Origin of the sequence: Granulicella mallensis MP5ACTX8 (assembly GCF_000178955.2) — a bacterium.
Taxonomy (GTDB): Bacteria; Acidobacteriota; Terriglobia; order Terriglobales; family Acidobacteriaceae; genus Granulicella; species Granulicella mallensis.
In genome coordinates, this window is sequence record NC_016631.1 from 3,043,269 (window position 1) to 3,158,611 (window position 115,343).

At 55.1% G+C, this 115,343-nt stretch carries 74 protein-coding genes (2 of these 74 cut by a window edge); 27 read left to right on the plus strand and 47 right to left on the minus strand.

All coding sequences use genetic code 11. The features are described 5' to 3' along the window. A protein-coding gene (bglX, locus tag ACIX8_RS12445) for a beta-glucosidase BglX (RefSeq protein WP_014265695.1) crosses the window boundary here: on the plus strand, nt 1-213 show its end. It extends 2,085 nt beyond the left edge of the window; only the last 213 of its 2,298 coding nucleotides appear in the window; its start codon lies off the left edge, out of view; the stop codon is at nt 211-213. 67 nt (nt 214-280) lie between these two features. After that, nucleotides 281-1,249, plus strand: coding sequence for an amidohydrolase family protein (locus ACIX8_RS12450; RefSeq protein ID WP_044176665.1), 969 nt, complete (start codon nt 281-283; stop codon nt 1,247-1,249). Between the two features lie 58 nt (nt 1,250-1,307). On the opposite strand, the gene ACIX8_RS12455 is transcribed toward ACIX8_RS12450, so the two are convergent. From ACIX8_RS12455 to ACIX8_RS12480, 6 genes are all read right to left on the minus strand, one after another. After that, on the minus strand, nt 1,308-3,047 hold the full coding sequence (locus ACIX8_RS12455; RefSeq protein WP_223295530.1) for a chloride channel protein: 1,740 nt from the start codon (nt 3,045-3,047) through the stop codon (nt 1,308-1,310). A gap of 415 nt (nt 3,048-3,462) precedes the next feature. Then, nucleotides 3,463-5,985, minus strand: a complete 2,523-nt coding sequence (locus tag ACIX8_RS12460) for an amylo-alpha-1,6-glucosidase (RefSeq protein WP_014265698.1) — start codon at nt 5,983-5,985, stop codon at nt 3,463-3,465. Nucleotides 5,986-6,127: 142 nt separating this feature from the next. Continuing rightward, a complete protein-coding gene (locus ACIX8_RS12465) occupies nt 6,128-6,766 on the minus strand; it encodes a flavin reductase family protein (protein WP_014265699.1) in 639 nt (212 codons plus the stop codon). Nucleotides 6,767-6,886: 120 nt separating this feature from the next. Continuing rightward, nucleotides 6,887-9,412, minus strand: coding sequence for a phosphocholine-specific phospholipase C (locus ACIX8_RS12470; RefSeq protein WP_014265700.1), 2,526 nt, complete (start codon nt 9,410-9,412; stop codon nt 6,887-6,889). Between the two features lie 127 nt (nt 9,413-9,539). After that, the gene (gene mgrA, locus ACIX8_RS12475; protein WP_014265701.1) at nt 9,540-10,580 is read right to left on the minus strand and encodes an L-glyceraldehyde 3-phosphate reductase; all 1,041 of its coding nucleotides are present in this window, start codon (nt 10,578-10,580) and stop codon (nt 9,540-9,542) included. Nucleotides 10,581-10,671: 91 nt separating this feature from the next. Next, nucleotides 10,672-12,588 carry a CocE/NonD family hydrolase gene (locus ACIX8_RS12480; protein WP_014265702.1) on the minus strand — a complete coding sequence of 639 codons (1,917 nt, stop codon included), beginning with the start codon at nt 12,586-12,588 and terminating at the stop codon, nt 10,672-10,674. Nucleotides 12,589-12,737: 149 nt separating this feature from the next. Between ACIX8_RS12480 and ACIX8_RS12485 the strand changes: the two genes are divergently transcribed. Further along, nucleotides 12,738-13,415 carry a MarC family protein gene (locus ACIX8_RS12485; RefSeq protein WP_014265703.1) on the plus strand — a complete coding sequence of 226 codons (678 nt, stop codon included), beginning with the start codon at nt 12,738-12,740 and terminating at the stop codon, nt 13,413-13,415. Between the two features lie 74 nt (nt 13,416-13,489). On the opposite strand, the gene ACIX8_RS12490 is transcribed toward ACIX8_RS12485, so the two are convergent. The 10 genes from ACIX8_RS12490 to ACIX8_RS12535 all read right to left on the minus strand — a co-directional run bounded on the left by ACIX8_RS12490 (nt 13,490) and on the right by ACIX8_RS12535 (nt 28,738). Beyond that, entirely contained in the window at nt 13,490-15,616 is a 2,127-nt protein-coding gene (locus tag ACIX8_RS12490) for a VWA domain-containing protein (RefSeq protein WP_014265704.1), read from the minus strand. A 1-nt stretch (nt 15,617) separates the two neighbouring features. Next, nucleotides 15,618-18,662, minus strand: coding sequence for a carboxypeptidase regulatory-like domain-containing protein (locus ACIX8_RS12495; protein ID WP_014265705.1), 3,045 nt, complete (start codon nt 18,660-18,662; stop codon nt 15,618-15,620). A gap of 39 nt (nt 18,663-18,701) precedes the next feature. Beyond that, on the minus strand, nt 18,702-19,697 hold the full coding sequence (locus ACIX8_RS12500) for a TIGR03435 family protein (RefSeq protein WP_014265706.1): 996 nt from the start codon (nt 19,695-19,697) through the stop codon (nt 18,702-18,704). Between the two features lie 145 nt (nt 19,698-19,842). Then, nucleotides 19,843-21,951, minus strand: a complete 2,109-nt coding sequence (locus tag ACIX8_RS25260; protein WP_014265707.1) for a M56 family metallopeptidase — start codon at nt 21,949-21,951, stop codon at nt 19,843-19,845. Continuing rightward, nucleotides 21,948-22,334: a BlaI/MecI/CopY family transcriptional regulator gene (locus tag ACIX8_RS12510; protein ID WP_014265708.1), complete on the minus strand. Its 387-nt coding sequence runs from the start codon at nt 22,332-22,334 to the stop codon at nt 21,948-21,950. Before ACIX8_RS12510 ends, ACIX8_RS25260 begins: the two co-directional genes overlap by 4 nt. Before the next feature lie 144 nt (nt 22,335-22,478). Then, nucleotides 22,479-23,360 (minus strand): TIGR03435 family protein, encoded by an 882-nt coding sequence (locus ACIX8_RS12515; protein WP_150110591.1) that lies wholly within the window; start codon nt 23,358-23,360, stop codon nt 22,479-22,481. Nucleotides 23,361-23,371: 11 nt separating this feature from the next. Continuing rightward, on the minus strand, nt 23,372-24,199 hold the full coding sequence (locus ACIX8_RS12520; RefSeq protein WP_014265710.1) for a TIGR03435 family protein: 828 nt from the start codon (nt 24,197-24,199) through the stop codon (nt 23,372-23,374). A 51-nt stretch (nt 24,200-24,250) separates the two neighbouring features. Beyond that, a complete protein-coding gene (locus ACIX8_RS12525; protein ID WP_014265711.1) occupies nt 24,251-25,384 on the minus strand; it encodes a TIGR03435 family protein in 1,134 nt (377 codons plus the stop codon). A gap of 188 nt (nt 25,385-25,572) precedes the next feature. Further along, entirely contained in the window at nt 25,573-26,319 is a 747-nt protein-coding gene (locus tag ACIX8_RS12530; RefSeq protein ID WP_044176670.1) for a copper homeostasis protein CutC, read from the minus strand. A gap of 88 nt (nt 26,320-26,407) precedes the next feature. Further along, nucleotides 26,408-28,738: a GH92 family glycosyl hydrolase gene (locus ACIX8_RS12535; protein WP_014265713.1), complete on the minus strand. Its 2,331-nt coding sequence runs from the start codon at nt 28,736-28,738 to the stop codon at nt 26,408-26,410. A gap of 230 nt (nt 28,739-28,968) precedes the next feature. On the opposite strand from ACIX8_RS12535, the gene ACIX8_RS12540 reads away from it, so the two are divergent. Continuing rightward, on the plus strand, nt 28,969-30,339 hold the full coding sequence (locus ACIX8_RS12540) for a glycoside hydrolase family 125 protein (RefSeq protein ID WP_150110592.1): 1,371 nt from the start codon (nt 28,969-28,971) through the stop codon (nt 30,337-30,339). A 282-nt stretch (nt 30,340-30,621) separates the two neighbouring features. Here ACIX8_RS12540 and ACIX8_RS12545 read toward each other — a convergent pair whose 3' ends face one another. Together ACIX8_RS12545 and ACIX8_RS12550 are read right to left on the minus strand one after the other, a co-directional pair. Further along, nucleotides 30,622-33,210 carry a beta-mannosidase gene (locus ACIX8_RS12545; RefSeq protein ID WP_044176672.1) on the minus strand — a complete coding sequence of 863 codons (2,589 nt, stop codon included), beginning with the start codon at nt 33,208-33,210 and terminating at the stop codon, nt 30,622-30,624. 245 nt (nt 33,211-33,455) lie between these two features. Beyond that, nucleotides 33,456-36,890 carry a TonB-dependent receptor gene (locus tag ACIX8_RS12550; protein ID WP_014265716.1) on the minus strand — a complete coding sequence of 1,145 codons (3,435 nt, stop codon included), beginning with the start codon at nt 36,888-36,890 and terminating at the stop codon, nt 33,456-33,458. A 257-nt stretch (nt 36,891-37,147) separates the two neighbouring features. Between ACIX8_RS12550 and ACIX8_RS12555 the strand changes: the two genes are divergently transcribed. The 3 genes from ACIX8_RS12555 (at nt 37,148) to ACIX8_RS12565 (ending at nt 45,401) form a co-directional block, all read left to right on the plus strand. Beyond that, nucleotides 37,148-37,933, plus strand: a complete 786-nt coding sequence (locus ACIX8_RS12555; RefSeq protein ID WP_014265717.1) for a DeoR/GlpR family DNA-binding transcription regulator — start codon at nt 37,148-37,150, stop codon at nt 37,931-37,933. 115 nt (nt 37,934-38,048) lie between these two features. Further along, nucleotides 38,049-40,112, plus strand: a complete 2,064-nt coding sequence (locus ACIX8_RS12560) for a beta-N-acetylhexosaminidase (RefSeq protein WP_014265718.1) — start codon at nt 38,049-38,051, stop codon at nt 40,110-40,112. 186 nt (nt 40,113-40,298) lie between these two features. Continuing rightward, nucleotides 40,299-45,401, plus strand: coding sequence for a DUF3320 domain-containing protein (locus tag ACIX8_RS12565; RefSeq protein ID WP_014265719.1), 5,103 nt, complete (start codon nt 40,299-40,301; stop codon nt 45,399-45,401). Between the two features lie 35 nt (nt 45,402-45,436). On the opposite strand, the gene ACIX8_RS12570 is transcribed toward ACIX8_RS12565, so the two are convergent. The 3 genes from ACIX8_RS12570 to ACIX8_RS26400 all read right to left on the minus strand — a co-directional run bounded on the left by ACIX8_RS12570 (nt 45,437) and on the right by ACIX8_RS26400 (nt 47,425). Further along, nucleotides 45,437-46,012 (minus strand): elongation factor P, encoded by a 576-nt coding sequence (locus ACIX8_RS12570; RefSeq protein ID WP_014265720.1) that lies wholly within the window; start codon nt 46,010-46,012, stop codon nt 45,437-45,439. 233 nt (nt 46,013-46,245) lie between these two features. After that, entirely contained in the window at nt 46,246-47,097 is an 852-nt protein-coding gene (locus ACIX8_RS12575) for a glycoside hydrolase family 27 protein (RefSeq protein ID WP_317624000.1), read from the minus strand. Continuing rightward, a complete protein-coding gene (locus ACIX8_RS26400; RefSeq protein WP_317624001.1) occupies nt 47,051-47,425 on the minus strand; it encodes an alpha-amylase family protein in 375 nt (124 codons plus the stop codon). Before ACIX8_RS26400 ends, ACIX8_RS12575 begins: the two co-directional genes overlap by 47 nt. A 305-nt stretch (nt 47,426-47,730) precedes the next feature. On the opposite strand from ACIX8_RS26400, the gene glpK reads away from it, so the two are divergent. Genes glpK through ACIX8_RS12590 form a run of 3 tightly spaced genes read left to right on the plus strand, consistent with a single transcriptional unit; the run spans nt 47,731 to nt 51,533 of the window. Continuing rightward, the gene (gene glpK / locus ACIX8_RS12580) at nt 47,731-49,227 is read left to right on the plus strand and encodes a glycerol kinase GlpK (protein ID WP_044176675.1); all 1,497 of its coding nucleotides are present in this window, start codon (nt 47,731-47,733) and stop codon (nt 49,225-49,227) included. Continuing rightward, nucleotides 49,224-50,801 carry a glycerol-3-phosphate dehydrogenase/oxidase gene (locus tag ACIX8_RS12585; protein ID WP_014265722.1) on the plus strand — a complete coding sequence of 526 codons (1,578 nt, stop codon included), beginning with the start codon at nt 49,224-49,226 and terminating at the stop codon, nt 50,799-50,801. Before glpK ends, ACIX8_RS12585 begins: the two co-directional genes overlap by 4 nt. Nucleotides 50,802-50,804: 3 nt before the next feature. Continuing rightward, a complete protein-coding gene (locus ACIX8_RS12590) occupies nt 50,805-51,533 on the plus strand; it encodes an MIP/aquaporin family protein (protein ID WP_014265723.1) in 729 nt (242 codons plus the stop codon). 17 nt (nt 51,534-51,550) lie between these two features. Here the strand turns inward: ACIX8_RS12590 and otsB are convergent, their stop codons facing one another. Continuing rightward, nucleotides 51,551-53,992, minus strand: coding sequence for a trehalose-phosphatase (gene otsB / locus ACIX8_RS25265; RefSeq protein WP_083836673.1), 2,442 nt, complete (start codon nt 53,990-53,992; stop codon nt 51,551-51,553). Here otsB and ACIX8_RS12600 point away from each other — a divergent pair. Next, a complete protein-coding gene (locus ACIX8_RS12600) occupies nt 53,991-54,758 on the plus strand; it encodes an acyltransferase (protein WP_014265725.1) in 768 nt (255 codons plus the stop codon). The genes otsB and ACIX8_RS12600 overlap by 2 nt on opposite strands. Nucleotides 54,759-54,762: 4 nt before the next feature. Here ACIX8_RS12600 and ACIX8_RS12605 read toward each other — a convergent pair whose 3' ends face one another. From ACIX8_RS12605 to ACIX8_RS12620, 4 genes are all read right to left on the minus strand, one after another. Further along, nucleotides 54,763-55,551: a TIGR03435 family protein gene (locus ACIX8_RS12605; RefSeq protein WP_014265726.1), complete on the minus strand. Its 789-nt coding sequence runs from the start codon at nt 55,549-55,551 to the stop codon at nt 54,763-54,765. 26 nt (nt 55,552-55,577) lie between these two features. Then, nucleotides 55,578-56,300 carry an N-acetylmannosamine-6-phosphate 2-epimerase gene (locus tag ACIX8_RS12610; RefSeq protein ID WP_014265727.1) on the minus strand — a complete coding sequence of 241 codons (723 nt, stop codon included), beginning with the start codon at nt 56,298-56,300 and terminating at the stop codon, nt 55,578-55,580. A gap of 330 nt (nt 56,301-56,630) precedes the next feature. Further along, nucleotides 56,631-59,348 carry a TonB-dependent receptor gene (locus ACIX8_RS12615; RefSeq protein ID WP_014265728.1) on the minus strand — a complete coding sequence of 906 codons (2,718 nt, stop codon included), beginning with the start codon at nt 59,346-59,348 and terminating at the stop codon, nt 56,631-56,633. A 288-nt stretch (nt 59,349-59,636) separates the two neighbouring features. Further along, the gene (locus tag ACIX8_RS12620) at nt 59,637-61,697 is read right to left on the minus strand and encodes a glycosyltransferase family 39 protein (protein ID WP_014265729.1); all 2,061 of its coding nucleotides are present in this window, start codon (nt 61,695-61,697) and stop codon (nt 59,637-59,639) included. An 85-nt stretch (nt 61,698-61,782) separates the two neighbouring features. On the opposite strand from ACIX8_RS12620, the gene ACIX8_RS12625 reads away from it, so the two are divergent. Further along, nucleotides 61,783-62,685: an AraC family transcriptional regulator gene (locus ACIX8_RS12625; protein ID WP_223295532.1), complete on the plus strand. Its 903-nt coding sequence runs from the start codon at nt 61,783-61,785 to the stop codon at nt 62,683-62,685. Between the two features lie 70 nt (nt 62,686-62,755). Here the strand turns inward: ACIX8_RS12625 and ACIX8_RS12630 are convergent, their stop codons facing one another. After that, nucleotides 62,756-63,196 (minus strand): DUF1641 domain-containing protein, encoded by a 441-nt coding sequence (locus ACIX8_RS12630; RefSeq protein WP_014265731.1) that lies wholly within the window; start codon nt 63,194-63,196, stop codon nt 62,756-62,758. A gap of 27 nt (nt 63,197-63,223) precedes the next feature. Next, entirely contained in the window at nt 63,224-66,241 is a 3,018-nt protein-coding gene (fdhF, locus tag ACIX8_RS12635; protein WP_014265732.1) for a formate dehydrogenase subunit alpha, read from the minus strand. A gap of 250 nt (nt 66,242-66,491) precedes the next feature. On the opposite strand from fdhF, the gene fdhD reads away from it, so the two are divergent. From fdhD to ACIX8_RS25960, 6 genes are all read left to right on the plus strand, one after another. Continuing rightward, nucleotides 66,492-67,487 carry a formate dehydrogenase accessory sulfurtransferase FdhD gene (gene fdhD / locus ACIX8_RS12640; protein ID WP_014265733.1) on the plus strand — a complete coding sequence of 332 codons (996 nt, stop codon included), beginning with the start codon at nt 66,492-66,494 and terminating at the stop codon, nt 67,485-67,487. Then, nucleotides 67,484-67,867, plus strand: a complete 384-nt coding sequence (locus tag ACIX8_RS12645) for a DUF7009 family protein (protein ID WP_014265734.1) — start codon at nt 67,484-67,486, stop codon at nt 67,865-67,867. Before fdhD ends, ACIX8_RS12645 begins: the two co-directional genes overlap by 4 nt. Nucleotides 67,868-67,888: 21 nt before the next feature. Next, nucleotides 67,889-69,295, plus strand: a complete 1,407-nt coding sequence (locus tag ACIX8_RS12650) for an alginate export family protein (protein ID WP_014265735.1) — start codon at nt 67,889-67,891, stop codon at nt 69,293-69,295. A gap of 18 nt (nt 69,296-69,313) precedes the next feature. Further along, a complete protein-coding gene (locus ACIX8_RS12655) occupies nt 69,314-70,567 on the plus strand; it encodes a cupin domain-containing protein (protein ID WP_014265736.1) in 1,254 nt (417 codons plus the stop codon). A gap of 185 nt (nt 70,568-70,752) precedes the next feature. Then, nucleotides 70,753-72,090, plus strand: coding sequence for an L-lactate MFS transporter (locus ACIX8_RS12660; RefSeq protein WP_044176679.1), 1,338 nt, complete (start codon nt 70,753-70,755; stop codon nt 72,088-72,090). A gap of 21 nt (nt 72,091-72,111) precedes the next feature. Continuing rightward, nucleotides 72,112-72,282 (plus strand): MFS transporter small subunit, encoded by a 171-nt coding sequence (locus ACIX8_RS25960; RefSeq protein WP_190273776.1) that lies wholly within the window; start codon nt 72,112-72,114, stop codon nt 72,280-72,282. 408 nt (nt 72,283-72,690) lie between these two features. On the opposite strand, the gene ACIX8_RS12665 is transcribed toward ACIX8_RS25960, so the two are convergent. Together ACIX8_RS12665 and ACIX8_RS24575 are read right to left on the minus strand one after the other, a co-directional pair. Beyond that, nucleotides 72,691-74,481, minus strand: a complete 1,791-nt coding sequence (locus tag ACIX8_RS12665) for a hypothetical protein (RefSeq protein ID WP_014265737.1) — start codon at nt 74,479-74,481, stop codon at nt 72,691-72,693. A gap of 410 nt (nt 74,482-74,891) precedes the next feature. Beyond that, nucleotides 74,892-76,934 (minus strand): alginate lyase family protein, encoded by a 2,043-nt coding sequence (locus ACIX8_RS24575; protein ID WP_014265739.1) that lies wholly within the window; start codon nt 76,932-76,934, stop codon nt 74,892-74,894. Between the two features lie 556 nt (nt 76,935-77,490). On the opposite strand from ACIX8_RS24575, the gene ACIX8_RS12675 reads away from it, so the two are divergent. After that, a complete protein-coding gene (locus ACIX8_RS12675) occupies nt 77,491-81,006 on the plus strand; it encodes a TonB-dependent receptor (RefSeq protein ID WP_014265740.1) in 3,516 nt (1,171 codons plus the stop codon). A 349-nt stretch (nt 81,007-81,355) separates the two neighbouring features. Continuing rightward, the gene (locus tag ACIX8_RS12680; RefSeq protein ID WP_014265741.1) at nt 81,356-82,138 is read left to right on the plus strand and encodes an SGNH/GDSL hydrolase family protein; all 783 of its coding nucleotides are present in this window, start codon (nt 81,356-81,358) and stop codon (nt 82,136-82,138) included. A 20-nt stretch (nt 82,139-82,158) separates the two neighbouring features. Here the strand turns inward: ACIX8_RS12680 and ACIX8_RS12685 are convergent, their stop codons facing one another. The 3 genes from ACIX8_RS12685 to ACIX8_RS12695 form a co-directional block, all read right to left on the minus strand. Continuing rightward, nucleotides 82,159-83,814: a tetratricopeptide repeat protein gene (locus ACIX8_RS12685; RefSeq protein ID WP_150110593.1), complete on the minus strand. Its 1,656-nt coding sequence runs from the start codon at nt 83,812-83,814 to the stop codon at nt 82,159-82,161. A 230-nt stretch (nt 83,815-84,044) separates the two neighbouring features. After that, nucleotides 84,045-84,935, minus strand: a complete 891-nt coding sequence (locus ACIX8_RS12690; protein WP_014265743.1) for an NAD(P)-dependent oxidoreductase — start codon at nt 84,933-84,935, stop codon at nt 84,045-84,047. 167 nt (nt 84,936-85,102) lie between these two features. After that, nucleotides 85,103-86,371, minus strand: a complete 1,269-nt coding sequence (locus ACIX8_RS12695) for a condensation domain-containing protein (protein WP_014265744.1) — start codon at nt 86,369-86,371, stop codon at nt 85,103-85,105. A gap of 996 nt (nt 86,372-87,367) precedes the next feature. On the opposite strand from ACIX8_RS12695, the gene ACIX8_RS12700 reads away from it, so the two are divergent. Beyond that, nucleotides 87,368-87,937, plus strand: a complete 570-nt coding sequence (locus ACIX8_RS12700) for a sigma-70 family RNA polymerase sigma factor (protein WP_014265746.1) — start codon at nt 87,368-87,370, stop codon at nt 87,935-87,937. Next, nucleotides 87,934-88,878, plus strand: a complete 945-nt coding sequence (locus ACIX8_RS12705) for a zf-HC2 domain-containing protein (RefSeq protein ID WP_014265747.1) — start codon at nt 87,934-87,936, stop codon at nt 88,876-88,878. Before ACIX8_RS12700 ends, ACIX8_RS12705 begins: the two co-directional genes overlap by 4 nt. A gap of 198 nt (nt 88,879-89,076) precedes the next feature. Here the strand turns inward: ACIX8_RS12705 and ACIX8_RS12710 are convergent, their stop codons facing one another. From ACIX8_RS12710 to ACIX8_RS12720, 3 genes are all read right to left on the minus strand, one after another. Beyond that, nucleotides 89,077-89,625 (minus strand): outer membrane beta-barrel protein, encoded by a 549-nt coding sequence (locus ACIX8_RS12710; RefSeq protein ID WP_014265748.1) that lies wholly within the window; start codon nt 89,623-89,625, stop codon nt 89,077-89,079. A 553-nt stretch (nt 89,626-90,178) separates the two neighbouring features. Next, the gene (locus ACIX8_RS12715) at nt 90,179-91,456 is read right to left on the minus strand and encodes a glycosyltransferase (RefSeq protein WP_052310607.1); all 1,278 of its coding nucleotides are present in this window, start codon (nt 91,454-91,456) and stop codon (nt 90,179-90,181) included. 413 nt (nt 91,457-91,869) lie between these two features. Beyond that, nucleotides 91,870-92,997 carry an acyltransferase family protein gene (locus ACIX8_RS12720; protein ID WP_014265750.1) on the minus strand — a complete coding sequence of 376 codons (1,128 nt, stop codon included), beginning with the start codon at nt 92,995-92,997 and terminating at the stop codon, nt 91,870-91,872. 421 nt (nt 92,998-93,418) lie between these two features. On the opposite strand from ACIX8_RS12720, the gene ACIX8_RS12725 reads away from it, so the two are divergent. From ACIX8_RS12725 to ACIX8_RS24580, 4 genes are all read left to right on the plus strand, one after another. Beyond that, on the plus strand, nt 93,419-94,570 hold the full coding sequence (locus ACIX8_RS12725) for an acyltransferase family protein (RefSeq protein ID WP_190273661.1): 1,152 nt from the start codon (nt 93,419-93,421) through the stop codon (nt 94,568-94,570). A gap of 161 nt (nt 94,571-94,731) precedes the next feature. Next, nucleotides 94,732-95,925, plus strand: a complete 1,194-nt coding sequence (locus ACIX8_RS12730) for an acyltransferase family protein (protein ID WP_044176683.1) — start codon at nt 94,732-94,734, stop codon at nt 95,923-95,925. Nucleotides 95,926-96,087: 162 nt separating this feature from the next. After that, nucleotides 96,088-97,593, plus strand: a complete 1,506-nt coding sequence (locus tag ACIX8_RS12735; RefSeq protein WP_014265753.1) for a hypothetical protein — start codon at nt 96,088-96,090, stop codon at nt 97,591-97,593. A gap of 78 nt (nt 97,594-97,671) precedes the next feature. After that, nucleotides 97,672-98,910: an acyltransferase family protein gene (locus ACIX8_RS24580; protein ID WP_014265754.1), complete on the plus strand. Its 1,239-nt coding sequence runs from the start codon at nt 97,672-97,674 to the stop codon at nt 98,908-98,910. A gap of 124 nt (nt 98,911-99,034) precedes the next feature. On the opposite strand, the gene ACIX8_RS24585 is transcribed toward ACIX8_RS24580, so the two are convergent. The 11 genes from ACIX8_RS24585 to ACIX8_RS12800 all read right to left on the minus strand — a co-directional run bounded on the left by ACIX8_RS24585 (nt 99,035) and on the right by ACIX8_RS12800 (nt 113,700). Then, nucleotides 99,035-100,180 carry an acyltransferase family protein gene (locus ACIX8_RS24585; RefSeq protein ID WP_014265755.1) on the minus strand — a complete coding sequence of 382 codons (1,146 nt, stop codon included), beginning with the start codon at nt 100,178-100,180 and terminating at the stop codon, nt 99,035-99,037. A gap of 211 nt (nt 100,181-100,391) precedes the next feature. Next, nucleotides 100,392-101,405, minus strand: a complete 1,014-nt coding sequence (locus ACIX8_RS12750) for a polysaccharide biosynthesis/export family protein (protein ID WP_014265756.1) — start codon at nt 101,403-101,405, stop codon at nt 100,392-100,394. Next, on the minus strand, nt 101,389-103,530 hold the full coding sequence (locus ACIX8_RS12755; RefSeq protein ID WP_190273662.1) for a GumC family protein: 2,142 nt from the start codon (nt 103,528-103,530) through the stop codon (nt 101,389-101,391). Before ACIX8_RS12755 ends, ACIX8_RS12750 begins: the two co-directional genes overlap by 17 nt. Nucleotides 103,531-104,329: 799 nt before the next feature. Further along, nucleotides 104,330-105,487 carry a glycosyltransferase family 4 protein gene (locus ACIX8_RS12760; RefSeq protein WP_014265758.1) on the minus strand — a complete coding sequence of 386 codons (1,158 nt, stop codon included), beginning with the start codon at nt 105,485-105,487 and terminating at the stop codon, nt 104,330-104,332. Beyond that, the gene (locus tag ACIX8_RS12765) at nt 105,484-106,635 is read right to left on the minus strand and encodes a glycosyltransferase family 4 protein (RefSeq protein ID WP_014265759.1); all 1,152 of its coding nucleotides are present in this window, start codon (nt 106,633-106,635) and stop codon (nt 105,484-105,486) included. Before ACIX8_RS12765 ends, ACIX8_RS12760 begins: the two co-directional genes overlap by 4 nt. Further along, entirely contained in the window at nt 106,632-107,822 is a 1,191-nt protein-coding gene (locus tag ACIX8_RS12770; protein WP_014265760.1) for a glycosyltransferase family 4 protein, read from the minus strand. The genes ACIX8_RS12765 and ACIX8_RS12770 overlap by 4 nt, the downstream gene beginning before the upstream one ends. Beyond that, a complete protein-coding gene (locus ACIX8_RS12775; RefSeq protein WP_014265761.1) occupies nt 107,822-108,982 on the minus strand; it encodes a glycosyltransferase family 4 protein in 1,161 nt (386 codons plus the stop codon). The genes ACIX8_RS12770 and ACIX8_RS12775 overlap by 1 nt, the downstream gene beginning before the upstream one ends. A gap of 156 nt (nt 108,983-109,138) precedes the next feature. Then, the gene (locus ACIX8_RS12780) at nt 109,139-110,146 is read right to left on the minus strand and encodes a glycosyltransferase family 4 protein (protein ID WP_014265762.1); all 1,008 of its coding nucleotides are present in this window, start codon (nt 110,144-110,146) and stop codon (nt 109,139-109,141) included. Between the two features lie 208 nt (nt 110,147-110,354). Beyond that, on the minus strand, nt 110,355-111,446 hold the full coding sequence (locus ACIX8_RS12785) for a hypothetical protein (protein WP_014265763.1): 1,092 nt from the start codon (nt 111,444-111,446) through the stop codon (nt 110,355-110,357). A 118-nt stretch (nt 111,447-111,564) separates the two neighbouring features. After that, entirely contained in the window at nt 111,565-112,533 is a 969-nt protein-coding gene (locus tag ACIX8_RS12795; RefSeq protein ID WP_223295320.1) for a glycosyltransferase family 2 protein, read from the minus strand. Between the two features lie 219 nt (nt 112,534-112,752). Continuing rightward, nucleotides 112,753-113,700 (minus strand): hypothetical protein, encoded by a 948-nt coding sequence (locus tag ACIX8_RS12800; RefSeq protein ID WP_014265765.1) that lies wholly within the window; start codon nt 113,698-113,700, stop codon nt 112,753-112,755. 557 nt (nt 113,701-114,257) lie between these two features. On the opposite strand from ACIX8_RS12800, the gene ACIX8_RS12805 reads away from it, so the two are divergent. Next, nucleotides 114,258-115,343, plus strand: the 5' portion of a protein-coding gene (locus ACIX8_RS12805; RefSeq protein WP_014265766.1) for an acyltransferase family protein. The gene runs 45 nt beyond the window's last position; 1,086 of the gene's 1,131 nt are visible here — the first part of the coding sequence; it begins with the start codon at nt 114,258-114,260; its stop codon lies beyond the right edge, outside the window.

Below are 115,343 nucleotides of genomic sequence, written 5' to 3' on the forward strand. Positions count from 1 at the left end.
GCTTCGCGTCCGGTTCGTGAGCTGAAGGGCTTTCGTCGCGTTACCTTGAAGGCAGGTGAGAAGCGAACGGTTACGCTTGCACTCGACACGCACGATCTGGGGTTCTGGAGCCCTCAAACTCATCACTTGAGTATGGAGCCCGGCGCGTTCGATCTATGGGTTGGACACGATTCCTCTGCCAGCGATCATGCTTCCTTCACGCTGCTTCCGTAAGTAGATTTGCGGTTGCAGTGTGAACACGCTCGGAACCTTTTGCGTGCGGAGTTCGTCCAACTCCCATATGAGAACGATCGCCCTCGAAGAGCACTTTGTTACCGAGTCTTTCCTCCGTGCCACAGGAGCCTACGGCAAAGATCTTCCCGCATACATGGAGGCGCTGCAGCCAAAGCTTCTCGATCTCGGAGCGGGACGTATCGCAGCCATGGACGAGGCTGCCGTCGATTTTCAGGTTCTCTCGCTGGCTGCCATGGGCTTTGACAGCCTGGACGCGGCCACAGCCAACGCACTCGCCCAGGACGTCAACGATGAATTGGCTGAAGCCGTGCGTGCTCACCCCAGCCGTCTCGGTGGCTTCGCCACACTCGCGTTGAAAGATCCTGATACCGCAGCAGTAGAACTTGAGCGTTGTGTCACACAACTTGGTTTTCGTGGCGCTCTCGTCGATGGCACTACCGACGGCTTATTTCTGGACGATCCTCGCTTCCTTCCGGTCTTTGAGGCTGCAGCCCATCTCGGTGTTCCTGTCTATCTTCATCCTGCGCTGCCACCAGAGCCCGTTAAGAATGCGTACTTCTCAGGCCTCCCCGGTGAGCTTGGCCATCTGCTCTCAATTGCGGGCTGGGGTTGGCATGCGGAGACGGGGCTTCATACATTGCGGCTGATCCTCTCTGGCCTCTTTGACCGATTCCCCTCACTGCAACTCATCATCGGCCATATGGGAGAGGGCTTGCCGTATGCGCTAGCCCGCTCCAGTGGGGTGCTCTCACAGGCAGCCCCCCATCTGCGCCAACCTGTGGCTGGATACTTCAAGTCCAACATCCACCTGACGACCAGCGGTTACTTCAGCCAGCCGCCTCTGCGTTGCGCAATGGATGTTGTCGGCATCGATCGCCTCATGTTCTCCATCGACTATCCCTTCAGTCCCAATGGCCGCGGCCGTGCCTACCTGGATAGTCTGCAGGAGCTGCTTTCATCAGAAGATCTAGCCAAGCTCGTCCATCGAAATGCTGAGGCACTTCTTGGCTTGTAGCGTTCAAGAAGTGTCTCAGCATCCATCTTCATTCATCAATGCCTGAGGCTCTTCTGGATCAACTTGCCGAGATAGGATCGAAGGGCTCTATTTTAAGATTGGCCCCTGGTGCAGGATCTCTTCTGATCGTTAGTGCCTGAAGTATGTCTGACTTTGTCACCATCCCTTCCAGCCGGCCCTCTTCTGAGAGCACCAGCAACATGGGTTGCTGGTGCTCCTGTGCAAGCAGCCGAAGGGCTTCCATCACATCGCACTCAGGAGAAATCGTTTGGGGTTCCATTTCGGTGATCTCCCTGACCGTTGTCGTACTCCATTTATCGACGGGGACCTGGGCTATCGACCAAAGGGCAACCGTTCCCAGAAGCTCCTGATCTTCAAAGACAGGAAATACCTCGTGGCGATGGTGCGGGGACAGGGTGCTGGCAAACTCACGGAGCGTCAAGGATGCCTGTACTGAAATCATCTGCGGCTGCATTACCTCGCGAACAAAGATGTCTCCCAGTTCCTGGATCTTTACCCCTTCATGCAGGCGTTGATCGCCCGAGGCAGAGGCATCTCCGGAGACCGCATAAGCCACGGCGGCTCCAATGAGAGCCGGGATGATGAAGGCATGACCACCCGTTGCTTCCGCCACAAAGACAACTGCAGCCAGAGGGGTCTTATACCCCGCCGAGATGAACGAGGCCATGCCTACGGCAGCGTACAGCCCAAGCGCAGGACTATGGACCACGGATTGGGCAAAGGCCGTTCCAATAGCTCCGCCCGTCAGAAAGAGGGGGACGAACATGGCGCTGACGCCGCCAACGGCAAGGGTGAATAGCGTGGCGGCAAGTTTCAGCGCACTGAAGATAAGAAGCTCGCCGGAGCTATGGTGTTTGCCCAGAATCTCTCCTACAGCCTCGTAGTTTGGGCCGATAGGCATCAACGTACCGTGGTAGAGATGCAGGAAGAGGATGCCGCACAGCCCGGTCAAAAAACCTCCGATGGCGAGTTTCAACCAATGTGGCAGCCCGTTCTTGACGAAGAAGGTCCGGGCGCGGCGAAAGGTCACCACAAAGGCCATGGCAATCAAGCCGATGATCACGCCGAGCAATGCACACCAGACGATATCTTTCCCTGTGTACGACGATCCGCCGGCGAAGTTGAAGAGCGGTGTTCCACCGAGGAAGGAACTCATCGTTACAAAAGAGACGACGGAGGCGATCAGAGAAGGGACCAGGGCCTCGTGCGCGAGATCATCCCGATAAGGCATCTCAAGGGCAAAGACAATACCTGTAAGTGGCGCGCGGAAGACAGCGGACATGCCGGCCGCCGCGCCGCAGATCAACATGATGCGGCGGTCTCTTGAATCCAGTCTCAACCGCCCCAGTTTCGTCCAGAGCCACGACCCGATGGCGGCACCGCCATAGATACTTGGACCCTCCAGGGCAGCACTGCCACCGAATCCGACGGTCGTGACCGCCGCGAGCAGTTTCGGGAAGAAGGGGCGCATGTCGATATCGCCCTGATGCTCATGGTAGGAGCGGATAATCTCTTCGGTAGAGTGCTCGTCCGGATCGGGCGTAAGGTACTGCATGATCAGTCCGGTGATAGCAAAGCCCACAACCAGACTGGGAACGATGGCCCAGTGATGGCCCAGATAGTAAGCCATCACCGCAGGCCACATCTTGCCGAGAATGATGACGGCAATCGCTGTGATGGCCAGGCCCGCGGTTACACCGATGATGGGGGCGATGATCAGCCACTTGATCAGGTCTCGCGAATAGATTACGCCCAGGTCTTCATGGACCAAAGGCAAATACTTTCGTAGCAGCGGGTGCTGCAACACCCTGTCCATTTTTCTATGCGGCTTTGTTTGTGTCGTCTTCATTGAATTGTGTGACATTTCCTTGCCGGTTATACGGCCGTGTTTATCCGCAGAAGGAGTCTGGCTGCCTTCTCACTGAAGCGAAGGAACTTCCGCAGGCTGTAATGAGACATTGCGAGTTCTCGAATAACGGCTGATGGTATCTCTTCGGTTGACGCTGGATTGAGATGTGCCCGCTGCATCTCTAGATTATATCGCATTACGACCAATTGAGACCCTGCAATGTTGGTAGTCAGGCCTGAAACGGGGGTAGCCATAAAGAAGAGGTCAGGCCCGCAGGCCTGACCTCTTCTTTTATGCACGAAGCATTCCGTTTAGGGATGACGGCCAGCAAGGGCCGACGGCATTACCATCGAATCGTTACCTCTATGGTCTGGTACCCCTCGCCCAAGGGCGCATGCACCTGAAGCAGATCGCCATGTAACTCAGCTCCGCTAACCATTAGAGCGGGCGCCTTATCCGCGTGGTCTATATTGCGACGGACCTTGAGGATCTGATCGCTTCCACCAGGTGCTTCGAGCGTAAGCGTCAGAGACTTTGCTTCGCGCTGCTCATTGAGTACGTGCATGTGTTGCGACTGCATCCCCTGCCGCGTCTCTGCTTCCTCACCCAGGCTTACCTCTACCGGGGTGAGCGGTAACCGCAGGGAGTGATGCAATGCGGGCGGCTCGTTGCAGGTGACACGGCTCACAGCAGCGGTAAGACACAAAACAGTTGCTTCCGTTGAGTCTGCATCGATCACAAGCTCGGGACCTTTACGATCCATCGTTACGTTGTAGCGTGTGTTGCCCACGGTCACATTGCGCAGTGCTACATGATCCCAATCTGCCGGAAGCTGTGGAGAGATAGTCAGCCGATGGTTCAGAGCATCGGAGTTGATGCCGAAGAGGCCGCGAATCGCCGGGCTAAGCAGCATCGCCGAGGACCACAGTTGATGGGAGCTGCTCCGTGCGAGCGGTTGGTAGAACTCTCCCGAAAGCACCTCCGTAATGGCTCCGGGATCTTGTAAGTCGGTTAGTTTCACGCTCGATTGCAGGTGCTCGAACGCAGCAAGGCTACGGCCTGTACGGTACTCTGCCATCGCTGTCCATCCGGTATAGAGCGGCCACACCGAACCGCGGTGATAGCTGATCGGATCGTAGATTGTCTGCGTGTTCGCCACGGACCGGACACCCCAGTCGACGGTGAAGTGACTTCCCTCCCAGTCCTCAAAAATTTTGTCTGCCTCCGCCGGATGCAGGTCACCTGTCCACCAGGCGACGCTGGGGAAGATCGATCGCACATTCTCGAAGGAGCCGTCGTGATTGCGACTAAAGCGAAAGATTCCGGTGGGAGAGCGATAGCCTGCGAGCCGTGTCTCTACCGTTCGTGCGGTTTCGAGCGAGCCTGCTTCCAGCTTTGAGTCGCCCATCAGCTTTGCCAACCGTGAGACGGCAAGGTTGGCCTGGGCATCCAGTGCAACCATATAGATCTCCTGGTCCGGCTTATGCGGCAGCCACTCCTCGACCCATCCGGTGCCCTGCGAGTTGTCCATCGCACCCTCTGTCGTATGCGTGCGGGTGAAACGATAGGCCAGCAGGATCTCCTGCCAGTGAGCGCGAAGAAACTCGACATCACCGCTCATGCGAACGTAATCGTCCATTGCCATCAGCAGAAGCGGTGTGGCATCGGCTGCTGCATATTGGTAGGGCATCGATCTCCAGTCAACCTGGCCAGCAGTCTGCGAGAACTCGTGCATGATCTTGCCGTCTTCCCGCTGCTGCGACAGAAGAAATTCAAGGGCTCCCCGGCTGAATGGAAAGTCTCCATAGCTGTTGATCGCGTAGAGCGACCAGAGAGCGTCGCGCCCAAAGAACCAGCCATAACCTGGTCTAGCGGTGGTCCCGGCAGGAAGCCATCCTGCGGTCATACCTGTACCTTTCGCCAGCGGCGTGCGCGATTGATCGACCGAGATCTCCGCCCAGCGCAGGGCTTTATTGAACTGGGGGTCTGGAGTCGTTACGTCCAGGCGTTCGTTGAAGAAGTGCTTGTAGTACTCCGCTGTCGAGCGATAGAGCTCGGGAATATGATCTTCAAGAGCGAGAATGCGGTCGAGCAGCTCTCCCGTCGGGTCAGCTCCCTGCTTTGCCTGTGAGGTCAGGCTGCCTGAGTCGGAGACGCCACAGAGCAACGGGTAAAAGGTGTGGTCGTCGCGCTTTGGATCATAGGAGAAGGTCAGAACGGCTGGTGGCTCCGCCGCGCGCTCCTGATAAGGGCGAATCTCTCCATGCGTTGCGCCTGGCATGGCAACCACACCGTATAGCCCGGGACTGTTAGTCTGCAAAACATAGCCGCTTCCGCCCGGTCGCTCTCTCCATCCGGCGTTGGCGGGGCCGAAGTTGGGCGCAGGCCACTCCATCGTCATGGAGGGATCGAAGGTCAGCGAGATCTGCGCAGGCCTGACCGCGTGAACCTCAAAGAGAACCACCGCGGATGCAATCCCCGAGGCTCCTGTTCTAGGCAGGAACATATGCTGCCGTACCGTAATGGCTGCATGGGAGTAGGTGATCGTTGTATGGTCAGGTTCAACGTCAACATCGGTCGCAAGCTTGTTCAGCTCGATGGGGAAATCATAGCCCTGGAGCCGTGCCGTCAGGTGGGCATTACGCAAGACCTGAATGGGCATAAGCCATAGCTCAAAGGTCCCGTCCTGCTCTCCCAGAATGGCGGCGTGCTCTCCCACCAGCGTAAAGGGCTGTTGCGGCTGAGCTACATGGTGGATCGCCAGCGAATCGTTCTCCAGCGGAAACTGCGCGAGAGAGGGTGAAGTTTGAGCTTGCAGTCCCAGAGAGAGAAAGACGAATTGAATCAGGATAACGATCTTGAGCATTGAGTCTTGAGCCCCACACAGTAACAGCCTTTCAAAAGAAACACCGCGCTGTCACTATATTTCACCGTACTCTGCTGCATTTGACGGGTGAAACGGCACAGAATCTCTTGCTCTGTCACGATTCCGGGGATTCTGGGCACTGCTATCGCTTACCGTTCTTCCACTCTGCGTAAGAGATTCGAGGAATGCTTATAAAGGCATCCCTCGTCTTCACGTAGGCTCCAAGGCCGTTCATCCGGCCAATCGCGTGCAGCTCTTCCGCCTTTACGTAAGGGCCAGAGGGATCGACGTATTTGTCTTCGATATAAATCGCAACGACCCTGCCGAGGATGATGCGTGAGCGGCCAATTTCCATCGTCGTAAACTCTCTGCACTCCAGCGCCGCATGTGCCTGTTCGATACGGGGTACCTTCACCAACTGGGAAGGAGCCGTGGTCAAGCCAGCCATCTCCAATTCATTGATCCCGGCAGGAAAGTCGGTGGCACAGATGTTCATCTGCTGAGCCAGGTCCTCGGTCACGACGTTTACGACGAATTCGCCCGTGCGTCGAATGTTTCTGGCAGTGTCCTTGGGAACAAAATGCTCCTGCGGACGATTTGTGACGCCCATTCCGATAATCGGTGGGTCGGTACACAGATAGTTGTAGGCGCTGAAGGGAGCAGCATTTAGGCTGCCATCCTCATTCATGCTGGTAACCAGTGCAATGGGTCGCGGTGCAACCAGTCCAGTTAAAAGCTTGTAGGCATCACCCGTGACACCCTGTTCCAGATTGAATTGCATCCGACGTATCTCCCCGTGGTTACTTTTTGATTAGAGCATTCTCACAGAAGATACGATGCAATGTACAAAGGACCAGAGACTGAGCCTCTGGTCCTTTTGTACATTGTGCTAGCGCAAGCTCTAGACGACGCCCCCCATCAGTGGGTCGCTAAAGCTGGACCGGCCGGTCTCTACGCGTCCTGCATAACGGGCTGCAGACGTTGCACCGTCCGCCATCACCGTGAAGTCGTACCAGCCATGACTCTGCTTGAGATTCAGAACAACAGACATCTCATGCCCAGCAGGGATCGTCTTGTTCACAGTGCCAGTCTTGTACGAGTTATCCAGCACCGCGACCTTGAGGGGTTCGGTTCCGGGATTATGCAGGAGGACTTGCACATTGCCTGTCAGGTGCGAGCTCTGCCGCTCGTAGGAGGTACGCGCCTGCAGGCCAGGAGCCTGAGCCTCGCCCGTAAAGGAGCGATAGAAGCCGTTCGGTCCGTGGACATCGATCGAGTAGCGGCCATCCGCAAAGAGCGACAGAGGGAAATCCTCAGAGAGTGTGTCACCCGATTTCACCGCGTAGGTTGCAACCATCATTCCGGGAGCCGCGTCTACCTTCGTATTCCGCAGGTAGACATTGAAGGGAGCGCCGGCTGCGCGCTTTCCATAAACCTCGTTGCCGGCCTTCAGGTGCAGTTCGAACTTGGTGCGATCTGCGTTTAGCTTGCCCTCTGCATAGAGCTCATAGGGCAGCGAGCACGCTGGGCGAATGCCCTTCTCCTGATGAGACATCAAGTCGGAGCTCGTCTGGTTGCGGTTGATCTCCGCTATTTGTTCAGACGTCAGCTTCTTGTAGTTCGAAGGGACTTCTTTATAGCGAGCCTGTTGAATGCTTACAACAAACTTGTTCCGGTCGAGAAATTCGAGCTTGGTCTCCTTAGCATCATGAGGACGGAAGCAGGAGGTAAGATCGCCAGAGATAGAACGCCGCCATGCGCTGATGTTCTCTTCCCTGACCGTCTTGCCATGCTTTTTCTGTACGAACTCCTCCAGGAACATGAGCGTCGAGGAGTGATCGAAGAGCTGGGAGTTGACCCAGCCGCCGCGGCTCCACGGAGATGCAATGATCATGGGCACACGGAAGCCCATGCCGATAGGCCCGGAGCGCGCTTCTTTTTCGGGTACACCCTGGATCAGTTCGTCCTTCGCGTAGCTGTATTCCAGCCCCGTATCGATGCCTTCGGAGGCGCGCCCCGTCTGCGGACGCTTGGGATCTGCGGCTACGAAGGAAGGCGCGTGATCGAAGTAACCATCGTTCTCGTCATAGGTAAGGATGAAGATCGTCTTCTTCCAGACCTCGGGATTCTTGGTCAGGATATCCATAACCTCGGAGACGTACCATGCGCCGTACCAGGGCGACGTCGGATGATCTGAAAACTTCTCCGGCGAGCTCAACCAGGAGATCGTGGGAAGCTTGCCCTCATTCACATCCTGCCGGAACTGATGCAGGATATCTCCCTTCGGGACTTCCATCGTTAGCGGCTTCCCAGCATCTTCGAAGTCGATGGAGTCCAGTGACCTGTAGTGAGGATCATTCACATTCGTGACAAAGGCCGCGTCATGAAGGGCACGCTGCTGGGGAGTGAGCTGCTTGTAGCGAGCTTCACCGCTGTTCGCCAGTGAGGCTTTGATCTTCTCGATGCGCTTTTGATCGCCGTCGATCCGAGAGTGGATTCGTGCCGCAGCCTCCGGGTCCTGTTCGTTGGCTACCGTCTGCTGAAGCTTCGTCATCTGCTTCGTGAGCGAGGCGATCTGCTGCTGCATCGCCAGAACGCTGCCGGGATAGGCTTCGATGTTGTAAGCCGCAAAGGCTTCCAGAACGTTCGTGCCAAAGTTCGACAGCCACGCCGACTCTTCCCTGCTCATGCCGCCGGAGTTCGTCAACTCATTCTGATAGAGCTTCCAGCTGATCCCAGCTTCATGCAGGCGCTCCGGATAGGTCTTCCAGGTCATGCCGCCGCTCATGATCTCGTCATTGCGCATGAATACCTTGGAGTCGGTACGCTGCTCATCGCGCACAGTCCCGGTCCAGAAGACGCTGCGATTCGGCGTTGTGCTGGTCATCACCGAGCAGTAGTTCTGGTCGCATACCGTAAAGGCATCCGCGAGCTCGTAGTAGAACGGCAGGTCCTCGCGGGTGTAGTGTCCCATCGTGAGAGGGATATGGGCATAATCAGGCGAATACGCGCGCTTGGCGTCGATCCATCCGTCGTGGTGTCCCTCGTTCCAGGCATCGACCTGGCTATTACGGGAGTGAGGAATGGATCCCATCCAGGTAACGCGAGTGTCTCGGATATCCAACCGCCAGGGCGCATAGGATTCTCCGGCTGCATTGGTCTGTACGAATACGGAGTTGCCATTGGCTTGACGGATAGCGCGCGGATCGTTGAATCCACGAACACCCTGCAGGGTTCCCAGTGCGTGGTCGAAGGAGCGATTTTCCTGCATCAGGATAACGATGTGCTCGGCGTCCAGATAGGTAGAACCGGCTTCCGGTTCGATGGCAAAGGCCCGCTGAATGGAATCGGGAATAAAACCAGATACGCCTGCAGCACCTGACAACATTGCTGCAACTTTAAGAAAATCACGTCGTGTATGCGCCATGTTTTTCATCTTTTCACAATTGAGTGTGTACTCGCGTTAAGGCGCGGTGAAACAGTGGGGCTATCGCGGAAAAATCAATGGCCTGGCTTCTATTGAAGCCAGGCCATTGATGTACACGTACGTACCTCTACTCCGTGCCTTCGCGTGCGCCCTTCCATAGATCGATCCCACCCTCTTGTGCGTGGTGATCAATGGCATCCAGCTCCGCCTGGGTAAAGTCAAGCTTCTTCACCGCATCAAGCGAGTTATCAAGTTGCTCGACATTGCGTGCACCAATAAGAGCTGAAGTAACACGCTGGTCGCGCAGCACCCACGCAATAGCCATCTGGGCCAACGTCTGTCCGCGGCCTTGAGCCATCTCATTTAGAGCTCGCACCTGGTTGAGGTTCTTTTCGTTCAGGAATGACTGCAGGAATGATCCTCCTGCGCCTCCTGACTTAGCGCGTGAGTTCTCGGGAACCCCATGGAGATATTTGTTCGTAAGCAGCCCCTGGGCAAGCGGAGAGAACGCGATGCAACCGGCACCTACATCCTCCAGAGTGTCCAGCAACTCCGTTTCGATCCAGCGATTCAGCATCGAGTAAGAAGGTTGATGGATCAGCAGTGGCACTCCTTCGCTCCGCAGGATCTTCGCTGCCTCTCGCGTGCGCTCCGGGCTATAAGACGAGATGCCCACGTACAGAGCTTTGCCCTGTCGCACCGCGTGTGCGAGAGCCCCCATCGTCTCTTCAAGCGGCACGTCCAGGCTGGGACGGTGCGAGTAGAAGATATCGACGTACTCCAGTCCCATGCGCTGCAGGCTCTCATCGAGAGACGCCAGCAGATACTTGCGCGATCCGCCCATGCCATAGGGGCCGGGCCACATATCCCAGCCAGCCTTCGACGAGATGATGAGTTCGTTCCGATACGGGTGAAGATCTTTGCGCAGGATATGGCCGAAGTTCTCCTCCGCCGATCCATACGGGGGCCCATAGTTATTCGCAAGATCGAAGTGCGTCATGCCCCGATCGAACGCACGCCGTACGACCGCGCGGCCCGTCTCGAAGACATCGGTACCGCCGAAGTTCTGCCACAATCCCAGCGACACCGGCGGCAGCACGATTCCTGATCGACCACACTGGCGAAACTGCGCACCCTCGTATCGCTTTGTCTCAGCTACGTAACTCATCTATTCCAATCTCCTTGACCGCGGTACGCCAAACGCTCTCCGCTGACAGAATGATAACTGTCGGCGGAGAGCGTTTGGTATTTGAGTGTTTCTAGGGTGCAACCGGCAAGCTGATGAAGCTGGCTTCTCCCGGAGTGTGCCAGATACGCTGCGTCGCCTTCTGATAGTCCGCAGGCTTCGCGTCAAAGATGTTAGGCACAAACTTCTGCGGATTGCGATCATAGAGCGGGAACAAGGTGGACTGCACCTGCACCATTACCCGATGTCCCGGCAGAAAGACATGATTCACCGTGGGCAGGCCGAAGTGATAGAGCAGCGGCTTGTCCAAAACGATGGCTTCGGGATGCTCAAAGCTGGTGCGATAGCGGCCGCGGAAGATGTCCAGGGAGACGGACAGTTCATATCCGCCCATCGACGGCTTTGAGGGCACCGTGTCGGGAAAGACATCGATCAGCTTCACAACCCAGTCACTGTCGCTTCCGCTAGTGGAGGCGTATAGGTTTACCTGCGGAGCGCCACTCAAACGCAATGGAGCGGTGAGCGGTTCGCTCTCATAGGTGAGAACATCCGGGCGGCCATCGACAAAGCGCTGATCGGTAACCAGCCATGTCTTCCAGCCATCGCCGTCGCCGGAGAAGACCGGACGCGGCCTGTACGGCACGGGCTTCGCCGGGTCGGAGACGTACTCGTCGAACTTGGGGCTAGTGGCATTCGGGCTATCGAACGACAGGCCCCCATCGGCCGTCAGATACAGTGCGCGTGGCTTCGCCGGGCAATCCGTCTCGCAGCTCAGAGGCCACGACTTGAAGCGATCCCAATGGTCTTCGCCGGTGTTGTAGATCAGCACGGGAGGTGTGTCAGCTTTTGGTGCTCCGTCCAGCAGGTATTGGTTGAAGAACGGCAGAAGCACATCGCGGCGGAACTGCAACGTCGTATCGCCGTTCCAGAGCAGCGGCCCCAGGGAGAATCCCTCATAGTTCACCTGGCTGTGCCGCCAGGGTCCCATCACCAGATAGTTCTTGTCGTTAGCCGTATCCTTGGGCTCAACTGCGGCATAGCTGTGGATGGCGCCCCACATATCTTCCTGGTCCCATAGGCCCTGCAGCCACATGGTGGGCACGGTGAGGGGCTGGGCTGCCATGACCTTATCGAGAGCCTGTCCCTGCCAGAAGGCATCGTACGCGGGGTGCTCGTCTATCTTCTTCCAGAACGGTAACTGCCCCAGACCTCCAGCCCGGGCAAAGTCTCCCGCCGAGCCCTTCCGCAGGAAGTTGGTGTATTCGTCATACCCTTCGCGAGGAATAGCAGGACCGCCTCCACGAACCGTTGTCTGTTCGATGTAGTAATCGAGGTTGACCTGGCGAAAGGCTCCATAGTGGAACCAGTCGTCGCCCATCCAGCCGTCGACCATTGGACTCTCGGGAGCCGTGACCTTCAACGCAGGATGCGGGTGAATGAGTGCCATTACGACCGTGAATCCTTCATACGAAGAGCCGAGCATGCCCACCTTGCCGTTGGACTGCGAGATGTTCTTCACCAGCCAGTCGATGGTGTCGTAGGCGTCTGTCGTGTCATTCGGACCATTGGGGTTGAGCGGGCCGGTCGGGGGTGGGGTCATGAGATAGTCCCCCTCGGAGCCGTACTTGCCGCGCACGTCCTGAAAGACGCGGATATAGCCGGCTTTGACAAAGACATCGTCGCCCTGTGGCAACTCATCCAGCATGTGGGGAGACTCCGTCCGAGTCGCGCGGCCCGCTGCGTTATACGGTGTGCGTGTCAGCAGGATCGGAGCATGGGTCGCACTCTTGGGGATTACGATTACGGTATAAAGCTTGACCCCATCGCGCATGGGGACCATCTCCACACGCTTCACGTAGTCGTAGTCGTCCTTCGGAGCGGTGAACTTCGCCGGAATGTCCGGAGTTGTGGTCGGGGTTTGCGCGAAGGCAGATAGTCCCAGCGACAGGGCTGCCAGGGCAAGGGTAAGAGTACGGGGAGTAAGAGACATGAGCCGTCCTTATTTCTCAAAAGATTTACTGGATGCAATGCGATTGGAGTGATAGCCCTGCTGCGAGCTGATTCGCAGTATACCAAGACGAATCGACGGAACCGGATTCCTGCGTAACAATGCACTAAGCCCCACTCGTGGAGAACGCCTTGCTGCTCTGGACTTTTTTTCTGCTCGCCTTTAGCGCGATGCTCCCGTTAATCAACCCGTTAGGGTCGGCACTGGTCTTTGTCGGTCTCGTCGGCCCTGAACCGCCGGAGGTCTATCGATCGCTGGCGCGCCGAATCGCCATCAATACGGTCATCTTCCTCTCGATTATCGAGGTTGTAGGATCGGCCATCCTCAATTTCTTTGGGGTCTCTCTTCCGATCGTGCAGGTTTCGGGCGGCATTGTCATCGCGGCTATAGGCTGGTCGCTTCTCAACGAAAACGACGCCCATGCAAACGTAAAGAATAAGCAGGCGGAGATGGAGGCTCAGTCCGACGCTGGAGCGCGGGATCTCCAGGAAAAAGCCTTCTACCCGTTCACCTTTCCTGTGACGGCAGGTCCTGGCACGCTTGTTGTGATGCTGACACTCAGTGCACACGCCTCAAATCCAATGCTCTCGAAGAATGTGCTGGGCCATCTTGGAATATTTCTGGCAGTCATCGTTCTTAGCGCGCTGATCTACCTCTGCTATGCCTACGCTCCAAAGATCACAACTTCGATCTCGGAGTCCACGGCGCACGGAATCCTGCGAGTCGTGGCTTTCATCCTGTTGAGCATTGGCGTCCAGATCGCCTGGAACGGCCTCTCCGTACTGCTTGCCTCTGTGCTTAAGCGATAGACAAGCACAGAGGCTGCGCAAGAACCGGAAGGGCAAGGTCGAAACCGAGCCCTTCCGATTTGTACTCATCATGACTACTGAACAATTTTGATAGGAGCCTGCCAGAACGTGCTCTTCATGTCTGTTGGATCAAGTACAGTCACCTGACAATCGTATTCACCAGGTGAAAGCTGAGGCGGCAGGCTAAGGCTGAAGTTGAGAGGCACCATGCCCAGGTGGCTTCCGGCCGCAGGAGTAACAGCTATAGGCTGCGTCTCAAAGACCTTTGCCTGATCACGATAAAAGCTTACGAACGCGACGAGCGGCTTGGGAGTTGTAGCAGCCTCCTCGTAAGCCTGCAGATAGACGTACATCTCCCTGCCGCTGTTGAAGACTCGCGTCACGCTCGGAATCAGTTTCTTCCCATCCTGTACCAGCGGATTAACGGCTGCCTGCTTGATCTGGTCTTTGCTCTTCGCTGCGTCATAAAGGGCATCCTTCATGTCGACGCGCTGGCTGCTTAGAACCACGGAACTGATAGGGACACGCTTGTCTTCTTTATTCAGATTTGGAATGACAAAGTTTGTCTGATAGGTACCAATTCTTCCCGTCTCGTCATCACGAGCCAGAAACTTGATGGCGTATTTACCGGGCAACAGCGTATAGCCTCCATCGTATTCAATCGGCCGATGGCTAAGCTCGCTGGCGGTGGCATCGCTCAGCTTGATGTTGACGTTGTCACGCATGTTCTCAACGGTAATGCCGCCGTAGATATCCTTGATCTCTCCGACAAAGTCGATGAGCGTATGGTCGGCTCCTCCACGTTTGGCCAGCGCCAGTTCACGCCCGGGAATCTTCACCATGATAGGAACGAAGTACTCCGCACGATTGAGTTGGAAGTAATTGATCTCCATCGCGACAGTGAGTTCGGTGATGGGATCGCCCAGCATGAGGGCATCCTCGAGTTGGCGCTCCTTGTCGGCGACCGAAAACTTGCTGAACACTTTACCGGCGAAGTATCCCTGCCGGTAGTCGAGTTTGGCGTTGGCATCCTTGTTGAGGGTGACCTTGATCTTGCGGAAACGGCCGTCGAGAGCGGGGTTAGAGGTGTAGTACTCGATGATGTAGTAGTCGGAGATGGCCTGCTGCGCCTGTACGATTCCCTTCGTCAGGTCGTTGTAATCCAGCAGCGCCTTGCCGCCGGTATCGCCGGCGAGCGCGAAGAGAGTGTCCTGCGACTGCTGAAAGTTGCCCGTCGTAGCAAGTGCCGCAGCGCCGGTGTACATCCCCTGATTGCCTGGCGAACCCTGCGTGGCATCGCCGAGTGGAGCTCCCGCAACGAGGCCGCGCGCGTCGATGGGCCAGAACGAGACGCCTGCGCGGATAGCTGCATCGACAGTGGCATGAAGCTGCGCCTGGTTATCGACGCCATTCAGTCGTAGGCCGCTGGCAAAGTAAATCAGCGATTTCTTCTCGCTTAGCTGGCCCAGCATGTTCGCAGCGGTCTGCAATGCGGATAGCTGGCGGTCGGTGTTGAAGACATTGAACTCACCGTCATCCTGACCGAAGGCAGCGCCGGTGTCGGCGCTGCTGGCATCATCGACGGACTCGACCGAGCCCTGGCCTTCTCCAACGATCAATGTTTCCAGGATGCTGAGAAGCTTGTTTCGATCGGCGGTGAAGTCTTGCAACACATCCACCGAGCCTCCCTGGTAGCGCAGGATCGAGACAAGGTCGACTTCAGTTAACTGGGTGCGAACGAACTTCTCGGCCGCGCTCAGAGCACGCAACTGCTCGGCGGGGCGCATCGCGCTCATATCAAAGTAGAGCGCGAGAAGACGACGGTTTTTGTACCTGAGATTATCGGTGGACTCCGGCGCGACCTGCGTGTGCGCGAGCCGGTTGTAAATCTTGATGTCTTCCTTGCCGGCGGCAACCGGTACAACTGGAAGAGGGTTCGTCGGAAGCACCTGATGCTCGCAGAAGCGAATCTTCTGAGGTATGCCGTCCTCAGTAAGCGTAAAATCCTGCGCCGTGAGGCCAGGGACAGGATTGCCCTGCTTATCTTTGACGACAACCGTCTCAACAACCAGCTGAGATCGCACCGACAGCGTAAAGGTGGTTGGCGCGTCCGGATCTTTATTCTGGCCGATTGTCTGGGCACCAGCCCCTGTGCTGAAACCAACCGCTGCGAGAAGAAATGCTATGAGTATCGATCGCATACTAGAACCTCAATCTCGCGGTAGTTTGCAGGCTGCGCATGGCGTTGGTAGATGCTGGCAGTCCGAAGAGCGGGCTGCTCAAGGCCGGATTCGAAGCGACGCCTATAACTGGATTTAAAGTCGTGTTCCAACTAGTGAAGACGACGTGATTCAGCAGATTGGTGGAGTCGACGCGTATATCAAGATTGTATTTTTTACCCACACGAAAGGTCCGAGCGAGAGAAAGGTTGAAGGTGAACTCCCCTGGGCCGGCAATAGAGTCTCTTCCCGCATCTCCCCATTGTCCGGGTTGAGGGGCGGCAAAGGCAGAGGGATTGAGAAACCGCCCTCCAGTTGCTGCATGGATAGGTTCGGAGGTTCTATCCGGACGGATGCTGCCCGTTACGCCTGTGCCAGGTACGGCAGCGAGATAGATCGGCGTCTCCGGCAGACCGCTGCCTGCAACGATCGTGCCTACGACCGTCCATTCCTTGAATGCTCTTCCTCGCCATCCGGTCATCAAAGTTCCCCCACCAAGCCCCATACCGCTTGTGTACTGAAAGGTAGCGTTCAACAGATGTCGTTGGTCAAAGGTCGAAAGCCCCCGCTCCGCATCCAGGTCGAGCCAGTTCTGGGCAATAGATGCGTTCGCCGCGGCCTGACTCACTGCACCGGCAGCTACCGGCCCCTGGCCTCCAAGCACGGAGTCATCATCGATCGATTTCGAGAAGGTGTACTGCAAAGAAGCGGTAAAGCCGCTACGCAGTCTGCGCCGCAGTTGAATGCTTCCAGCCTGGCGCGTAGAGCTTCCGTTGGAGGTGCGGTACACAAAGCCCAGAGGGCAAGAGGGACATGGATTTACTGTGCCGATGGGATAGGTGTTCGGCAAGAACTCCTGCACACCATGTGCACCCTTGATCCCGAGATAAGTTGCAGTCATCTGCAGCGCAGCAGGCAGGTCACGCTGTACCGCAACCTGCCAGGTCTGCGCGTAGCCTACGCGGAAGTTCGGATCGACCGCGAATGAATCCTGCGTCGTCGGAGGACATGGAATAAACCCATTAGCGAGCGACAGCCTGCAGGTAGCGCTGTTGTATTGGACATTCAAGCTGGTTGAGAGTGGAGCTTGCTGCGCTAGTTGCAACGCAGTTCCTGTGTAGACCGACGTGTCCTGGTAGATTCCGTAGCCTGCACGAACCACCATGGAAGATCCCGGGATGGGCCGCCATGAAAGTCCGAGACGAGGTTCGACGCCACTCTTGTCCGGCCGTATCAACGAAGTAGGATAACTCTGGTCCGTCAGAGGGCCAGTAGGACTGCTGCCTAATACCGGCGCAACGGCTGAAAAGCCTGAAGCGACATCCAGATTGACGAGCCGTCCCTTCAACTCAGTGATGGGCGCGCCATACTCCCAGCGAACGCCGACGTTGAGGGTGAGATCCGGCCTGATTCTCCAGTCGTCCGTCGCGTAAATTGCATAGACAGATTGCCGGAAATATTTATCTGCGTTGCCAAAGGCGATCTGGCTCGTGTCCGGAATGCCGGCGAGGAAATCGGCGAAGTCTGAAACGCCCGTTACAGCGCCGGTAAAGGTGTAGGAGCCGCGCGGGTTTTGTTGCGACAGGTAGTTGAACTCCTGCCTGCGGAAGTCGGTGCCGAAGGTAAAGTTATGATGCCCTCGATACCACTCCAAGGAGGGTGCAATGCCATCGGTGCGGTTGCGATTGAAAGAGCTCTGGGCATCCGAGAGTGAGGCGATACCGCTCGAAAAGGTGAGGGACGGAGGACCCCAGTTGGTGGGGTCCTGGTTGTTCCCGTAGGGAGTTGCAGGAGTGTTGGCCGAGATACCCGCTAGCCCGGATACGTTGGTGCGGTTTGCAAAGTATGGCGTTACCTGCGTTCTCAAGCGGCTAAAGCTAAACCCGGTATTCAGATAGAGACTGTGATTGAAGCGGTGTTGCCAGTTAAGCGTCGTGTTAATGCCCAGCGTGTCGGTTGTATCGAGAAAGCCGAAGAGATTTGTGCCGTCCGCACGGGTGCTCTGAAAGGCAAAGCTGCCATAGACCTCGTCTCTATGCCCGATGGACTTATCAAGACGCGTTTGCAGGACATCCTGATGCGAAGCGCTGAGAATCGGAATCTGGTAGTTATAGAGCGAGGTCCCCGACACATTGGGCAAGGGATAGAGCGCCAACAGAGCCTGCGCCACGGGGTCGATAGGGGTGGCGCTGCGCTGCTCCAGGGTCGGCACCAATCCGGAATCTGTCGTGGCAATGCTGCTGCGCGTCGTCAGATATTGGATGAAGAAATTGGGACCGCGAGGCATCAGGTGGGGAATATTCAGCGGGCCGCCAAAGGTCAGGCCTGCTGTGATCGTGTTGTAGGCAGACTTCGGGGTGTCTAGTCCGCTCAACGAATAAGGCCGAGCATCGAGTGCGGAGTTATCTAGCTTGAGAACAAGCCCACCCGTATAGAGACTCTTTGATCCCTTTCGCGTATTTCCGAATGCCTGGGCGAGTGTGAACTGCGACGTCGCCGCATTGTTCACGCTGCCGTTGACGAGAAAGCCGTCGGAGGATTGCTGGTTGGAAGTGTCTGCCGGTTTTGGCATAGCTGCATTCTCCGCGGGCTTTGGAGCATCGATCTTGCCCGGTGTGGCTGCAACGCTGGGATTGGGCGGCAGTACAGGCGGCGGTTTAATAATCTTGGTCTGCGCGATGATCTGATCGAGCGGGAGCATCTTCAACTCCCACTTGATGGACGGCATATTAGAAGAGATCGTGACATCCTGCTCGACTGGAGAGAAGCACGACATCACAACTTCAATCTTCCATGCGCCATCCGGAAGATCGGGAAAAGAGTAGCTTCCCTGCTCGTTGGAGATTGCGACGAATTTCTTACCGCCTTGCGTAGCCGTAATCGTCGCACCCGGGACCGGCAGACCGTTGAAGGTCACCTGGCCATGATGCTCCGACGCTATAGCTAAACCTGATGTAAATAGAAATGCAAGAAGACAGAAGAGGCGAAGATACCTGCTCACCCGTTGCGACAATATCGAATACGTCATCCGCAGCTCATTCTCCGAAGGTCTCTCATGATCTATACGTTAGTTCAACGAGAGATGTTCAATATGGTCGACAACAATAAAATTCACGGGACCCTTTTGTGCCTCGAGCTTTAGCCCGAGTTGTTCCTTCAAAGCCTCAAGAAACGTCGGTCCTGACGTATCAGAGGGGATGTCCATGGCGGAGGCTATGGAGTGATGAGTTTCAGGAGTCCACTCAAGCGTGAAATCGAAGGTTCCACTCAGCCCGGTCCGATCCATAACAGGCCGTCCTAAAGCTCCCCAGTCAGGCAATGCGCTTGCGATCAATCCTATATTCACATTGCGTGCGCCGACGTTTAGGCGGGCGGGGGCGCTCGCCGGAATCAATACAGGGCCCCCGCAGGTCTGGGGAAATCCTCCGGCTGTTGCCGAGGGTGCAGCGTTAGAGGCGCGATCTGGTTCAGGTGTAAGTGTTGTGGAGCAGGAAGAATCGTTTGGATGGGGCCGGAGTCTTGGGCCCGTCTTTTCTGGCTTCGACAGAAGAAGTGCGAGTACGGGAACCTGCCGAGTTTCGTTGTGGACCGTCAACTTGAAACGATCCGCGAGTAGAGACCGCATCATCAAGCGCATCTCGTCCTTGGTGGGAGAGCCTTCCGACCGTGCCTGAATATCAAATCGGTCGGATGAAACCCAGTCAGGCAATCCAGACCGGAGAAATTGCAACTGATTGTTGGTCAGCTTGTACGCGAAAGCGATGTACACGATCAGAGGTGTACTGCTTGCCGAAAATAAGCCTCCATTGGGAGCATAGACATCACCAGGCCCCAGAAGAAAGTTAGACTTCGGCTTGTCGTCGGACTTGTTCTGCTTGACGGAGGCCACGTCGAATTGAATCTTTTGGCTGCCAGATGTCTCTGCTGAGGGAATTGCCAGTGGCGATTGTGCCTGGCTTTGGGTTGGAAGCACAAGTTGCATGGCTACAACGATTAACCCCAGCGTAATCATCGAATGCCTTTTTCGGCCCCATAGCTTGTGCCCGGCGTGTTCGGTCAACATCCTGATGATCCTTCTCTTGACTCAGGCTACAAGCTTAGACATTACTTTCCCGTGCACAACGAGTTCGCTCAAAGGCACAGATGGTTCCAACTTTGACTTCGATATTCGTCAGACGAAGCAAGTCTGACGATGTCATCGTCACTCGTTAGTTTGCGGAAGGTTTTTCGATACGATCGAGTACAAGAACATCGGTTGCAGTCTTCTTCGCCTCCAGTTTCAACCCAAGTCGCTGGATCGCCTCAAAGAATCCTGGTGCCTCTTCAGCGCCCTCGGAAGCCTTTGTAATCGGGATCGGCAGATGCCCCTTGAACTGCGAATCATCGGGGGCAAAGGTAAGGTTGAAATCGTACTTTCCTGAAATCCCTGTCTGATCGACCACTGGACGGTCAACCACCACCATCTGCAGGGCGTCCGCAAACTGCGCCATGGTGAAATTTACCACCGGGATGGTTACTCCCCCAGGAGCAGGCCTCAACCCGAAGCCTCCCCCCGGTCCGGGAAATTGAGTTGGAGTCAGCTTCGGTCCGTCCTTTCCAGCGGTCAACACGAACGCCGAAAGCTCTCGTTTGTCGTGATGGAACTTTACCTGAAACCGATCGACCAGCAGCTTCTGAAATACAGTCTGCAACTGCTTAGTGTCTGGATCCCCCTCCACATTTACTGTGGCCTCGATATCGTAACGATCTTTGTCCGACCAATCCGGCGCTCCTACAACCTGTTTTGCCTGAAGGTGATATGCAAAGCAGATCAGATCGACCAAAGATGCATTGTTTGAGATGACGGCATGCCCGTTAAAACCAATACTCTGCACGTTTGGAGATCCGGAGTTATTCGGCTTAATGGTCGCCACATCAAACGAAGGGTCGGCATCTGCCGCCATCGCCTTCCTAGGTACAAATGCCGGAATCTCCCACGCTGTCTCCGTAGTCGCCCGCACCAGAGTCAGCGGCCGCGGGGTGGGCCCCTGGCTCCAGGTTCCTACGATGGATTTACCATCCGCACTCAGCTTCCCTTCGTATTTACCGAAGAACCACTCAGCCTTGAAAGTAGAATCATCCAAAGCGACAGAAGAAGAGCTCATCGGTCGAGCATCCTGATCAATGCTGTACATGACAGCCTTCAACTTGCCATCGTTCTTTGAGATTTTGAAAACAGTCCGGAGATCTCGATTGCCCGTCAACGTTCCCTGCCAAGTCCCGGTAATGCCTGTTGCATTCTCAGTCGTGGTCTGGGCTTGCACATGCTTGATGTGTACCAGGCCAAAGATGACCGGCGTCGTCACGGCAACGATTGCAGCGATACCAAGCAAAAGCTTTCTGCCGAAATCGAGTTTCCGCACTGCCTGCTCGGTCATGATTCGCACGATGCGCCGCTTCAAGTCCGCCCCGGTAATTCCTGAGACACAAGCCAACGGCGACTCGACGTAGAACTTGCAGACGCTGAGGATGCTCTCGGCATAGAGGGGCGCGTCGTTACCCGACTGCAGTACGGCTTCGTCGCAGGCCCGCTCACGCTCATCCAACAGCCGAGCCTTAATCCACCACACCGCGGGATGAAACCAGAAGAGCGTTTCCACGATCATGTGGATGGCCGCAGTGAGATTGTCGCGCCGCCGAATGTGGCACATCTCATGAGCGATGATCGTGCCGAACTGCGGCGGGGTAAGACGTTCATCGATTCCCTTCGGCAGCAGCAGCACAGGACGAACGATACCGAAGACGCCAGGCTCAAGAAGGTTGGGAGAAGAGAGAACAGGCAAATCTCCCAGCAGCGTCGTCTGGGTAGAAGCACGGACAATCGCGCGAACCTTCCACCAACTGCGTGCCCAGGAAAACACGATAGCCAGCGCGCCGCACAGCCAGACTGCAAGCAGTATCAGCGGCCAAACCTCGGTGTGGGTCAAAGCTGCGGCAGAAGCGGTGCCAGCATGAACGGCAACAGAAGAAGTAGCAGTGGCAGAGGCCGCAGTCTGGGCAAAGGGCTGCGTGAACTGCTCCATCACGTCTGCGAATGCTGGCTGTTGAATAGGAGTAGCCATCCTAGCGCGCAGCGATTCACCGGCCACAATAAGAAGTGAGAATGGAACTAGAAACTTCAGGGACGAGATCATCCACACCCAATAGCGCATCCTGGCGTGATTATTCCGCAGAGCCAGTGTAAGGAGCCATGCCATCAAAACGATAACGGTCGACTGCCAGAGATGATTGACCAGCGCCGCAGTCCGCATTTCATTCCAGAATGATGAAAGCATCATAGCTTCTTCTCCTTTGCAGAAAGGCTCCTCAACGTCTTCTCCGCTTCCTTTACATCCTCCAGCGTGAGTCTGCCGGATTCGATCAGATGCACCATGACAGGCTGCGTACGTCCCCCAAATAGAGCTAACAGGTCGTCGACAAGCCTGCGCTGTGCTGCATCGCGAGAGATCGTTGCTTCGAAGACATGGAAGTTTCCGACCTTCCTCACGCGCCGCAGTATCTTCTTCTCTTCCATGCGGTACATGGTGGTTTGGATCGTCGTATAGGCAGGCCTTCCCTTCTCAGGAAAAGCTTCCTGTATCTCGCGGATTGAGGATTCGCCTCGAGTCCAAAGCGTCTCCATGATCCGCAGTTCGAGTTTCGTCAGTTTGGGTCCCGGCATCTTAGCAACTACCTCTGTGTTTTTCTCTACTACATATGTGGTAGAAGCTACCACGAGTGTTTGAGCGAAAGCAAGAAGAGATAAACGGGGGTTGATTTGCGAACCGGGGCCGCCAAAGATCCGCAGCGAACAGCTTTGGGATGCCTAATCTTCAGAAGGCATCTGAACGTGGTCGACGACGAGTGTGTCTACTGGGCCTTTGGAAGGTTGCAGTTTGAGACCTAGCTGCTCCTGCAAGGCCGTGAAGAAGGGGGCCGCGGAGGATTCGGAAGAAGCATCCGGATCATCCTCCGGCGCCCACTCCAACAGGAGATCGTATTTACCTGTAAGCCCGGTCTTATCAGCGACGGTGCGATGCAGTCGATCCCCTAACATATTCGCCAAGATCCCCAAAGAAATAGCATGAGCTGTAAGTTCTGTGTTATAGACCGTCACGCCGCCACGCCCCACGCCGTTTGGGCTTTTATCTTCAGGAGAACCCTCAGGTGCGGACTCCTTGAACTTTGGGCCATCTTTGACGAGGATCATCTCGTAAAGGGGAAGCACTTTGGTTTCGGTGTGAGCCTTGAGCTGGAAACTGTCCCTCAGAAATTGCTGGATCATGGACCGGCGTTGTTGGCGACTAAGCTTCCTCAGAACCTCGACGTCCGGTTCGACGATCTTTGCTCTGACATCGAAACGCGCCGAGTTTGCCCAGCCTGGCAGGCCAAAGACTAAATCCTCTTTTATACCGTAGGCGTCCTCAAGAAGCCTCTTCAATGAGACGTTCGTTGCGGAATAGCTGTCGTCGTTGCTGTGGATGCTGACGCTCCCACTCTCGGACTTGTTGGGCTTAATCGAGACGATATCGTATGCGGGTGCTGTAGCTTCTGTGACGACGGGCCGAGAAGGCGTTCCACTTTGGCTTGAGATCGCCTGTCCAAACAATCTGCTTATAGGAATCATGAGCAGTACGGCTAGCAGCGCAACGCAAACTGCCGTCTTCCCAATGAGTTTGCTCATACCTTGATCGATCCTCTTCTTCATACCGGTATTTACTAATTTTTTGAAGGTTTTTCGACAGCATCGATCACCAGGGTCTCGACTGGCCCCTTTGTCGGTTGGAGTTTTAAGCCGAGTTGCTCCTGCAGGGCGGTAAAGAGAGTCGGCCCTGCATCCGCGGAGACATCGGCAGCCTCTCCTTCCCCAGGATTCCATTTGAGATCGATATCGTACTTGCCGGCGATTCCGGTCTTGTCCAGCACCGTACGCTGCATGGAAGACGACAACCCGTCGGCCAGGTCCTGAAGTGTTACGGCCCCTCCCTTGAACATACCTGGCCCCAATCCCCGAAAATTCGGAGATGATGGTTGTGCCTCTTTGATCTTGAATCTGCCTTTTTCCTTTACCAGTTCATAGATAGGCAGCACCTTTGTTTCGAGGTGGGTCTTCAACTTGAAACGATCGACAAGGAGAGACTGAAGCATCGCCTGGCGCTGCTCTGGAGACAACTTATTGAAGGCATCTACATCTGCGCCAGCGACCTTGGCTTCGAGATCAAAGCGAGTTGAACTCATCCAGCCGGGAGCGCCAGAGATAAGATCCTGTCTGATCCCATAGGCATAGGCAATGAGTACCTCCAACGAAATATTCGTTGCTCGAAAGCCATCGGACATATACGTCGACAGCATCGTGTACTCGGCAGACTTACTTTCCTTGACGGAAACGACATCATAATCCGGCACCTTCACCTCGGAGTTCGCGGTCTTCGAGGTGAAGGTGGATGGACTGGGCGAGCCTTGTGCCGATGCGTTCGCGGCGGCGCACAGCAGTGCTACCGCAAATACTGGAATGTAAATTTGCCTACGTATAAACCGTTTGCTCATGGCGCGAACGAGACTCTCTTCGATATGGTTAGACGAAGTTCTCGCCCTCGACTAATTTGCCGAGGGCTTCTCCACTTTATCGATAACGATCACGTCGACGGGAGTCTTCTTAGCCTCTAACTTCAGGCCTGCCTGAGCTTGCAGGGCTTGAAAGAGATCGGGAGCAGTTTCTGTCGCATCGGTCTGCGGCGGCAACTTCGGTGGATGACCGTTGAACTGCGAGTCATCAGGTGTGAATGTGAACTTGAAGTCGTACCTGCCTGTAATGGCTGTCTGATCTACTACAGGGCGATCCAACACGAGCATCTGCATGAAACTCGTAAAATCTTCCATCGTCGAATTGATTACGTTCAGCGTTACACCGCCGGATCCTGGTCGCATACCAAATCCAGGGAGTGGACCGTTCAACTGCGTCGGCGTCAGCTTTTGTCCATCTTTTCCTACCGTAAGCACGAAGGCCGAAAGCTCTCGCTTATCGTGATGGAAGGTCAGCTTGAAGCGATCCGTCAGCAGTTTTCGCATCATGTTTCTTAGCTGCTTATCGTTAGGTACGCCCTCCTGGTCGGGCACACCATCGATGTCGTACCGGTCTTTGTCCGCCCAATCGGGGCCACCTATGATTTGTTTCATCTGGACGTTGTAAGCAAACGCGATGAGATCACCCAGCGAGCCGTTGCGAATGGTAAAGTTGCGCCCTCTCACGAAAAGCCCTTGCATGCTCGGGCCTCCGGAGTTGTTTGGCTTAATGGTCGCTACGTCAAACGCTGGGTTCGCATCTGCCGCCATCAACTTTGGGGGTGCCGGAGGTGCTGGAATCTCCCACGCTGTTTCCTTGGTCGCTCGAGCCAGGTTCAGCGGTAGCGGACTGCCCTGTATCCAACTTCCTGCGATCGACTTTCCGTCCGTGCTGAGCTTGCCTTCATAATTGCCCATGATCAGTTCGATCTTCAGGGTTGAATCTACGAAGGTGACAGACGAAGCCTTGAAGGGCTGTCCTCCCTGATCGATGCTGTTCATAACAGCTCTCAACTTGCCGTCGTCCTTCGAGATGGTCAGAACGAGTCGCAGTTCTTTTCCGTTCGGCGGCGCCAGCGTCCCCTGCCATGCGCCGGTAATGTCCTGAGCGAACAACGCGCTCCCCGATAACGTTAAGAACGCGATGATCCACAGAATCATCTTCTTCATAGACAATCTCCTGAAACCTGTTTACAGACTTCGACCAGGGCCCGGCAAGAAAACGGCGTTGTGTCTTTATAGCAGTTAGACGATGTGCTGTAGGAAAATGGGATCGAAAATCGGCAGCTCTCAATACATTGGGCAGAAGAAGACGCCATGCAAAGGCATGGCGTCTTCTGTGTCTGTATCGAAACAGCTTATGCGTTGCGGAGATTGCCGATCATAGCCTGAACGTCCGCGACGTCCACCACGAAGCGGGATGAGCCATCAAACTGGTCTGTTTCCTCCAGCACCCAGTTGCGCTCATGCTGCATTCCGCTGGCTTCGCTGCTGCGGAGTGAACCATGGAAATGGTTCGCACCAGTAGATCGAGCGAGGGCGATTGCATCCTTGATGCGGAGACCTCCCCCGACAGCGATCTCAATTCGTCCAGCAGCTTGCTGTACCAATTGCGCCAGCTTGCCGGCTCCCGCCAGAACATCGGGTTCACCACCCGAAGTGAGAATACGTCTGCATCCTGTGCCAAGGATATCTTCGAGGGCTTGCTCAAGAGCGACGGTGTAGTCAAAGGCCCGATGGAACGTGACTTCCAGCGGTGCAGCCAGCTCTACGAGTTCACGGGTACGCTCGACATCCACCGTGCCATCGGCACGGAGAATACCGAGGACAAAACCTGTAGCTCCAAGGGTGCGTGCATGAGAGAGGTCTTCCTGCATGAGCTTAAACTCATCCTCCGTATAGAGGAAGTCGCCGCCGCGAGGCCGCAGCAGGACATGCACGGGGAGCTCGCTGCGCAGAACCGCTGCACGGATAAGACCGTGGCTGGGTGTGAGGCCGCCCTCACTGAGCGCGGAGCAAAGTTCGATGCGGTCCGCCCCTCCTTCGCGTGCTGCGAGGCAGGCCTGGATACTCTCCGCACAAAGTTCGAAGACAATCTTGCGCATTAAATCACACGGACCAAATGAAACATTTCAATTCTTTGAAAACGGTGAAGCTCGCAGCCCCGATGCACAGCACCGGGGCTGCAAAACTTTACAGAGTAAGAGAAGGAGGGAGGCTGGAAGCATCCGCCCCAAGAGTAGCGCTAGGTTCTGGACCCATTTCGAGGACAAGCTTTCCGCCCTGTGCTATATCTTCGTGGCGGAACCAGGTTCTCTGTTGCGGCTTTCCATTCAGCGAGAAGGCCTGTACGTACTGGTGTGCAGGGTCTTTGCGTCGCACTTCGATCTCCAGCTTTTTGCCGCCGCCGAGTTCAACCGTTGCACGCTCGAAGAGCGGTGAGCCGATGATGTAAACACCGCTGACAGGGTCCACGGGATAGAAGCCCAGCGAGCTGAGAACGTACCATGCCGACATCTGGCCTACGTCTTCATTGCCCTGCAAACCGTCCGGCTCTGCGGCATACATCGTCTCGAGCAGACTGCGGATACGACCCTGGGTCTTGTGCGGAACTCCTGCATATACATAGAGGTAAGCGATGTGGTGCGAGGGCTCGTTACCGTGTGCATACTGCCCGACAAGGCCTGCGATATCCGGCGGTGCGTTGGCCGGCAGTGTCGATGGCGCGCTGAAGAGCCCATCGAGCTTGGTGACGAAGGGATCTTTGCCGCCAAAGAGCTGGATAAGACCGGCAACGTCATGCTGTACGCCGAAGGTGGTCTGCCAGGCGTTGGATTCGGTGTAGTCGCGCCACTTGGTGGAGTGTCCCAGGTCAATGGGATTGAAGGGCGTGGTCCAGCTACCGTCCTCCAGCTTGGGCCGCATGAAGGCGACGGAAGAGTCAAAGTAGTTCCGATAGTTGGTGGAGCGCTGGGTGAGCATGGCCGCATCGCTGGTCTTGCCGAGCTTGCGTGCGACATGCGCGATCGACCAATCGTCGTAGCAGTATTCGAAGGTCTTCGAAACCGACTCTTCTTCCTTGTCCGCGGGAATGAAATGAAGCTTGCGGTAGTAACCCAGGCCGCGATAGTCGTCGACCATGGCGCGCTTCATCATGAGCCCATAGGCCTTCTCCCAGTCAACGCCGGTAAAGCCCTTGTTGCAGGCCTCGGAGATCACCGCCGCGGAGTGGTAGCCGGTCATGGTGCCGGTCTCTCTTCCCATCAACGGCCAGACGGGCATTCCATCGGGGCTCTGCTCGGCCATGCGGATCAGCGTGTTGACGAACTGCGGCACGCGCTCCGGCTCGATGAGCGTGTAGGTCGGGTGCGCCGCGCGGAAGGTATCCCACAACGAGAAGGTGGTGAAGTTCCGCTGTCCAGCAGGAAGCGTGTGGACCTCGTTGTCCATGCCGCGATACTGGCCGTCGACATCGTCAAACAACGCCGGTCCGAGCGACATATGATACAGAGACGTATAGAAGATGCGCTTATGCGTCTCGTTCGCTGTCTGGACCTGGATCTTGGAGAGCTGGCGGCGCCAGGCATTGCGGGCCGCCGTGCGTACCTGATCGAAGTTCCATGCCGGAATCTCCGCTGTAAGGTTCTTGGCTGCACCCTCCGGGCTTACGCCGGAGAAGCCAGTCTTTACCAGAATGGCCTCGTTCGCCTTCGTCTTGAAGTACAGAACGGCCTTCAGGTTCTTGCCCGTCAGATCGGTTCCGCTTGCCGGTGCTGCTACTTCCTGATTGTCGGAGTAGAAGACGATGCGTTCCGGCTTCTTCGAAAACTGCATGGTGAAGTTGGAGTGGCGGTCATTTCCCCAGGCAGCGGTGCGACGGCCGCCGGCGAGCGTGTCCGGCGCGGGCTGGCGAAGCTCTGCAGCATTCACGAGGCCAGGACCAGTGCCATCCCCTGCACCGTAGCCATGCTGCAGGTCGACGATCAGGTAGGCCTGCTCGCTGGCAGGAAAGGTATAGCGATGAATGCCTGCGCGCTCCGTTGCGGTCAGTTCGACGTGGACCTTATAGTCCTTCAGGATCACGGAGTAGTAGCCCGGCTCGGAGTGCTCATCGGCATGATCGAAGCGCGAGCGATATCCGGCATCGGGATTCTTGCGGTCTCCAGCGATAAGATGAGCGGGTCCGGTACCTGCCATGACCAAGAAGTCCAGAAGATCGCCGCAGCCGGTACCGCTAAGATGGGTATGGCTGAATCCCATGATGGAGTCATCCGAGATGTGATAGCCGGAACACCAGTCCCAGCCATCATTAAACGTGTCAGGGCTGAGCTGAACTGCGCCGAAGGGCATGGCCGCCCCCGGAAAGCAATGCCCATGTCCGCCTGTACCGATGCGCAGATCGACCCAGCGAAGCGGATCTTCTGCGGTTTGACCATGGGCGGCATGAGCCAGCTTGCTGGCTGGGAGAGTGCTGATAGCGCAAGCAGCAGAGGCGCGCTGCAGGAAGGTCCTACGGGTGATCATAACTACTCCATGGGAGAGAGGAGTTCTCCCGGTCGTACAAGACTTTGATCGGATGACTGCCGATGTTGCATCATTGTGACTGATTGAACGCTAAATGCGCAACTATGACAGAATGGCTCGAAAGTGAATCCATGCAAATTACAAATTCAGGGTACAGCAGACGTGATTTTATAAGAGCAACGAGCCTCGCTACGCTTGGTTGCGGAATTTCCGGTCTCCCACTTTCAGGCATGGCGAAAGCCCAGGTACCTGCGACGGATCACTGGGACATAAAGCAAGGCAGGCCGAAGCCCGCCGATCGCCGCTTCAGGAGCGCCGCCGTCGAGGAGTTCCTGACGGATCGCAGTGCCCGAATCGGTGATCCTGCGCTGGCAGCTCTATTTATCAATTGCTTTCCGAACACGCTCGATACGACTGTCGCGCCGGGACAGTTCGAAGGCAAACCCGATACAGCGGTGCTCACCGGCGATATTCCCGCGATGTGGTTACGGGATTCCTCCGCGCAAGTGTGGCCTTATCTGCAGTTGGCGGTAAAAGATCGTGCGTTGCGTCAGCTTCTGGAAGGTGTCATTCGGAGGCAGACGCGCTGCATCCTGATCGATCCCTACGCGAACGCCTTTATGGCCGATCTAGATGCTCCTCCGCTGTCCTGGAGCACTAAAGATCTGACCGACATGAAGCGTGGAGTCGGGGAACGCAAATGGGAGGTCGATTCGTTATGCTATCCGATACGGCTGGCCCACGGATATTGGAAGCAGACAGGTGACACCGGCCCGTTTGATCAGCAGTGGCGTCAGGCGATGCGGTTGGTCGTCGACACGCTGCGCGTTCAGCAGCGCAAGCAGGGTCTGGGGCCGTACCACTTTCAGCGTGAGTCGACGGTCTCGACGGAGATGCTGCCCGCACATGGCTTCGGCAATCCGGTTCGCCCTGTGGGGCTGATCGCGTCTGGCTTCCGTCCCTCGGACGATGCCTGCATCTTCCCTTTCCTGGTTCCGTCCAATCTGTTCGCTGTAACGTCGTTGCGGCAACTGGCGAAAATGGCGCACGCAATTCTGCACGATGAGGCCCTGGCCAATGACGCCAGTTCCCTCGCTAGCGAAGTAGAGCAGGCGCTGCAGCAACACGCTATTGCTACGACCCCTCAGGGCACGATCTGGGCGTACGAGGTCGATGGCTTTGGTGGGCAACTCCTGATGGACGATGCCAATGTTCCCAGCCTGCTGGGACTGCCCTATCTCGAAAGCTCGCCGGACAAGGACCTCTATGCGAGAACTCGTGCTTTTTGCTGGAGCGACCGCAATCCGTGGTTCTTCCGTGGCACCGCAGGAGAAGGCATTGGCGGACCGCATGAAGGCAGAAGGATGATCTGGCCCATGTCGCAGATGATCTATGCGTTCACGAGCAGCAATCCCAGCGAGATTCGTCAGTCACTCAAGATGCTGAAGAACTCTGCCGAAGGGTTCGGCTTCATGCATGAGAGCTACGATCAGGACAATCCGAAGAAGTTTACAAGGGAGTGGTTTGCCTGGGCGAATACCCTGTTCGGAGAGCTTGTCGGTACGTTGGCCGTGAGCCATCCTGAGTTGTTGCGCTCTTAGTTTGGCGTTTCCGAAATCGTGCGGAAGACAGACTGTCTTTGCACTTGCCTTTCTTGTTGTCATTCCGAGCGTAGCGAGTGAATCTGCTGCCTCCCGCTCTTTGCTTGTATTGCCCAGAAGTCTTGTGCAATACCGAAATGCTGTGCTGCCACTGATGCATAGCACCAGTGGCAGCACGAACGAAAAACGGGAGAAAGCAGATTCACTCGCTCCGCTCGGAATGACAACCAGAAAAACAACGGCCTCTTGTGGGGTCTACTTGCAGGCCTTCACTTCCCTGTCCTACTTATGTCCGGCCTGCACCGTAGAGTCAAAAAGCGATCGCACAGCAAGCGCCTTCTGGATCTCCGCCAGAGAGACTTTACTCGCAACGTGAATTCTGCGTGGCTCATGGGGAAGAACGTCGAAGTAGTTGTCGTCCAGCTTCGCATCGAGATCGCCAAAGCTGAGAGCCACCGCACGCGCCAGCACCGGAGTGCTCAATTCCACGACAAAGCCTGAACCTTCGGTGTGCACCTGGGCGTTGATTTGCGGCTGTTGAAGAGCGAGATCGGCACTACGAGTGAAGTAGACGTTGCGAGTCGCCAGGGATCGACCCTCTTGCTCAAGCGAGAGAACAGCAACTGTAGCCGTAGGATCGAAGCCTGCAACGTTGGTGAGCGAGATAGGAGCCACGGGCGTGCTGGCCAAAGCCGCGACCGAGACAGGCTGATGCTGATCGCTCAGGACCGTCCCATCGAAGCGCATAAACCGAACACGGAGAACAGCGGCGCGCGGCGTCTGCTCATCAGAGACGATGTGCAGACGCAGTTCATGCCCGGCACTGTCCAGTTCGGGCGTCAGGACGATCGGCGCATAGAAACGCTTTGCATAGTACTGAAGCGCCTTCCAGCGGCCGTAGTAGTCAATAGAGGCCCATGAAGCTACGGGCCAGCAATCGTCGAGCTGCCAATAAAGCGTTCCCATGTTCTGCGGACGCAGGCTGCGCATGTGTTCGACGCCAAACTGGATGGCCTCAGCCTGCATTAGCTGGCTCAGGTAGACGAACGACGGAAAATCGCGAGCAGGCCGGAACTCAGCCTTAAGGTATTGCTGCATGCGATCGAAGCCGTGGATGAAGCGTTCGTGGGTGAGCAACAGGGGTGAGCTTAGATCTTCCTCCTTGCCAGCGAAGCTACGCACGGTACGCAGATCGGGCATGGATTGGAAACCGAACTCGGAGAGAAAGCGTGGAGCTATTTTGGCGTAGTCCGTGTAGGGTGCTCCTGCACTCCATACGCTCCAGGAGTGCACATCGCCATTGCTGTCTGTGCCGCCGGCATCGTCAAAGTTGGAGCCGGGCGAGCTGGGCCAGTAAGGCACGCCATTGCCATGCTCGGCCACAGCGCTCTTGAGGATGTCGCGAAACATGACGACGTAATCCTGCCAGACACGTTCGCGCTGGGCCGACGTGACGTCCTTCTGGAACTTCTGCTGATCGCCCCAGTTATGCCAGGCCGTCTCGACTTCATTATTGCCGCACCAGATCGTCATGCTGGGATGGTCGCTGAGACGCTCGACCTGCTCTGCAGCTTCGGCCTGGACGTTCTCCTGGTAGGCCTTGTCTCCGGGCACCATCGCACCGCCAAACATGAAATCGTGCCAGACCATCAGTCCGAGCTCATCGCAGAGATCGTAAAAATCATCGGTCTCGTAGAAGCCACCACCCCAGATGCGCAGCATGTTCATGTGGACATCGCGCGCCGAGGTCAGGATCACGCGTTTCTGAGCAGTTGTCGTACGAGGTGGAAAGCTATCGAAAGGAACAACGTCTGCGCCCTTCGCGTAGATCGGAACCCCATTGATGATGAATGTAAAGCTGGTTCCCCACTGATCCGGCACGCGCCTCAACTCAACAGAGCGCAGGCCTGTGTGCAAGGTAGCAGTTGCAAGATGCTGGCCACCCCGTACAAGATTGACCGCAACCGTATAGCGACTCTGCGGACCATAGCCATTGGGCCACCAGAGCTGTGGATGATCGAGTCGTACCGGAACCAGTAGATGATTCGCGCCGCGATCGAGTTCTACAGAGATCTGCCGCACGGGCAGCGCGTGGCCGGCGGGATCGGTGAGGTGCACTTCCAGGGTTGCCGAGCCTGCGACATCAGAGTCCAGTGCAACGCTTACGTTCGTGATGGCACGGGCAGCAGTGACGGACTCCTGCTGAAGATGCAGGCTGCGGATGCGAGCCCCGCTCCAGGTATCCAGATGTACCGGGCGCCATATACCGGAGGTTACGAATCTAGGGCCCCAGTCCCAGCCGAACTGGTAGGGAGCTTTGCGCATGTAATGTCCGACGGGATAGATCCCCTTCGCGGGATTGAAGGGCTCGTAGCCAGTCCCAGGCAGGACATAGGGAGCCTTCGCCACCAGAGGCGTCACCGTATTCATCGGCGAATGGAAGAGGATCGTGAGCGTGTTATGCCCTGCAACCAAATAGGGCTTCGCATCGAAGGTCCATGAGCGGAACATATTGTCCGTGTGCAGGACAGGCTTGCCATTGAGTTGAATGTCGGCAAAGGTATCGAGCCCTTCAAAGACCAACTCCGCGTGCTGCTGATGCAGGGCGGCCGCGCTCACCTCGAAATCGCAGGTGTACTCCCAGTCTGTTCGTTCGATCCACTGGAGGCGTTTTTCGTTATCCCCGAAGAACGGATTAGGAATCAGACCCGCGTGTTCAAGATCGGTGTGAACTGCGCCGGGCACAGTAGTCGGATGCCATGCGGTCGTTTCGGGGTGGTCTGAAGACTGGACGGCACGAAAGCGCCAACCCGTCGTGAGCTGCCGCTGCTGCAACTGCCCTGTCGGGCCAACTGCTTCGGTATGCTGCATCTTGTCCTGAGCTGTCAGCCGTGCTGCAGAGGTAAGAGAGAGGCTAAAGACAAATAAAAACAGGACTGTTCGTTTGATTCCCCGCAAAGAAAACTCCCTCAGTAGCACGCCGTTCGATGATATCGTCTCCTGTGATTGTGGTCATCCCTATGGGAAAAATCGGCGACGAGAGGCTCTTCCGAATGAGCAAAAAAAGGGGCAGAGCCGAAGCTCTGCCCGTAGAAGTACATCTTGGTGATGCCTCTTTAGAAGCTATATTTGGCACTCACTTGCACGAGGCGCTCTGTCGAACGCACGGTGTTAATCTGACCGAAGGTCGAATCGCTGATATTGGTATCAGGATTGCCCAGGCTCGGGTGGTTGAATACGTTGAAAGCATCGAAGTGGAAGTTCAGGACATGTTCCGCGAACAGATGAAAATCCTTGGACACAGAGAGATCGGCAGTCCAGTAGCCAGGACCACGAACGCTGCCATTCGATGAGGAGCCAAACGCATTGGAAGCTGCTGCACCAAAGGCGCACACTCCGTTATCGACTCCAGCTTGCTTACATGTAAGCGCAGAAGGATCAGTTCCAAACCACGCACCAAGCTGACGATGAGCGATCTTCAAGGGCCGGTACTGGTTGGCACGTGAGACTCCATAACTGTTTGAGCCATCATCCGGTCCTGTGATCGTTTCCGGAAGGCCCGAGTAGGCAAAGCCGGTACTGGACAGCTTCCAGCCGCCAACAAAGACATCCACAACACGGTTAAGACCTGAGCCGAACTGCTGTCCGCGCCCAAAAGGCAGCGCGTACACCAGCAGCCCCGACACACTGTGCTTCACATCGGTTCCGGCAACACCGTAGTCGGCATGGCTATCGTAGTAGTTCTGGAATGCGCCGCTATATCCATTGACGTTGAGAGCATAGTTTCCAAGGCTGTTCGTCATGGCCTTGCCATAGGTGTAATTGAAGGTGAACTCCAGACCGTGTGTTGCACGCTGGCGCAAGGTAGTTTGCAAGGCGTTGTAGTTCATCAGGCCTCGCGATTCCGTAATCAACAACTTGCTTGAGCCGACGCCTAGCGCCGCGTTGTTGAAATAAGGAGCCGTCGTGGGATCGCCGTTCACCAGGTATTGGTTGACGTTGCCGTAGTCTTCGATGTGTTGCCCCTGCTCTCCGAGATACCCAACCACAAGGGATGTCGTACGAGTGAGAGCATATTCCGTGGTCAGGCTCCACTCCTGCACATAAGCCGGCTGAATATTCTGTGGATAGATGTTGTAAGACGAACCGTTGAAGTTGATATCGCTTGCATTGTCGACCGCGAAGCCCTGCTCCGCCGTGCGGGGAGCCTGTCCAGGATTTCCTGGCGTAGGTGCGACCTGATTTATGTCTACGGATTGGACAAAGGGAGTAATGGAAGTCAACCTCTGATTAGCAGCGTTGCCCTCAAAGAAACTGGTTGCACCATAACCGCCACGAACGACGAAACGGTCCGTAGCCTGGTAAGCAAAACCGAAGCGAGGCATGATCTGCTTGTAGTTTGGCTGATAGCAGGCGCGATTGCTACAAACCCCTGAGCCGGCCGGGGCATTGGCAGGAACACTTCCTGCGTAAATGACCTGACCTGTGCCGACCAGAACATTGCCGGTCTTGTTGTTTTGCTCATACCAGGGCTGATCGTACTCATACCGGACGCCGAGATTGAAGGTCAGGTTAGGGAAAGCCTTCCAGTCATCCTGGATAAAGCCGGCGGCGCGCCACTGGCGGTTGCCTACACGAATTCCCTGAGAAGTAACCGTTGCTTCCGTCACACGGTCCAGAAGAAAGTCGGCTGCGCCATCACCGAGCCCCTCGTCTGCACTAGCGTTGGCCGTATAACCGCCCTTGTAGAGCAGTGAGCCAAGAAAACCGGCGTTATTGTCGGTTGTGTAGTTATTCTCATAACGTAACGCCTGCACACCCGCACTGATGAGATGCAAGCCACGCTGCCAGGTAATGTTATCCATGTAGGTAAAGGTGTTGTCCGTAATGTTGGCATCAAACGCTGGAGTGCCGCCACCCGTGATGGAGCTGGGGTCCGATAGGTTCTGAAACGAATAGCCGGGATCGGACTGTACAGCGAAGGGGATTCCCACTTTCGCATTTCCAGTTAGGCCAAACTGTCCACTTGGATCGCTCGGATTGGATTGGCGAAAGATGACTCGGGTATATCCCGCGCGAGCGGAATTAACGATTGCAGGAGAAAAAATATGGACCCAGTTTGCACCCATAATCTTGGTGGGATAGCGATTGAGGGACGGGAATGAGATCGCCAGGACCGTGCCAGCCTGATCGTAAGCAGTGGATTGTGAGTAGAACCCGGTAATCTTATCTGCGGCACGAGGATCGTATTCGATTTTGACGTCGAACTGATTGTTGACCGTATAGCTCTTGTCCACACCGTGATAGTTATTCGAAGCAATGCCGTCATCGGGTATCGCATTGGGGAGCGGATACAGATCAGGGTGCGCGAAGAGGAACTTTGCCACAGGATTCAAAATCGAAATTTGATTGTTCACAAAAGGGGCAAAATGATTCAGTGGATCATAGAGCTGAATGGGCGCGTTCGCTACGCCGGTGGCAGCTCCTATCGGAGGATTCAGCAATGCTGAAAAATCGCCCGATCTCATGGCAGAGGTAAATACAGAAGTTTTGTCCGTTTTCGTCGTGTGATATCGATTGCCCAGATAATCGCCGAAGAAAAACAGCTTATCCTTCTTGATCGGTCCACCCAGGGTGCCGCCAAACTGTGTTTGCGTGAAAGGGTTAATCGGCGTGAACGTTGCGTTATGATCGTTCCCCCATGAGTTAGCATCCAGGGTCTGATTCTGGACGTAGGCATAGGCCGAACCATGGAACTTATTAGTTCCGCTCTTCAATACGCTGACAACTCCACCGCCATTTACATTGCCATACTCCGCAGGAGAGTTTGCCGTTAGAACCTTGATCTCCTGAAGAGCTTCAGGCGCTGGGTTATACGCAATGATGTTGTTGAAGGTCTCATTCATATCGATACCATCAAGCGTGTAGTTGTTTGCCTGAGATCGATTTCCATTGATGCTCGGAACATCGGAGTAATAGGTATCACGCTCGATAGCGTTGTTACCCGTCAGTCCGGACGTGCCGTTTGTATTGATGGCGCCGGGAATGAGCATAGTCAGGGCAGAAAAATTAAGGCCATTGAGTGGCACATTCTGAATAGCATTCGCCGTAAACGTCGTGCCTAATGTCGCATCGCTGGTATTGAGAATGGGCGCGGCCGTCGAAACCTCTACCGTCTCAGCCGTGCTGCCTACCTTGAGAGCCACATTGAACGTCGCGATCTGGAGAATTTCGAGCGTAAACGGAGGCACGGTCTCCTTGCCAAACCCGTTGGCCTCTATCGTGACCTGATACCGCCCGATCGGCAGGTACTGGATGCGATACAGGCCGGATGAGTTGGTGCTTGTCGGCGAATCCACACCGGTGTCCAGGTCATGCGCGATGACCCTGGCTCCCGAAACAATAGCGCCGCTCGAATCCGTCACCGTGCCGGTGATGGAGCCGGTGACGTTTTGTGCCTGCGCAAACGGTGTACAGAAGAGCGTTGCCGTGGCAATCGCAATCCCGGAGAGGTACTTGAGAAGCTTCTTCTTACTGGCGAATTTCATCATTGAGAGAACTCCAGGAGTGCATCGATATGGAATGGGCCCACATGCGGGTAGAGCTTAAGCTCTGCCGCATATCCGCTCGACGGGGCTGCTATGCAAATCAAATATGGAGAAGAGCATAGAAACCTACATGAACACTTGTCAACATAAAGTTTCAGAATTATGACGAAACTTGCTTCATATGCTCAAATGGTGGCACGACTTCCCTCTCCAACTTTGCTGACTGTAGATTTGTTCTTTATTTAGAAGGGACTTAAAACATGGCTCCAAAGACGCAGGACCGCGCAAATCAGATCCTTCATCTTCTTCTTCAGAAAGGCCAGAGCTGCGTTGAGGACCTGGCGGTTACGATCAATGCTTCTCCGGCGAGCGTACGGCGCGACCTCATCAAACTCGCACAGCGCGGCCTTGTGAACCGCACTCATGGCAGCGTGGAACTGGCCGGAAAGATGACCTACGAGCCGTTCCGGTTTGACGCAGCCTTTCCGCTGCGCGCAGAACGCTTCGCCGATGAGAAGCGGCGCATCGCCATTGCTGCCGCCGAGATGGTCAACGAAGGCGATACGGTTGCGCTATCGTCAGGTACAACCACCACGCAGGTCGCCCGCAGCCTGCGGCATCGTGAAGGCATCCATATTGTGACGAATGCGGTGAATATCGGGATGGAGCTTTCCAGCCTTCCGAACGCGCGTGTGACTCTCACCGGAGGCTCGATCCGGTGGCCCGGCGCGTTCTCCATGGTCGGCGCAACGGCCTTCGATTCGCTGCAGCGGCTCTTCTTTGACAAGGTGTTTATGGGTGCCTGCGGGATTCATCCCGAGCATGGCCTGACCGTGATCGAATCCGACGAAGCTCTGATCCTCGGCGAGATGGTGAAGCATTCCAAGCAGGTGATTGCGGTGGCCGATGCCAGCAAGCTCGGCATGTTTACCGCGACCAAGGTCTGTGGCACCGACGCCCTGCATGCCATCATCACGGACGACAGCGTTGACCCCGGGCTCGTCGAAGATTTTCAGCGCAAACAGATCAAAGTAATCGTTGTTTAGCTGGCGTGAATGCGCTTGGTCGACAAGTAGCGGTATCTTTACTAATAGAAGTAGTTTTTTATCGGAACATCCTTTGCCCCCCACCAGGAACCCAGGTAACACTGAAGGAGTAGCAATGAATCACCCGTCGCCCCTGCGTCATTACCGCAATCAACTTGTCCGTTTTGGGGTACTTTGCTTGATTGCCTCTCCCTTTATGTCCGCACAGACTTCGAACACCCTTCTTCCCAAGCCCGCGCAGATGACCGTTGCCGCCGGTTCGATTCCCTTCACCGGAAACTTCACGGTCTCGCTCAACGGAGCGCACAATCCCATCCTCGAAGCGGCAACGCGCCGCACCCTCGACGCCCTGGAGCTCTCTACTGGAATCCCCCTGGGCAAAGGATTGCAGGCTCCTGACGCAACCCTGACGATCCAGGTGCAGGACCCCTCGGGCACGCGTCCAACGCTGGACACCGATGAAAGCTACTCCATCCATTCCACGGGTAACAAGATCGTCTTGAAGGCCGGTAATGTCTTCGGAGCTCTCCATGGCCTCGAGACCTTGCAGCAGCTTCTTCAGGTTGAAGGCGGAAACTACGTCATTCCCGCGGTACAGATCGACGATGCTCCGCGCTTCCCCTGGCGCGGGTTCATGCTCGATGTGAGCCGCCACTTCATGCCCTTGCCGGTGATCTACCGCACGCTGGATGGCATGGCTGCCGTCAAGCTCAATGTCTTCCACTGGCATCTCACGGACGACCAGGGCTTCCGCGTCGAAAGCAAGAGATTCCCCCAGCTCACCCAGGTGGGATCTGACCACCTCTTCTATACGCAGGATCAGGTACGCGCCGTCATCGCCTATGCCAGCGCGCGCGGCATCCGTGTCGTGCCGGAGTTCGACGTCCCCGGCCACGTTACCAGCTGGCTGATCGGCATGCCTGAGCTTGGCAGCATCCAGCGTCCTTACGCACTCGCCCGCACCTTCGGAGTCTGGGATGGAGCACTCGATCCCACCAAAGATAGTACCTATCAGTTCCTTGACGCCTTCATCGGTGAGATGGCTGACCTCTTCCCCGACGAGTACATGCACATGGGCGGAGACGAGAGCAACGGCAAGGACTGGAAGGCGAATCCGCAGATCGTGGACTTCATGAAGGCGCACAATATGAAGTCCACCGAGGAACTGCAGGCCTACTTCAGCGCGCGCGTCCTCGAGCTGGTGAAGGGACACCATAAGCAGATGGTCGGCTGGGACGAGATCCTGACCCCCAACACGCCGAAGGATGCCATCATCCAGAGCTGGCGCGGTGTTGAGTCACTTGCCGTAGCCTCGAAGCAGGGGAACAGAGGTATCCTCTCCGCGCCCTATTACCTCGATGGGATGAAGACTTCCGAGCGGATGTACCTGGACGATCCGATCCCCGACGGTTCCGCGCTCACAGCCGAACAGCAAAAGCTCGTTCTCGGCGGCGAGGCCTGCATGTGGGCTGAGCAGATCACCCCGCAGACCGTCGACTCACGAGTCTGGCCGCGCACGGCCGCCCTTGCGGAACGCTTCTGGTCCCCACGCGAGACCCGGGACGTTCCCGATATGTATCGGCGCCTCGCGGTCGAATCGCTGCGGCTGGATGCCCTGGGACTCACCCATATCTCCGGCCCTCAGTCTGGATTGAGACAGCTTGCCGGCGGCGAAGAAGGAGCGGCCCAGCTTGCGGTACTCGCCTCCACGCTCAGCCCTGTCTCCTTCGGCGAACGTTACCACCAGCAGAGGACCTCGCAGCTCACGCCGATGGGTAATCCCGTCGACTACCTGCGGCCCGATCCTGCCCTTCGCGAGAATCTCCTTCTGATCGCCGACCGCTATCTGCACAGCACCTCGCCGGCAGAGCACTCGGCAGCACGTCAGCAGCTAGAGAGCCTCTTCCAATCATGGATCGATTCCGGTCCCCGGCTGGATAGCCTTGCTGCGGATAATCCCCGGCTGCGTCAACTCTCTGAGCGCCGCATACAACTGGTAAAACTCGGGACTCTCGGCGTTCAAGCGCTCAAGGCTATCGACTCGCACAAGGCCCCAAGTGCGGCGTGGATTGAGCAGCAGAATGCGCTCCTGAAAGAAGCTGGAAGCCACACCGAGCTGACTGATTTCGTTGTCCTTCCTCCTCTGCAACAACTCCTTGAGGCTGCTGGAAAGCACTAATTCGTAACGATCATCCACTGGAGTTCTTCGGCCTGGTCAACGCCTGTTGATGTTGCGCTGAAGGACTCCAGTTTTTATTTCTGCAAGGTTCTCACCTCTGATTGCCTTGATCCGCTCATGATCGTTTTAGCCCCTAGGCATTAGACTTCTCGGGAACCTATTTCTTCGTGATCGGAGCAGTACAGGATGGATCTCCAGGAACACCCCACTACGGCTAAGGAAACCTCTGTCTTCGAGAGCGATCTGCCGCTGGAGAACAAACTGGACCGGGCCCGAACGGATCTCCTGGATCTTTCGGCGCGCAACCGCCTGTTGCATGTACCTCGTTCGGCAAAGAATGCTCGCATCATCGAGGTGATCGATGAGCGATCCGAAGAGATCTTCCGGCTGCTTGTAGGCGAGAGCAAAACCTTTACCTTTCTTGCCGGGAAGGACAATTCGACCACACCGTCGGAGAGCTCGGAAGAGCCTGACGAGATCGCGGAACTAGCCCAGCCGGAAGACGATTCCATCGACGAACGCGGAGTCTTGAATCGTCATGCGGACACGAAGCTGCAGACACGGCTCACCTCCAAAGGACTACAGAAACGGCTTCTGGAACTCTACCTTGACGCAAATACGTTGGAGCAGGAACAAGGCGTCAATATCCTGTTCCTGGCCCTGGGAATGCTCCGCTGGGTCGACCCGAAGAACGCCGAAAATATTCGCTATGCGCCACTGGTTCTGGTTCCCGTCGCGCTTGAGCGTGGCAGTGCCGCGGAACGCTTCAAGCTGAAGTGCCGTCCTGAAGAGTTCGCGTCAAACCTTTCGCTTGAGACCTACCTCGAACGTGTCCACAATTTGAAGCTGCCTGCCTTCGAGGGGGGTGATGACTTCAACCTGTCCGCCTACATGGCGGCAGTGGCTGAGGTCATCGCGTTGAAACCGGACTGGTCAGTTGTCCCTAACGATGTAGTCCTGGGATTCTTCTCCTTCGCCAAGTTCCTGATGTATCGCGACCTCGATCCCGAGTGCTGGCCGGAGGATAGAAAGATCACGGCCCAGCCCCTGGTGCGCGGTCTTCTCAGCGAAGGCTTCCCACAGGCAGAATCTCTGCTCGCCGATCATGCCTCTGAGGAAGACACATCGGTAGACAATCTCATTCCGCTATCAGAGATGCTGCACATCGTGGATTGCGACAGTTCGCAGGCCCTCGCCGTACAGGATGTGCGCCGCGGCGGCAACCTCGTCATCCAGGGACCTCCCGGCACCGGTAAGTCACAAACCATCGCCAACATCATTGCTTCAGCCGTAGCAGATGGAAAGACGGTATTGTTCGTCGCAGAAAAGATGGCCGCTCTGGATGTCGTAAAGCGGCGTCTCGATCAGGCCGGTGTGGGCGATGCCTGTCTTGAACTGCACAGCAACAAGGCCAACAAGCGCGAGCTGCTGGAAGAACTGCGTCGCACCTGGGAATTGGGATCGCCTCTCGGCACAATCGACGACGCGCTGGATAGCTCATTTACTTCAGCCCGAGACCAATTAAACAGTTACGTTAACTTGCTGCACCAGCCCCTGGTGCCGTCTGGATTTACGGCCTATCAAGTCATAGGAGAGATTGTCCGGCTGCGCCACGCCGGACAGACGCCCGTCGAATTTCGCCTTCTCGATGCCCCAACATGGGACCCACAGCAACGACGCGAACGAGCTGAACTCCTGGAAGAACTGTCTCAGCGAATTGCAGTAATCGGTGTGCCGGCCCAACATGTATGGCGAGGCATAGGGATCGAACAGATATTGCCTCATGACGTCGAACGGCTAACGGCACGTCTTGTAAAGCTTCGAGAGAACCTCTCCGGCCTGCTCGATCGCTATACGGAATTCGCCCCTACTCTTCTGATGGAGGTCCCTCAATCGCTCCATGGCATGATCTCCGTGGAAGAGACTGCAAACTCAATCGCCACGTCTCCTGCCGTAGATGCCGCAGCACGCCTGTTATCGGCGCAGACCGATGAAACGCCAAAACCCTCATGGCTGTCTACATTCTTCACGCAGAAGTCTGAACTTCAGCAAAGCGTGACGACGTTATCCCAGTTGCTGAAACTTTCAGTTGAAGAATCGGCTAGGAAGTCGCTACAGCAACTGGTGGCAATGGCCACGCATGCGGCCTCACTCCCTGCTTATGCCGCGTCGCTTGCAAATCCAGCCTGGGACAACGGAACCGAAAGAGCCGCGCGACTAGCAACGGCAGCCTCCACATTAGAAGGAGCTCGAGCTGCAATAGGTTCTCAACTGAGCGAAGCTGTGTGGTCTGCTGACCTCAACAATGCGCGCCAGGTTCTGGCCTCTCAAGGCAGCAGCCTCTTTCGCTTCTTAAACGGGCAGTGGAGAGCAGCCAATCGTCTCGTACAGTCCTATCTAACCACCGGCAAATCTCCTCTTGAAGAGGTGCTGCGTTTGCTGGATGCACTCTCCAAAGGACAGGCCGCGCGAACCGTTCTGCAGCAGGAAGACACCTTTGGGCGAGAGTCTTTTGGCGCAGCATGGCGTGGCACTGATACCCCTGCGAAGCCACTGCATGCGCTGGTCGATTGGATGCACAGTATCGCCCCGCTTGCTTCTGAAGATCGGGAGCATCTTCGTTCTCTTGCAGCAACCCTCAATCCTCCAGAAAGTCTGCAAGGGCCGCTTCAGGAACTACTCCGCAAAGCTGCAGAAATGCAGAGGCTACCACTTCACCTCATCGAGCCGTTTGCGGCCCAACGCGTACTCCTCACAACAGAGTTGGAACAGACCTGCCAGGAACTCAAGCTCGATCTGACAGAGGCGTTTGGCGTAACCACCCTGCCCGAGCTTGCGCTCGATATTCTCGTTGAGCGCCTGGCGCTCTGGGCCGCGCGGAGCGAACAACTTTCCAACTGGATTGCCTACCGCAGCCGTTCGGAGCGAGCACGTACCCTTGGTCTCGGAGATCTTGTCAGCCGCGCCTACAACGGCGCACTCATTCCCGCACAGATTGTTCCCGTCTTCGAAATGGCTTACTTCGAGGCGCTCCTCTCCTCCATGGCCCAGGAGCATCCTGAACTCGGCCGCTTCGACGGACATCTGCACACGAGATTGGTCGAGAGCTTCACGGCGATAGACAAGCAGCGCATCCAGTCGGCGGCATTGCAGGTGGCCAGAATCCACCATCGCCGCATTCCTCAGGGCTCTGGAGGCGTTGGCCCTCTCGGTGTTTTGCGGGGTGAGATGGCACGGCGGCGTGGACATATGCCCATTCGAAAGCTCATGCAGAATGCAGGACCGGCTGTTCAGGCACTCAAGCCCGTCATGATGATGAGCCCACTCTCTGTCGCCCAGTTTCTATCTCCCGGCGAGATGACGTTCGACCTGCTCGTGATGGATGAGGCCAGCCAGATTCAACCCGTCGACGCGTTGGGTGCCATCGCCCGCTGCCGCCAGGTCGTCGTTGTTGGCGACGAGCGGCAGCTGCCACCGACGAAGTTCTTTGCCAAGGTCACCGGTGACGCTTCGGACGACGATGACGACACAGCACAGGTCAGCGATATCGAAAGTGTCCTCGGGTTGTTCTCCGCGCGAGGCCTGCCGCAACGCATGTTGCGCTGGCACTATCGCTCGCGCCATCAGTCGCTGATCGCTGTATCGAACAGCCAGTTTTACGAGAACAAGCTTCTCATCGTGCCGAGTCCATACACAGCGACCGCAGGGACCGGTCTCCGCTTCCACCACTTGCCGAACGGAGTATTTGATTCCGGCGGCACAGGGGCGAATGCGATTGAGGCTCGCGCCGTGGCCGAAGCCGTCATTCGTCATGCTCTTGAGCATCCCCAGGAATCTCTCGGAGTCGCTACGTTTTCAGTTCGGCAGAGGCGATCGATTCAGGATGAGCTGGAAGCCTTGCGGCGTCTGAACCCTCAGGCCGAATCATTCTTCACAAGTCATCCGACAGAACCTTTCTTCTTGAAGAATCTGGAGAACGTGCAGGGCGACGAGCGCGATGTCATCTTCATCTCGGTCGGCTATGGGCGCAATGCGGCAGGAGTCTTTGCGATGCGTTTCGGCCCGCTGGGCAACGATGGCGGAGAGCGCCGCCTCAACGTATTGATCAGCCGTGCCAAACGCAGTTGCGAGGTCTTCTCCTCCATCACCGATCAGGATATCAATCTTGAGCGCGCTCGTGGACGAGGTGTCTTCGCGTTCAAACTATTCCTTCATTTCGCGCGTACCGGACATCTCGATATGGGCCGTGCGACCTCTGTCGATACAGTACAGATGCTCTTTGAGCGTGAGGTCAAGACCGCTCTCACGCTGCATCCGTCCTTTCAACAGGGCGGCTATCAGGTCCACGAGAAGATTGGGATCTCCGGATTGGTCATCGATCTTGCCATCGCACACCCCGAGGTGCCGGGCCGATATCTTCTCGGGATAGAGTGCGACGGTCCTTCGTATCGAAGGGGGCGCTGGGCCAGGGATCGTGATCGGATCAGTCAGCAAGTCCTCGCAGATCACGGCTGGATACTCCATCGCCTCTGGAGCCCTGATTGGCTGCATCGTCCGGTTGAACAATTGGAACGCGTTCTTGCAGCCATAGACCACGCAAAGGCGCAGATCGTAGAAGGCACTCAAGAAGCCCTGGCGGCGAACGCTTCAACACGTGCCGTTCCAATGCAGCTCCAAACCATCGAACGCGAAAGCGTTGTAGAGATCAGTCTCGAGCCTGCCTCTTCAGTTTCGACCTCTCATTTGTACATCGAAGCAAGTCCCGTCTGCCCCTCACCGCCGATTGAGCTTCATCTCACACCGATGAAGCTGTTATCTGAGATGGTCAAGCAGATTGTTGCCGTCGAAGGGCCCGTGCACACCGACGAAGTTACCGCACGAATTCGCACGGCATGGGGCCTCCAGCGGACAGGACCGAGAATACAGGCCGCGGTGGAACGGGCTATTGCTCTTGCCCTCCGTGAGGGGCAAGTCCTCGCGGAGGGATCGTTTCTTAGCAGCCCGGCTTGCGTCCCCCGTCCACGTGACCGGAGCCACACGACGTCTCCAGGACTTCGCAGACCGGAGATGATCTGCGTGAGTGAAATCGACGCAGCAGTTCTTCAAGTCATTCACAGCAATCTGGGAGCGCGCCCCGAAGAACTCGAGCATTCAGTTGCACGTCTCTTTGGCTTTCGGGCGACAAGCATGCAGATGCGCGAAACCATTCAGGCCAGTGTGCAACGGTTGCTCGCACAGGACGTCCTGCAGCTTCACTCAGGGCTGCTGGTTCTGCCTGCTGCGTCATAGGCTATGTTCGACTGGAGGAGTTCCGGAGCGGGCAGCTAGGCCCGCCCAGCAAACTCCTTATTCTCCGTCGATACTTTCACCTTTTCCCCTTCTTTGATGAAGAGAGGAACACGGATCTCCAAACCTGTTTCCAGCTTGGCCGTTTTGGTCACACTGCCGCTGGACGAATCGCCTTTCACTCCAGGCTCTGTGTAAGCGACATCCAGCTCAACAAAGATTGGCAGTTGCAATCCAATGGGGTTGCCGTTGTACTTGTGCAACTGGAGCATCGCGCCTTCGATCAGGAACTCCAGGGCATTGCCGAGCATTCCCTCGGTGAGCGTAAGCGTCTCGAAGCTTTCCTGATCCAGAAAGTGTGAGCCGTCGTTATCGCTATACAGATAAGAGGCGGGAACCAACTGCAGGTCCGGCTCCTTGAACTTATCGTTCGCCTTGAAGGTCTTCTCAAAGACCGCGCTCGTAAGAAGGTTGCGCATCTTAAGGCGAACCAGGGTCTGGCCGCCACGAGCGGTAGGTGAATTTACCTCTGCTTCCAGGCAGGCATACGGCGTGTTTTCAAACTCAAATACTGTCTTGCGCTTGACGTTAATAGCATCGATTAGTGCGGCCATGAACTCCTCAAAGATCAGCTTCGCATTGAACTCCTATGCGAAGCTGATGAACTTCCCCATCAAGTATAAGGGGTTGAGTTGGGTCCTGGTTCGTTAGGGGCAAGGGCGTGCCATCAAACTGCAAACGCCGAGTACGCCAAGTTGACGCAAAGGAAACTCTGCGCAAACTTAGCGCCCTTCGCGCACTCTGCGCTTGCAGTTTGGAGTAGCACGCCCTAGGCCGACTGAAAAAACTACTTCGAGATCTTGAGCAGCACCACCCCATGTCCCGGCACCTGGACGGTGTAGATGTTCTGCATGCGACCGAGATCCTTGGCTTGCCAGATATCGCGCGCAACCGGTGGCTTTGAAAATCCGAGCTCGCGAAAGTCGACGGTTGCGCTCATCGTTCCGGGATGACGATTGAAGATACCAACGGCCTTGGAACCATCGGAGAGCGACCTTGACCATATCTCTACAGGGCCCTGCGCACTCACGCGATCTCCTTGCTTTCCGGCAGCATCCTGATCGATAGCGATGACCTCTTTGTTGGTCAGCAGTGCAATCGTCTCTGGAGTCATCTTGGACAGATCGTTGCCAGCCAGCAGAGGGGCGGCAAGAATCGCCCAGAGGCTCATATGCGTGCGATACTCCTCGAGGTTCATGCCTCCGTTGCCCACTTCGAGCATGTCGGGGTCGTTCCAGTGGCCGGGACCGGCAAAGCGTCCGAGACCTGCCTGGCCAAAACCGATCTCGGCCATGCGGTCGTACTTATCGGTGATGTCTCCAGTCGTACGCCACAGGTTGCCGCCCACCTCGGCTCCCCAGTCCCAGACCGCGTCATTGCCGTACTGGCAGAGGCTATAGACGATGGGACGTCCCGTAGAGCGGAGCGCATCCCGCATCTTCGCATAGGAATCGACCATGATCTTGTGCGCCGCTTCAAGCGAGCCAGCCTCTTTCATCTGCACCCGCAAGCCGCAGAGATCGTATTTGAGATAGTCGATGCCCCAGGCCGCATAGGTACGAGCATCCTGCTCTTCATGGCCATAGCTGCCCTCATACTTCGCACACGTTTTTTGGCCCGGGCGACGAGTAAATGCCAAGCTTGAGTCCCTTGCTATGTACAAAATCCGCGAGCGCCTTCATGTCGGGAAACTTGCTGTTCGCGTGGATCACGCCCTGGCTATCGCGTTCTCCCTCCCAGGTGTCATCGATGTTGATGTAGACATAGCCCGCGTCGCGCATCCCGCTTGAGACCATGGCTTCTGCCGTCGCACGAATCGTGGCATCATCGACCTGCGCGTGAAAGTGGTTCCAGCTATTCCATCCCATCGGTGGCGTCGCGGCTGCAGCTACGTGCTGCGCCTGGAGGCCAGAGGATGCAAAGAACAAGGCAGACGAGAAAAAGGCGAGGGCACGAAGGAATTTCATAAGATCGACATCACTCCGGAGACAGAAGGATCGCAACGGTTATACGTGAATCCAGCAAGCGATGCCAAGGGGCACATGGAAATACTTTTACCTAGCGAAAATCACGTTGCATTTATAAAATGCCACCTTCGAATTGAATGGGTGCCTACCTCATCAGCGGAGAGGGCGGATGCCTGCCGTGTGGGAAGCCACTCGACTTTCATTCGTCGGGGGTACGTCTTCCCTCCCCGAATTACCTCGTGAAAATATGTCGACAACCAGCGTGCACGGACCACGCAGAAAGGGTATTCTGCATCTCTCAGACGATGAAGCACGTACTCGCGCTCGACCAGGGAACCACCAGCTCACGGGCGATCCTATTTGGACATGACGGCAACATCGTCGGGATCGCGCAGCATGAATTCAAGCAGATCTACCCTGATGTCGGCTGGGTAGAGCACGATCCCTTCGACATCCTGACTTCGCAGTTGACCTCTGCCGTCGAAGTCCTGGGCAAGGCACGCGTGCGCCCACGGGATGTCGTTGCACTGGGAATCACGAACCAGCGCGAGACGACGATCGTCTGGGACCGGGAGACGGGCAAGCCGGTCTACAACGCCATAGTCTGGCAGGACAGGCGCGGAGCTCCTCTCTGCAAGAAGCTCGCCGATGACGGCGCGGAAGAGACCATCAGGAAGAAGACAGGCCTGCTCATCGATCCTTACTTCTCCGCCACCAAGATCGCCTGGATCCTCGACAACGTGCAGGGCGCCCGAGACCGGGCGAACCAGGGCAAGCTTGCTTTCGGCACGGTAGACGCCTGGCTGATCTGGAACCTGACCAGTGGCAAGCGGCACCTCACCGACCGCACGAACGCGAGCCGCACGATGCTCTACAACATCGTCGAGGATCGCTGGGACCAGGAGCTATTGAAGCTGCTGAACATTCCTGAGAGCATGATGCCGGAGGTCGGCTGGTCGAGCGAAGCCGTGGGCCACGTGACCACATCGCTTGGACTCGGAGATGTGGAAATAGCCGGCATTGCGGGCGACCAGCAGTCGGCGCTGTTCGGCCAGCTCTGTGTCTCTCCCGGCGACGCGAAGAACACCTATGGCACCGGCTGCTTCCTGCTGCAACACATCGGCGACAAGTTCACGCTCTCGAACGAACGGCTCATTACTACACTCGCCTGCAGCCCGAGCAAAAAGCTCGAGTACGCGATGGAAGGCAGTATCTTCGTGGGCGGCGCGGTTGTACAGTGGATGCGCGACAACATGCACTTCTTTTCCAAATCGTCGGACGTTGAGCGTGCTGCCGCCTCGGTTAAAGACGCGGACAAGGTTGTCTTCGTTCCCGCGTTCACCGGCCTGGGCGCTCCACACTGGGACCCTTATGCCAGCGGCATGATCATCGGCCTCCAGCGCAGCACCGAGATCGGCCACATCGCTCGCGCTGCCCTCGAAAGCATCGCCTTCCAGGTGGCCGACGTGATTCACGCTATGGACAAGGACACGAAACAACCGTTCCGGGAGCTTCGCGTCGATGGCGGTGCAGCCGCAAACGACATCCTGATGCAGTTCCAGTCCGACCTGCTTCAGCTTCCGATACGGCGCCCGGCAGTGCTGGAGACCACGGCCTCAGGAGCTGCATATCTTGCGGGGCTGGCGGTTAATTTCTGGGGAAGCACAGACGAGATCGCCAAGCTGCGAGGACCGGATACGATGTTTGAACCAAAGGCCGACCGAAAAGAGATGGATGCCCGTCAGGCCAAGTGGCAGGATGCAGTCAAACGCGCAGGTGGGTGGAACAAGGAGACGGCATGAAGCGCGAAGAGATGATCGCTCGCGTTCGCGAACGCAGCGAACCTTGGGATGTAATTGTGATCGGCGGCGGAGCTACCGGAGCTGGCGTCGCGGTAGATGCTGCGACCCGGGGATTCTCGGTCCTGCTGCTGGAGCGCGAAGACTTTGCGAAGGGTACCTCAAGCCGCAGCACCAAGCTAGTTCATGGCGGTGTGCGCTATCTGGAGCAAGGCAATGTGTCTCTCGTGATGGAGGCCCTTAAAGAGCGCGGCATCCTCCGTCAGAACGCACCCCATCTTGTTCACGATGTGCAGTTCGTCGTTCCGAACTACTCCTGGTGGGAGGCTCCCTTTTACGGAATCGGTTTGAAGATCTACGACCTGCTCGCCGGCAAATATGGATTCGGCAAATCCGAGCTTCTGTCCCGTGAAGAGACCTTGGAACGCCTGCCAACCTTGCGGCAGGACGGCCTACGTGGGGGTGTCATCTATCACGATGGTCAGTTCGACGACTCGCGCTTGTTGATTCACCTGATCGCAACCGCAGTCGACCACGGCGCAGTCGCGTTGAACTATGCTCCGGTCATCGAGCTGCAAAAAGACGCAGACGGCTTTGTCGATGGTGTGATCGCCGTCGACAGCGAGACCTCCGAACGCTTCACGCTACAGGCCCGCGTGGTCGTGAATGCCACCGGCATCTTTACCGACGAGATCCGGCGGATGGCCGATAAGCAGGCCGATACGATGGTCGCGCCCAGCCAGGGAATCCACCTGGTGCTCGACCGCTCTTTCCTGCGCGGTAACACAGCGGTGATGGTGCCCCATACCAGTGATGGCCGCGTGCTCTTCGCGATTCCCTGGCATGAACACACCGTTGTTGGAACGACCGACACGCCGATTGAGCACGCTTCCTATGAGCCTCTTCCCTTTGAGCAGGAGATCGAGTTTGTGCTCGAGACTGCCAGCGAATACCTGAGCCGGCCGCCAAAGCGTGAGGATGTTCTGAGCATCTATGTGGGCATTCGTCCCCTGGTGAAAGCAGGAGGCGAGGCCGGTAAGACTTCGGCGCTCTCTCGCGACCACACCATTCACATCGACCAATCAGGATTGCTGACGATCGTCGGCGGCAAGTGGACGACCTATCGCCATATGGCCGAAGATACTGTGAATCATGCCATTACGCTCGGCAAACTGGCCGACAGCCCCTGCGTGACGCACGACCTGCATATTCATGGCTACGCGGAAAACATCGACCCCCATGAGGGCTTGGCCGTCTACGGCTCTGACGCAGAGCATATCCGTCAGCTCGCGAAGGAACGTCCCGAACTAGCCAAACAACTTCATCCTGACTTGCCCTACATCGCGGCTGAAGTTGTCTGGGCAGCGAGGACGGAGATGGCGAGGTCGGTCGAAGATGTACTTGCGCGCAGAACGCGTGCCCTCTTCCTCAATGCCCATGCGGCCATCGCCATGGCCCCCGATGTGGCTTCTCTGCTTGCAGCAGAGTTTGGCAAAGACAAGGCCTGGGCTGAAGCAGAGGTAAAGAGTTTCAATCAACTGGCTAAACAGTACACGCTACAAAAGACAGAGGTATAGCAAATGCGTTCTCCTATGCTTGGCGAATTCATGGGTACGCTCATGATGATCCTGCTCGGTGATGGTGTGGTCGCCGGCGTACTGCTGAAGCGAAGCAAGGCGGAGAACTCCGGCTGGATGGTCATCACCACGGCCTGGGGTTTTGCAGTGCTCTGCGGAATCTTCACGGCAATCCTCTTTGGCAGCAACGATGCGCATCTGAACCCAGCGATCACCCTTGCCTTCGCCGTTGAAACTAACAACTATTCAAAGCTGCTGCCCTATGCTGTGGCACAGATTGCGGGCGGCTTCTGCGGCGGAGTGCTGGTGTGGCTCTTCTATCTCCCTCACTGGAAGATTACGGAAGATGCAGAAGCCAAGCGCGGTGTCTTCTGCACCGCGCCGGCAATAAGGAACTATCCCGCCAACCTGATCTCGGAGATCATCGCCACCTTTGTTCTGGTGATCGTTGCAGGCTCCATGAGCTCAAAGCTCGTCTTATCGAGCGGCGCTGCTGCCGGCCTGAGCCCGTACCTGATTAGCTGCCTGGTGTGGGGCATCGGACTTTCACTCGGCGGTACGACTGGCTATGCCATCAATCCGGCACGCGATTTCGGTCCACGTCTTGCTCATGCAGCACTGCCCATTGCAGGAAAGACTCACTCCGATTGGGCCTACTCCTGGGTTCCGATCATTGGCCCCGTCCTTGGCGCAAGCGCCGCTGGAATCGTACTACACCTGATCGGGGCTTAGCCCGAACTGCGCTTCCCTTATTCCACCCGCTTCAGGCTGGCAAAGAAAAGATCGCGCCAGTGGTGAATGTCGGCAGACTGAATCTGGTGACGCAAGCGCAGCATGCGCCTACGCTGCTCTTTCACCGGCATCTCAATGGCCTGTTTCAAAGCATTCGCTACTCCGACTTCGTCGTACGGATTGACGAGGATCGCGCCAGTCTTCAACTCCGGCGCAGCTCCCGCAAACTCACTCAGAATCAGTACCCCATCGTCCTCCACGTGCGCCGCGCAATACTCCTTGGCTACAAGATTCATGCCATCTTTGAGCGGAGTTACTAGTGCAATATGTGCAGCCTTGTAGAGAGCCAGAAGCTCTTCGTGCGATACAGACCGATGCATGTACTGAATCGGCGTCCACCCCGGTTCCGCCAACTCCCCATTCACACTGGAGACCAACTTCTCCACCTCGGAGTGCAACTCCTGATAGCGCGGGATATTCTCGCGGCTGGGTACCACGACCTGGATCAAGGTGATCTTACGGCGAAACTCAGGCTGATCGCGCAGCAACGCCCGGAAGGCTCGCAACCGCTCCGGAATTCCCTTCGTGTAATCCAGCCTGTCGATTCCAAGCGCGATACAAAGCCCTGGCGACTCGCAGCGAATCTCTGCCGCTCGACTCGACACAGCTTCTGAGGCGGCAACCGATGCAAGCTCATGGAAGTCGATGCTGATCGGCATGACCTGGATCAGGGTCACCCCTCGAGCACTCACCACCTTGCGATGATCGCCCCGGCCATCCAGCTTGATCTCCGGGATAAAAGTGCGCAGGCAGGCGACAAGGTTTCGCTGATCGCGCTCCGTCTGCAATCCAATAAAGTCGTAATCGAGCAGTCCTTGAAGAATCTCTCGCCGCCAGGGGAGCTTTTCAAAGATATCCGGCGGCGGAAAAGGAATATGCAGAAAGAAGGCAATCCGTGAACGCGGACGCTGTGCACGGATGGAGGTAGCAACCTGTAACAGTTGATAGTCCTGCACCCAGACGATGTCCTCTTCACGCGTCACATGAAGAACAGCTTCGGCAAACTTCTGATTCACTCTGCGATAAAAATCCCAATAAATCGGCTTGAAGACGCAATGCGTCTGCAAGTCATGAAATAGCGGCCAAAGGACCTCGTTGGAGAACCCCTCATAGTATTTCGCTTGCTCTTCCTCGCTCAGGAAGAGTGGTTCGTAATGATAATGATGTCCGCAGGTAGCTTCTTTCAACTGTGCGCGAATCTCCGGCGAGTCCTGGGTGCCCGCACTTCCGATCCAGACTCCACCATGCTCTTTCAAAAGAGGCTCCAGGGCGCTTACCAGGCCTCCACTGGAAGGCGTTGCCGTCAGCTTGCCTTGCTCCATAGCAAACGACAATGGAATGCGGTTGGACACGACAACAAGACTCGTAGAGGGGGCCCCCTTCACACCGCTGATGGTCTCCATCTTCGATATTCCCTCCGGGCTTGGTGCTTCCTCTCGGTACGTGGACACAGCGGCCAGCCAGCCATCAAGAAACTCCAGCAGTTCCTGGGGCGGCTTCAGCCAGAGGTTAGCCAACGTGGGCCGAAACTCATTGCGCACCAGGACGCGAAGACCCTGATCGCCCAAGGCGCAAAAGGCATCTTCATCGGTCTGGTCGTCGCCCAGATACGCCGCAAAGGTCCCCTGCGGCTCTTGCTTTAGAATATGCTCGACGGCGGTGGCCTTCGTGCAGCCCTTCCCACGCACCTCAAGTCCCCCATCGAACGGCAGCATCTCAAGCGCCGCCCCCGACGGCTCTATCTGGGCAAAGAGCGTCTCAGCCAACGCCCTGAGATCTCTCGCCTGATCGCTGTCGAGGCCTCGGGTATGCAGTGCCAGGCCGCTAGCCTTGCGTTCAATGGATGAGCCGAACCCTTTTTCACCAATGGACCGATCGAACCAGTCAAGCTCCTCTATCTGCTTCTGGCTGAGAGAGGTCAACTGGTAGCCCCCCTCAGCCGATAGTTGTTCGCGCCCATGGCTTCCCCACATCTCGGCGTGAATGTCTTGCGGAAGAAGCGCCCTCAGCTCCCGCACAGGACGGCCAGTGACGAATACCAGCTTCCCACCGGTCAAACGGCTGAGGCGATGCAGCCGCTCCTCCACCCCGGGATAAAGTTTGCTGCTCATCCGATCCTGAACGAAGGGAGCCAGGGTTCCGTCGTAGTCCAGCATCAACACAGAACGGTTCGCTGCAGCCAGTCTCTTGAAACCTCTCTGTGCAGCCTTCTTCGACCAGGCTCGGTCGTGGGCTTCCCTGCTGGACGGGTCTTTCTGCATTTCAATACCGCTCTTCTCTGCCATAAATGTACCTGCGATATAAGATGCAGACACTAAGCTGATCGCATGGCTCCTCGGCCCGGTGACGCGCATCCAATAGAGCGCGTCTTTGAGATTGAAGATTCGAGAACCTATCATGCCCCCATTTACCTATCGCGAACTTGACCCCACCCCTGAAGCGAAGACACGCTTTACCCAATGGATTCAACAGCTCGACGAGCAGTTCACCCAGCACGCAGGCTATGAGCGGCGTTCGGAGATCGTGCGAGAAGAGCTACGAAAGCTCTTCCTGCCTCAGAATTCTGCGACCGATCCCGCCAATACTCTGGTTGACTTGTCGCTAGACCCTCGCAACATCACACTGGAGCCTGAATACTACGGCGACGTGGACCCGGTTCGATACTCCGAGCGCAAACCGCTCATCTATCTTTGGCAGATGTTCGATCGCTCTCCGCTCGGGCTCAATCATTGGCTTGGCTTTCGTCTCCGCGCCATGCTCGGCCGGCACATCTTCCAGCACATCGGGAACAACGTAAAGATCTTTCACAACGTCGAGTTCACCTTTGGCTATAACCTCACCATCGAAGACAACTGTGTGATTCACAGAAATGTTCTCCTCGACGATCGAGGAGGCATCCTTCTGCGGCGCGGCACAAGCGTCTCGGACTATGCCAATATCTATAGCCATACGCATGATTTAAACGAGCAGGCGAAGGTCACCAACAAGGTCACCGAGCTCGGCCCCAACGCACGCGTCACGTATCACTCTACGGTTCTCGCAGGTGTCCAGATCGGCGAGGATGCCATGCTCGGAGCCATGGGAGTCGCAACCAAAGATGTCGAGCCACACCACGTCAACGTAGGCATTCCAGCGAGGACAGTACGCATTAAAGACCGAGGCTAGTCCCCTAGTTGGCCGATGGCCGTTCTACATGGTCGATGACATAGTCATCCACCGGTCCCTTTTCTGCCTGGAGTTTCAGGCCAAGCTGCTCCCTTACGGCATCGAAGATCGATGGACGATCCCTCAGCTCCGGCGGCAAGTTCTCTTTCGAGACCTCCGGCGGAAGTTCAGGAGCAAAGGACAGCGTAAAGTCGTAGTTCTTGTCGAGCCCGGTCTTGTCGATCACCGGACGCCCATCTCTTTGCAGTTGCTGTCCAAGCCACCAGCAGAGATAGGACATCGGAACCCTGGCTCCAACAAATGCGCTGTCACTGCCCGCATTGATAGGAATCTTGAAGTCCTGTTCACGGTCATCGGCCTTCATCTTCAGGCCAGACTTATCGACAGTCAGCGCATAGACAGGGCCTTCTTTAACCACTTTATGAAACTTCAAATTGAATCTGTCTGCCAGCAGATTTTGAAACATGACATGAAGATCGTCGATACCGTAGGGATGGTCTGTCCTGGCCTCAACATCGTAGCGGTCAGTATTGAGCCAGTCCGGCCCGCCTGAGATCTGCCGCATGGGTACCTTGTACATCAGGCTGATCATGAGCTTGATCGGAATATTCTGAGCTACATATCCACGACCGTCAGGCAGTGGCTTAATACCACCACCCTGTCCGCCAGATTGCGAAGGCCTGATCGAAGCCACCTCGAACGTCAACCTGTTTGGCTTGTCCTGACCCTGCGCGAACAACCCCGTGCTTGCTGCAACCATTACAGCCAGGAGGCACGCTGTGCGCTTGAACATATTCCCCTCATGCCAACGTCTGTAGTTTACGTCGCACCCGTTCCCGCATGGCATAAGGCCTCAACAAATCGTGCCGTAATGGACCGGGGACAGGTAATAGCCGCGCCCACGACAACCGCATGCACACCGGCTTGCAAGGCTCTGCTGACCTCTTCCGGCTGCTTCACATGACCTTCCAGGATGACTGGAATCCTGAGCCTGTTGAGAAGACTGTCCAGCAATGTCCAGGAGATGGTGCGGGCACCTTCCGTATCGGCGGTATATCCATACAAGGTAGAGGCAACAGCGTCCGCTCCGGCGGCCTCAGCGGCGAGAGCATCCTCAAGCGTGGCAATATCCGCGAGGACTGGCCGCCTCAGTTCCTCATGGATACGAGGAATGATCTCTGTCCATGGCTCGGCCTCGGCAAGGCGACGCCTTGTGCAATCCAGCGCAATGATGTCCGCGCCGGCGTCACTGATCTCCTTCGCTGACTTAAAGTTCGGGGTAATGTAAACCCTGCCGTCTCGATCCTGCGTCTTGAGCAGGCCAATGATAGGAAGATCTGTCTTCGTCCGAAAAGAGACTATCCGTTCAGCACCTTCGGCCCTCAACCCTCCGGCGCCGCCTTGCAGAACGGAGAGGGCGATGCGCGTGAGAGTCTCTGTATCGTCCAGTGGATCGCCATGCGGAGCCTGGCACGAAACCACCAGGCTCCCACGTAGAGCTTGCAAAGCACGTTGCTCAGAGGCGACAGGCAATGAGGACACTATAGATATCTCCCGAGGGTCTATTCGACAATTCTATGCTGCGTCACATGAAGCCGTTTCCAGAACCGTGTAGAAGCAGTTTGCCTTTGCTCTTGTTTTTCTGGTTGTCATTCCGAGCGCAGCGAGGAACCTGCTTCCTCCCGTTTTTCGCCAGTATCACCACGAACATGACACGTAACCACAAACCAACCCCATTCAGTTTCTCCCCATACACTTTCTGGGTTGTACGAGCAAAGAACGGGAGGCAGCAGATTCCTCACTTCGCTCGGAATGACAACCAGAAAGGCAAGTACACCGCCCATAAATCACGCGTGCAACGCTCCATATCCGCTAAAAGCTATACCGCAGCCCTGCTTCGACACGACGGCCATTGTCGGCGGCATAAGGTACCCCGAAGAGGGGTGAGCCCAGCACTCCACCAACCTGTGTCACGTTGGTATGGTTCAACAGGTTGGACGAACGGATATTCACCTGCAGGGTCTGCTGGTGCGTCGCCTTTGGGTTGCGTGTCAGCGTAAAGGTACGCTGAATGTTGGCATCGAGATAGATCGTCCACGGCATGACACCCTCATTGCGAGGGAAGACACCTTTACCGCCCGAAGCCACCAGGAGCCCGTAGGGCGTGGCAATAGCGCCCGGAGTTCCGGGAGTAGCATACTGCGGACGGTCGTTGAAGTTACCGTCGCCGTTATTATCGAAGCCCGTGGTGATGTTGTAGTGCCCATCGCCACCACCATGGAAATCAGTGCTGAGTTCAATCTTTTTGGGCAGAGTGAAGGTGCCGTTCCCAAAGATGTTCCAGACAGATTGATTGGTGCGGTGGGCGAATTCACCGGCATCGGACACAGAACTCTGCGGCGAAGAAAGCTCGCTGTCATCCGTATCGTCTACTAGATTGACGCGCACGCCGCCAAAGAAGAACTGCACGTGCTTGAGCGAGTGCTGCTCAATGCCGGCGAAGACAGCATTGACTCTTCCCTGTCCGCTGGCCTGCATCTGCAGGATGTTGAGATTCGCCGGGCCGGGCCTCGGTCCCGTGGGTATGTCGTTCACGGGGGAGTTGATGTTCTCCGTGCGGGTGTAGTTCCAGATGCGCCCAACGTAATAGTCAGCCGAGAAATTCCAGCCATGGGGAAAGGTGCGTGTGCCTCCCACATTCTCCGCTATCCATGTGAGGTTGCCCAGGTGAGGGGAAAACTGGCGGAGGCTATGGATCGGCGTCGCGCCCAAAAAGGGATTGCCGTAGACCGGGTTATAAATCGTGCTGGTCACACGTGTAGTGCCGTTTTCGCGGAGGATCTCCGCGTTGTCCGTTTCACCAAAGCGGCCGGAGAACATGCCTGAGTGTGCGTGGAGTGTCCATGTGCCCTTCTTCGTTGGCGACCAAAGGATGCCGAGACGCGGCACGATGGAATCCAGGATGGTGGGATCGGTCTGCACGAAGTAGCGCACCCCATAGGCGACGTGCACGTTATGGCCTACGTTCCAATCGTCCTGCACAAAGAGCGCATTCTGCACCTGAGTGAAATCGACGTTAGGGGTTCCCGCAACGTTGCTGAACGCTGTAGCCGAGCCTCCGGCCAGTCCGAGTTGCACGCGCCGGTACTGCTCTACACCGGTAATGGTCTCGGTTTGCCCCGGAATCGGATTATTGTTCGCATCGAGTACCGGTGCGGTTCCGCCACCGAAGGTATAGGTGCCGTTGAAGTTCGTCGTGAGCTGCTGGTGCTCGTCGTACACCATCATCTGCGTACCGAACTTGAAGGTATGGTTCTTGGTTGTAACGATCGCGTCGTCATCCACCTCGATGTTCAGTTCGCGCAACCGCTGTGCGCCAAGCGTAGCGCCACCGCCGGTGAAGGCGCCGGCGACCTGGACCTGGGGTGCAGTAGAGACTGGCGTATCCGTCTCTCCATCCCAGCGCAGGCTGAGACGAGCCTCATGCATGAAGTGGGGCGATGCCGTGGTGATATCGCTCACACGGAACATATGCTCATACTGCTCACTGTTATAGCCGGTCTCCGCCAGAGCGGTGCCTCCCACTCCAACGTTCTGCAGGTTGTTTACATTGGCGCTATAGCTGGTAATGAATGTGTTCTTCGGTCCCAGTTGCCAGTCCACCCGCGCGGTTCCCAACCACAAGCGTTGTGGAGTCGCGACGTTCGATATGGAGCTTGAAGTATTGCCTGCACTGTCGATCGTAATGGCATTCACAACCGCGAAGTTGTCGATGCTGCGATGCTCCAGGGTAAGCGCGAAGTCGCTGCCGGCCTTGCGTATCGGACCTGTCAACTCAAAGCCATAACGCTGCTTGCCGATGGCGGCCTTGCTTGTCGAGAATGGGTCGCGCGCATTCTCCCAGGGGCTGCCGTTCGTAGCAAAGAGCGCGCCGTGAAAGGCGCTCTGTCCGGGCTTTGTATAGACTTCGATGCGACCGCCATCAAATGGAGGCTCGCGATATTCAGCGGAAAACTGATCAGGATTGACCTTGATATAAGCAATGGAACCCTTGGGCGGCAAGCTGCTGGAGCCCTGGAAGCCATCGACCGAGATGGTGGCGTTCGATGGATTGCCGCCCAGCGCGGCGGAAAACTGCTGCAGCTCGCGCTTCAAATCGTCGGGATCGTCGGCCAGGGATTGCAGGCGGGAACCGGAGATCGTCTGCGTGGGACCACTGGCAGCCGCGCTGCTGCCAGGACCGGCATCTGCGCTTACGTTCACGTCTGTTTCAACAGCCTCCGGGTGGAGCACAAGAGACAGTTGCGACGCGTGCGGCGAAGTGAAAGAAAGATCATGCTTGGCAAATCCCTGCGCCATTACAGTCAAATGATGGGAACCGTCGCTGATGCATGAAAAGTGGAAACTGCCATCGGAACCGCTCGTTTCGTCATGGGCCCCGTCCAGCGAAAGCGTTGCGTTGGGAATGAGCGCAAGCGTGGTGTCACGTACGGTACCGGCGAGTGTTGTTCCGTGGCAGGCCGCCGTCTCTGCGAAGGCGTGCGGGAGCGCGAACGCCGCAAGGCTTGCGGCGAAGAGAAGTGTCTTCATGAGCCCTCTTATTCTGTGACAAACGTGCTGGTCACGGCGCCGGTGGCGCCTTGCGTCGATCTGCCGTTGTCTGAAGAATCTCTACGCTGGAAGGTATGTCGAAGTTCCCTTACCCCAGTGGAAATGTTCCGTTACCAATTTCTGTAGCCTGGTTGCCTCCAAGCCCTGAAGGGCGACCTCATACCAGCCCAGGGCGAAGCCCTGGGTCAGGAGGCGACAAAATGCAGAGCGCTGTAAGCGCGATTCATAGATATCACCACTGCCCTATAGGTTCCACATGCAATCCCGCTACAAGTCAGAATTGCACTTCTCAAGAAGCTCCTTCAGGCTCTTCTCCGCGTGCTGTTTTGCAGATGGCTCCATCTGCTCCGTGATCGCAAGAGCCTTTCGATACTCAATCGCAGCCTCCTGCTTCCGGTTAAGAGCAAGCAGCGTGTTGCCCAGCACAAGGTGAGCATCGAGCCCTTCGGGAGCGAGACGGACAGCCTGCGATGCCGCAATCAATGCGGCCTGGGGATCCGGTTTGAGATGGGAGCTGGGATCTCCGTTGAGCAGTTTGCGAGCGCGGACCTCATACATCATGGACGATGCGAGCGGCAGCTCGAAGTCGCCGTGATAGACCTCAACACCGTTCATGATGATGTCGTCGGGCTTCCGGTGAAAGAGAGAATCGTAGGGATTGCGCACAGAGCTTCCGAGCTCATAGCCACTTAGAACAGAGTCGCTGATCAGGATCGTGCCATGGATGACTGGTGGAACTTCGAGGTCGACCATGCCACGAGATTCGAGCGTGGGGAGCAACTTGCAAGGGATGCCATAGTCGGCAGGCAGGACAAAGGGCTCGACGAAGTAGGCGAAGTAACAATCATGGATGTTGTGCTGGTCCAGGTAGGCCTTCGTCCATTTGAGGTTCTGCCCCCACTCCACCGCGGCATCGCTGAGGTAGAGGCGGGTGTGCGAAGGGCCGCCCCAAAGCTCGTTGCTGTAGGGCATGTAGTTTGGGTAGGCATGCAGGCAGGAGACGATGTTCCAAAGCAGAAGTCCTGCCACCGGATAAACAAAGCGGCGCGATTGCCGGATGAGCGCGACGGCTGAGGCCGCGGCGAGCACGAGCAGGAACGGCACGACCGGAAGGATATGGCGAATGCCCACGTTGAGCGGAGAGGTGAGAGCAAAGCCCAGGAAGGCTACCGGTGGCACGAGAACAAACCAAAGCTCGCGCCTGTGAATGCGGCCCGAGAGGATCGCCCAGACGGAGGCAGCGAGAAAGAGCAGCACCGGAAGGGTGAGTTTGATCAGCAATACGATGGGAAAGTAGTACCAGACCCCGCTGGCGAGGATATGTCCAAAGAGATAGGTTGGCTGATTGCCCGCGACTCGGCGCACATCGACCAGACCGAAGAGATAACTCTCCGGCAGAAGGTGATGGTGTACGGCGAAGAGGATGATCTTGTTGTCGAGCGGAGGCAGCGACACCATCGTGGACTGCAGCGAAGGGATCGACATGGGGCCACCGGGCACCATCCGATAGCGAAAACCGTAGAGCGCCCAGAGAACGAAGATGCCGACAGCCAGGATGCAGGCCAGCGAGGCGGCGGAGCGAAACAGAATGCGACGCAGATCCGCTACGCGGTGCTGGGATGTGCGTGCGGTTTGCCACCGGCTGCACAAGTCACCCGCGGCCAGCAGAATAAGCATGGGCGGCAGAAGGATGGCAGAGTGTTTTGCCGCGAAGGCCAGACCCGTTGCCAGCCCCGTGAGGAGCAGACGCGACAGCGATGGGGCCTTGGTGTAGCGATAGAAGGCGTAGACCGCGGCGAAGAGCATGCAGGTAACGGCAGAGTCTGTGGTGATGATGCCTCCGTTAGTCAGGAGGCTGGGCTCGAAGGCTACGAGGGTTAAAGCAATCAATGCAGCGACAGGCCCGAACATCTCCCAGCTTGCGAGGAAGACCAGCACGGCAAGCAGCAGAGCAAAGACCATGACGGCGAGACGGGCGCGATACAGCAAGGTGTCGCCTGCGTAAGCGCCGCCATGAGCGGGATCGTTGCGAAAGACCAGTTCGCGCCCATTGAAGTAAGCTTCCCACTTGAAGTAGCGGCCCTGGTAGGGCTGAACGGCAAGATTAAGCGACAGCAACGGGAACGCTGCCACCATCTTGGCGAGCGGTGGATGCTCTGGATTGAGAGCAAAATCACCGGCCTTGAGCGACATGTAGCCTGCGAAGAGGTGGTCGCACTCGTCCCAGGTGGAGGATTGCTGGCGCACGCTCAACGCAAGTTGAGCCGCCATGGAGAATAACAGCAGACAAGCGATGAGGAGTACGAGTGGCTTATTGCTACTACGCATTCAGTCTCCGAAGGGCTTTTCGATGGGATTCTATTCAGAGCAGGAAGGGACTAGAATAACGGCTGTCCAGTGTGACGGCGGCAAAATGTTGAATTCGGGCCAAAATATCGAAGCTTCAACTATCGGACAGAAACAGTTCCTGATAGGGCTCAACCCGGGGCCGCCGGCAGACTATGTGTCGCAGGATTACGGCGACTATAGCCTCTACACCGCCGAGCAACACCGCTCTGTGTGGGAACGCCACACCCACAACTGCACCCAGATCACCGTTGCCATGAGCCCCGCGCAGGTTCGCGGCGAATGGCAAGGCGCAAACGGACATATCGAACGCCGCGAGATGAACGGCGATATGGCCTGGATCGTCCCGCCTGGCGTAGAACACATCATTCACTTCGATCGGCCAGCCACGCTGATCCATCTTTACCTTGCCGAATCCTTCTTCCACAAGATGGTGGAAGATGTGCCGAATTCGGTAGAGCATTCCTTGATCCCTTCGATCCTGGTTCGCGATCCTTTTCTGGTGGAACTTGCGAAATCTCTTCACCGCGAAAGTCTCGAAGGGCCGCTCTCGCCGCTCTTTACCCAGTCGGTAGCAACACTCACGGCAACGCATCTGGCGCGTTCTTACAGTAACCGCAGCCGTGCCGTTCCTTCCTGTCACGGAGGCATGGGCCCCAGCCGCGAACGCCGCGTACTGGCCTACATCGCCGAACATCTCGATCAGACAATCACGCTGGAAGAGCTGGCAAAAGTCGCCGAGATCAGCCCCAACTATTTGATCGCGCTATTCCGCCAGTCCCTTGGAATGACTCCGCACAAGTACGTGGTGCAGCAGCGCATCGAACAAGCTCGCAGGCTGCTGAATGAACGTGACCTCAGCTTGCTGGAGATCGCACAGCGTTGCGGATTTCAGGACCAGAGCCAGTTCACAACGGTGTTCCGGCGCTACGCCGGAGTCACACCGGGCCAGCTTCGCCGCTCGCTCTAGAACAGAACTTTGTTCTTCCTCGTAGCTCTAAATCCTCACAGCTCGTAGCTCAACAGGAATTGCTCGCCCTCTAACTCTTTTTACCCAGCGCCGCACCAAACACATTCAGCAACCCGCCGGCAGCACCCATAGCACGGCGTGCGTTCTTCGAAGTCATCCTGCGTACGATCTGGAACAGGGAGGGCGGTTCTCCTTCCGCCTCCTTCAGCACTCCATGCAGATCGTCCGGGTTGATGTCCTTCAGCAGGTTTCCCGCCAGCAGCGATAGCCGCAGCAGGTTCACCATCTCTTTGGACGAGACTAGATCCGCCACGTGGTCGACAACGGTATCCTTCGCGCCCAGAAGACCGTTCATCAGGTTCAGCACATCTTTTTCGTGCAGCTTCTCCAATACTTCATACGCTGCAAGAATGGCCTCGGCATGTTTCTCAGGAGCCTCATGCACCTTGCGCACCAGGTCCTCGCGAGGGTCCACTGGTTGATACACCCGAAAATCAACGGCGACTGCCATATTCTGCTCCTTATTTCTTACCCTGCATCAGTGGGACTTCCGCGTCTCAATCTGCACCAGCTTTGCCGAACCGGGCATGCGATAGTCGGCGCGCTTCCACTTGCGCTCGACCTCCACTCCGGTCTGTGGAGTTGGAGAACCCGAATAACGGAAATTCAGCCGTTTAAGCGGGTTGCTTCCCTTCTCAGGCAGCACCTGCATGTTAACAGCGGTCTCCTTGAAGGCTGGCGTGTCCGTCGCCGTATCGGTAAACGAGCCGGTCAGCACATTGACCGGACCTTCCTGCGACAGCAGCGGCAGATAGATCTGCTTCCCTGTCACGCGAGCCGTAACCAGCACCTTGATCTTCAGCGAACCATAACGGCTTGTGAGGCGCACCCATTGCCCCGAATCGATATCCCGCTCCTTCGCCAGGTCTGGAGAGATCTCCACCCACCGCTCCGGCGTCTCCTTGAAGATACCGGCAACACGATGGGTCATATTTCCCTCATGAAAGTGTTCCAGTATCCGGCCATTATTGAGGAAGAGGTCGTACTCTTCATCCGGGCTGTCCGATGGCTTACGGTACTCCAGAGGGTAGAACTTTGCCTTGCCATCGGGAAAGTTGAACCGTTCCGTGTACAGGATCGGCTCATCTTTTCCGTCCGGCGTAACCGGCCACTGCAGCGTCTTGTAGCCCTCCAGGCGATCGAAGCTGACGCCCGCGTAGAGTGGCGTCAACGGAGCCATCTCCGCCATGATCTCCGAGGGATGCGTGTAGTTCCAGTTCGCGCCCATGCGGTTGGCAATGTCCTGCGTGATCTTCCAATCGGCACGGCTGTTTCCGAGCTCCGGCAACGCTTGATACAGGCGCTGTACGCGGCGCTCTGTACTGGTAAATGTGCCTTCTTTTTCAAGTGCGGGCGAGGCAGGAAGCACGACATCCGCATAGCGGCAGGTCTCGGTAAAGAAGATGTCCTGCACCACGAGGAACTCCAACCGCTCAAAGCCGCCGGCGACGTGGTTGGCATTCGAATCGGCCGAGATCATGTCTTCGCCGGCCATATAGATCGCATGCATCTTGCCGTCATAGACGGCATCAATCATCTGATGGTTATCCATGCCGTTCTTCGGCGGAAGCGTCACACCCCAGGCCGCTTCAAACTTCTGCCGGACAGCGGCATCCGTCACGGGTTGATAGCCTGGAAAGTTGTTCGGCATGGCGCCGATATCGCTAGCGCCCTGCACATTGTTATGACCACGCAAAGGATACGCACCACACCCCGGCCGCATGTAATTGCCGGTCGTCAACAATAGATTGCTGATCGCCGTGGACGAGTCCGATCCCATAACGTGCTGCGTAATGCCCATCGCCCAAAGCACGCACATGGTGTCGGCGTGCGCGATCACTTCTGCAACCTCGATCAGCGTCTGCAACGGCACCGCGCAAACCTCTGCAGCAAACTCCATCGTGAACAGGTCGAGACTCTTACGATAGTCGTCTACACCGTTCACCCACTTCGCGATAAAGTCGTTCTTCGCGTAGCCATGGTCGAACATGTAGCGGGTCATCGCCGAAAGCCACACCAGGTCGGTACCAGGCTTGGGGCTGAAGTGAATATCGGCCCGCTCGGCCATCTCATGTTTGCGGGGGTCGGCGACAATCAGCTTCTGCCCAAACAGTTTGTGGGCACGCTTTACGCGCGTCGCCAGCACCGGGTGGCTCTCTGCCGTGTTGCTGCCAATGATCAGCACCAGCTTGGACATGCCGATATCTTCAATCGATCCCGAATCGCCACCATAGCCAACCGTACGAAACAGTCCCATCGTCGCCGGGGACTGGCAATAACGCGAGCAGTTATCCACGTTATTCGTTCCGATCACAGCCCGTCCCAGCTTCTGCATCACGTAGCCATCTTCATTCGTCGCCTTCGACGAAATAATGACCCCGATGGCGTCCGGACCATGCTGCTGCTTGATCTGCCCAAGCTTGCTGGCAACCAGAGTGAGCGCCTCCTCCCACTCCGCCTCCCGGAAGGTATTGCCCTCGCGGATCAGCGGCTTCAGCAGACGCTCTTTGTGGTTTACATAGTCCCAGCCAAACTTACCCTTTACACAAGTAGAGATCGCGTTCGCATCGCCGTTCAGCGGTTCGACCTTCAGGATGTGCCGGCCCTTCGTCCAGATGTCATACGAACAGCCGACGCCGCAGTAGGTGCAGACGGTCTTGGTCTTCTTGATGCGCTCTTCGCGCATCACAGCCTCGGTCTGCGACACCTCCATCACCGCGCCGTAGCCCATCTCCGGCTCAATAGCCTTGATCACGTCGATCATCTTGTCGAGCGTCTTCTGTGGAGTGGACGTCAGATAACCAGCTTCGCCGAGCATGGATTTTTCCATCAGCGCATTGCAGGGACAGACCGTAATGCAGTGGCCGCAGGAGACGCAGCTTGAGCCGCCGATCTGCATCCCGCCGTCCCAGAGCACACGGGGGCTGTCGAGCTCCCAGCCGATCGTCAGCGTCTCGTTCACCTGTACCGTCTGGCAGGCTTGCACGCAGCGTCCGCAGAGAATGCACTGGTTCGGATCGTAGCGATAGAACGGATTCGACATGTCCACTTCATACGGCTTCTTCGTGAAGGGACGCTCCTGGTGCTCCACCTTCATAGCGAGCGCCGTATTGTGGACAGTGCAGTTCTCGTTATTGTTGTCGCAGACGGTGCAGTACAGCATGTGATTCCCGAGAATCACATCGAACGCCTCCGCCCGGGCGTCCACAGCACGCTTCGACTCCGTGACGATCTGCATCCCGGCCGACACCTTATGTCCGCAGGATCGAACCAACTGCCCATCGACTTCGACCAGGCATGTATCGCAGGTCTGGATCGGCCCCATCAGCTTCGAGTGGTAACAGACATGGGGAATTTCTTTGTCGCGGAGAACCGCTTCTAAAACCAGCTCGCCCGCCTGGGCTGTAACTTGCCGTCCGTCTACAACCACCTGTACCGTGGACTCTATTTCCACCTCAGCCGGTGGAGGGACTATCTTGTCTATGATCTCGATCATCGTTCCCGCCTCTGCCGCTCGAAGGTGGCAAATCCAGCACAAGCCACCGGGGCAACACTCTAGTGTCGTCCTATCAATACACCCGTGGATGTTCATTTCCTACATATTTTTTCAAAAAGTACCGATGTTTTTGTATTTTTTTCAAGCCACGGTCCTTAAGCCCTTTCGCATCTATTGGTAGTGGGTATAAGTTTTCAATTTGTACTGGAAATTGGAAGATCTTCCAGCACAGGGAATGCCAGTACGAGGAATGCCAGCCCAGCGAACCGGTAAGGTTACCAGCGGAACGCTGTTCGGAACCATAACGATGCAGATTTTGCCGAACGATCAGATTCCCGCGATAGAAAACAACAGGTCAACCGCCCCAGTGTCGATCTATCGCGTGGACTCGCAGGGATCCGCCCTCTTTCCCGACACATTAGCCGTCGAGGAACCCCTGGAGATCCAACTGACCCATGGCCCCCGAAGCGCCCGAACCACCAAATCCATCACCGTCACGATGCGAACTCCCGGCCACGACGAGGAGTTGGCCGCAGGCTTTCTCCTGACCGAAGGCGTTCTCGAAGACAGCGCGCAGATCGTTCGCATCGACGCATTTTCGGACCCCCTAAACTCCGAGCCTTCCAGCGGCAGCACGCTTCCAGCGTCGACTCCCGGCAATATCGTCCGTGTGGAGCTGGAGCCGGACGTAGAAGTCCGCACAGCCACACTCGAACGGAACTTCTACACCACGTCAAGCTGCGGCATCTGCGGCAAGGCTTCCCTTCTAGCTCTGCGATCCGTCTGCCCGCCGCGGAGAGCCAATACGCTGTCGATCTCCGCCGAAATACTCTATGTGTTACCCGAAGCACTGCGCACCGCGCAGCGGGTCTTTGACGCTACGGGTGGCCTGCATGGCGCTGGGCTGTTCACCGCGGAGGGCGAGTTTGTTCTCTCTCGCGAGGACGTTGGCCGACATAACGCGGTAGACAAGCTTCTAGGGGCGCAGTTTCTTGCCGATGCCATCCCCCTGCGCGACAAGGTGCTAATGCTGTCCGGCCGCGCCAGCTTTGAACTACTGCAAAAGGCCGTGATGGCGGGCATCCCCATGGTGGCGGCAGTCGGTGCGCCTTCGAGCCTTGCCGTCCAGGTCGCTCGCGACTTTGACATCACTCTGATCGGCTTCTTACGCGATCGACACTTCAATGTCTACCACGGTATTGAACATATAACTGGCCACAAGATGTCCAGGGAGGTATCCGCATGAAACTGCGACTAAAAGGTAATTCGGTACGCTTGCGCGTGACGCGCTCAGAACTTGCCCGGCTGCAGGCCGGCGAACGGATTCAGGAAACAGTCCATTTCCCTTCCGGTCCCAACGCTAAGTTTGCTTACGCTTTGGAGATCGGTTCACACAGCCTGCCGGTCGCTGTGACCTTTATGGACCAACAGATTGTCGTCAGTGTGTCTCAGGATCAACTTGCAAGCTGGAGCGGCGAACATCAGGTCGGCGTTTACGCTTCGTTGCCTGTCGATGAAACGACGGTGCTCGAAGTAGCTATCGAAAAAGACTTTGCCTGCCTGGACCTCAGCGATGCAGATAACATCGACACCTTTGCCAACCCGTTAGCAGGCAAAGCCTGTTAGAAGTATTACCGGAGAACATTAGTGAAATTCAACATGTTCTGCAATAAAATCCACCTGCCGGCTCGCAGCTCCATTGCCCTGGCTATCGTCATCGCATCCACTGGCATCCATGCCTTCGCGCAGGCCACTATCTACGCGGACTATCCCCAAAAACGCGGAAAAATCGAGCCGCTCCAATGGAGCGATCTACCTTCGTGGATGACCTTGAGCATGGAGCTTCGCGGCCGTACCGAGGGGCAAACATCCTTCAACTACACCCAGAACGGCGATCGCATCTATGAGCTGACCCGCATCTACGGTGCGGTTGAGGTAAGGCCGACAAACTTTCTTACCGGCTATCTGCAGTTCATCGACACTCATGCCCTGGGCTTACCGACTCACGTTGTAGCCGCCAACATGCGCGATGCGTTCGATCTACGCCAGGGCTATGCCGATCTGCACGGCAGGCCAGGCGGCGTACCTGTCGACCTCTTCGCTGGGCGGCAGGAGCTGAAGTTCGGCAGTGAACGAATCATCGGTATCAGCGACTGGACCAACAACAGCCGCACCTGGGACGGTTTTGATGCCCGCATCGGGGACAAGAACCGGGTTGACCTGTTCTCCACCTCCGTCGTTGCCGTGCACCCCACCTCGCTAGACAAACACGGCGCTGGCCTCACGTTCCATGGTGCGTACGGCTCGATCTCGACGTGGATTCCTAAGGTTCACCTTTCGCCTTATGTGCTCGTGCACACAGTGCGCGGAGTGACCAGCAATCAAGGCGTCAAGGGGAACGAGGTAGAAACAACGTTCGGCGCGGAAGTAGAAGGAACCCTGCCTGCGAACTTCGATTACGAAGCCAACGCCTCGTTACAACGCGGCAGCTACTCAAATAACTCGATCCATGCCGGCCAGAACTTTGACAAGCTCTCTTACACCATTGAAAAACTTCCGTGGGAGCCGCGCATCGGTGGCGAATTCGACTACGCAACCGGCGATGGTCACACCAACGCGAACCGCATCAGCACCTACGACCAGTCCTATCCCTCGAACCACAATGCCTTCGGTCTCGTTGATTTATTCGGATACCAGAACATTCGCCAGGAGCGCATCAATCTGGATCTTGGACCAACGAAGAGCCTTTCAGTATTGGTTCAGGGTGGTTTCTTGAACCTTGCGCAGAAGAATGACGCGCTTTACTCTAGCTCTGCCTCTGTAACCCTTAAACCACCCACGGGAGGGTTCGCCACAGACGACATCGGTCAGGAGTTCGATGCCTCTGCAAAATACGTCTTCCACGATTACATCGTCGCCAACATTGGCGTGGGTCACCTTTTTCCTGGCAGGGTGCTTCTCGATAATAAGCACGGTGCCGCGGAAACAATTGGCTATTTTTCGCTTACCTACCGCTTCCGGGTGGACAAGCAGGCTCCCACCAAACAGAAATAGAAAGGAACTATAGAACATATGTCTGACAAAGAGTACAACCCTCTAAGCCGCCGCAAATTTCTTGGGACTTCTTCTGCAGCTTTAGTGGCTATCGCCGGCATGCAGGCCACGGCTTCCGCACAGCAAGCAACTCCCATCCACTCCAAAGATCATCACCTCGTCAACGAGAGTGAGCCTCAGCCGAAGAACACCGCGCTTGACGCTCAGAATCCGTCTTCCAACTTCCCCCCCGAAACCGATTCCGGCGGACAGCCCCCCTTCAAATACCCCTTCTCCTTCGCGCACAAGCGTATCGAAGGCGGTGGCTGGACCCGCCAGGTAACCGTACGCGACCTTCCTATGTCGAAGAAGATGGCCGGCGTACAGATGCGGCTCATCAAGGGCGGCGTTCGCGAACTGCATTGGCACGTAGGGGCGGAGTGGGCCTTCATGATCTCCGGCAGCGCCCGCATCACCGCCGTCGATCAGCACGGACGAGGTTTTGTCGATGACGTCAACGAAGGAGATCTCTGGGTCTTCCCGGGTGGCATCCCTCACTCCATCCAGGGTCTGGGCCCGGACGGCGCTATGTTCCTGCTGGTCTTCGACGACGGCAACTTCAATGAGTTCGAAACCTTCCTGCTCACCGATTGGCTGCACCACACCCCGCCCGAGGTACTCGCCAAGAACTTTGAGGTCCCCGATGCGACCTTCGCCAATGTGCCTCCGAAGGAACTATTCATCTTCGAGCGTGAGCTGCCACGCCCGCTGGCTGAAGAGAAGCGTCAGGTTGAAGCCGTCACCGGTGGTGTCCCCAATTCGTTTGCCTTCTTTACGAGCAAGATGAGCCCCACCAAGGTAACCAAGGGCGGCGAAGTCAAGATCGTCGACGCGAAAAACTTTCCCGCATCGAACATCGCGGCCGCCATCGTTACGCTCAAGCCCGGAGGCCTTCGCGAACTGCACTGGCATCCAAATGAAGACGAGTGGCAGTACTACGTCAAAGGCAGCGGACGCATGTCCGTCTTCGCCGCAGGCGGCCGCGCTCGCACCATGGACGTTCAGGCCGGTGATGTAGGTTATATCGACAGGTCCCTTCCCCACTTCGTCGAAAACACAGGCGACGAGGATCTGGTCTTCCTGGAAGTCTTCCCGACACCCCACTACGAGGACATCTCTCTCGCCGAGTGGCTGTCGCACACCCCTTCCCGGCTCGTCGATCAACACATCGGCACGGGTGAAGATTTCCTGAACAAGATCCATAAAAAAGAAGCAGTCATTACGCCTGAATAGCCATCTGGCTGTGGATGCCAGGCAAAGGGCATCCACAGCTACTCATCGATAGATATCCGAATATTGTCATAACGACCTGTCACCATAGACGGCCGTCAACCGCATGGAGTAGTTTGAATGGCTCGAAGCTGAACAATACAGCTTCACGATTCATACGGCGTCGTAAAAATATTCAAGAGGTGAACATGGCTCTATCATTTCTAGCTCGGGAACGGTCCGTAGCTGCTCCGGGATACAGCCGTTGGCTGGTTCCGCCTGCTGCACTCGCAATTCATCTTTCGATCGGGCAGGCATACGCCTTCTCGGTCTTCAAAAATCCTCTACTCGCTCTACACGCTACGAACGGAGGTGCCTGGAATCAGAAAGAAGTCGGTTACATCTTCTCGATCGCCATCGCCTTCCTCGGCATCTCGGCTGCGCTCTTCGGAGCCTGGCTTGAGAAGGCTGGACCGCGGCGTGCCATGTTTTACGCCGCTATCTGCTTCGCCTCCGGCTTCTTCGTCTCTGCCGTGGGAGCTCAGCTCCACAGTCTCGCCCTGATCTACCTCGGCTATGGTGTCATCGGCGGCATCGGCCTGGGGCTCGGTTATATCTCACCTGTCTCGACACTGATCAAGTGGTTCCCCGACCGTCCCGGCCTCTCCACAGGCCTCGCGATTATGGGCTTTGGCGGAGGCGCTATGATCGGCGGCCCGCTGGCCAGTAACCTCATGGCGCACTTCAAAGCTCACGGACAAGCTGTCATTCCCATGACCTTCCTGGCCATGGGCGTTCTCTACTTCATCTTCATGATGTATGGCGTCTTCACGATTCGCGTACCTGCTCCCGGCTGGAAGCCCGAAGGCTATGTGCCGTCGGAGAAGCACTCTGCGTTGATCAGCTCGCACAACGTCGATGTGACGACGGCCTGGAAGACGCCCCAGTTCTTCCTGCTCTGGATCGTTCTCTGCACGAACGTAACCGCAGGAATTGGAATTCTCGAACAAGCTTCGCCGATGATCCAGGACCTATTCAAGGGGACCATCGGACCGGCTGCCGCAGTCGGTTTTGTCGGATTGCTGAGCCTCTTCAACATGGGCGGACGTTTCTTCTGGGCATCTGTCTCCGATTACATCGGGCGCAAAGGTACTTACTTCTGCTTCTTTACTATCGGCGCAATCCTTTATTTTCTACTTCCAAAGATCCACACGGTGGGTGCGTTCGTCGGTGTCGCCTGTCTCCTTTTGTCGATGTACGGTGGAGGCTTCGCAACAATTCCGGCTTACCTGAAAGATCTCTTCGGTGGTTATCACGTAAGTGCTATTCACGGCCGCGTACTAACCGCCTGGTCGACTGCCGGCATCGTTGGTCCACTCATCGTCAACGGCATTCTCGACCACTACGTCGCTATCGGCCGCCCCAAGGCGCAGGCTTATCCTCTAATCCTGCACATCATGTGTGCCCTTCTGGTCGTGGGATTCCTTGCCAACCTCATGATCCGTCCGGTCGCCGAGAAGTACTGGATGCAGGAAAAAACCGCCTGACCGGCGAGAAAGCGAAAGCACATGACGACGGACATCAAAAAAACACCCGCAGCAGCAATCCTCGTAGCTTGGCTGATCGTCGGCATCCCCGCAGCCTGGGGAATCTACAACACGGCTCTCAATGCAAAGAAAATCTTTGCAGCGCCACCACCCGCTACCTCCACAACAACGCCAACAACGGCCGCAAAGTAGCATCAGCATGCTAACTACAAAGGGTTCCCAGGTACGGCTTTAAGCCGTACCTGGGAACCCTTTGTAACTTTGTCCCTGCTTTTATCAGGTAGAGTCTGACGACTTATCGGACAATAACAAATCCCAGATTTTGCCCTCCCACAGAGTCGTCATCCTGAGCGAAGCACCTCGCGCTTTTTGCGAGGTGCGCAGTCGAAGGACCCCGAGGGATTTGATCTTACCCAGGAGGTAGGTACCTTTTCCAGCACGAACGTCCAGGCTCGAACGCTCGAGGTCGAAAAGGGATGAAGGACCTGGGCAAGATAGCAACCCTCGGGGTCCTTCGACTGCGCGTCCCCAAAAGCTGGGACGCTCGCTCAGGATGACGATTCAGTGGGAAGGCATAGAACAAGAGCTATAAGAACGCTTCTAGAAGCAGGCATACCCGATCTGATACGAGGTCGAAGGAGCCAACGCTCCTGCCCCGCTCGAGATCACAAATCCAGCAGTTGTAGGTGAAGAGATAAAGATGTTGCTCAACGCCGTTGCCGTCGCCGCATTCTGGGCCGTGGGAATGCAGGTATTCGGAGCCTGTCCCAGAAGCGTCGCAAAGGTAACAGTTGCCAGTGGCGACAGCGCTGCCGGCCCTGTGCCCGTCGTAAACGCTACAACACCCGAAACACTCGTGCTGGTGGTTGAGAGAGCTACTCCGGAAGGAGAACCTCCTAAGCCCAGCCCAGCGGCGACCAACGGAACGGCCGAGTTACCCAGGAATTGTGATGCCAACACTTGTCCCGTATTCAGACCAGAGCCTGCATTGCCGGTAGTGCCATTGCCAAGACACAGCATCGCGGTACCCACAACGCACGGAGACAAGCCCAGATAGTTACCCGCAGTCGTAGGCTGGGTCGACCAGCCTACGACATAGTTCCCTGCGAGCCTCACGTTATTACCAAAGAAGGAAAGATCCGTGGCCGAATTGAAACGCATGCGAATACTGTTGTCTGCACTCCATCCGATGTTGTAACCGGACTGGTTCAACTCCGTGGTCCCGTTCCAGGTCAGGACCGCGCCGGAAGCGACGTTGATGGTCATGGTGGAACCCAGCCCGTTCATAAATCCATTGGCCACAAACTGCGTGGTAGCCCCGAGTTTGAGCAGCGTTGCGCCTGTGCAGGAACCGGAGGCATTCACGCACTCTCCACGCAGGAAGATCGTGTCATCCCCCGCGTTGCCGCCAACCTTGCCCGTGCCGCTTACCGACATCACAATGCCGGTGGAGTCGACAGGCTCCACGATTGCGTCAATGAAGGAGTGGTAGAGAAAGGTATTGTTCTCCACCGAGAAGCCGATCTGATTGGTCCGAACCTCGGCTCTGAACCCGCGGATCGAGCTATACCCAAAGCTGTCGGAGAACGACGTTCCCGCCGTATTCGTGAAGCGTATGGCGATGCTGTTGTTCGTGGACGTGATGTCCTGCAGCGCCATTCCTTCCGTGAACGAAACCGTGTTGTCGAACCAGTAGGCCGCAGAGGTAGCCGTTCCCGTAAAGTTGTTCACGGCCACATTGGTCAGGTGGATCTTCGAGATATCGCCGGCATGGATACCGCTTACAGCCGTGGACGACTGGTTATAAATCGAGCAGTTTTCAACGCTTGGTCCCTGGTTCGGCTGCGTAGTCGCTGCACCGCTGATCTGCACACTCGGAAGAATGCGGATCGCATCGCCCGAGCCGGTATAGGTGAGAATGGCTCCCTGTTCGCAATGCAGATCGAGATAGGGAGAGTTCAGGTTCATGGTCGTGCTGAAGGTGTAGTTGCCTGCGGGAATGAGAACAACGCCCTGTGTCCACGTCTGCGAGTTCTGCGTTACCGTGGGCAGCGAAGCAATCGCGGCATTGACCTTCGCACCGATATCGGCACCGCCGAAACCGGTGGCATTGACCAATCCCACGCCTGAACCTGAACCTGAACCTGAACCAGCACCTGAACCTTCCATGCCTTCCAGGGCAGGTTCCAGTGAAGCCTTCGACGAAGCAGGAGCAGCCGCTTCCGGCTTATTTACGTCGGGAGAAAACATACCCGCCAGAGAAGCGTCGGGAAGATTGCTGGCTAAGAGCATAGGGGTTTGGCTTGCGCGATGACTCTGCCCCATCGCGACCGCACTGGAAACGACCAACGCCAAAACGGCGACTCTGCAACTGAACGCTTTGATCCGCATAAATTCTCCTCACTCAAATTGCGTCCCCTTTCCGCCCAGGCAAAAGAAGAAGGCTGAACCTGCAACTTTTGCCGATGAACATAGCGAGAACGTTACCAGCGGGAGAATTGATATACGTAGAAGCAAATACTTGTCAACATTTTTTCTAGACAACAAAAATATATTTATAAAAGCGCAAGGATGAACCCAGCTGAGAAATAGTTTCACCTCTTCATCGCACAGTTAGACTTCAAGGGAGCATCGTTTCCCGCAAATACCCAAGGGCCTACAACGTAGGCCCTTGGAGGTATCACAGCTTGTAATCGATGGAAAATAAAGAGGAAATAGACAATGCTATCGCGTATTTTCAAGTCCTTCACCAGCATGTCAACCCCTCATCCCGGGTTTATGCAAAGTGAAAAGGCAGCGGCCTACCGTCCAGCATAGTCCTCGCGGGAAGCAGCCTCCGCTCCATTCAACCGGAGGATATTGCCCTCTCCTGCATCGATCTTCATTTGCCTTTGGTCACGAATTAAATCGATACCGTTCTCATCATTTCCCTCCAATAGCGATTCGCTAACGGTCACATGCTCGCAGTTGAAAAAGCTGAGTCCGCTCTTCCAGTTACGAGCCGCCTCACATCGTTCGACCTTGATCGTGTCCACGGAGATCGCCCTGAGTCCGGCCCCGGCAAGCGAGCCATCGAGCCGCGAGCCGCGTATAAGAACACGTTGGCAGTGAGTGAGCCGAAGAGGATTGTGATTGCCCGGTCCAGGTGCCACCCGGCCACCGCTGTCGCACAGGTCGCACTGCGCAATCGAGACTTCTGCAACTCCCTGAAGATCCACCGCGCTTAAGGTGCAGTTGCGGACCGTAAGCCGCTCCAGGCGCATCCGCTGCATCTGCCCCTGCCGATCGGCAATCAAGTGCACACCTCCGCGAGAAGCCGCGCGATACGTGGCATGCACCCTGCGATCTTCATTCGGATCTGGCTGCGGAAGATGCTGTGTGCCGCCTTCTACGATGAACTCGCGCAAGACTACGTCGTGCAGATCCAGCTCCGCAGCGACGAGACACGCACCGGAGAGAGTCGGCTCAAGCGAGATAATCGTGCCTCGCCCAGCTCCACTCATCGTCACGCCACTGGGTATCCGTAGCGGCTGTGCCAACTCGTAGTATCCAGCCGCCAGAAAGAGACTCCCTCCCCCAGCCTGATGCAGCGCATCCAGCGCTGTCTGGATAGAATCGCCCGGAGCGATCCGCTTCGCATTTGCTGGTGCCTGCACAGCATTAAGAGACGCTCCAGGCAGAGCCGCTGCGGGAATTTGAGGCGCGGCAGCCTTCGCGGGAGCAGCACTGGGTTCGGCTCCGCGGTACTGAGTCAACGTCGTCTTTGCATGCTCTCTCGCCTTCAGTACGGCTTGTTCCGTGTAAGGCATATCCAGCCCCTTCACGTAGCGATAGTGTTGATAGGCGACCTCGTAGAAGTCGGAAAAACTACCGCGGCCTTTGGTCGCGATATCGCCAAAGTAAGGCACTGCTTCCCCCAGCATGTACTTCGAGGTGTACTCGAAACCCAGCGCCAGCCGGTTATCCGCAAGACCAAACAGATCGACGCCCTGGTGCCAGCAGACCAGCGCCGTCAAAGCGAAATAGCCCAGCCCCAGTTGCGTGTGCCCCATATCGCGGACGGACTCCTCGCACTGCCCAGTCGGAAAAACATACTTCGTGATGCCGGAGTTCTTCTGTCCAAACTTGTAGTGCGTAACTACCTTCTCAAAGAGGGCATGGTCTTCCGTAAAGACCGCAATGGCTGCCAGAGTTTGCATGATCGCAGCATCCCAGTTGCCGTTTGCCTCCGGGAAAAAGTCCACATCGAGTGGGAGATAGACCTCCGTCATCATGCGCTTGAAACGCTCCTCGCGCTCCGCTCCCCATTCCGGATAGGTCGCGCGCAGGATCTCGGCAGAGTTACACAGGGCCGCTCCAGTCCAGCCGGCAATCAGCTTTCCATCGTTACCGCCAAAGTTCCAGAGCGTCCGGCTCCACGCGTCCAGGATCTCGGCTGTCTTCTCCGCATGCGCCCGATCCCCTGTCACATACCACTGCAGCACATGGCTGTTCGCCGCATCCACACTGGCATGCAACTCATCGTCCCCATTCTTCTGCAGTCCGTTGGCTCCGCGAAAGATATGGGTAACGGGTGAAGGAACAAAGGATAGCGAGGACAGGGGCAAGGCCAGCATCTCCGTCCACTTCCCAAACCAGGGCTCCTTCCGTGCCAGCACCATCGACTTCATGAACTCGAGCTCGGCACGGGTTTGGAGAATGCCCGGATGCACGAAACGCCCTCTGGAAGAAGAGCCCTCACTCCGTGCAGACTGAGCCTCCGCAACAGCGGCAGTCGATCGTCCAAACTCCACTCCTGCGGCCAGGGCCGCGGCCGTATATCCAAGAAACTCTCTTCTGCGCATCTCTATCTCCTCTTTCCTTCAGGCTTCGTCTTCCAAGGCAAGAGCGACCCCAATTCCTTGCTCCCTCGAAAACTTCGTAAACCGTTGAATGACATAAGAATCTCCTCCTATATCTCTGCAAACTCACAACCATAAGCATCCCCCTGTCGCGGTTTTCGGGGAATGCCTCATGCGTCTCAGACTTTGCCTGATAACGTTACTAGAATTTTGTCTCTTTTGGCTTAATTTCATTTGCACTAATTTGTTTTTATCCAGGAAAATACCCCTCGAAACCCTTCGCCTCTATGGGACTGAGAGTCATTTCTCTTCCGTTTTCGTGCAGGAAAATGAAGGATAGTTGGCTATTTTTGCACTTTTACAATGCGAACCCAAGGCTTTGAAAGAGTCCATCCCCTTGGATCTTGACAACGATCCACGACTCCTTGTACGCTCCCCTCCGAAATGCTAACGATACTTATTACGACTCGAAAAAGAACTCACACCTTCTCAACATAGGGCTGGAATTCTTCGCTCGAGCGCCCCCGCAACAGCTCCAAACTCCCTTTATGAGGCCACCATGCAACGACATATCCCCTACAAGATTCAAGACAGCAAACGCTGGTTTTTCTTCGCGATCCTGCTCGCCCTCCTTATCTTCAGCACGAGCGCAACGCAGGCGCAGCGGATCACGGCCTCACTCAAAGGCACTGTCCATGACTCGACCGCGGCTCGCATTCCAAACGCGACGGTCACCCTCACCAACACGGGTACTCAGGCAAACTTCAAAGGGTTGACGGACAGCACCGGGAGCTTTGACATCTCCAACCTGCCTCCCGGCCCCTACACGGTAACCATCGAGGCCACAGGATTCAAACGCCTCGTACGTTCCGGCCTCATCCTCGATGTCGATCAGACTGCAGGAGAGGACTTTACCCTTGAGCTGGGCACCGTCTCCGAGACAGTGCAGGTGACCTCCGCTGAGCCTCTTCTGGAGACCCAATCCTCCGACGTAGGCGCGGTCATCGAAAACAAGAGCATCGAAAATCTTCCGCTCAATCAGCGAAATCCGTTCAGCCTTGTACTGCTCGTGCCTGGTGTAACGGGAACCGTCAATGCCAGCTTTACCGGCCTTCAGTTCAACGTAAACGGAGGCAGGGCCGGCAACACAGACGTTTTGCTGGATGGTGTGCCAGCCGCTCCTCCGACAGACGACGTCACCGTCCTCAGCATCTTTCCCTCGGTCGACGCCACCCAGGAGTTCAAGGTCCAGACCAGTAACTTTTCAGCTCAATTCGGCAATGCCGCCGGTGGCATTATCAACATCCTGTACAAGTCAGGAACCAATAGCCTGCATGGCAGCGTCTACGACTTTCTGCGCAACTCGTATCTCGACGCAAACAACTACTTCTCGGATCAATTAGGGTACCCACTCCCCGCTTTCAGGAGGAATCAGTTTGGGTTCAGCCTGGGCGGCCCGGTCTATCTGCCCAAGCTCTACCACGGGCGCGATAAGACCTTCTTCTTCGTGGACTATGAAGGCCTTCGCCAGACTCAAGCCGCGCAGCTTACGACCACCGTGCCCACGCTTGCTGAGCGCGGCGGCGACTTCTCAGCGGATGCGACATCGTCCGGTGCCGCAATCTCCATCTACGATCCTCGCTCGACGGTCGCAACCGTCACCTCCACAGGCACTGTTTACACCCGCACTCAATTTCCCAACAACAAGATCGATCCATCGCTCTTCGATCCGGTTGCAGCCAATATTCTCAAGTACTATCCTCTGCCGAACACAGCGGGTCAATTCGGCCACAACAACTATGTTGTCAACGCATCGACACCAACATCCATCAACCAATACGACATCAAGGTCGACCAGATCTTCAGCGATCGTCAGCGTTTGTCCTTCCGCTTCTCGAAACGCAATCCCGTCAACGGCTTTGCTCATGAGTTCCCTGCCGCCATCCAGGTCGCTCAGAATGCATCAACTGGTTCCCAGCCTGCCATTGGAGCGGGGCTTGACTATACCTTTGCCAAGAGCAGCTCCTATATCTTCGAACTCCGCGCCGGCGTCTCCCACGTCTACTACAACACCGCCACAGCCTCCGATGGCTTCGATCCCACAACGCTGGGCTTTCCTCCTTATCTCGCGGCAGCAGCCATCGCGAGTTCGGCTACCTCGCTGACATTCCCAGGCATCGCCCCTGCCGGCTATCTCGCCATTGGCGCGGGTAGCCAGCAAGGAAAAGGAACTGCGGGCTATCTTCAGGACTCCTTCCTGATCAACAACACCAAGGTCCTCTCACACCACACGCTGAACTTCGGCGGGGAGTTCCGCATCCTGGCAAATAACTCCAACCAGAACGGAGAAGCCACCGGTGCCTTCTCCTTCGGCACAAACTTCACTCAGGGCGGGAACGCCCTCACGGCCTCCAGCACCAGTGGAGACGGATTTGCCTCCTTCCTGCTTGGACTGGGCTCAGGATCGGAGATTCAGGCGTTCAAGATCAGCGATACCACCAGCCACTATGCCGCGGCCTATCTGCAGGATGACTGGAAGGCATCCGACAAATGGACCTTCAATGCAGGTCTCAGATATGAGCTATTTATTCCCAGAACCGAACGTAAAAACAGAACCACATGGCTCGATCTGAACGTGCCCTCTCCACTCGCCTTAACGACCACCCTCACGGGCTTAAAGGGCGGTCTGGAATACGCCGGGGTCAACGGTAATCCGAGGACCACAACCGATGGCACCTATCTGGACTTCGCTCCTCGGGTTGGCTTCGCCTATCACCCCACCACTTCGCTTGTCGTGCGTGGGGCCTTCGGCATCTTCTTTGCCGACAGCCCCAATCAGGCTGCCGCTACAGTTCAGAACACAGGCTACCGCGCCACAACGCCCTACAACGGCACGCTCAATGGAGCCACTCCCAACGCCTATCTCTCGAATCCCTTCCCAACAGGCTTTGTTCCGCCCACGGGAAACACGCTGGGACTTTTGACCTCAACCGGCAGTTCCATCGTGTCGCAGCTCCGCCGCCAGCCCGCTCCTTACTCAGAAAACTATCAACTGGGAGTGGAATATCAGCTTCCCGGCAACTGGCTTATCGGGGTCACCTATGTAGGCAATCACGGCGTACAGCTTCCCTACAGTCCCACCTATAACCAATTGCCTGACTCCGATCTTGCTCTCGGGGCACAGCTTCTGACCGCTATCCCTAATAACCCCCTGGCAGGCAAGGTTCAGGTCTCGGGACCTATCTCCGGCGCCACGATTCAGCAGCGTTACCTGCTCTCCGCTTATCCTCAGTTCACAGCCGTAAACGGATATCAGGTAGCAGGCGCCATCTCGCACTATGACTCGATACAGATCAAGGTCGAACGGCGATTCAGCAAAAGCGCTACCGTCCTGCTGTCCTATACCGGCTCGAAATCCCTGGATGACTACTCCATCAGCAACTCGAACTTCGGCTCGAACGGCACCTATCAGGACGCAAGCATTCCTCTGATGCAGGATTCTTATGCACCCTCTACCTTCGACATCCCAAAGAACCTCGTAGTCAGTGCCGTCTACAGCCTCCCCTTCGGTCGTGGAGAACGTTTTGGCTCCAATTGGAATCGTCTCGTCGATGCAATCTTTGGCGGATATCAGGTGAACGGTATCTATAGTGCCCATAACGGAACCCCAATCGCCCTGTCCGCCAGCAATGTGGCAAACATCTTCAACCCTGGCGAACGCCCGAACTACAACGGTCAGGATCCGAAACTTCCAGGCAGAGTGGAAGATAAATTGAAGAAATATTTCAATACAAGCTCCTTCTCCCAACCAGCAACTTATACCTTCGGCAACACGGCCCGCACCCTGGGATATCTTCGCAATCCAGGCCTGACCAATCTCGATATCTCCGTCTTCAAACAGTTTTCAATGGTGGACGGAATCAAGACTGAAATCAGGGGTGAAGCCTTCAACGCCTTCAACACGCCGGCCTTCTCCGGCCCCGATGCAGGGGTCACGGACGGAACGTTCGGACAGATCACCTCTCAAGCCAACACTCCCCGCGAGATACAGGTCGCAGTCAAGATCCTGTTCTAGGACCATGACTTCCGTGCCGGCCTCTTCCACGAGCGGCCGGCACGGAAATCAATTTCAGCAAAACACAATTTTTTATAAGTGAAATTTAACTTTCTTTACGAATAACTAATTCAACTCAAAAACTCGAAATCCCCCAGATCTCCCCACTTTGCGCACCGAAACGCAACCAGGGACAACGATCCATTCTTCCCAGGGTCTACCATCTCGTACCCAGGGATACGCAGCCGCAGGAAGCCCTATCCAAATCTGAGGCCAGCTTTACAGTTGTTGGTAGCGCTGAATTGCCAAAATAGTATTGCTTCGTCATCCTTAACGAATCTGCTCTCTGCAGACTCACGAAGGGCACTCCATGAAATTCGCTTACGTCTTGCTGTTCCTGTTTAGCACCTCCCTGCTGGGTCAGCAGGCCACTCCAGCCACGGCGGCCGCTCCTATCGTTGCGCAGGCACCCGCAACATCGCCTCCCCCTCAACAGATCGAGGGCATGCAGAGGAAGCTTGCAGACTGGCCGGCACTCGCGCACTATCGCGACGAAAATATCAAGCTCGGAGACCCGGCCCCCGGAGAGAAGCGTGTGGTCTTTATGGGGGATTCCATCACAGAGTTCTGGGGTAAAACCTATGGCAAGTTTTTCCCCGGCAAGCCTTATGTGAATCGCGGCATCAGCGGACAGACGACGCCTCAAATGCTAGTGCGCTTTCAGCAGGATGTACTGCACCTGAAGCCCACCGTAGTCGTCCTTGCGGGCGGCATCAATGATATTGCAGGCAATACCGGACCGGAGTCCCTGGAAGATATCGAGGATAACTACCGCTCCATGGTTCAGTTGGCGAAGGCCGCTCACATCCGAGTCGTTATCACATCACCACTTCCCGCGTCATCGATCCCCTGGCGGCCAAGCTTGCATCCGGCAGAGACTGTCCGCCAGTTGAACTTATGGATCAAGGAATATGCGCAGACCGAGCATCTGGTATACGTCAACTACTATTCAGCGATGGTAGACGACCATGGCGGCATCCGTCCCGATCTCGCCATCGACAAAGCCGTACACCCTAACGATGCCGGTTACGCCATCATGGAGCCTTTGGCCCAGCAAGCGATTGAACGCGCGCTTGCCGAGCCACAGCCGTAACGCCAAACTCAAAGGTGGAACTACAACCCGCTGGCTTTCCCGCCTTGAACGAAGTGGCGAGCATAAGCAACCTCCGGCCGCTGAGAGTGTGCGCCATCGTTTGTAACCTTCAAGAGCTGTTTGTAATAGCTCTCTGCCTCTTCGTGCTTCCCTGCTGCTTCCGCAGCACGGCCTGCGTGATAGAGCGCGTTCAAACGATTGGGGCTCAGTTTTAGCGCTGTACGGTATTGCACCAGGGCCTCTGCCGGACGATTATCTACCAGAAGCATGTCGGCATACATCTCGCGTGCCGGGATATCGACCTCAGCCTGGCCTACACGGTCCTGCCTGTCCGCAGCAGAAGCGATGAATTGAAGAGCCTCTGCGTCCTTCTTATGCGCGAAGCTTTGCCACGCCTTGATCGTGTCCTGGGCTACCTGTCTCTCATCGGAGATCGGACTGCCATCGCTGGCAAGTTTGCCATAAACAGCATCAGCTTCTGCTGCTGCCCTGTCCGCTGCCACAGCATCACGAAGATGTCCGGCAGCGATAGTCTGCTCCCAGGCCCGGTAATACTGCGCAGAAACCAGGGGGTGAGCAGGCTCCGGAATAGCGAGGACAGCCTTCCAGTCGTGCGTCTCAAGACCATAGATGCCAGGCAGCTCTACCTCAAAGTAGGTCATGAAAAGGGCCATGCCATCGTTCTCAATGCCGGGCAGCGAGCGTAGATGCGCGAGCATGGGTTCGGTGTAATCGAGTACCCGCTTGGCATCCGCATCATCAGCCTCCTGGAGATAGGCATAGAGCAAAAACTCGTAGGCATGCATCTGATGCCCAACGCCACCCAGGTGATTTTTCTCGGCATACTCCGAGGCGTGAACCGAAGCCTCATTCGAATCGATGTCCTGCTGCCACATGCCCAGACGCGCGAAGATGTGGCCTGGCATATGCAGGGCATGCGCGGAAGATGGTGCGATCGACGCATATTTTTCCGCGGCGGCAAGCGCTTCGGGGGCTAACTGCGGGCTGTCGCAGGTGTGAATGATGTAATGGGCCAGCCCAGGGTGATCAGGATGTGCCTCGAAAGCAGGCTCCAACACAGCCAGGGCTTTGCGGGCATCTCCCACTGGATCCTGTGTGCCGATGCTGGCTGCCAAGCCAAGACCATAGAAGGCCGTGGCTTCGATATCCTCAGGATAAGCTGTGTGCAACGCACCCATTGCAGAGTCGTAGCCCTGCAGTGCTTTTTCATTTTGCGAAGGATCGGCGTGGAGATAGCCGCTCAGAGCCGCGATATAACGGCGTTCACGATCTGTCTTAGCATTGAGCGCAGTCGCTTTATCGATCTCCGCCACACCGGCCCTGCGGCGATCGTCAGGCATGCCATCCCAGAAGGGACGCCACTCGGTCATGGCCAATCCCCATTCGGCCATGGCGCAATTCGGATCGGCCACAGCCACCGCCTGAAACTGCTTCTCTGCTTCCTCATACCAAAAAGAATGCAGGAGAGCGACACCACGCTCAAAAGGCAGCTGCACAGACGCAGCACAGGAGATCGGCATATGAACGGCGCCGAACTTCTCGACCGACATCGTATCCCCGCCCTCCGCTCCATGGTGATGATGCTGTTGCGCCGAGAGAGATGCGGAAGAGACCAGCAGAACAGGAACAAAGCACATCGCGAAAAGCTTCTTCATCCCGCCAAAATTTATGGCGGAAGAAAACAATGGGGACTGAGTATATATAGCCAAGAGATACCTCTGTGTTTCTTTAATAAAAAGTGGTTGCCTGTTCTGTAAAAAAATGTCTTCAAAAGACTGCTAAATCCGAACCTGCAGGTTGTGCAATCTATAGGTTCGGATCAAGCGTATAGATCATCCAGCAAGTCCTGTGAGCCATCAAATTTCCCCGGAAATAACATGGTCAGCTACAAAGCGACGGGCTCTTCTACTTGTCTTTTCCTTACCAGCTCATAGTATCCCGTTGCCCAATCGTGGTCTTTCATTCCTGCTTCAATGGCCGCATCGAAGTTCTTTCCCATCAGTTCAGCCAGTGGTGTCTTCACGCCATTCGCGGCTGCCGCTTCACGAAACAATCGTACGTCTTTCTCACCCAGCTCCATCGAAGCCCCAACTTCCTTCGGTGGATTTGTAAGCGTTTTTCCATACACCTCATAAAGAGGTGAACGGAACGTCGCACTGTTTGCCATCTCTACAAATAGCTCGGGAGAAACTCCCATGGATTCTGCAACCATCATCGCCTCGGACAATGTGGCAACCATCGCAGCAACCGAAAAATTGCCTGCCAGCTTCATGGCATGAGCGCTCCACGGCTCCTCGGAAACAACCGTCATGCCCCGGGTATAGCTCTCCAATAGCGACCGCACACTCTGCACCGCCTCTTTAGCTCCGCCGACGACAGTCCACAGCTTGCCTTCGGCCGCGACATTCGGACGCCCAAACACCGGAGCACCGACGTACCTGTGACCACGTTTTGCATGTTCTAACGTAAGCCGCTTCGCGAGTGCGACGCTAATCGTGCCCACTGATACATGAACCGCATCCTTCGGCATGGCATCCAGCACTCCACCATCGAACAGAACTTCTTCCAGCGCAGCATCATTCAACAAGAGCGAAAATACTACTTCACAACTATTTACAGCCTCGGCAGCACTCAATGCCACCGTTGCGCCCTTCGATGCCAACTCTTTTGCCGCTGGTGAACTTCTATTCCACACCGTTACTTCGCAACCTGCATTCAACAAATGAGGAACCAGAGCGCTCCCCATCTTTCCAAGCCCTAAAAACGCAACCCGCATACAATCTCCAACTCTTCACATACATTTCATCTAAGCCGCTGACGCCCAACGGCCCTTTATTGAGGCAAATGTAGATTTTTGACCCAAATGGCGGAGAAAAACTGCCGTGGTCTGAGATCTAATTTGAAAACCCCACAATTTACAAAATATCACCATAGACCACGCCTTTAGGCATGAACCAGAATCTCGCGCGCATCTTCCAGCAGCGTGGGAAATAAGTCTCGAGCGACCAAGGTCATTCCCAGTTTTCCATTCGTGGTAATCACAGATACCTTTTGAATATCCGAAACGGCAGCGCTACCGGTAAAGAGGTTCTCGATTTTTAAATTGCCGTATTCCGTGCGTACCTTATAGCCGGCATAGTTGGTAACCATCAGTTCGTACCGTAATGGCGCCGCGCGGACAAACCGGTACAGGTCAAGCGCCCCATGCTCTTCTGCAACAATAGAAGAAAACGAACCGAGAAGGTATCGAGCTCCGTCGAGACTCTGAGCGGGCAGCATATCTTCTTTCACGGCCCTTGCAATATCCCAGAATGATGCTCCCTCTGAAAGAGGCACGCGACCACTATGAGCGGAAATCAATAAGCCTGCTGCATCTGGAATCATTAATGTCTTCCTCATATCGATAGGAGACATGCAACGAATTGGCCCAAGCTCCCATGCTTTCGAATAGCGCTTTCCAGCCAGAGCTAAAGCTGTAACCAGTGCAGCATGCACCGTAGTATTTTCTTCCTTGGAGCGCCGCAGTAACGCAGTTGTTTCGTTTTCTCCAAGCTGCCGGTGTTGTACGCGAATTTTGGGCAGCTCAAGGCGCGTTCCATCTCCCGAAGCGACAGACCTTCCCTTCAGCTTCTTTACGTACGGAGCTGGCGCAGGTAACCCAAGAAGTTGCCCCATACCAGGCTGCAATGCGAGAGGCTCGCCCAATTCTTCTCCCCCCATATCGGCCATCAAATCCTGGATCAACAGCAGATGTGATTTGCCATCGAGGCTACTATGGTGTGTTGTAAATAAAATGATAGAGCGATCTTTAGCATGAAAAAGTGTTGCCCGCGTGAGCGGACCGCTGCCATCCCCGAACGATTGCGCCAATTCACTTTCCATCTCTTCCTCTAATACCAGCCAATCGGTTAAAGGAACAATGCGCAAAGGGATGGAGGAACCATGTACTTTTTCGAAAAAAGGACGCTGACCTGGAATCTTCCTGATCGATGCAGACAGCAGAGGATGACGAGCCTGTACGGCAGACAGCGCATCCCTCCACTGCTTCATCGTCGTTGCGCCACGCACTTCGACAACAACCGAGTGAGATAGATTTGTATTGTGCTCCATCAGCCACATATATTCTTCAAACCCATCAAGATCGCGAAGCTTTGTTGCACTTACAGATTGATCCTGTTCAACATCTGAGGCATAAATAGCAGCAGTAGACAAAAGACCCTCCTTTATTTCCTGTAATACCCAAAGTGAATAAGACCGAGTAAATGCAATTTATGAAAGACAAGGACAGAGTTCTATTGACACTGGAAACTATCCATAGCGATCTACCGTATTCTTCTCAGCGGGTAGGGGGCTTCGATTGGTTCACCCATCGTTGCATCGCGAAACGGTAAACCTGTTTCTTGCGATACATCTGCGCGGATGGAATAACACGGTCGTCAGGCATCTATTCCCGGCATTGATCTTTTGCCACCCAGTCTGGCCGATAATCGCCCAGGCAGTGATGTAGACGTTTCTGTGTCTCTGCCAGGCAGGCACCACGAGCGAAAACCAGGCCGGCACGATCGTGCCGGCCTGGTTTTCGTTCATAAAGTGGGTTCAGATTTGGGTTGCTCCGGCGCATTTCGGTGCAAAATGCTTTATTTGCATAATTTGGATCCTATTTGGGAATAAAGCATGCAATCGAGTGTTTCTCCATTAGCAAGCAGCGGTATGTACGGCCGCCTAAAAGGAAGAACATGATTCCCCATATCGGTCCAGAAATGATAGCCGTGATTCTAAACAGTTCCAATACAGCGACGCACAGATCTCAATGGCTTACTTTCGATGTTTCACATTTACTACGAGCCCTATCGCCAGGTTCCGTCCGCAGAGGGACCTCCCTCCTGCCTCGGTTCTCTCTTGCCGTTCTCTTGTCAACCACCGTTAGCATTGCCAGGCTTACGCTTTACCTACTCACCCAATAGTCATCATCCTCGCCGCGGAGAGAACAGCAATCCCTGGGAGGATCAAAGCTTCGATCGGTGCTAGTTCCAAATCGAAGATTCGGAGATGCAAGATAAAGTGCTACTGGAGGGGGCAGACTTCAGACCCCCAGAAGAGGTATATTTTATGTACCCTGAAGAGTCATACCTTAGACCCCCTGAAGAGACGTGCTCTGAGCGATGTTGGGCCCTAGTATAAAACGCGCATTCCGTAGACAATGCAAGAATGATGTTCCAGAAAGTCGGTCGAAGCAGTAAGACGGAGGCCTTCGGCTTAGAATATATAGACGCCCTGTATGGTTATGCCCTCATGCTCACGCGGAATCGCAGTGACGCAGAAGATTTGGTGCAGGAAACCTATGTCCGCGCGCTGGATGCGAAGGACCGGCTCCGTGAAGACAGCAATGTTAAAGGTTGGTTTTTTACCATTCTTCGAAACTTATGGTTGAACCAGTTACGAAAGCGCAAATCAGAGCCGCACCTCGTCGAGATCGATGGCCAGGAAGGCGGTGCCGACTATCTGTCCGGCAATACACCAAATTCAGATGAGATTCTCGTTGCCAAGGAAGATGTGGAACAGGTTCGTTTCGCTATACGTCAACTTTCTCCCGAGTTTCAAGAAGTTATCCATTTGCGAGAGTTTGAAGAACTGTCATATCAGCAGATTGCGATTGTCCTTAGTTGCCCAACAGGCACAGTCATGTCACGCCTGGGAAGAGCTCGCGCGAAACTCCGCGTTCTGTTAACTCCAACGTGGAGCCAGCCGGCAAGCTCAGGAAAGGACTCACGCTCATGAAAAGTCACGAAGATTACGACACGATGATTCAGCTCTTCATTGACGACGAGCTACCAGAGGGCGAACGTGAGGAATTCCTCGCTCATTTTAAGGATTGTGGCGATTGTCAGAAAATCCTGGAAGAGGCAAAGGCATTCTCCGAAACGGTACGGCGGGCGCGCCCACAAGTTCAGGCACCTGCTGCTCTGCGTGCGCGAGTCCTGAACCAGATGGACAGAAGAACCCACAATAAAGCCGGCTTGACCGCGCTGCCTCAAATACAAGCGGCTGTCCGCCTTTACTGGAGACCACTTTCCATGGCCGCGATGCTTTGTATCGTTGTAGGAGGAGGACTGTCGATCTCTCACTTCCGCCGGGTGTCGCTCGCCAATGATTTCATCCGTTCCGCCGTTGCCAATCATCGCAAGTTTGAAGTCGAAACATCACTCGATATAACCTCCAGTTCCCCGCAGGAGGTATCCTCTTGGTTCTCCCAACGAGTCTCGTTTCCCTTCCGAATGCCTAATGCAGGTATCGCGTCTGATGATCGTGCAAAGTACAAACTTATGGGAGGACGCTTGGTGGATTTTGGCGGCCAGCGAGCAGCTCTTGTGGTATTCCAGATGCCAAACAACCGCATCAGTCTGCTGGTCTCCTCCGATAAATTAGCAAAAGCCATGGGCGGAAAGATTACCCAGTCAAGCGGTTTGAGATTTCACGCCAGAGACATGAATGAACTCCACATTGCTACCTGGGATAACAAGGGACTTACCTACGCGCTCGTCTCCTCGGTTGCGATGGGGAGCAGTGGGTCGTGCTCGACCTGCCATAGGAGTTCAGCCACAGGCGTTGCCAAAAACAAGAAACCACAGGATGTCGTAGAACATGTACTGCAGGCCTCAGAGAAAAACCCTCTTCAGGAAATTATCCCGAATTCTGTGGGCGTCTCTGCTGGCCGATAAACTGTGATTCACAATTCAGTCACTGCATTTCTACTCAATCTAGAGCTAAAACCATTCCGTCCAAAGCAAAGGCGAGGATATTGCTATCTGCCTCATGCCAACTACAGACATGGATATTCCGGCCCCAAGGATTGAAATCTATTTCAGATTCAAGCCCTGGGGCTCACCAAGTGTCAGAAGAGGTGCACCAGCACCGATTTAAAAGTGGTAGGCCGCGCCAATAGTACCGACTAGGGGGCTAAGACCGTGATTCTCAAAAGATGGCCACTCTTGCTGCTCAATGTCAAACAGCCGGACATTGAGCCGTTTGGTAGCTCTTAAATCTACACCTCCACCAAACGCATAGATGAAGAAGTTCCCCGAGCTATCAGCTGGGTAGTAGCCTTTTTGAAACTCGAAGTTGCCAATCCCGAACAACGCTTTGGCATACGGACGGAAACGTCCTATCCTCCACTCATATCGCGGCCCCAGAAGATACGAACTTTGTCCTATGTCGGACGGCGTAATGATCTTCAGGTCATGAATCTCGCCATCGATTCCCAAGTGGCGAAAACGCCTGAAATCTAACGTCCCATAGATTGTGATCCCTTTGATATGTGGAGCGGAGTAGTCAGGTTGGGCAGCGCTTATGCCAACTCCGATCTGAAGATCCAACGGTCGTGATGCAGCCGGCGTTGCTTGCGCGAAAAGCCCGCAGGGAAAAGCGATGAGAACTACCAATAAAGCTAGATATCGTTGTATTTGCATCAGGTTCCTTTTGTAAATCTTTCCTATCATAGCCTTCGCGCATTCTCGGCTACACTACGTGGCGCTCTTTGCGTGTCTCTTCTTGTAGAAGCCTTATTGAAATAGCCTCTATTTCGGATGCATATACATTCCAGGTAAACGATCCCATCTTGTGCATTCCACGTTGGAATGGATCCTACGTCTTCATAATCAGGATCAATACCCTATTTAGCACAGATGCTTCCTGATTCTTAAGACGGCCAAACGTTGCCTTCGGATGTATCGATGAATCGGGATTTATACCAAAGGCACCAAACATGACAAAAAGCTGACATCCTCCAGAAGTCTTCCCCGTTGCAAGGGGCTTGGGCAAGGATATTTCGACACCTGTCAAATTTGTGTCAAGAGGGATTCAAAGGCTTTGGGGGCGTCGCTGGCAGGAGTTTGAAGACGCCGAAAATAGTCTTTGGAACACCCGATCAACAGTGCAACCAAAGCGCATTTGCACTGATTGCGATATCTGCCAGAATTGAGGCTCCAGAAATCGTATGCTGTTTTCGACCTCTCAGCTCTGTCACTCCACCCAAAGCTGATCCATAGGGATCGCGCTATCCCATTTTTTTGCGGCGGCACCACGAGGCAGACTGACCTGCCTCCTGTTGACAGAAACATCTGTGAGCTCATGACCGCTACGTGAAATCGCTGTCCAGGGGAGCCCACGACGCTTGGCTTCAATGCATAGATCTACAAAGGTCGAGAACCGCTGCTTGAATTTTGACGCATCGAAGGAACGTGCATTCGACTGTATCCGGACCGGATCATACCGTTCCTGCTCACTCTCGAAGCACAAAATAGCGCCTACTAGGGATTCGGTCGTTTGCTCTTCAAAGTGCAATCCCGTGACGTGAGGAATTACCGTCTCGAGCACGCCGCCTCGCCCATAGGCAATGACCGGCCTGCCATAGGACTGGCACTCCAACGGAACGATTCCAAAGTCTTCCTTTGCAGCAAACAGCAGAGCTTTGCAGCGGGCATACAAAGATGCCAGTTGAGCGGTCGGTACCCGGTCGGCAAATTCTATTGTCGGCCCTGCAATTCTCTTGAGATTCCGGAGCTCGCGCCCACGGCCCACGATGATCAACCGTCGTCCAAGCCGATTGCATGCATGAATCAGTAGATCTACACGCTTGGAGGCTACTAGTCTTCCCACAGACAGGTAGTAGTCCTCAGTCTGAGCATCGATATATCCACTGTTCGCTTCTACGGGAGCATAGACCACTTCACTCTCTAGCCCATAGTGGGTGCGAACACGCTGAGAAATGTATTGCGAATTGGTAGCAAAACCAGTGACCCGTTGAGCGGCAATATAATCCCACATCCGCAGGTGACGCGTCACAAGCTTGAAGATCGGCCTGGCCAGCCAGGGCAGCGCCTCAAGATATTCACGGTATTGGTCGTACAAGCAGCGCATCGGGCTGTGGCAGAAGCACACATGCGTCGTTTCGTCATCCAGCAGCACACCCTTGATTACACAGGAATCGCTTGAGAGGACCAGATCGTACCCCCGCAGATCGATTGCCTCAAACAGCATAGGGTAAATCGGAAGCAAGTGTCTGTAAAAATGGTACTTCCCTGGGAGGTTGTTCCATTTCGAAGAGATGACTTTTCGGTTGGCAAGCTGTGGCGGCAACCCGCTCTTCTCGCAAAAGAGCGTGAAGATATCCGCCTCCGGATAGAGCTCGGCCACGATCCCCACAGACTGCTCGGCACCGCCCAAGGCCAAAAACCAAGGATGAACGATTGCAACGCGCATATCTCTGAGGCCCCCTGTCGCTTTTTCAAAGTAAATCAAACTTGCATCTCTAAAATTCTTAGCCCATCATATACTATAACGCGCTTAACTCTATGCAGCACTTCAATTTGGCTCTATGCAGTGAAAAATTTAGCTCTGAGCAAAAGAATCTATTATTATGATGCGGTTTTGCCCCCTGCCGTTTACCGACGGAACAAAAATTTACTTGGGCATGAGATGCCTTCTGCCGAATCTGGGAAGGCTTTGTACTGTGGAACCCCGGCATTCGGAACAACTCCCTATCGGTTCAGCCGATGTTCATATGCCTCAAGATTGGAATCTTTTCCTGAACCCTATCACAGCGGAGTGGTAGGGGCATGCCCGTAAAAACTTCAAGCGATGCAACGCAATCGCTCTCGAGCCTGGATCAACACTGTGTTGCGTGGCGATACGGCAGCCCGGCAAGCAGAAGTTCACGCAACTCGACTGGCCTTCGAGGCCAAGACTTGACCAAGCCGGATTGAAGTGGCCTCAACCGTGCGATACATGATAGCGGCTAGAACGATCGTCACAACGAGATACGGAATCAACCAAACCACCGGTGTGGCCCTGTTGTAAAAGATGTATCCGAAGGCAAACAGAATGGGGGCGTGAATCAGGTATACGCTGTACGAAATCTTTCCCAAAAACAGGATCGGAGGCTGAAGCAGCCAGGAGTCAATTCGCTTGTTGATGAGCGAAAAGAGGATGATTCCTGAGGCTCCAATCGCAGTAAGACTATCCCAGGCAGCAGCCTCCCATCCCAGGTAATTCAATAAAGATGGGGTGTATGCATAGAGAAATACGCAAAACAAAAAGACAGCCCAATAGGTGGTTCGCTTTAGCTTGTTCAAGCGGCCTTCGAGGTAAGGCCAGTATCTTGCAAGCAGAATGCCGAAGATAAACATCCCCGTATATCCCACGGTCTGAGAAAAGCTATACGCGTTCGGTGCAACTTTGTTCAAGCCCAGATTGACCAAGAAACACGTAAGAGCAATCAAGCCCCCAATTCTGGCCCGAAAGCGCAAAGTCAGAGCGCAGACCAGTGGAAAGATCAAGGAGATACGCATCTCCTGCACCAGCGTCCAAAAGGATATGTTGTAGCGACCTGGATTGTAGTTCCCCAGAAACAAGAGGTGCTGCGCAACATACTTCCATTGCGGACGCTCCGTCCAGGCATTGTCTACCCAGGCACCATATTCGTGCAGTCCATGCCACTTCCAGCACCCCAGAAGAGCCACTCCCAGAGCAACAAGATACGGCAGATAGATACGGCACACTCTCTTGATGAGATAGCCGCTATACACCACACGCTTCCCAGCGACCTGAGGCAACGAAAGCACAAAGCCGCTCAGAACGAAGAACATCATGACGGAAGAGTGGCCCGCAATGAGAAGCCTAAATGGCAGGAGTTGGAGCAGGAAAGCAATATATCTGGAATGAGGCGTGAGGATCCAGAAAATATGCCAATGATGAAGAACAACGGCAAGGGCAGCCAATCCTCTGAGAGAATCTAACTGATAGAAGTGCTTTCTATCCTTGACATGCAATGCGTATGTCATCCCCACCCCTGAAATTCGATCATAATTCGATTGGCCCTCGAGTGTCGGCACACAACGCTAGGGTAGCTGCGATGGCACAAGCAGCACAACTGAATGAATGGGCGTCGCTTACCTTAATGTTAGCACCCCAAACGCGTCTTCCCCGATTTTACCCAGGCGCTCGGGCCCGTTCGCCTATTCCCTGCATACACCAGATGAAAGGCGGCAGGCTCCTATTCAGTCCCCGCTCAGAATGATATTTCGGATGACTATGGTAAAATCGGGAGAATAATTTGCTGTGCTGATGGATCTTTTGTCTCGCATTCTCCGGCACCTCAGCCTTACACCTCTTACCCAGAGAGTTCGACCGCTACAGCCTAAAACCTCAATGAATACAGCTGTTGGAGTGATCGGTTGAATGGATTGTGGACACGAAGACACTATGGTCATCGCACCCTTACCTGAAAACCAATTGGAAAATCTGGCACCTGCTCGAAACATCCCTTCCCTGGATGGACTTAGAGCGCTCTCAATTTTGCTGGTGATCTTTGCTCATTCCAGTTGGTATCTTCCATCCTGGATAACGCAAAATTCCATTTTTCATTCGGTCATCGGAAATGGCTATCACGGCGTGGCAGTTTTTTTTGTTATTAGCGGATACCTCATAACTACTCTGCTTTTGCGCGAGTTCGACAAGACCAGAACCGTCTCCCTGAAACATTTTTATTTTCGCCGCACCCTAAGAATTTTTCCACCATTTTATTTTTTCCTGGGGGTAATGGGCGTTCTATGGGCAGTCCACATCATTCCGGAAGATCTGCGCAGTTTTATTGCATCTTTGACCTATACTTGGGCCTATTATCCTGGAGCTCATGGTTACTTCATTACTCATACGTGGTCGTTGAGCATTGAGGAACAGTTTTACCTCATATGGCCACTGCTGTTCGTATTCCTGCATCGCAGGAGCAAGCTGATCGCAGCTAGCACGCTACTCATTGTAGCCATGCCGTTTATTCGAGTCTTGTTCTATTTCATATTGCCACACCTGCGCGGCCACGAATTCTATATGGTTCACGGGTGGATCGATACAATGATGGTCGGTTGTCTGCTTGCGCTTGTGAAACATCAAGGCAAATGGAAGGCGTGGCAGCAACGCTACATAAATGGCTGGACGGTAAGCGCGATGGCAATCATCGCCTTCTACATCAACCCGGTTGTAACGGCTGCTCTTCCGAAGAGATCAAGTGGAATCTTTGCCCTTGGCATCAGCCCAACGGTTACAGCATTCTGCATCGGCGGAATCCTGATGTATCTAACAAGCACGGAAAACCCCTTGATTCTGAGGCTATTCAACAATCGTGCAATTCGTCATGTGGGTGTACTGTCATACAGTCTCTACCTATGGCAGCAGCTCTTTATGTCGCATGAATTTTCTTTCCTCCCATATGGCTATCTTTATGCATTCGCCATTGCGGAGTGCTCGTTCTGGCTTGTGGAAAAACCCTCTTTACATCTGCGGGCAAAGCTCGAAGCCACATGGTGGCCAATTCGAGAGCCAAGAGGATCGGATCGGGGAACCGTAAAGGAGGGGTGAAAGTAACTTCATAGGAGGTTACGCGCTGATGTCTTCCGCAAAGATACAATAGGAGACAGATGCAAGCCTTTGATTTTGGGTTCTCGGTCGCTATCTCCCTGAAAACCCCCTATCTTTAATTAGGCAAGGATCCGCATTCCTTGTTTGGAGCACACCTGATCGTGTCGATCCCAAAAGATTCAATTAGGCAAGCTTCCGAGGGTTCCATTCATCTGGATGCCCTTCGAGGTGCTGCAGCACTCATCGTCTTCGCAAATCATACGAGAGCTTTATATTTTTCTTCTTTACTGAAGCCGGCACAACCGGCGCATGCTTTGGCTGTGCAGAGACCCTCGACTCAACAATCGATCGTCCCAGAAGGTTTTGGTGAAATCAAATTTGCCAGCGAAGCCGTGGTGATCTTTTTTGTACTCAGCGGTTATCTTGTTGGCGGAAGCGTGATTCGCTCGTTGCGAACTGCACGGTGGTCCTGGCGTGTGTACCTTACAAAGCGGATAACACGCTTATGGATCGTTCTGATTCCGGCAATCCTGATTGGCGTAACACTGGATTATGTAGGCATCCATATATCCGGCCCAGGGAGTGTCTATACGCAACCAGCGGGCATGGAGCTTGGGGTTGCATTCAAACTTTTTGAGCGGTTTCACCCCACTGTTCTGATAGGAAATGCACTCTTCCTTGAAGGGATTCTGGTTCCTTTCCCTGGAACAAATGCTTCGATCTGGAGCCTTGTAAACGAGTTTTGGTACTACCTCGCGTTTCCGCTTGCAGCTCTGGCATTGGCTACGAAAAGACACTGGCTGTTACGGCTGACATGGGGGATAGGAGCCTGTGCGATCCTCATATTCGTTGGCTGGCCTATTGCAATCTTGTTTCCAATCTGGGTTTTTGGAGCGTTGGCAAGTGTGCTGCCAAGGAAGCTTTCGTTGAAGCAGGCAAAGGGGCTCTCCTGGATCTCTGGTGCCTTGCTATTGGTGGGCATGTTTGGGGTGCGGTTGCTTCCCGTTCGAGCAGTTCAAGCCGAGTATATCGTTGGCTTGCTCACAAGCCTTTTGCTGTGGTGTGTTGTCCAACAAACCTCGCCAGCCAAAGAAGGCCTCTACAAGACCGTCGCAGGGTTCTTTTCACGTATCTCGTACACCCTATACCTCTTCCATCTGCCCATGGCGGTTTTCCTTTGTGGTCTTTTGAACTCACCATGGCATGGGTGGGCATATACCCCCAAGAATGTGGCGATGTATCTTGCCAGCGATACGGTGATCGTGATTCTGGTATATGGCTTATGGAGGTTATTCGAGTCAAACACAGATTTGATCCGCGCGAAGGTCTTTGAACGTGAGCGGAGGATGAGCTAAACGTTCTAGTAACCATTCGAATTCCTGCGGCGGCGCGCACAAGGGATAAGTTTGTCGTTCGTAGATTCCAGCTTGCATCTACAATTTAGATACGACAGTATCAGGAGTTCAGAGCAATCTCCGCTGGGCTCGACAAATAGAAGAATCAGGAATCGAACTTACATGGATCAGGTTAATGCACGCATCGAGAAGCTGCCATTCGGCCGCCCCATGGCCTTGGGCGTCTGGCTCACTGGCATCTGTTTTTTGATTCCTGCATTCTATTTATTTACGCATGGTCAGATGCGAATCCTGATCGCCTTCATGTTTTTCGGGGCGCTGCTCATGTCTTGGACTCTCAATAGGACTTTAGGAATAGCTGCAACCTTCACCTTCCTGCTGACCCTCGGCGATATTCGCCGCATCCTGGATATGATCGCACCAAGCTATCAAGGGCTCGATCTCCTTCTATTGGTAGGACCGATCTTTGCCGTATATCTTGCGGTGCCCTTATTGATGCGATTGAAAGTCGCTGACACGATCTCAAAGGCGGTCCTGGCTCTGATGGCGCTCATGATCGTGGAGATATTCAATCCACGCCAAGGATCGATTATTGTTGGGGTGTCGGGAGCGTTGTTCTATGTAATTCCCATCTTATGGTTTTGGATTGCCAGGAACTATGCCACCGACCGAATGATGGATACGCTGATTTATCGCGTGTTTCTCCCCATTGGAATTCTGGACGGTCTGCTGGGTGTCGCGCAGGCATACGTCGGCTTTTTCCCTTGGGAAAGAGACTGGGCCCTGAAGCTTGGGAATCAGTATCTCTATCACGCCGGACACATGCGCTCCTTTGGCTTCTCCACCGGCGCTTCTGAATTCGCGAGCACACTCCTGATTGCCAGTGTCTGTGTTTTGGCAGCAATCTTTGCAGGGAAACGGGCATACATTCTATTGCTGCCCATTCTATTAGCTGCATCCCTGCTGGCCTCTTCACGTGGCTTGATTGTCAAGCTTCTCTTCGCAGGCGCAATGATATGGGCAGTTCGCAGCAAGGGTGGCAAGAACTGGTTACCGAGGTTCATCTTTGCTCTCGTTGTCGGCCTTGGCCTTACGTACTATTCCGCCTCCCATGCCGGCGGCGACGAGCCTCGCTCCGCTCAAAGCGATACAGCAAGCACTGCTCAAATCGCAACGGCACATGTTACCCAGGGACTCGCCGATCCCGGACATTCCACGGCTGGTCTCCATTGGCAGATCTTTGTTGGAGGCATCGTAAAAGGATTTACCTATCCCATTGGAACAGGAATTGGTGCCATTACTCTAGGCGCCGGGAAATTCGCGGCAGGCGGGGCAACCATGGGATCTTCAGAGGTAGACATCAGCGATGCCTTTATCACAATGGGTTTCTTTGGAGGCTTTCTCTACCTCTTCATCATCTATATGGTCTTTCGTCTTGCATTCTTCTATATCCGAGAAGGATCACTCAGCATGAGTCTTACCTATATGGGACTTTTCGCAGCGCTCATTGGTGCGTGGTTAGCCTTGGGGCAATATTCGACAGCTCCCTTTATTTGGTTTTGCATTGGATCTCTTGTCCGTAAGCAGTCACTCTTGCAATCCGCTGGTTTCCAGTCCAAGAGCAGTAATGTAAAAACACTGAAGAACGTCACTGCAAGCAGAGTTTAACGCTTGCAACTCACTCAAACGGGCTACGGCATCTCGAATCAAACCATATTCTTGATAGTCGCTCATCTGTGAACTAGTATGAGGACAGATCGCACCTATTTCTTTATGGCTAAACCTGGTGAGAAGGTTCGCTTCACTGATACGACGGCTTCCGTCTTGCTTGATCTGGTGCGGGGTCTGGCAGCATTGCTTGTGCTATCCGTTCATCTACGGAATATGCTCTTCGTTGATTATCCAGAAGCCATTCAGCACGGAGCCTCTAAACTATTAGTCATTCCCTATGTGCTTAGCTCTGGGGGACATCAGGCTGTCGTTATCTTTTTTGTGCTCAGCGGCTATCTGGTCGGTGGAAGCGTACTGCGTTTACTGCGACAAAGACAGTGGCAATGGAGATCGTATTTGCTCCATCGCATCGTACGCTTATGGATCGTCTTACTTCCCGGCCTTCTTCTTTGTTTTCTACTCGATTCAATCGGCCTTCGATCGCATAGCTTGCTATATCACGGAATTATTCCGAACTATGAGACCGGCGATATCTCTCAGCTACATACGATCAAGATTTTCTTTGGCAACCTGTTTTTTCTTCAACCGATGTGGGTGCCGACCTACGGATCGGATGGATCTCTCTGGAGCCTTTCATACGAATTCTGGTACTACCTTCTTTTTCCTCTCGGCCTTATCGCCATTCGTAGAGAGTTTTCATGGAGGACCAGATGCGCATGCCTTATCGGCTTCATCGCTTCTTCCTGGTTTGTGCGAATTCACATCCTCCCACTATTCCCAATATGGCTTTTGGGGGTAGCGTTGACGATGGTTCCAGCTCCACGCCTGGGATTGGCTGTTCGCTGGATGGCGGCAGCACTCTACATGCCGCTTATTTTCGTTTTCTCTCGAAAAGCCATCTGGTCACTCTTAGTTCAGGATTACATTTTTGCTATCGTCAGTGCTCTGTTTCTTTGGATTATGCTTTCAGCAAAAGATGAGGCAGATAAATCGGGATACTTCACCCGAGGGTCACGTGGACTGTCCCGCTTCTCTTACACCCTCTATGTGGCTCACCTGCCTTTCTTATTGCTTGCAGCCTCTTTACTGATAGGGACCCAGCGGTGGCTCCCAGATGTCAGGCACATTGCTGAAGCATTAGGCTTACTTGTGGTGGCACTGATTTATTCCTATGGCATTGCGGCGGTCACTGAATACAAGACAGAGGTATTTCGTCACTGGCTAGAACGCAACCTGGGAATCTTTTCAGCTCCGAAGGCACATGCTCCAAGCCTGCTGCGACAAGAAGTGTTACCTGGAAAAGACAAATCATAGCGATGCAATCGCCTTAGCTCTCTTGTGCATAGGGCGTGCCATCAAACCATTCTTGAAGCGAAATTGAGCTATGCAGTCAGTTTGTTGACATGCCCTAGAGACTCGCTAGCGGTTTACCTCAATATCAGGAGAATCGCTTTTTGAGATTCAGGATGGGGGCTTCGAAATAATGATAGCTCAATATTGCAGCCCCTAGAGTTATAGCTAATGAGGAGATAACCACAATAGCTCCGCCTAAAAGATCTGAGTGTACAAGCCGCTGGATCGGATGTACCGCCTGAACGAGGAAGACAAACAAAAGACCGTGGTATATATAAAGCCCATAGCTGTAGCGCCCGAAGAAGCGAAGAAATCTGAGGCGGCCAATCCGAGCGATCCAGCCTCTTCCCTGTTGTGCAAAAAAAACTAAGCACGCGAAACAGACCGCCACAACGGTATAGCCGAAGGTCGCAAGAACCTGGTTTCCGTGCGTAGTGAATCTCATACTTATAAGCACAATGAGGGTGGTTAAGCTTGAGACGACAAATACTCTCTTAACTGGGATGCGTTCCGGCAACGGCCCTCTAACCAATAGTGCAGCGATTCCTCCGCAGACTAGCGTGTCAATCCGCGTAGGCAATAGGGGGAAGATGTGAAAAAAAGTGACTCCACGATAGACAAGAATGATGCGCAGTATAAGAGCGGCCAGCATGATTGCTACCGAGACTTGCAACAGCCTCCTTCGGTCTCGGACATGCCAGACGATAAATGGCCAAACCAAATAAAACTGCTCTTCCACTGCCAGCGTCCAAAAATGTCCGACCATCATCTTTGGCCCCGGAGAGGCAAGTCCCGGGGTAAAGAGGGGCATCATATTGGAAAGATAAAAAAAGTAGAGAAGATGCCCAGGTTTCCAGTGAAGCTGGAGAACGGGTGTTAAAAGCAGAAATAGCAGCAGAACACCGTAATATAGAGGAAAGATTCTTAGCGAACGTCGCGCATAGAAGTTTTTGACCCGATGAGGCTTATGCGCGGTATCGTAAAGGATTCCTGTAATAAGAAACCCGGAAAGCACGAAAAAGAGATCAACCCCCATCCACCCCGTATCCGCGATGCCAGACCAGATTTGAATCAGCCAATTTGAACTCTTGCTACCACCTCCGAAGTGGTAGCAAAACACAGCCAGTATCGCGATTCCACGCAAACCATCCAGCGCCGGGTAGTGACGGCTTGATTCCCCCTTGAATTCACTCCGGGATGATTCTTGCTGATCAAGCTGAGAAACTTGCATTTCACCTCTCTTGCGCCATGCTGACCTTTGCTACAAGCAGGCATGCCGTCGATTGAGAGAAGCCGGGTCTTGCTGGCTAACTCGATAAGTCTGTCCCATTAGTTGGCGAGAGTACCAAAGCCACAGGAGCAGGTTCTGCAAACGTATCGCACACACGGAAATGCGTCACATTTGCAAGACTGCGCTCCCTCCAAATGATTGGACGCTGCAATTATTTTATAACTGCTACATCCACACCAGCACTGAGCGCACTTGCGGTAGCTGAAGGAAGAGCATACTGGAGGAACCGCTTGAAACCGCTATGTGGCATAACCAGAACATCTGAGGCCTGTAGTACCAGATTGGGGGCGGCATTTTTTACTACCTGGTTAAAGTCGACAGGGATCGTTTCCGTTCCAGTTGCCGTCTTACGGATGATTGTGGCTTTGGAAGCCGAGGCTGTGACCGTCCATCCACGACACAGCGCCAGGATATTAAGCAGACTTAAGTCGCGGCCCAGCGGAATAGAATACGCCCCAGGCGCATTCACGTCACCAATGACATAAACAAAATCCGCCTGAGCTACGACGATAGTATCTCCTGGAAAGACCGGAGTGGAATTCTGAACTGCAGAATAATTGGTTGACCTAACCTGTATCACAAGCGGATGAGTTGGATCGCTATGGTGAGTAATCGTAATCGTCGAACCCTCATTCTGGGTAGGTCCCCCCGCGAAAGATAGTGCTTCGTAGAGCGTATGAGGCCCAAAGAGCGGATAAGTGCCGGGAGCGCGGACTTCTCCCATCAGAGTGATGCCCTGCGTTGCAAATTGAAAGATCTGAACGGTTACATGAGGATCAAGCATGATCTGCCCGTCACGGAGACGCTTTTCAATGGCACGCGCCGCCTGATTAGAGTTGAGGCCAGCAACCTCTAATTGGCCTCCGACGGGCAAGTCCACCCTGCCCTCCTGATCGACACGAAGCCTCCCCGATAGCTCTATAGTATTGAACACCGTCACATCGACAACGTCGCCTGCACCCAGGACAAGCTGGCCAGTCTCCGTTACATTCGGGCCATAGGGGGCGAGTCTATCCGGAGTGGCCGATTGCGCGTGGCTTGACTGTACGCCTGGGCCGATCAGAAGTAACCCAAGGCAAAGCAACAACGTTGGGATGCCCGCCGTCCGGAGCCAATCATTTTTTGATTGACCGCAGGTTTCTATCAGCTCAGTTGTAATATCCACTACCGTAGCCTCCGTAATAGCCCGTTTGAGTGACAGCCATGTCGTTGATAACCACGCCCGCCACCTGGGCGTTTGTGTGTCGCAGAACATCGCGAATGCGCTTGAGTGCACCAAGCGGTGTCATGTTATAGCGGGTAACAAGAATGAGTGCATCCGCCCAGCTTGCAAGGGGCAAGCTATCGCTCACAATCAGCAAAGGAGCTGAGTCGACGATGATGTAATCAAATTCCTGCTCCCATTGTTGCAGGAGCGAGTAGAACTTATTAGAGCCGAGAGCTTCCGAAGGAAGGGCAACCTTCTTTCCGGCAGTCAACAGAAAGAGATTATCAAGGTCCGGAAGAGGATTGGTGAAGGGCTCGGCAGTATCATCTCCAAGAATCAAATTACTGAGACCGCGCTTGTTCTCGACACCAAATTTACTGTGCAGGGCTGGGCGCCGAAGATCAGCGTCTACCAGCAAAACTCGAGCACCTTTCTGCGCCAGTACCACCCCATAGTTGGCCGTTGTGGAACTTTTACCTTCTCCCGGGATGGTGCTGCTAACTAACAACATCTTCGCTGGCCTATCAATAGAAGACAGCAGAAGAGCATTGCGCAGGTTACGAAAAGCTTCTGCGTTTACGGACAACGGGCTGTTATAAGCCACCAACATCTGAGACGCATCGAAAGCAGGGGCATCGCCTTTGTTGTCTGTCCTCTGTGCTATCGAGATATGAGGAATAATTGCAAGCAGCTGATACCCCAAGGCGCGCTCGATCTGATCCACGCTCTGCAGTTTGTCCGATAAGGCTTCCCGGAGGAATGCCGAACCTACCCCAGCAAAAAGACCCAGAACCAAACCGAAACTCAGAATGACTAATTTCTTGGGTTCGACAGGGATCAATGGGGCCCGGGCTGTATCTACCCGCATGGTATTGACGCTTTGCAACCCAGCATCGACTCCTGCCTGCTGGAGCTTGTATTGCAGCGTATTGTAAAGCTCTCTGCTGGAGCTTCCCTCCGCATACAACACCGCGAACTCTGCCGCTTTGCGATTGAGGGCGTACGCCTTATCGGTCTGTTCATCGTATTGCTGCTGCAGTGAGCTCTGAATCGCAACAGCAGTATCGTACTCTTGCTTCAAGCGATTCTTCACGATGGAACTCTGGCGCTCGAGCTCTGCGTCAGTTTTTTGCATCTGGTCCTTGACTTGGGCAAGCGGCGGGTAGTTTTGCCCGAACTTAGTCGAAAGTTGTACATATTGACCGTACAACGTTGCCTGCTGCGATTGCAGGGCGGCCAAATTGGCACTGGGGAACATGGCTGCCAGAACAGCTGTATTTCCGTTCTCGGCAGCACGCATCTGGGCCTCTTTGACGATCCGATCGCCCTGGGCTACGGTCAAACGATTATTCAGCTGCGTGAGACGATCTGTCACCGTAGAGGCGGATGGGCTTGGCGATTCTCCCCCGCCATCCTTGCTGGATCCGGAGCTGCCTCCACCCAGCATGAGAATGTTGTTCTTTTCCTGGAAGTCAGCTAGCTTCTTCTGCGCTTCGGCAGCGCGTTCTCGGAGAGAATCCATCTCGCTGGACAGCCACTTCGTGACCTGAGTGACCGAACCATAACGACTATCAAAGGTCTGACGGAGATATGCCTCAATCAAACGGTTAGCGAGGAGTGCTGCTACCTGCGGATTCGGGTTACGGAATGAGATTGTTACCAATTGCGTGCTCGGCACCTGGAGCACATTGATCTGCGATTTGAAATGACTGAGCATCTCTTCTTGCGCCGGCGAGAGAGAGATCGCTCCAAGAGGAATCGCTAATTGCTTTGCGTTGGGACCGGCGTACTCCCGGAACTCCTCATCCGAAAGAGAGTGCATGGTGTCAATGGCCACAGCATCGCTCTTAATGATGGCCATCTCCGTGGCAATCAACTCCGCAGAGTCCGCCTGAGTCCCCGTCAAATCGGCAAGACCCAGCGAGCCAATACGGCCCGGATCGATTCGGATGCTGGCCGTAGCCTCATAAATCGGAGTTACGGATTTAACGTACACGACTGCAACAACCGTGCCGATCACGATGCAGGCAAGAATGAACCATTTATGCCTGCCAAGCATTTGGGCGATGTCGCCGAGAGACAAGGCTGAAGCTGAATCCGCCTCCGTGAGGGAACGCTGATCGAGCTTCCCCTCTGTGTCCGGCTGCGTTGTTTGAACCCTCATCTGCCGATCTCCGTTCCCTTTTGCCAGTTATTGTTTTTTAACTCAAATTCAACACGAGAAAAGCCATCAAGCAGTTCAGGACGACTGTCTCGATGGAGACGTGCTCCTCTATCTTTTCCCCAATGTTTACGGGACGAACACCATTCGCTTTTTGTGAAAACGCTAGTGTACGCCCCTGCGTTTTCCTGTAGAAGCAGTATTGCGGTATTCTCGGATGCAATCCTGGATTTAAGCCGACTCGATACAACTCTGCCTAATAAGGCACCAAGGAGCCCCTGCCCACACAGCCTCGCACGCACACAAGTTTGACCATCCAACCATGGAGACATTGCTCCACCCCATGCAGGACAGTGTCCCCGATGGGAATCGTGCATCTGGCAATTGTCTATAGCAGTCTTCAAGAGGCAGGGTTCACTCACAGGCATTTGGTCTGAGATCACACACTATAAAGAAGTAGATAGGCTGCCAACGCCACGCGCACAAACTCTTTGATCTTAGAGGATTATACCATTTGGGGAGAGCCAGATCGTTGACTGTGAACGTACAGAGGGGGTAGCACCTCTTCATGCAGGATCCCTCTTATTCACGGCTTTGACGTCAGACGGATGGCAGGTAGTAGGCTGTGGGGTTTGGCAAAGCATCTTCACACTCTGATGCCCAAATATCGTACTTCGTTGGCTTAAACCATGACCCTCAATTCTGACCTGCGCAGTCCGGATCAGTGCAGGTCGGAATCGCGTGACTTAAACTCACCGATTACGGTCGAGATGCCTTGAAACAAGGCCTCAAGTGAGAACATCTCTGCCCTGCGGCGTCCGTCCCGAGAGAGCCGTTCTGTCGCGGCGGGATCGGACAGGAGCCTTTCGATTGCTGTACGCAGCTCCGAGATCGAACCGGGGGTGACAAGCATTCCGCTTTCTCCCTCTTGGATAATTTCGATGGCTCCGCCTGCGCGGGTTGCGATAACAGGCTTTCGGGCGAGCATTCCCTCCACAATCACCAATCCGAATGGCTCAGGAGAGGTGGAAGCGTGGACGATGATATCCATAGCCTGCATCAGCGCGGGGATGTCTCTTCGAAAACCGAGGAAGTGAACCCTGCCGGCAATATCCGGCTGATTTGCCCGAAGCTTCAGACCTTCCGCATAGACGCTTTCACCAAAGAGAGCGTCTCCGATCAGAACGGCATGTGCCCCAGGAATGGCACTGATGGCTTCCAGAAGGATGTGCTGCCCTTTCCATGGAGAGAGACGTCCAAAGATCCCGATCATGGGGCTGGACTCCGAGCCGATCTCCTTCCGAAGCACTGCGATTGCCTCAGGGGTAATGCTATCGAACGGCCGAGGATCGATTCCGTCATGTACGACTCGTACTTTGTGCCGAAGGCCTCCAGCTGCCACGAAGGATTCTGCCGTCGCATGGGAGTTGGCGATGATAACCGAGGCATACCGATTGCCGGCAAAGACCGCGAGCTTTCGGAGGATCGGGCTGAAATGTTCGGCGGTAAGGATGTCGCGCAGATGCCAGATAAGCGGTTGTCCGCGACGTTTGGAGAGCGCTGCGAGCAGAAAAGCCTTCTGCGAATTGGCGTAGAGAAGATCGAAACCCGCAGCTAACCTCGCAAGCCGTCCGCGGAGAGAAGCAAATGCCGGCAAAGCAGAAAGAATGGATCTCACCCCCGACTCTCGCCGCACCCCTTTGAGCGTATCTAAAGTAAACACGTCTACAGGAATGCCGCACTCCTCTATCAGAGGGCGAAAAGGGCCATCCTCAAAGAGAACAACATGTGCACCTTCGGGGTGGGCTCGAAGCCAGGGAAGGATTGCCAGCTCTCCGCCTCCGAGCTGACCAGTCTGATCGACATAAAGAATCTTCATCCCATGGCCTCGTCATACACATGGCGGACCTGCTCTGCGATGTATGGCCAGGAATAGCCATTGACAGCGTAGGCACGGCAAGCATCCTCCGTCGGGACCGGCCGGGCCCCTCGAAGCACCTCACCGAGGACGCTTGCGATCTCCACTGAAGAGGTTCCACCGAAGACACACTCAGGAGCGAAGGGCTGCACGATTTCGGGTAACCCACCGACAGGAGTGACATAGACGGGTGTGCCCGCAGCAAGTGATTCGAGAGTGATCAGACCGAAACCTTCGAGCGACTGTGATGGAACGATGGTCATATCTGCGGCACGGTAGGCTGTTGGAAGATCGGCATCGTCAATCCGGCCCAGCAGACGAACGCTATTTTCCAGGCCAAGTTCGACGATTAGGCTTTTCAATTCCCCGGAGATAGGGCCAGAGCCACCTAGCAGCAGGAGGAGATCGGGTTGCTGCTGAACGAGCAGTTTCGCCGCATGAATGAGGTCTTCAAGCCCCATACGACGAACTTGTCGGCGGATAGTGAGAAGGATGGGGCGGTCGTTCGGCCATCCCAGGCGCTGTCTTGCCTCAGCACGGCTGAGCGTCATATTGAAGCGTTCGATATCGATTCCACCAGGGACGATTCGAATGAGTTCCTCGGCAACCCCGTATCGGCGAACCAGTTCCTGCTGAAAGGAATGCGAAAGAACGATGAAACGTTTTGTCCGGGAGTAGACCACATTCTCTACCGCTTGCTTGAAACGAGCATTCAGTTTTGCCGCGCCTTCAACGCCACTCTCCCCTGCCCAGGGACCATGAAAATGCACTACGGTCGGGACCTTCCGCAACCGGTCAGCGATAGGAAGGGCGTAAAGCGCGAAGTGTGCGGCGATGAGATCAATTTGACCTCTGTCAATCTGAGCCAATGCCGCCTTTCGAGCAAACCGTAATCGCTCCAGTATTGGAGCCTCTGGACGGGCGAACGCAACGACAGTACCGCCGGTCGATTCAGCTATCCGAGGGGAGCCGACGACAAGCCCATGGGCCGTCGTACCGGTAGCCGGAAGATGCCGAAGCAGTTCGAAATAGTAGCGAGCCAGGCCACCTTCCTTCTCCTCGATCCAATCGTCGCCTGTCTGCAGCGTTCTCATCGTGGCTAGGGTCATTTCTTCTCCTGAGAATTGGCCACATCGTCCATCGATAGATGCCCGGCAGAAGCCGATTGTCTCCGCTTTTCGAGGAGTTCCTCGTAGACATCGAGATAACCTGCAGCGGTCTGTGACCATTGCATATTCAACGCCTGCTCACGCGCTGCCACGCCCATGCTCTTGCGCTTCTCTGGGAAACGGACCAGCTCTTCCATGATCGTCGCAAGCGCCGAGGCATCATTGGGATCGTCGAATACTCTGCCTCCCGCGTGAATGTAATCAGCCGCGCCGAAATTGCCAGAGACAACCACCGGAAGTCCGGAAGCCATGGCCTCAAGCAATACCAGAGGATGTGCTTCGTAGCGCGATGGAAAGACAAAGAAATCGACGGAACGCATCAGAGAGGCAATCTTCGACGTTTTGCCGATAAAGTGAACACGATCGCTCACCTTCAACTCCTCCGCAATAGCCGGATAGGGACTTCCTTCCACCTTGCCTGCAACCACCAGATGAAGCTCGGGCACAGACTGCATGGCTTTCAGAACAGTCTCAAGATTCTTGCGTGTCGTCTTGATATCTCCAACGAAAAGCGCAAGGGGAATCTCCTCCGACAGACCAAACTCCGACCTGACGGCAGGGCCTGGGTGAAACTCCTCTATATCCACGCCGTTGTGGACGACAACAAGCTTCTCTTGCGAGATTCCATACTCGGCGACTTCTCCAGCCGTAAACCGGGAGACAGCGATCAGCTTATCTGCGCTCCTGAACGCCTTTTTCTCATAGTGTCCGTTGATGATCGTGATCAAGCGCTGATAGTAGGCATAGGGGGAAAAGGAAGACCAGTGAAACGGAAAGAACGGATTCCTGAGCCACGCGCTGTGCACGAAATGCACGGCTACGATATCGGCAGGTTCCCAGGTGACGAAACCGTTCGCCTGGATAATATCGAATTCGTCGCGATGCTGCCGGAGCCAACGTGCGCTCTTCTCGGCGAAGTAGATATTGCGTAAAAGTTGAGTAGGAATCGGGATCTCGCGGGCGCAGATAAAACGTCCGCGAGGATGATTCGCGATCTCTGAGGAGCAATACTCCGCGATCACCGTTACGCTATGTCCACGGTCAAGTGCCGCCTTAGCGATCTCATAGTTAACGCGTCCCTGGCCGTCCTGAAAATCCACCTTGTGGGTTACGAGAGCGATGCGCATTACGGCTTTGAACCTTCCTGCTTAGAAGCATTCCGAACGATCGTTACAAATCGTGAAGCGAGATATCCCTGATCGTACTTTTCGCGCACGGCAGCGGCCCCCTGCAAGGCAAGTTTTCGGGTCAGATTGGGGTCTTCTGCTAATTCCTGCATAGCCTTGCCCAGCTCCGCGATGTTGGCTTCAGGCACAATAAGGCCTCCCCCGGTATCGCGGAGGACGTTCCCAATCTCTCCCGACTCGGTGCCAATCACTGCGGTCTCGCAGGCATTGGCCTCGAGAATGACCCTGCCAAATTGTTCTTTCCAGTTCGAGCGGGTCTCCGATGCAAGGACGAGCACGTCGAAGAGCGAAAGCCATCCAGGCGCCTCCTCGTGGGGAACAAAACCGGCAAAAAAAACATGATCCGTCATCCCAAGTTTTTCAACAGTGGCACGAAGCTCTGGCTCATATGGTCCGCTCCCGACCAGAACGCAGCGCCAGCGCCTGCCCTGCAGCACCTGCGCCGCGTGCAGCATCGCCTGAAGGCCCTTCTCTTCTACCAATCGACCGAGATAGCCGATGACAAACTCATCTTCAGCGATACCCAACTCAGCACGCTTGGCCTGGGCCCAAACCGGTTCCGGGTGATAGATGCCCTCATCCAGGGCGAGGGGCAAAACCTCGGCGATTCCCTTGTAGCCCTTCTGCTTGACGACTTCGAGCGCACCCTCGGTCACAGGAAAACAGAAAGCAGAGTTTTGTAGCACCCAATGTTCAAGCCAGCGGAAAGGAATGGGATAGTGCTTGAGAATGTTCTGGGCACCATAGAAACCAATAGGACGATTGTCCACCAACCTGTTAGCCAGGTAGATCTGGGCAGTCGCAAGTCCGTAGGGTTCGTGATGGACGTAAATCACATCCGGGCGCACCTTGCGTAGCAAACCAATCATCGTCTGCTTGTAGACATGCAGAGGAATGTTGCCAGCTTTCCAGACAGGAATGGTGTGAATCTGCCCTTGAAAATCCTTCCATCGCGAGGCCTGCAGGTTCGACTTGTATTCACTATTCCACGAGGACGGAATGACCAGTTCGACATCCCATCCGGTTTGCTGGACTACATCGACAAAAAAGCTTTGATTGACTGGTGTCACACAAGCGTGACTGATGACGAGGAGTTTCAACGGTTACATCCTTTGGTAAAACACAGCCCAGCCTCTGATCTCAACCATGTGATTCGAAAGCTCCGAACAGACACAGACCAAAGGGGGCGGATAGTAATGATTGATGCAATGCGCATCCCAAATGTCTCCTTTCGAAAGAGCTGAGGATAGAAAAAATCAGGAAGCCATTAAGCCACGAAACAGATCGAGATAGCGCGCAGCGATAAAAGCAGGTTGGAACTTCTCCAAGTGCTCAGAACCGGCGGAAATCAGATTTGCACGAAGTACAGGATCCGTAAGCACCTGTTCAAGCGCCGAGGCCAGGGCCTTTACGTCTCCGTTAGGAAAATAGAGGCCGCAGGGGCCAACCGCGTCCGGGAGACCTCCCTGCGACGAGGAGACGAGGGCGCATCCTGAGGCCACGCCTTCAAGGGCAACGACTCCAAAGGGTTCAGCCCACACTGAAGGTACAGCCATGATCCGATGCCGCGCGACGATCTCTCCCCTGCCCTCCTGCACGGCCCCCAGAAACTCGACCTGTGCCGTAAGACCAAGCTGCACGGTAAGTGCCTTCAGAGTGGACATCTCAGGACCATCCCCAATGACCGTCAAGGATGGAGTGAGCCCCTTCGGCTTTAATTCCGCAAGCGCATGAAGGAGAAGATCACACCCTTTATCGGAGACGAGTCGGCCAAGGAACACGATATCTCTGTCGCGCGGGGTATCTCGCCTTCCCTCAAAAGCCTTGGCCTCGAAGGGATTTCCGATGACTACTGAATCGACTGGCAAAGACTTTGCAATAGCCTTGCTGATGGATACGTTGTGGCAAGCACGCAGAGCGAGAAGCTTGGCATAGTTCTCGAGGCCTCGCGTTCCATCCGTTCTCCTGAGCCAACTTTGATGCGTCACCACGATCGGCTTCCTGCTTGGGATGAGCGAGATGAGGGTGCGAAGGGAGATGAGATTCTGCAAGATGACATCGGAATCTCGCGCAAGGCCGCGAAGCGTCTTGTGGGAAGGTTGCCGCACAACGGTATATACAAGATCTTCTTCAGGGCCAGGCGTGTTCGTTACGACGGTCACCGTCGCCCCAGCCCGGGTAAACTCTTCTGCCAGAATCTTGGAAATGGTTTCAACGCCACCAAAGCTGGGAGAGAACCAATGAGAGCAAAGAAGAATTCGCATCACAGTTACCTTTTTCTATATCAAGCAACGGGTACCCTCATGAGCGAACTTCGATGGGGCAAGTTGATGCAGCAAACGGGGATCACCACCCACGGCATGAACATGCCTTATTACAATGATTTCGCTTCCTTGCCACGATCTTATTCAAAAATTATAGCGTACCGGCGAAACCCACAGCACAAGGCGTGCGAACGTGAGGCTCCACTAATTATCCGAAGATATGCTTTGCAACGCTCTCTGCTGCGGACCATGAATTGCGCGCTTGATAATTGTTGTAGACCATAGCTGATAGCCGATCCAGAGGCGGCAGATTAGGTTTGACCACTCCACGGCTCAGGGCGATGTAATCTTCGCCGGAAACCAGGCCGGGACATGAAAGCTCCTTCTTCTGGTTGTCGAAGACAAATGGAATCGTTCCATGAGCACAGCTAACGGCGTGCACAGAAGACTTAGGGAGAAGCGGCACAGGGTAGGTGATGAAGCTGGCCACAGATTTCGCCATCCACTGGTTGACGGCCTCCGCTTCGAGGCGGCCACAGCGAACGATGGGAAATCCCTCGATATCAGGCGTGGTATCGCCGGGAATGGGCTCTCCAATATCGATGATCCTTTCAGCGCCAATCAAACGGCAGAGCGATGCAAGCACATCGCTGCCACGCTTATAGTTCGCTTTGCGTTGGGCGCCTCGTCCAAAGACGATGACGTCGTTGCGCCTTTCTGCAAAGGCAGGATTCGAACTGGGCTCCCCTATGGTCGAGAAATTGGGAATCAAGGATACCCTTCCCGAGCCCCAATTTTCCAGATCATGTCGATAGAATTCAGCGTTAGTGTACTGAAAACGACCGAGCTTGGAGATATGGCTGATCAGGTTGCGCTGCAGCGGAGACACCCAGAAAGCGCTGCTCCAGGGGCGCAAACTGTGCACCTCCAGTTCGTGGAAGACGATGTTCAGCGTCCCTGGCCGGTGTTCCTGCCAGCCTTCCAGTGTTTTCTGCAGCCAGAGGGGATAGCCGCGTTTTTGATATCCATACGGCGAGAAATGCAGAAGCAATGGAACGGATTTGGACTGGATACGTTGCTCGCATCGGACCACTGCATCCAGAAAGCCCTGAGAGGATCGAGCATCTACCTTCGTGGCATAAAAGCCTTCTACTTCCCCGCCTTGCCAGTCCGGGTCTGCAACAACAAAGCTGCTGGTGATCTGATGTCTTTCTCGGAGACGTCTTGCGAGTTGCATGGCGTAATCGCCAATCCCATCAACTCTCGGAAGAAGTCCGGGAACAATCTGAATGAGATTCATTGAGGTGATTGTATATGAATCGTGTTCTATCGAATCGATGGAACACGACTCTCGGACGCAGACATCGCACGTCTCGATTTACTCAAAAGGAGCATTTACTTTTAATCCTGATTTCTATTCAATGCTTTGCGAAGAAAGATTTCGCAATCAGCAAAAGATGATAGATCCCTCGTGCGCTAAACCGTTTGCGCAGCGGATAATCAGAGGATTGAAAGACCTGCCAGGCTCGCTTGGGCTGGCCAAGCTGGGTAAAACCCGAGACTGCGCTGGGTGCAATCTCACGTCTAGCCTCTCCAAGCATCGACTCAGCGGCAGAAGGCACGCGCAATGCGGCCAGCATGTCATAGGTATAAGGCGCAACGATGGCGTATTTACTGATGGATTCGCCGGTGAGCCGATACTGCATGGTGAACTCGTCCAGAAACCAAATATCTCGGGCCGCCGCACACAGACGCAAACCAAAGTCGGTATCACAGGCGTGGCCAATCTCTTCCATTGAACGATAACCGATCGTGCGGGCGAGCTCTGTAGTAACGAGGAAACCGTCGTTGGGAAACATACGCTGCAGGCCCGCGACAACCGGAATCGACTGTCTGCCGGCGTTTGCAGCAACACGATGGTAACCATCATTCAGAGCTTTCGTTCGCTCCTCCACTGTGGGACGCCCATCATGTTCGATTAGAATTTGCTTGCCAAAGGCGGCATCCAATGTGGGCAGGGCTTCCCAAAGCTTCGCCAAATCCGCAAGAGCATTCGGCAGCAGCCGATCATCGTCATGCAGGAGGAGTAGTCGACCTCCCTGCGCCCGAGCAAAAAGGTCGTTGACGTTACGGTTCTGTCCTAGCGACGGAACATGACGCTCATAGCGGATACGGCCGGGATGTGCGCTCTCATAACGAGCTATCAATTGCTCGGTGTCTACATCTTGAGAATCGTCACCGATAACAATTTCGAACTGAGCATAGGTTTGAGCAAAACAGGATTCTAACGCCTCAGCCAGTAAATCGGGACGCTGGTAAGTCGGAATACAAATAGATATCAGTGGGAGTAGGAGGTTATCCGCCAAGTTTAACCGATTGTCCGCCATCAAGAACATCCCATCTCTGAAGCTTATGAGCAATACAGCGGTCCACCATAAAGACCAAGGTATAAGCTCTCCGGAAACAGCCCGAGTATACCGTACGGATCGAATAAGCCCGATAGCAATCGAGACCATATGGTGGAATATAGAGCTACTTTGGCCTACGTAAAAGCAAGCGATTCAGGGTGCTAAAGGTAAGCAAATCAGTGAAGGGGCGCTCATCCTTCATCCTCGTCTCTGATAGAAGCGACTCAGGAAAGCCGCTAAGGGAACCAGCCAGCGGTGTCGGCGAATCCTTGCAGCCGATTCCACTTGAATCGGTGCACCCGCAAGTTCCCAATATAACCGCGCACCTCGATCCGGCTTTTCACCCGAAACGAGGAGATCCAACAGCACCTTGCGTCTCCATGGCTTTCTGAGATACGCATGGACGGTGAGCCATTCTCCACGCTCAAAGGCCATGCCATCGGGTCCTACCCAGGAGACCGGATGCGTTGTCAGATAAGTGGCCAGCGTAAACCCATCTTGACCGGGACGATGAAACAGGTCCGTACGTGCAGGGGTTCTCATCCCTTCAATCGCACCAAAATCCCGGCGGATGGCATTCATGACCTCATCCCAAAGCCGAAGAAAAGACCGCATCTCGCGTGATACGCCAACCAATCCGCTGTTGAAATAAGCGTTGATCTCATTCCAGTGCGTGTAGCCAAGCTGTGACGCGTAGGCCCTCCAGCCAAGAGCAAGCGGATGATTTGGATTGAAAGGGTATCCGACATCCTCACAGGCGGCAATTCCAAAGGTCAACCATCGTTCAAAGAACGTCCATGCTCCCACCACAAACATGTCCGGATCGAAATAGTACACACCCTGCGCATCCGGCTCGAACTCCTCAAGCACACGGAGCATCCATGTTGGCTTGTATTGAGCAAAGTGAAGATCGGTCGGCACTTTAACAAAAACAACCTCCACCCCCGATCCTGTGGAAAATATATAAGTATCTGCCTGAGTAACGCCGCCAGCGGCCCACGCGGGCAGATCTCCCTTATACCCAGTCCATACACGTCCACGATAACCGAAGCGGACCAATGAATTGACCAGCGTAGCAACCCCTTTATGGTGGTCCTTCTCCCATAGCGTACAAACAGTGATCGGTGATACAGATGCGGCTGACATTCGATGGCTCCCAAATCGAAATAAACGGTCGACAAGACGGCTCAGAATACCGAGCCAGCTTAGCCCAGATTCCGTCGTCTAGAACAAGGATCAAAAATGATCACAAGGTGGCACACACCCCGCAAACGAATCTCGTGCCACGGGAACGGTCATAAAAGGATGCGCTCAGAGGGGTCCTCTTTGGCCGCCCAGACTGAGCACAGCATTGCTCCTCAACTCTTGTCCCATAGTAGCGAGATTGGATTCAGCAGTAAAAGCAACTCTAGAACGGCTGCACATATCATAAATGTAGGGCCCAATTTGAGTGTTCGCCAAGAGACCTGACGACAACAAAACTTTTCACTGTCGCACGGCAGGCTACTGCATTATCGCGGCGGTGATGACATCTTCGTGTTTATCCATCATCCATCAGATTGGCTCATTATTGTAAGCCAGCGTTGTGATATCACGACCAAGTCCCACATTAGTTTGAACAAGGGATGTATTGTATGCTCGTAAGATGAAATCATGCCTTTAGAGGCAGACACTTAGGGCTGTCGCCCCGTAGGGAATCTTGCATGCCAAAGGCACTCTCGCCTCAACTGAATCGTCCCGATCAGATTCATGCGCTTACTTCCCTGAGATTTTTTGCGGCACTATATGTCGTTTTCTTTCATGAGTTTCCAGGGTCACAAAAGATTCCATCGCTCATCCTGCATTTGATCAGCCTGGGGTTTATCTCGGTAAGTTTCTTTTTTCTGCTGTCCGGCTACATCCTGGCAATCGTTTACCTCCCAAGAACCAAGCTGGAGACGCGCAGCTTCGGCGTAGCTAGATTCGCCCGTATATATCCGTTGCTTTTTATAACACTTTTAGCTGATACACCATTTCTACTGAATCAGAGAACCGCTATTTATGGTATAAAGCCTGCCATTGTCAAAACGATTGGCACGCTTATTGGCAACATGCTGTTACTCCAAGCCTGGACGGCGAAACTGCAGTATGCCCTTAACGAACCGGCATGGTCACTTTCTGTAGAAGCCTTCTTTTATGCAAGCTTTCCTATCATAGGAAAAGCGTTATGGCGGTTGCACGGAAGATCGCTTTGGTACACCGCAACTGCGGTGTACGTGGGTGGTCAGTTGGCAGTTTGGCTTCTTACCGTTCCCTTGCATATGGGAGAACTAAAATTTCATCCATTGCTTCATCTGTCTACATTTGCGCTGGGCATTTTATTGGCTCGCTGGCAGCGAGACAATAATGCACAAATGGCACCCGCAGGGCCACCCGCGATGCTTCTTTATGCGACTCTTGTTTTGTCTACTGCAGCTTTCTTTGCGATTGTGCAACTCGGACATCGAGTTCCTTACACAAATCTTCAGCATGGTCTCCTGGCCCCATTGTTTGCCGCTGTGATCTGGGCTCTATCTTACCCACAGTTTCGTGTCTCACAATGGCTTAGCCAGCGATGGCTCGTAGTGCTCGGAGAGTCCAGCTTTGGGCTGTACCTGTTGCATGCTGTTGTCCTGCATTGGTACGTAGGGACTAGCAAAAAAATGACAGGCGAACAGTTCGCGGTGTATCTCTTCTTGTGCGTTGGATTAAGCGTGCTCAGCTTCTATTACTTTGAGACGCCGGTCAGGAGATGGTTAATTAGCGCGTTT

Bases quoted from the DNA above. Each gene is read 5' to 3' on its own strand.
- ACIX8_RS12545 (WP_044176672.1), bottom strand. From the start codon at position 33,210: ATGCAGCATACCGAAGCAGTTGGCCCGACAGGGCAGTTGCAGCAGCGG.
- ACIX8_RS12495 (WP_014265705.1), bottom strand. From the start codon at position 18,662: ATGACGTATTCGATATTGTCGCAACGGGTGAGCAGGTATCTTCGCCTC.
- ACIX8_RS12690 (WP_014265743.1), bottom strand. From the start codon at position 84,935: ATGCGGGTTGCGTTTTTAGGGCTTGGAAAGATGGGGAGCGCTCTGGTT.
- ACIX8_RS12615 (WP_014265728.1), bottom strand. From the start codon at position 59,348: ATGAAGACACTTCTCTTCGCCGCAAGCCTTGCGGCGTTCGCGCTCCCG.
- ACIX8_RS12660 (WP_044176679.1), top strand. From the start codon at position 70,753: ATGGCTCTATCATTTCTAGCTCGGGAACGGTCCGTAGCTGCTCCGGGA.
- ACIX8_RS12525 (WP_014265711.1), bottom strand. From the start codon at position 25,384: ATGAAGAAGATGATTCTGTGGATCATCGCGTTCTTAACGTTATCGGGG.
- ACIX8_RS12555 (WP_014265717.1), top strand. From the start codon at position 37,148: ATGGCTCCAAAGACGCAGGACCGCGCAAATCAGATCCTTCATCTTCTT.
- ACIX8_RS12490 (WP_014265704.1), bottom strand. From the start codon at position 15,616: ATGCGATCGATACTCATAGCATTTCTTCTCGCAGCGGTTGGTTTCAGC.
- ACIX8_RS12540 (WP_150110592.1), top strand. From the start codon at position 28,969: ATGGCGAAAGCCCAGGTACCTGCGACGGATCACTGGGACATAAAGCAA.
- ACIX8_RS12645 (WP_014265734.1), top strand. From the start codon at position 67,484: ATGAAACTGCGACTAAAAGGTAATTCGGTACGCTTGCGCGTGACGCGC.
- ACIX8_RS12535 (WP_014265713.1), bottom strand. From the start codon at position 28,738: ATGATCACCCGTAGGACCTTCCTGCAGCGCGCCTCTGCTGCTTGCGCT.
- ACIX8_RS12720 (WP_014265750.1), bottom strand. From the start codon at position 92,997: ATGACATACGCATTGCATGTCAAGGATAGAAAGCACTTCTATCAGTTA.
- ACIX8_RS24580 (WP_014265754.1), top strand. From the start codon at position 97,672: ATGAGGACAGATCGCACCTATTTCTTTATGGCTAAACCTGGTGAGAAG.
- ACIX8_RS12780 (WP_014265762.1), bottom strand. From the start codon at position 110,146: ATGCGAATTCTTCTTTGCTCTCATTGGTTCTCTCCCAGCTTTGGTGGC.
- ACIX8_RS12765 (WP_014265759.1), bottom strand. From the start codon at position 106,635: ATGACCCTAGCCACGATGAGAACGCTGCAGACAGGCGACGATTGGATC.
- otsB (WP_083836673.1), bottom strand. From the start codon at position 53,992: ATGATAGGTTCTCGAATCTTCAATCTCAAAGACGCGCTCTATTGGATG.
- ACIX8_RS12560 (WP_014265718.1), top strand. From the start codon at position 38,049: ATGAATCACCCGTCGCCCCTGCGTCATTACCGCAATCAACTTGTCCGT.
- ACIX8_RS12530 (WP_044176670.1), bottom strand. From the start codon at position 26,319: ATGCGCAAGATTGTCTTCGAACTTTGTGCGGAGAGTATCCAGGCCTGC.
- ACIX8_RS12770 (WP_014265760.1), bottom strand. From the start codon at position 107,822: ATGCGCATCGCTCTCGTAACCCACAAGGTGGATTTTCAGGACGGCCAG.
- ACIX8_RS12735 (WP_014265753.1), top strand. From the start codon at position 96,088: ATGGATCAGGTTAATGCACGCATCGAGAAGCTGCCATTCGGCCGCCCC.
- ACIX8_RS12685 (WP_150110593.1), bottom strand. From the start codon at position 83,814: ATGAAGAAGCTTTTCGCGATGTGCTTTGTTCCTGTTCTGCTGGTCTCT.
- ACIX8_RS12630 (WP_014265731.1), bottom strand. From the start codon at position 63,196: ATGGCAGTCGCCGTTGATTTTCGGGTGTATCAACCAGTGGACCCTCGC.
- ACIX8_RS12480 (WP_014265702.1), bottom strand. From the start codon at position 12,588: ATGTCTCTTACTCCCCGTACTCTTACCCTTGCCCTGGCAGCCCTGTCG.
- ACIX8_RS12710 (WP_014265748.1), bottom strand. From the start codon at position 89,625: ATGCAAATACAACGATATCTAGCTTTATTGGTAGTTCTCATCGCTTTT.
- ACIX8_RS12760 (WP_014265758.1), bottom strand. From the start codon at position 105,487: ATGAAGATTCTTTATGTCGATCAGACTGGTCAGCTCGGAGGCGGAGAG.
- ACIX8_RS12550 (WP_014265716.1), bottom strand. From the start codon at position 36,890: ATGATGAAATTCGCCAGTAAGAAGAAGCTTCTCAAGTACCTCTCCGGG.
- ACIX8_RS12470 (WP_014265700.1), bottom strand. From the start codon at position 9,412: ATGGCGCATACACGACGTGATTTTCTTAAAGTTGCAGCAATGTTGTCA.
- ACIX8_RS12500 (WP_014265706.1), bottom strand. From the start codon at position 19,697: ATGTTGACCGAACACGCCGGGCACAAGCTATGGGGCCGAAAAAGGCAT.
- ACIX8_RS12675 (WP_014265740.1), top strand. From the start codon at position 77,491: ATGCAACGACATATCCCCTACAAGATTCAAGACAGCAAACGCTGGTTT.
- ACIX8_RS12795 (WP_223295320.1), bottom strand. From the start codon at position 112,533: ATGGCGGACAATCGGTTAAACTTGGCGGATAACCTCCTACTCCCACTG.
- ACIX8_RS12520 (WP_014265710.1), bottom strand. From the start codon at position 24,199: ATGAGCAAACGGTTTATACGTAGGCAAATTTACATTCCAGTATTTGCG.
- fdhF (WP_014265732.1), bottom strand. From the start codon at position 66,241: ATGATCGAGATCATAGACAAGATAGTCCCTCCACCGGCTGAGGTGGAA.
- ACIX8_RS25260 (WP_014265707.1), bottom strand. From the start codon at position 21,951: ATGATGCTTTCATCATTCTGGAATGAAATGCGGACTGCGGCGCTGGTC.
- ACIX8_RS12680 (WP_014265741.1), top strand. From the start codon at position 81,356: ATGAAATTCGCTTACGTCTTGCTGTTCCTGTTTAGCACCTCCCTGCTG.
- ACIX8_RS12625 (WP_223295532.1), top strand. From the start codon at position 61,783: ATGTTGAATTCGGGCCAAAATATCGAAGCTTCAACTATCGGACAGAAA.
- ACIX8_RS12725 (WP_190273661.1), top strand. From the start codon at position 93,419: ATGGTCATCGCACCCTTACCTGAAAACCAATTGGAAAATCTGGCACCT.
- ACIX8_RS12510 (WP_014265708.1), bottom strand. From the start codon at position 22,334: ATGCCGGGACCCAAACTGACGAAACTCGAACTGCGGATCATGGAGACG.
- ACIX8_RS12800 (WP_014265765.1), bottom strand. From the start codon at position 113,700: ATGTCAGCCGCATCTGTATCACCGATCACTGTTTGTACGCTATGGGAG.
- ACIX8_RS12450 (WP_044176665.1), top strand. From the start codon at position 281: ATGAGAACGATCGCCCTCGAAGAGCACTTTGTTACCGAGTCTTTCCTC.
- ACIX8_RS25960 (WP_190273776.1), top strand. From the start codon at position 72,112: ATGACGACGGACATCAAAAAAACACCCGCAGCAGCAATCCTCGTAGCT.
- ACIX8_RS12655 (WP_014265736.1), top strand. From the start codon at position 69,314: ATGTCTGACAAAGAGTACAACCCTCTAAGCCGCCGCAAATTTCTTGGG.
- ACIX8_RS12785 (WP_014265763.1), bottom strand. From the start codon at position 111,446: ATGAATCTCATTCAGATTGTTCCCGGACTTCTTCCGAGAGTTGATGGG.
- ACIX8_RS12465 (WP_014265699.1), bottom strand. From the start codon at position 6,766: ATGCAATTCAATCTGGAACAGGGTGTCACGGGTGATGCCTACAAGCTT.
- ACIX8_RS12665 (WP_014265737.1), bottom strand. From the start codon at position 74,481: ATGCGGATCAAAGCGTTCAGTTGCAGAGTCGCCGTTTTGGCGTTGGTC.
- ACIX8_RS12565 (WP_014265719.1), top strand. From the start codon at position 40,299: ATGGATCTCCAGGAACACCCCACTACGGCTAAGGAAACCTCTGTCTTC.
- ACIX8_RS26400 (WP_317624001.1), bottom strand. From the start codon at position 47,425: ATGAAATTCCTTCGTGCCCTCGCCTTTTTCTCGTCTGCCTTGTTCTTT.
- ACIX8_RS24575 (WP_014265739.1), bottom strand. From the start codon at position 76,934: ATGCGCAGAAGAGAGTTTCTTGGATATACGGCCGCGGCCCTGGCCGCA.
- mgrA (WP_014265701.1), bottom strand. From the start codon at position 10,580: ATGAGTTACGTAGCTGAGACAAAGCGATACGAGGGTGCGCAGTTTCGC.
- glpK (WP_044176675.1), top strand. From the start codon at position 47,731: ATGAAGCACGTACTCGCGCTCGACCAGGGAACCACCAGCTCACGGGCG.
- ACIX8_RS12590 (WP_014265723.1), top strand. From the start codon at position 50,805: ATGCGTTCTCCTATGCTTGGCGAATTCATGGGTACGCTCATGATGATC.
- fdhD (WP_014265733.1), top strand. From the start codon at position 66,492: ATGCCAGCCCAGCGAACCGGTAAGGTTACCAGCGGAACGCTGTTCGGA.
- ACIX8_RS12515 (WP_150110591.1), bottom strand. From the start codon at position 23,360: ATGAAGAAGAGGATCGATCAAGGTATGAGCAAACTCATTGGGAAGACG.
- ACIX8_RS12605 (WP_014265726.1), bottom strand. From the start codon at position 55,551: ATGTTCAAGCGCACAGCGTGCCTCCTGGCTGTAATGGTTGCAGCAAGC.
- ACIX8_RS12570 (WP_014265720.1), bottom strand. From the start codon at position 46,012: ATGGCCGCACTAATCGATGCTATTAACGTCAAGCGCAAGACAGTATTT.
- ACIX8_RS12620 (WP_014265729.1), bottom strand. From the start codon at position 61,697: ATGCGTAGTAGCAATAAGCCACTCGTACTCCTCATCGCTTGTCTGCTG.
- ACIX8_RS12600 (WP_014265725.1), top strand. From the start codon at position 53,991: ATGCCCCCATTTACCTATCGCGAACTTGACCCCACCCCTGAAGCGAAG.
- ACIX8_RS12460 (WP_014265698.1), bottom strand. From the start codon at position 5,985: ATGCTCAAGATCGTTATCCTGATTCAATTCGTCTTTCTCTCTCTGGGA.
- ACIX8_RS12585 (WP_014265722.1), top strand. From the start codon at position 49,224: ATGAAGCGCGAAGAGATGATCGCTCGCGTTCGCGAACGCAGCGAACCT.
- ACIX8_RS24585 (WP_014265755.1), bottom strand. From the start codon at position 100,180: ATGCAAGTTTCTCAGCTTGATCAGCAAGAATCATCCCGGAGTGAATTC.
- ACIX8_RS12705 (WP_014265747.1), top strand. From the start codon at position 87,934: ATGAAAAGTCACGAAGATTACGACACGATGATTCAGCTCTTCATTGAC.
- ACIX8_RS12700 (WP_014265746.1), top strand. From the start codon at position 87,368: ATGATGTTCCAGAAAGTCGGTCGAAGCAGTAAGACGGAGGCCTTCGGC.